The sequence below is a fragment of the Paenibacillus suaedae genome, from assembly GCF_032337355.1.
Lineage (GTDB): Bacteria > Bacillota > Bacilli > Paenibacillales > Paenibacillaceae > Paenibacillus_B > Paenibacillus_B suaedae.
On the sequence record NZ_JAVYAA010000001.1, the window covers coordinates 1,153,431 to 1,268,773 of the forward strand.

The following is a 115,343-nucleotide window of genomic DNA, read 5'->3' on the forward strand; positions in this document are numbered from 1 at the left end:
GTGGAGGTTCGAGTCCTCTCGACCGCACCATACTTTCATCAATGAATCCTCATGCTTATGAGGTTTTTTTTATATTTACATGATCTAATAACCCCGTCGTCGATGATTTTCGGCAGCGGGGTGTTTTTACGTTTCACCCTTTAATAATCATCAATTTTCCATCAGATTGTATGTGTTAATTACAATCGTTAAATTTTGCTATGACGGTGCTTGACACAATGGTTCCAACCGTGTATAGTAATGATTACTGATTCCGAATTATTATCGGTTTCAAACGCAATATCTTATATGCGGTCATGGCGGAATTGGCAGACGCGCTAGATTCAGGTTCTAGTGGTAGCAATATCGTGGAGGTTCGAGTCCTCTTGACCGCACCATACTCTAATTAGCAGAATCCTTACGTCATTAAGGATTTTTTTATTTGTCTGTAATTCTTCGATAAGATGTTTTATCATAGCAGCTTTGAACAGGCTCGTAAATCGGATGCATGATGATTTACGGGCCTTTTTTGTGTCCCCATTATAGGTGAAGTCACGATCTTGGCTATCCGAGTGAGATCGTTAGTACAAGGTCAACAGTCATCCAATATCTAGTTAGATATAAGTTCAAGACTCCAGGATAAAACAGCCGGAGTCTTGAACTTATGAATCATCTTACCATTATTCAAATCAACCATGTGCGCAGAAAGTGGTAGTTATAACAGAAGCATAAAGGTTCCGCCAACAAGCAGAAGGAGACCGACAAAAGCTTTCATAGACAATTTTTCCTTAAACACAATGTAAGCGAAGATAATCGTCACGAGTATGCTTAATTTATCGATAGGGACTACGATACTTGCGGGCCCTTCTTGCAGTGCTTTGAAGTAGAGCAGCCAGGACATGCCGGTGGCCAAACCCGATAAGGTAAGGAAAATCCAGCTCTTTTTGTCGATTTCTTTGATGCCGCCCTGTTTCTTAGTTGCGAATACAATCAACCACGCCATGATCAGTACAACGATTGTTCGGATGGCGGTGCCTAGATTGGAATCAACATCTTCAATGCCGACTTTGCCTAGGATTGCTGTGATTGCTGCAAAAAGAGCGGATAGTACGGCATACCAAACCCATTTCCCGCTTTTGTCAGAGGATTGTCCAGCATCTTGTTTTCTTTGTATCATCATGTACGTTCCGATTCCAATCAGCGCCATACTGATGATTTTCAGTAAGGTAACTGGCTCCCCAAGTAAGATAATTGCAAAAAGCATTGTCATAATCGTGCTTGATTTATCAATGGGAACGACGACATTTACATTGCCTAGCTGCAGCGCTCTGAAATAGAAGATCCAAGAAGCGCCGGTCGTCAGTCCTGATAATACGAGATAGAAGAGAGACTTCGAGCTGATGTCGAACAGGTTCGTTTGTAAGTTCCCTGCAAACACGATAGCCCACGCAAAAATGACAACAATTCCGGTTCTAAGGGCGGTAGCTAGATTGGAATCCGTACGCTGAATTCCGATTTTAGCAAGAATAGAAGTTAAACCTGCAAATAGCGCCGCACCAAAAGCATAAATCATCCACATGTAGGTATCCTCCAAACTCTATGTAAAACGCCATGCAACCCAGGTAACAGGGAGCTTATGATCATCCCCGTTTAGGGAAGATAGCATATCCTTCATTTTACTATATTTCTTCAGCTAGCCTATCGATACTCTCACGATTTCCCAGTCATGAGATGCTGAATCTTGATAACAAATGCCAGATGAGCTCTCTGCGGCTGGATACTCATATGTATTTGTTCTCCTCAAGCCTCTAACTTCTCCGTTTTCCGTATATTAAATCCCAGATTTCAGGGATGGTAGTTTTATTGATTCTATCTATCATTGATAATGATTATCATTATAGTGGAAGAACAGGGAATTGGAAAGAGGTTAGGAATCCGTCATCCGCATCACTGCACAAAAAGATTTGGACGATCACCGCTGTCACGATGCTCAGCCAAGTAAGCCAACAGATGAAGCTTTTCGTTATGGACATGATAGCGTAGATAGTTTCCTGGTTCCTTTGTGTAACCAAGCAGTTCGCGCTCTGTTAATTTCATGCCGACACGGGAGAAGTTTTCATCCAAATAATCTGGATGATAGGTTCGCTCATGAGCTTGCGGAAACAGATGACAAATTCGCGCAAGTGAAGCGGCGGGGGGCTGATAATACAAATAGTGCCCCAGCACACGGGCGCCCGGCTTGAGATAAGGCAGCATCGGGAGAAGCGGGAAGATCCGATTGTGCAACGAAAAGTCGTTGAACGAAAAGCTGTCGACGATCAAATCAACGGTAACGGGAGCTAGAGGAAACTGCCAATCACTGCTCTCGATATAAAGCGCCTGCAAATCGGTATGGTTCTGTGAAAGCTTCTCTTTAAGCCTGATCAGCAGTTCGCTCGACGTACCGCAAAAGATGTACATCGTCTCCGGTGGGAGAGATGAGATGTATCTAGGTAGAACCGTGTACACATCAGCGTTGGCTTCCACAATCAGCTGATGCTTGGCATGTTCGCTTCTAAGTCGGTCGGCCAACCACTGGTTGCCCTTTTCCGTCAGGTTGATAAAAGCAGATGAAAGCAATTGAAAACGCTCGTGTTCATAGCCATAGGTATATGCGGAACGAGCGTTTTCTTTATCCGAGGTAAGCAGAATGCCATCCTTGATTTCAGCCCGATAAGAGCAGGAGCAGTATAATTGTGCGCTAAGCATATATTTTCCCTGAAGGAAGGCGTTTCGTATTTGCAGTGGAATGCGGCAGGAGGGGCAGTAAAGCAGGGGCAAAAAGGAGTAAGGCACTCCGGTCTCTGCTTCAGTCCTAGGCTCGTCCTGTAAAGTGATTAATTTATTTTCAAGCTGATGAAGAGCGTTTTCCAGTTGCTCTTTATCCTTCATTAGCCGCTGTTTCTTTTCGTTCATCATACGTAGATAATGCCAGCGAATGTCTTCGAAGACGGTAAAATCAGAGATTCGCTTCCTCAAAAGCATTTGGCGGATTTCCTGAAGTGTAAAATGAAACTGCTTCATTTCACTGATAAAGGCCATATCCTCAACGCATGAAGGAGTAAATTCATATTGGGCGCTTGCTTTTTTATCCGGAAGCAGCAGCTCGATTTCAATGTAGTAGCGTACCGTATCTACGGACACGTCAAAACGCTTGGCGAATGCCCCAATCTTCATGTAAGCACCTCCCATATTTTCCTTAATCTAATAATAAACTAAAATTGCGGGGGCACTCCAGATTTTTTTGGAAAATGAGATGTATTGCAGGCTTGATCTCAAGTACGCTCCATCTCTTAAGATAAGCGTATAACGAAGAAAGAGGTGAGTGCAATGAAGTTATCCGAATATGCGAGTTATGACGGCCTGGGGCTTGCTGAGCTGGTCAAGCGCGGCGAAGTTACGCCACAGGAACTGACGGCATTAGCTTGCGAAGCTATCCGGCTGGTGAATCCGCAACTAAATGTGATGGCCGTCTCGATGCAGGAGCTTGCAGAAAAAGAAAGCAAGTCTGCTTTGCCGAATGGCCCGTTTACTGGAATTCCATTCTTGGTCAAGGATTCAACTTTGCATGCGGCTGGAGTGCCTCTAAATAGCGGGAGCCGACTGGGGGAAGGAATGATTTACCCGTACGACTCCGAGATGATGAGGCGGTTCCGACAGGCAGGTCTGGTAACACTCGGATCCACCACAGCGCCCGAATTTGGCTTCAATGTAACAACGGAACCGGTTCTGTATGGGCCGACGAGAAACCCTTGGAATCCGGATAGGAGTCCAGGCGGCTCAAGCGGCGGCTCTGCTGCGGCGGTCGCGGCAGGTATTGTGCCTATTGCACATGCCAATGACGGTGGCGGCTCTATCCGCATTCCTGCGGCTTGCAGCGGTCTGGTCGGCTTGAAGCCGACGCGTGGACGAACACCCAACGGTCCTGACAACGGAGAAGTACTGAGCGGACTCGGTATACAATTTGCCGTGACCAAGACGGTGCGTGATACGGCTGCACTGCTGGATGCGGTTGCGGGGCCAGACCCGGGGGCTTATGCTTGGGCCGAGCGGCCGAGCCGTCCCTTCTCAGCAGAACTTGATGAGGAGCCGGGGAGACTGCGGATAGCCTGGACGGGCAAGCCGTTTTCAGGCACCCCCGTTGATGCGGAATGCTTGCGTGTCTTGCATGAGACCGTCGGCTTATGTGAGGAACTCGGGCATGAATTAGTGGAGGTATTGCCAGAAGTGGATTATGAAGCATTGTTTGTAGCGACGATGCACATATGGGCGGCCAACACGTATCATGGAATTGAGCGGCTTGCGAAGGCGTTGAATAGGAAGCCCTCGGAACATAATCTGGAAGCAACGATACTGAAAGCTTACCAATACGGCGCTACCTTAACCGCCCATGATCTGCTTAATGCCCTCGATATCAGTGCGCAAGCGTCTCGATCCGTCGGTCGTTTCTTTGAACAGTACGACGTGCTGCTTTCCCCAACGATTGCGTCTGTGCCTTTTCCGTTGGGCGAGCTGAATGCCAACAATCCGGATATCGATCTAAGAAGCTGGACAGAACAAGTATTCACCCGTGCTCCGTTCACTAGTCTCTTTAATACGACAGGCCAGCCTGCTGTATCACTTCCGCTCGGTTGGAGCGCGGACGGCCTGCCGATCGGGATGCAATTTGCTGGGCGATTCGCCGACGAAGCTACACTGCTGCGGCTCTCCGCCCAATTGGAAGCCGCCCGACCATGGAATCATAAGCGTCCCGTCATTCATGCAGCTAGCAGCCAATAAGCGATTCATTTTCTGATCAGACGAACAGAAACCCAGGTCGACTTAGTAAAAAGATAGCGATAGCATGTAGGTTATTTTTAGGTTCCTTATGATAGGGATGGAAAATCACAAAAAGGAGAGCATATGCGGAATAAAGCAGATGTGGATAGATAAGCAGAAGTATATGCAAATGATTCCTATGAAATAGAGAATGTGTACTCTGAGAACTTAATGAAAATGGCGGGGCAAACGACTCAAACTCATCAATAATTGAGGAAGAGAATCGGTAGGGCTTGCATAGTCTGGAATAGCACGAGGTGTTACAAAACGCCCCCTCGGTATGTTGATCAGCCAAATGATCCAAGTGGGGGGCAAGGAAAGACAGCCCCAAATAAGTAAGATAAGCGTTAATGTATTAGAAAAGGCTAGGGAAAAACTAATTTTCCTAGCCTGGCCTTTCTGCTTAACATAAAATGTTAAACCCGTTCAATACAAGGCTTGTTTTTGCTATCCTAACCCGCTTCGTTGTTATGCTGCTACGGTTTAATTTTTAAGTTGTGATTGGTTTTTACGATATTAGATTGAGTTGTTGCAGTTGTTATACTTGGCGCAGTAAGCATCCTCTCGATTCTTTCCAGCCGATCTATCTTCAATATAATTTCGACATCTTCCACATGTATCCTTTTAATCGAATGCAAGACAAGCAAGGGTATTCAATAATAAGCATCCGTAACAATCGGCCACCTCAATCGATACTATGGTTTAGGAGGGGATGCGATTGCAGGATCCATTTTTTAATACAGCCACGATCCATACGATACGCAACGGAGTCGAAGTACATGAGTTGTGGCTGCTTATTAACGCACGCTACGATGAGACCGCCAAGCGATTCAAGCGGATCAATGTCGACAATTTTAGCTTCGGTTGGCAAATGCAGGCTTGCGGCACGTATCCGGGTGAAGAGAACATCGGAGATTTAGACAATCAGGGAATGAATTTATGGAAGGCTAACGGGAAAAAGGCATACAGTGTAGGGGATCCTGCACGTAACCAAACCGGTGAAGATATCGGGGCTCTGCAACCGGATGGAAGCTGGCGTGAGTTCGGAATCATGTTGGGATGGAACAATCTGTTTATGTGTGACTCATATGGGGGAGTGACGATCGGAGGATCAGGCATTGAAATTGACGGCTCAGGCATATCCCCGCTCAGTAGGCTTTCACTGGGTAAATTCAGCGGTGGAAGCTTAGTCCCGCAGCGTCCTATTCAAGATTATGTGTTTGCCTATAACGGAATGTGCTGGAATGTTCAACATGGGCTGTGGAACAAAGATATTGGGGAACAGAGCGGCCTCTTCTATGGCTTGGCAGCACCAATCCACTACAATGATAAGGCTGATGGCTCGTTCAACCCGGATTCCAACAAGGCGAACATGGACAAAGCGGAAGTGGTCGTGATGAAATTGCCAGGAGGGAAATCTGCTCAGATCGAAAATTGGGAATATCTTGTGCAAATAACGAGCAGCGGGAACGCAAAAGTCCACGGATATGATGTCCCGCTAACTCAAGCCATAACCGTTAGTTTAAATCAAAATCAAGCAGCTGACGTATTTTATCCGAATTCAACCTGGAACAAGAGGAACGCGCATATCTTGGGTGTTAAGGGAATGAAGGCTGATGGAACGACAAAATCGGTTCAAAGCTATGATGCTTCCTACTATGATTATGGCATATATCTCAGTATGCCTGCTGGATATGCCCAAGCGGAGGTTCTATTGTCGAGAATCGGAATGTCGTCGGAATGATGTAATACAAAAGAGCCGCTTGGCTTAATGGCCAGCGGCTCGTCATTTTCTATAGATGCTATTTACATTTTAAAAACCCATTTATATTCTGAAGGATTCCATTCGATCTTTCCATCCTTGTTCAATTTTCCAAATTCCATAGCAACTGTTTTGTTGACTGCTTTCATCCCGTTGTCAAAGGCAAAAGTGAAACGCTTGCCGAATGTTTCTTCAATGCTTTGAACTGCATCAGCCAAGTTTACGACGATATCTCTTTTAATCTTGTTGTACAACCACAGTGCAACGTGTTGTTCGTTCATTTTACTTGCTCCCTTCATAATTCCTATATTCACGGCTGACAGTTTTGGGCTTCTCCGTCCTAAAGTCTGATCCCGTATCTTTATATTACTACAAGATCCTACCCAATCCTGCTATGTAAATGTGAAGATCTTTTGTCATTTAACGCTTATATGCTTGAGTGCATAGTTGCTTTACTGTGATAAACATAAATGGAGCACACAGTTGAGTAGAATCTACTTCTTAAATAATCATATCCTTTTCCCATTATCTTATGCTAAGGTGAGCGGTTTGCGACTACGATTGAGAACTTGTATACAATTATTTAACTTGTATGTAGAGGAATTTCGATTATGATAAAGGAGTAAGAGGCGTAAATGATCTGACTTTTGAAAAATGGTATTGACATGGTGGAGGAATGAGTGTATAATAACTATTCAATAGCGCAACATACTCCCTCAACCGTCATTTCACCGTCCATTTCGCCAACCACCTGTCTGTCCATTGGTTCGTTACTCACTGTTGTTTTGTCCCTTTTTTAAGCTTGGAACTGTAATTGTAGTGAAGTTGTTTTTTTGCTTTATTTTTATTGGCTATTTTAGTTGTGAAATGTTTTTGAGGATTGATCATTCTATGCTGGGATGATGTTTGAACATGTTGTGAAATGTTTAATCATGTTAAAGAAAGAGAATTTAAGAAACCTGACTCATTGAAAATAGAGCTAGGAGGTTTTTTCTTAAGAAGTTGGAGGAATACAAATGAATACAATACTAGTAAACAATTGGTTGAATCACATGGGTGACTACCGTGCAAGCCGTGCATTGAACGAGCGTAGATTGACTTATCGCATGTCTTATGTACAAGATATGAAGATGAACATGGTTGGTGCGCGTCGTGAACAAGACAAGTTGCGTCATGCCATCACACGTGCGAAGGAACAAGAAATGATCTTCCATGCTGCGTGCTCGAAGCTTGATGCTGTACATCGCGATGCATTGAATACCCGTTACATGCACAATCAACGAGGCATTGAACCTGGTGTCATTTCCGAAGCGATTGATGCTCTTACTGCGGCATTGCAGTTGATGGAGAAGTACGGAGCGATTCAGTATCGTATTGTTGAAGGCTATGTGATTATGAATTTTGTACAACAGCGCACAGCGTAAGTGTATAGGATGCGATCAGGATTTTATAAACTGTCATCTCACGGACAGTTCTCGTCCGCTTTAGCATCTCATATTGCATCTCATTTTAAACGATTGGGTGAGCATATGTTTTTGGAAAGTATGGAACGTTAACAGCCTCTTAAGGATAAAACTTAAGAGGTTTATTTATTTCCACTTGCTTTAATCAATTAACTTATAAAAGCAACCCCCGAAGCTCCTCTCCTTATGCCTAAAGAAACCCAAAGCACAGCCTAATTGTAATATGACGCTGGAATGCGCCCCCTTGCTTGAACAGATGAAGAGAGCGCTCTTCCCAATTAGAACATGGATTGATAGAACATAACTGCATCACAGATGCGTGATGCAATGAGCGTCTGAGTTCGTGGTTCTGTCAGCAGCTTGCGATCCCGATCATTGCTAATAAACCCGGCCTCAACAATCACTGCTGGCTGCTCCACCCGCTTGAGCAAATAATAAGTAGGGCCGAGCTCTGGCTGCTTATGCGATGCAAAGATTGGATTCAATGATTGTTGTATAAACCAAGCGAGCATTCGGCTTCGCCCTTCCTTCTGATGCAGCACAATCGGGCCGCGTGCAGCTTTGTTTTTGTTCCAATTGACATGAATGCTGATGAATACGGATACGGGGAGTTCTTGACTTAGCTGCCGACGCTGTGCAAGATCCTTGCGATGTCTAGAGCGGGTGGCCGACCATCGGTTATCATCGCTAAGCGCATAATCACCGGTTCGGTTGACAATGACCGGAATGCCCCTCGATTTCAGCATAAGATACAACTTCTGAGCGATAGCTAAATTAATGTCCTTCTCCAAGATATTGCCGTGAGTTGTTCCTCCATCAATTCCCCCATGTCCTGCATCAATTAAGACCAGCTTAGAGAATGGAAGACTCGGAAGGGATCCAATTGGTTCTGTATTGGGTGGAACAGATGCTGCAAAAGGTTCGGGGATTGCGTCCACGGCTAACTCCTGATATACGGCTGTCTCATTTGTGGTGGCAGCACGTCCAGCATGTCCGACCCCAATATTAGCGGTACACCCGATGGCAATAGCTATAATGCCAGCGACCATTCGGCGCAATCGCGATGCACATGACGGTTGATGTAGCATGAAGCAATCCCTTCTTTCTGTCACATGGTCAACATAATCACTCCATCTTTATCGTGTACAGCGAAGCACAACCTCATTCCTGCCAATTTGGGTTGGTGCGCCGTAGATCTGGGTATCCTAAGAATGACGGGGCGAGGCAGCCAAGAGATAACGACGAGAGGATTGAGAACCGTTATGGCTAAAGCAGGAAAAGGAGAAGACTTGATTAAATACATTACACAACGCGTTGTCACCTATATGGATACGCCGGTTGAAGCGCGTCGGGAGCGTCAAATGGAGCGGAAAAATCGTGCAAAGGAATCATGGCAAACGAAGTGGTTCGGAATGGTGCCATTCGGAGTCAAAATGTGGGCTGGCCAATGGGGGAGTGCAAGCAAGCCTCTGCTCAAGCGGGCCAGAGAACTAAATGTGCTCCGACTACTGCGCAAACAAGTCAAAACAGCCTCTAACACTCCATCATCAGGATCTGGGACGCCTTCTCAACCTTAGGCAAAAAAAGGGGCACGCCTTTGAAGGTCGTGCCTCTTTGCAAGGATCAAGCTATGAACATATTTTTATGACTGTGGAATAAATGCCCCCGCTTGCAGTGCATCTGAGGAGGGGAGCCAACGCATGGATTTCATGTCAGGAGAAGAGACAATTACATACACATTGTCTCTTGTCTTTGCCAAATCGCTTGAATTGCTCTGACCATCATCTCTATTTCCTCCTCCAAGCATCCATCTCTGAATCCCGATATACGAAAAAGGTTGATTAACAGCCCCACCACTTATGCGCTGTATATAAACCCAATTTTGATCACGAAAAGTAAGAGGAAGCTCCTTGGAGCTATTTATAGATAGCTTAGTCATCCAGTTCACATTCTCATAGGGATCGAATGGTGCAATCAAACTGCTTGAAGAGGCAACCTCGCTGTAGCTCTGCGAGGAGGCGGCGGCATGAGAGGATAGCAATTGTATCGAAAGCAATCGTTCCTTGCTGTCCATGCGTTTAGATTGACTCGCTGAGGGCTGACTCAACAAGGTCGGGCTATCATTTGCATCTCGCTTTGTTGGCGCTGGTGCATACTGCTTCGGCAGCGGGAGCCATTCTCCACTTTGCGCATCAAGCCAATCAACGTTCCCGTTGTGCCATTCCACTCGCCATACGGTAAGCAGCGGGGCTAGCTGGTACGGGTAAATGCTCGTTACCTGAACTTCCTTATTATGTTCCTCTACAAGCTGCTGCTGTCGATCTAACAATGCATCCTGTAAGGTTGATTCATCGAAGGGCTGCTGTTCGCCAAGCCCATATTCCGACAGTCGTATTCGACCATCGGCATCTGCTTGTAGAATCATATATCCAATTTGCTTTTGTTTGTCCATAACGCGGATGAACCACCCATGCATGCCAGGGCCAAGAGGGAAGCATTCTGTATCTGCATGCTCCCATTGCTGGAATGGGGCTTTCTTGGCGAGCTGCTGCTGATAGTGGATAATTGCTTCATCAATCTGTTTGTTCTCTCCACCCCCTGAAAGCGGGGTCAAAGATGCGGGTGCAGACTGGAAGGTGTGATAGGTAGACGAAGCAGAAGTAGACGTCAAGATGATCGAATGTTCACTAAATAAGGATTGTTGAAAGGAGAGCGGAGCATAAGCTTCGCTTACCAAGTTCTCATTGGTTCTGCCCGATAGTGGCTTGGCTTCGCTTGATGCAAACAGAATGCCGACAGTAACACTGCCAGCTACAAGGGAAGTCAGTGCAGCGGATGCGGCGATATAAGCCAATTTCGTCCACCAAGGTTCATTATTCATCGAATCACCTCTAATTTCCGTTGTTACAGGCTTCCTGTATCGGTTGCTGTTAGTTGATTTCCTTAATTGTAAAGGACAAGCTCTAAAAATGGTGTCGTTCCATTGTTCAGGTGCTTGTCCTTTACACGTTCTATTTTTGCCGCAATGTGGCGTTTCTGCACTGTTCATGATTGATAGGCTTAGGCCAATGTCGAAGGAAGATGAATCAGACCTGCATTGAGAAAATTGACCGCAATCCGAGGCTCGAATTGCCACCGAATCTCTTGGCACCTCATGTCATATTGCTGCTGGATCTGTTCTTGTTTCGAAGGGGAATTTGTATTCCCTTGTTCGGGATCAGTGTCGGAATCATCCCCGCTATGCTTGTCCTTGTTGGATGGCATATTCGCAGCCTGCTCGGCTTCGGTGCTGAATTGCTGAAGCTGAGGTTCGTAATAAGACTTCAATCTCGCAAGCTCTTCTTCCAATCGTTCTGACGCTTCCACAGCCCATGTATTGTCATAGGTAGAGATGAGATCGATTAAATGTCTTTCTACAGCCTCGCGGGCTTGTTGAATAGACAACGACCAAGGCGCAACATGCACATTGGAAGGAAGCTTAGGGGACAAGGGCATGGACAGCAGTTGTTCCATGAAGTCAGTCCGAATTCGTCCCGTAATCAGAGATATTCCGAACGAATGAATTTCCTCTCTCTTTAGGTCGCATGCAAATTCGACGTTAAGATTTAAGAGAAGCCATGGCTCATATGCAGTAGAACGCTTAGTACCTCGTGTGGAACTGTTTGCAGCAGTACTGCCGGCATTGGCTGGTTCAGCGAACAATTGAATGAAGCGACCCTCTTCATGAACCGCTTGCATGATGCTCGACAGCCGCCGGCTGCCGAAGGTAACATCCTCGCGTGGAATTCGTCCTAAGCCTCCACCGCCGCCTGTGAAGGCGGGTGCTACGCCGAAGTAGCGACCGAGGATGGAGTCGCCGGGGGCTGTACCGGCAGGGGTAGAGCCCGGAGGCGGAGCAATAGCTGCACCAGTTGGCGGAGCTGTGGCTTTACCCGCAGGTGGCAGGACTGGCGGGGCAGAAGGTCCACGAGGGGGTTCAGGCTGCATCGCAGAAGGATCGAATACGAAGGTGAATCGCATCGTCTCGGGCTCTGCCCCTGTGCGATCAACAAAACCCCAATAGTAGGGACGGTTCGTAAGCTTACGGTCGGCTCGTTCTGACAGCTTCACGGTTACACTGGCAGGTGAGGTCTCCATGATATGACAATCGGTGGCCTCCAAATAATCGAGCACAAATCGTCGTACTTGCTCCGTATTCATTCCTTCCTACCTCCTATTCCTGTCATCATCCTTCAATCTCGGCACTCATGTTATGCAGGAGATTACTTATTGCTGCACTCTTCTCGTCGTCTTCCATATCTATTTCTTCACGTATCGCATTTAACGAATTGCCTAAACGCTCCACCTCGGTGTGAATCAGATCTTCCGAATCCGATTCCAGAAGAATGCGGGAGAGGCTCTTCTCGAGAGAATCCTGCTTCTCGAACCGTTCTAGGATCATGTCGAGACTGCCGATGACCATCTCAAACATGTTGATTTTCTCATGAAGCAGGTTCAGTATATATTCTTCAATCGTTCCTTGCGTTGATAGGTTGTAGATCTTCACATCATTGTTCTGACCAAGCCGATGTACCCTACCAATCCGCTGCTCTACGCGCATCGGGTTCCATGGCAAATCAAAATTAATCATATGATGGCAGAACTGCAGATTGATACCTTCGCCCCCGGCTTCTGTTGCAATCATGACCTGTGCCCGTCCGCGGAAAAGATCCATCATCCAATCCTTCTTGCCGCGGTTCATCCCTCCGCTGTAAGGAACTGCGACTAGACCGGCATTGCGGAAATACTGCAGCAAGTACTCCTGGGTAGCTCTGTATTCGGTAAACACGATAACTTTTTCATTAATCTCGCGAATAATGTTCATCGCCGTTTCGGCTTTGGTATTCGCATTAATGCCTTTAATGAGATCGACAAGATCCCAGATATAATTGCGAATAGGGGAGTCCTCGGCAAGCTTCTTTGACAAATTCACGAGTGTTAAGAAGACGGCATCCCGACTGGAGCATACTTCCCGCTGCAGCGTAATGAGGGAGAACATGCTGCCGATATCCCCGCTGTTTGTTCGATATTGCTCCTTTACAAATCGAGTGACGCCATCATAGAGCGCCTGTTCTTCCGGCGAGAGGGTGAGTGGAACATTCTTAACGATACGCTTCGTAAAATGAACATTGCCTTCACCTCTGCGATTGCGCACCATGACCTTCGATAGCTCGCTCTGGAGCATGCCCTCATTCTTCGGCATCCGCTTGTCTGCGACGAAGTTCGTGCTGAACTCCCCTTGACCGCCCAACTGACCTGGCTTCAGCAGATTGATCAAGTTATACAACTCGTTCATATCATTCTGAACGGGTGTAGCTGTTAGCAGAAGACAGTATTTCTTGCGCAAATGCTGAATGAATTGATAGTTCGTTGTTTTCCGATTTTTCAGTTTATGGGCTTCGTCAACGATTAACATATCGTATTCCTGCTCCATGAGAATTTCCTTGTGCGGATCGCGTTTAGCAGTATCCATGGAAGCGACTACGATGTCATTTGCCCATTGATATCCCTTCTTTTGGGCGATCGCAGGAATGCCGAACTTATGGTTCAGCTCACGAACCCATTGCAGCACAAGAGAGGCGGGCACTAAGATGAGCACTCGCTTCACAAGTCCACGAATCATATATTCCTTTAAAACAAGACCGGCTTCGATCGTCTTCCCGAGACCTACCTCATCGGCTAATATTGCTCTGCCTCGCATATCATGCAGCACTTTGCGGGCTGTCTCTAACTGATGCGGCAGTGGATCGACGTTTGTAATATGAGTTAAGCATTGAAGCTCGTCAAATGCATGAATTCGCTTTGCCTGCTGGGCTTCGTATGCAAGCCGGAATAAGGTCCAGTCATCCCAAGGGCTGTTTTTGTCAATGCGAGCAAGAAGCTCGTCCGTCCATCCGTTCTCGATAGTAAGGGGGATGCGACCTATTGCAGCTGTGCTAGTACGGGAGGATGTGGAGGGGTTATCTCCATTAATACCCACAGTTCCCATAGATGCTTCGATTCCGGGGTAAGCTAGTGTCGTAGAAGCGTTACTCGGTGTACGAGACTCTTCGTTCGACGGCTGATACGTACGCATGTTGTCTCCCTCCTTAATCGATGCGTTATTCTTCATTACCGTGTAGTATGGACGTAATCTTCTTATTTCATAACTGTTCATACGATACGATGGAAAGAGTTTGAAATGAGGGATTTATCACAGTGGTTTTGTATATGTTGATGTAAAATACTTTTTGGACACTAGATATAGTGTTGAGTACATACCATGTAAGCAGGTCTAACGCACGTGGTTGTTGATAAAGATTTGATGAAATGAAGAAGCACAGGAGGTTGTTCTCTTTGAATATGCCACAGAAGAAACGCTTGGAAGGACTAAGTGAGAAGATATTTCTAGATCGATATGCAAAAAAGGATGCAGATACGAATAATACCCGAGTGGGGGACGTTGTACTTGTATTAACGAAAGATGATCCGAAATTTCCGACGAAGGAGGTTGGAGAGGTTACTGCACGTAATGGCCGGAACTTATCTGTTGCACTCCGAAGCGGGGCGACCATCCAGACGTCTATTGAGCATGTGACGCTGACCGTGGAGAAAACACCGGAGGAAATGTGGGATCGATTGGCATCTGCAATTGCCTCCATTGAGACTAAGGAGAAGCAAGCGGAATGGACGGATAAATTCAGATATATTCTCGATGATTGGAAGCTTGTCCCGGGTGGACGAATCGCAGCAGGAGCAGGAGCAAGCGAGGAGCTAACCTTGTTCAATTGCTATGTCATTCCGTCTCCTAAGGATAGTCGAGGCGGGATTATGCAGACGCTCTCGGAAATGACAGAAATTATGGCTCGGGGTGGCGGCGTTGGCATCAATCTATCCTCGCTTCGTCCAAGACGGGCTATTGTGCGTGGTGTTAATGGCTCATCCAGTGGCGCGGTTTCATGGGGAGGCTTATTCAGCTATACGACAGGACTTATCGAGCAGGGCGGCAGCCGGCGTGGTGCCTTAATGTTAATGATGTATGATTGGCATCCGGACATTTTGGATTTTATTACAGTGAAGCAGACTGCAGGTCAAGTGACGAATGCGAACTTATCTGTCTGTGTTAGCAATGGATTTATGAAAGCCGTGAAGGAGGACTTGGACTGGGAACTTGTATTTCCAGATACGAGTGATCCGGACTATGATGAGCAGTGGGATGGAGATTTGGAGAAGTGGAAGAAGGCGGGCAAGTCCGTCATTCCTTATCAGACAGTTAAGGCCCGCGACATTTGGCATACGATTATAGAGTCGGCGTGGAAGTCTGCGGAACCGGGTGTTGTCTTCATGGAGCATTATAATCAGATGTCGAACAGCTGGTATTTCAACCCGATTATCTGTACGAATCCTTGTGGAGAACAGGGACTACCGGCGTGGGGTGTCTGCAATTTATCCGCGCTCAACCTGTCCAAGTTCTATGATGCTGAGAAGCGGGATGTTGCTTGGGAGGAGCTATCGAAGGTAACGCGTTATGCGGTGCGCTTCCTCGATAACGTCATAGATAAGACTCCGTATCATTTTGAGGAGAATAAAAACAATCAACAGAAGGAGCGGCGTGTCGGGCTGGGCTCGATGGGATTGGCAGAATTGATGATCAAGCTTGGCATCCGATATGGAAGTCCTTACTCGCTCGAATTCCTTGACCGGCTGTTCGGCTTTATTGCCCGCGAGGCCTATTTGGCTTCTGCGGATATTGCTGCGGAGAAAGGGGCTTTCCCTGCCTTCCAAGCAGAGCCATACTTGTCAAGCGGCTTCATGAAGCAAATGTGCGGTGTATTTCCTGAGGTCGAAGAAGCAATTCAAGCGAAGGGGATGCGTAATGTAACGGTCATTACACAAGCGCCGACGGGCAGCACGGGTACCATGGTTGGCACTTCCACCGGGATCGAGCCGTACTTCGCCTTCAAATATTACCGCCAGAGCCGTCTCGGCTATGACGAGCAGTTCGTGCCGATTGCGCAGCAATGGAAGGATGCGCATCCGAACGACCAGCTGCCGGATTACTTTGTAACAGCGATGGATCTGTCAGCAGAGGATCATATACGTGCCCAAGCAGCGATTCAGCGCTGGGTGGACAGCTCGATTTCCAAAACGGCGAACTGCCCGAGTGACTTTACTATCGAGCAGACGAAGGAATTGTATGAACTGGCGTTCGACCTCGGATGTAAAGGTGTAACCATTTACCGAGATGGAAGTCGAGACGTGCAAGTGCTGTCGACGGAGAAAGAGTCGAAGCAGGAAGAGAGCAACCATTCAGGATCGGGGCAAGCTGATTCCGAGGAGCCACAATCAACACAAGGAGGGGTTCTTCATTGCGAGTCTTCCTTTGTCTCTGAGGGTCAACAGAAGACGAAGAACAATGGGGACGGAAATGAGCAGCAGCTTCATCGTCAGGATACTGGCTCGTCTGGTGCATCGTCTTTGAGTGTCTCTTCAGATCATGAACAGAAGGATGGAGTCCGAGCGCAGGAAAGTAATGACGGTCAGGAATCTACTCAGGAATCTACACATGGCAATGCTTCTCCTTCTGCTGAGGTAACTGCAACCAAGGGGGGAGAGTCTGAATCAGCAAGCTCAAATAATGTGTACAAGCGCCGTCCCCAAGTATTGCGCGGCGCAACGTATAAGATTAATACGCCGTTCGGGATGGCGTACATTACGATTAATGATTTGAATGACATTCCTGCAGAAATCTTCTTAAACGTCGGCAAGGCTGGATCCGATGTATTTGCGATGGCGGAAGCGCTAGGCCGCGTATGTTCCCTGTTCCTGCGCTATGGCGACCATGGCAACAAAGTAGAGCTGTTAATCAAGCATTTGAAGGGAATCGGTGGTTCAGGCTCCGTTGGCTTCGGTGCTAATCGGGTGGAATCGATTGCAGATGCAGTCGCAAAAGCGCTGGAGACACATATGCAGGAGCAGGCATGTGATCAAGAGCGTCAGCGAAATAGTAAAGGGAGAAACGGTCAGCAGAACCATCAAAATGACAGCGGTCAGTCGCATAACAATAACCAACAATCGAGTGAAAATGGCCATCAGTCAAACAACAACAATCAGACTGTCAGTGGCAATCATCAACAGGTTAATTCTTCACGACAGGAATCGATCGAACAGGAACCAATCGCAGCTGCGATTGAAGATTCATCATCTGCTCAGAAAGATACATCTCCACCGATGATGAGCGGGATGTCGAGAGACTTATGTCCTTCCTGCGGCTCAGCTTCTCTTATCAATATGGAAGGCTGCAAGACGTGTGCGAACTGTGGATACAGCCGTTGTTCATAAAGAGCATATGTTTGAAGATTTGAGAGAAATGAGTGCTGTGAATCATTTGTATGTAACGTTCATTGTAATAGTCGGGGCAATACATCGGCTACCTTGTCACCGTGGCGGCATGGATAACAATTCGGTGGCGCTGTTTGAATAATGAAGAGAGGCGCGCAGATCAAATCGCCGATTAATGGTTACAAAGTATAGGGCAAATGGAAAACCCCCGTGAAGCTGCTGTGGCAGCGCCCCGGGGGTTTGTGTTTTGGTCTGGCGCAGCATGACGCCAACTATTTAACCCCTGACAGCCTGTAGTATGGCTGCAGCCGGTCCCTGGTTGTTTTCTAGTTGCATAAAATGAACGGGAGATTACCTTAACTTCAGATCATTTTATATAGGTTAACAGAATAATGACACTTCTAAAACAACAAAAGCCCTACCTCTCTTTTGTCCTTGCGGCTCCGATGACCGCGCCAGTGTGAATCAGAATTTCGTCTTTACATAAACTCATACTTCGTTTGGGTTATTCAAAATAAGAATTTAAAACTTCGTGGTCACGAAGGGTTATTCTTCTAGCGAGGAACGTAAAAGGGGTTAAATTGAAATTACAATATCATATTATATCACAGATGTAGCTATCTGGCAAGAGCTATATTGGGTTCTACTTTGGGCTGCGCAGCGGACCGTATGACCCGTTAGAAAGACCCCGCTCAGGATCAGTACCAGCCCAGCGAGCAAATCGGGTGTATTGGCTCATCCAACATCAGTGCTCCCCAGACGCTTGCCATGGCAGGGATCAAGTAAGGGGATATGGTCCGGAAATTTCGGCGCTGGCGAGCTTTGTTGATTAAATTTACAGGATAATTGAGATAGATTTGACGCTGTGGAAGGCGACTTCTAAGTTCTGAACGCTTTCTGCTTCCGGAGTTTTTGAAGAGTTGACTTAGAGTTATTTTATGGTATTATAACAATATCAGTACTATAAATACTAAATGGGTACTACAGGTACGAAAGAAAAAAGCAAAGTAGAAAACGAATGGAAGTAATTATGATTTTTTCCGATTGTTTCTTACCTATCGGGATGCCTTTGATGATGAAAATGCAGACCGAGGGAGAAATACGATGAATTTTGAGAGATTGGGTTGATGATCGAGAGGAGGAACCATTTGCATACAGTATTCAATTTCATGTTCCACGATAGATTACTATCTAATTTGGAGAGACAGAAAGGAAGATGACCATGGCTGAAAATCAATTGAAAAAGCATGGAGGCAACATTCTGATTTCCGATGATGTCGTTGCCACAATTGCTGGTCTTGCAGCGCTTGAGACTCCAGGAATTACTGCTATGTCTGGCGGACTATCAGATGATTGGGTGAAGATGTTGAGTGGCAAGAACGTGCAAAAGGGCGTGTCCGTCGAGGTAGGTGAAGTTGAAGCTGCTATAGACCTGCGAGTTATGGTTGTGTACGGTATGAAAATTCATGAAGTGTGTCATCAATTGCAGGTAAACATCCGCGAAGCGGTTCAAAGTATGACTGGACTTTGCGTTGTAGAGATTAATGTAAGGGTAGAGGGGGTCTCTTTCACAGATGAGGAGGTGAAGGAAATTCAACGAATTAGCAAATAGGTTATCGCTAAAAAACGATGGGAGAGGTGTATATGTATGTTAGATCCACGACTTACGAAATTAGCTGATATTCTCGTAAACTATTCTACAAAAGTGCAAAAGGGAGACAATGTATTAATAGATTCAACTGGAATCGATACATCTTTGGCAAAGGAACTTGTGAAAGCCGTGCATAAAAACGTACCATCACCCTATCAGGGATTTACATTCGAAAATGTCCGATTGGAGTTTAAAGATGGAGAGATCATCCATGCGGCAGCAAACAACACCGAGCGGCTAAACAATATCTTAGATGCGGATGAAGGTGCACGTTACATAGGGGAGTTTGCAATTGGGGTGAATCCTGCTATTAGGGAACCAATGCAGGATATTCTGTTCGATGAGAAAATCGATGGCAGCTTTCATTTCACACCGGGACGATGCTATGATAATGCTTCAAATGGGAATGAGTCAGCAATCCACTGGGACATGGTGATGATTCAACGCTCAGAGTATGGCGGTGGAGAGATTTGGTTTGATGATCGACTGATTCGAAAAGACGGACGTTTCGTGATTCCAGAACTGGAAAAGCTAAACCCCGAAAATCCAAAGTAGTTAGTGCTAACTTGGTCGCAGAATTTGACCCCAAGGAGATAAAGAGTTACACTTTCCTAGTACCCAAAGTACCATAAATGGATCTATCGGTACTACTCTTGGTTTGAGGTGAACTAAGGATGAAAGAACGAATTGCCAAAACTGCTATCGCGCTATTTCATGAAAAAGGAATCAAATTTACAATGAATGATTTGGCGCGCGAATTAGGTGTCAGCAAAAGCACGCTGTACGAGCATTTCCCGTCCAAGGACGAACTTATAGGTTATGTGGTTCAGCAAGTTAACGAAGAAACGGAAAGACGATTTCAAGAAGTGATCCAAGATACGAATTTGACCATATCTGAAAAATTGAAAGGGATACTCTTGATTGTCCCTCATGATTTTCAGAACAGCTATGTACGCTTACTGGTCGAACTTCGGCGGTACTACCCCGAACGGTGGAGGGAAATGGAACAAGGCATTAATGATGAGTGGAATATCATTACTAGTCTCATTGAAGAAGGCATCCATAATGGTGATTTTCGTCCGATGCATATTCCAACACTGATCCAAACCCTCAATTTCTTAATGAAATCGATTTTCGATCAGCGCAATTTAGCTTCCAGCCAAATTACGGTGCAAGAATCTCTTTCCATGATGGTAGATATCATATTGAATGGAATTAGGAAGTAGAATGAGGCTCCCATTTGTTAGAGCTGAGAAAAACAATATTTGCAGGTTTCCGTTCTTCTCAGCTTTTTTGTTTTCGTGGATTCACTAAGAGCAAATGTATGAAATACTTATTATTAGTACCAAAAGTAATATTTTAGTACTAATAGTACCTGGATGAAAATGAAGAAAGGTGGGAGAATCCGATGGGATTTTGGGAAATCGGTTTGATCTTTGTTAATTTCGCCCTTCTGGGGTGGACTCTATTTGCAGGCTGGAAGACAAAACGGTGGTCTGTTACCGCCTTGACGGTTGCCTACGGTGTTCTTATCATACAGCTTATCGCTGAAGGCTACCGTTGGCAGATGATTCCGGCTTATGTGTCCCCTGTTATATTGACAGTATGCTATCTATTGGCCAGGAGCAAAGAGAGCCCCAGAAACAGAATTACGGTAACGGTTCGTACATTGCTGCTTGTCATTTATTTGTCTGTAGCGGTCGCAATGCCAGCACTCATGCCTGTATCTTTATTTCATAAACCGACCGGCCCATTTATGGTCGGCACAACGCTGTATCATTGGGTTGATGATCAGCGGGAGGAACTTTTTACAAAAGATCCGAATGACCGGCGCGAGCTAATGGTACAGATTTATTATCCTGCAGGTGATAAAGGCGAGGGAAATCGCGAGCCCTTTATCCGCAATGCGCATGAGGTCGCAAAGGGGCTGGAAAAAGATGTGTCCGTCCCGGCATTCGTACTAGGCCATCTGAATGTGGTGAAATCGAATGCGTTCACGGAAGCCCGGCTATCAGACGCCGAGAACCGTTATCCCGTATTGATCTTCTCCCATGGTTTGAACGGTTTTCGCAATCAAAATACGTTTCAAGTCGAGGAGCTAGCAAGTCAAGGTTATATCGTCTTATGTATCGACCATGCCTATGACGCTGCGGCTACCGTCTATCCAGACGGTCGAACTGCATACTTTCAGTCTACGAATCTAACTGAACTTACTGAAAGAGATCGCCATATCAAATTATGGCGGGAAGATACCGCTTTTGTGCTAGATCAAGTGGAGAAGCTTAACCGAGGCGATGTAGACGACCGCTTTACGGGAAGGATCGACACTTCGCGAATCGGTATGTTCGGCCATTCTTACGGTGGCGCTACCGCCGCACAAATGCTGGTGGAGGACTCCCGTATCAAAGCAGCCATTAATATGGACGGTCTGTTATATGGGTCAAATGTGCCAGCTACGGGAATCGGCAAACCGTTTCTGAGCATGAGCGCAGGGATCATCGATGATCCACTTGAAGATATCAAGGTAATAAATAACCGCAACGAGCGTGCGCTTGCCGGCGGTGGCATGTCGATGGTCGTTCCTCACACGGATCATACGAGCTTCACTGATTTTCATCTGATTTCACCATTATTGCGAAGCCCTGGCGAAGATCCACGGTACGTTCATCGTATCATTAACGAATTCAGTCTCGCTTTTTTTGACCTTTATGTGAAACAGACAGGCGACAGCTCAGCACTAGAAAGGTTGGCCGCAAAATACCCGGAAGTTAATTTTAAAGTGAACTGAAAAGTAGGGGAAATCATGAAACTTCTTAATCAAAAAAAGGAGAGGACAAACATGAAAAAAACAGGAGTACTTATCTTAGCGGCCGCAATAGGATTAGGTTTTAGCAGCAATGTACATATTCCGGTTGCTATTGCAGCCGAGTCGACTACGACCATCCTGCCGATCAATTTAGCTGTAGACGGGACGGTAACCGCAAGTGGTGAAAATGGGTCGCATGAAGGCAAGGAAAAAGCGTTCGATCAGTATATTTTTTCGAAGTGGTTAACATTCAATACTCCAGCATGGCTGCAATATGAATTCACGAGTGCAAAGATCGTTAAATCGTACTCCATTACAACTGCGGAGGATGAGCCTGGAAGAGATCCGAAAAGCTGGGTATTAAAAGGATCCAATGACGGGATTGTCTGGGATGATCTGGACACACAGCAGAATCAAAGCTTCACCTCCCGACATCAAACGAAAACCTATTCATTTGCCAATACGGCTGCTTATAAATTTGTAAAGTTTGATAACTTTGCTAATCAGTACGATGACGGCGGGATGCTGCAGTTATCCGAAATTAAGCTATTCGGTAATGATGTGCAGACTTTCAGCACGATTAAGCCCACGGTTACAGCCAGCGGAGAAAATGCGCCAGACGATATCAAGGCGAATCTGGTTGACGGATCAAGCAATACCAAGTGGCTAACTTGGAACAATACGGCATGGCTGCAGTTCGACTTTGGCGAACAGGTTATGATCGATGGTTACGCGCTTACGTCGGCTAAATCGTACAATAATAGTCCCGATGCTGATCCGAGAAGCTGGGTTCTGCAGGGATCCAATGATTCTATCAACTGGACGGATTTAGATACGAAAAGCGATGAGAACTTCAAGCTTCGCCATCAACGTAAACATTACTTATTGAATAACAATACAAATGCCTATCAATACTATAGGCTCAACAATATCCAAAATCATAGCGGCTACGCTTTGCAAGTAAGCGAAGTTGAATTTTCGCGTACGAATGACATGTGGCATACCGAGAACCCGATCATCGAAGTTCAGAATCTTGCGGGCTACAGTTTATTCGATCAAGCGCTACCCAATGCCCAGCAAGAAATTTTGACGATCTTGCGTAAATTAAATGAAATTTTATACAAGAGTCCGGCAGAAATGCCGGTTAGAGTTAAGAAAATTCTGGTGGAAATCGTAGACACCCCTGGAGTTGCCTGGATGTCAGGAGACAATGAGTTAAAAACGCTAGGTATCAGTTCTCAGTATCTCGCAAGCTTCGTAGCTAATAATCCTAACAACTCATTACGCGATGAAATTATTGGAATCCTTTACCATGAATTGGGTCATGCTTATCAATATAGCGACTTTGATGTGGAAGCAGTAGCTGATAGCTTGCGTTACGAAACGGGTTATCATAATCGTTATGGTATCAGCCCGGGTGGAACTTGGTCTAGCAATGGAACGGCGAACTTCATTCGCTGGATTGAAGATTCGAAACATCGCGGATTCATTCGTGCATTAAATGCGGCAAGGATCCCCTATGGCATGAATGAGCAACAAATTCAATTGTGGAAAGAAAGTCAATTTCAATTGATTACTGGCATAGACGTGAATACCCTCTGGTCTCAATATCAACAAACACTTTCTAATCATTGATTAGGTATCTCAGCCTTGCGAAAGAGAGTGATGGGCGGCCCTTACATGGAAAAGTAGGGGTCGCTTTTCTGTTTACATTACATTTCTTCCCCGTCTCGAGTGATCCAGCTCTCTCCATCTCCTACTTATCCCATCAAGCCCTTCATCTCAATGATGCTCAATAGTAGTCAACTCAGTTGCATGTTTCCATAAATGACAAAGGTCAAAATTTTACCCACACTAGGTCATAATCCATCCTTTGTTCTCCCTTGCCTGCGAATTATGATGAAGTCAACAAATTATAAGCTGAGGTGACATAAAAAGTGGAAGAGACAAAATCAAGTTATCAGCTTCCAAAGCAGCAGGCGGAGAGCGGAGTGAAAAAATTTTGGTCGCCACGGAGAAAGGAAGCATTAGTTGGTTGGCTGTTTTTACTGCCAGAAATAGTGGGCATGTTGATGCTTAATGTATTTGCCCTTGGGTTTTCATTGTATTTAAGTTTTACAGATTGGGATTTATTATCTGGGGTATCAGGTATTAAGTTTGCTGGTCTGCAAAACTTCATTCATTTATTTCAAGATCCAACGATATGGAAGGCATTATATAACAACTTAGTATATACGGTGTTAACCGTGCCAATTCCGATTGCGCTTGCGCTTGTATTAGCAGTTGTTATTCATAGTAAAGTCTACTTTAAGGATTACTTTAAAGTCGTATTCTTTATACCTTACATTTCTTCGATTATCGCTGTGGCAGCAGTGTGGAGCATCTTGTTCCACCCTTCACTAGGCCCTATCAATCAATTTCTAATGGATCTTGGTATATCGAATCCTCCGAAATGGCTCGTTGATCCGAAAACATCACTAATCGCGGTCGCTATTATTAGTGCGTGGGCAGGGCTCGGTTACACGATTATTATATACATGGCGGGATTGTCCAATATTTCCGAAGAATTATATGAAGCGGCAGAAATTGATGGGGCGACGGGGCTGAAGAAGTTTTTCAATATCACGATCCCGCTGCTCCGTCCAACGACGTTCTTCCTGCTTATTACGATGCTTATTGGTTCATTTAAAGTGTTCGATATTATTTCGTATTTGACCGAAGGCGGTCCTGATAATTCATCAACGGTAATTGTATTCCGCATCTATCAAGAAGGTTTCGTCAACTACAATATGGGCTATGCATCTGCAATCTCTTGGCTGTTATTTGCGATTATCGGTCTGATTACTGCGGCAACGTGGAAGATGCGCCAAGAAGAATCATTTTAATAGAAAGGGAGAATACGATGCTAACCTTACGTAATAAGATTACCAAAATTATCGCTACCGTGTTAATGGGGGCATTGTCTATACTTTTTATCTTTCCATTATTATGGATGGTGTCGTCAGCGTTTAAATTTGAAAAAGATGTCATGCGCTTCCCGATTGAATGGATTCCATCTGCAACTAACTTTGTCAATAACTTCAAGGCAGTATGGATGCAAAAGGTACCGTTCGGTCAGATTTATTTCAACTCCATTAAAGTGGCAATTATCGTTACTTTACTCTCGTTACTTATATCAACGATGGCAGCCTATTCCTTTACGAAACTACAATTTCGCGGTCGAAACCTTGTATTTGCCGGGCTGTTAGCCATGATGATTATTCCTGATCAAGCGACGCTCATTCCTCGCTTCATGCTTATTCGTTGGTTGGGACTATATGACACCCATGCAGCGCTAATATTGATGGGTATGTTTTCGATTTACTTTACATTCTTGTTGCGTCAATTTATGGCCGGTGTGAGTGATGATATTTTGGAAGCTGCTAAAATTGACGGTGCAGGGCACCTGCGCAGCTTCACTTCGATTATGCTTCCGCTGTGTCAGCCTGTAATCGCGACGGTGGCGATTATTAAGTTCATCTGGTCGTGGAATGATTATCAAAATCCGTTAATCTTCTTGCAATCGAAATCTTTGTATACCGTTCCGCTAGGGATGACCTTGTTTAGGGATGATTATACGACCAACGATGCGATTATGATGATGGCGGCAGTATCAGCGATTATTCCTCTGCTGATTGTGTTTATTGTTTTGCAGAGACAAGTTATTAGTGGGATTGCCCTTGGTGGTGTGAAAGGGTAAGCAATACGGACTCATGATAAATCTGTAGACATCTCTAGGTTAGAGTCTTCTAATAAGTCAAAATCGTTATCGCACAAGCACAAAATTATACACGCAGGCAATTTGCAAACGTTATATACTGTCTGTAAGCGCTAACAAGGCCTTGACTCAAAGCTTACTATCATTCATTTTAGGGGGAAGTTGCACATGGCAACTAAAAGTAAACGTTATTTTCTTCTGTCCACATGCCTACTACTAGCATTAATGATGTTTACAAGCGCTTGTGGAAACAAAGCTGACGAATCCGCACAATCGAACGGTACAGAGAAGAAGGAAGTGACCCTTAAGTACTATAACTGGGACAATGAGGCTCAACAAGAGGGTACAGACGCAATGCTGCGTGAGTTTGAAGCTGCTAACCCTGGTATTAAAGTGGAACATGTCGTGCTCGTCCCGGGTAATTCATTGGAAATGTTAAAGAAATTGGACTTCCTTATTTCGTCAGGAGATGAAGTTGACGTCGTTCAATTGCCAAGTACTTCAGCGGTCGTTGAAAGAGCAGTTCGCAGTGCATTTACGCCACTAAATGAATTCTATGATAAAGAAGGTTTGAAAGCGGAAGATGAGTATTATGTAAATCCGCAAGTAGACGGCAAATATTACGGGATGCCATATACATCAGGTTATACCTATGTCATGCTCAATAAGAATGCGTTGGATGAAGCGGGACTGCCCGTTCCTAAATTCGGCTGGACATGGGATGACTATCGTGAGTATGCGAAGAAGCTGACAAAAGGTGAAGGCGTAGACAAACGATACGGAACATACTTCCATACGTGGGAGTTGTATATGAATGCCCCAGCGCAAACGGTAATGAAAGATCCGTTCCGCTATGACGATGGCAGCACAATTCTGTCTGACCCAACCTATCCGTACTTCTTCCAATTGCGCAAAGACATGGAAAGTGTTGATAAGTCAGCGAAACCCTATGCGGATGTGCTAGCATCTAAGCTTAACTATCGCAGTGAATTCTTCGGTGGTAGTGCAGCGATGATTATGTCAGGCAGCTTCACGATTCCAGATCCAGGCAATCTTGAGCAGTACCCACATGATTTTGTGACTGCTTTCGCGCCAGTTCCTTTGCCTCCAAAGAATGCTTTGCCTAAAGATTATGAGGGCGGTAAATACTTTGTTGGCAGTTCACAATTAGCAATGGGTTCAACAACGAAGCACAAGGAAGAGTCATATAAGCTGATGCGCTTCATGTCTACAGCAGATTCAGCCAATAGACAAGAGTTTTCCGGTTGGAAGAAAGCAGATCAGACAAAACTATTGGAGCGCATGATCGGTAAAAACACGGACAAGTACGATGTAGAGTCATTGAAGAACACGCTGTTTGGCGCCGATATTAAGTATTTGGATGCTTCCAAGGTCCTTACCACTTCGAGTGCTGATTTAACAAAAGTTATCGACGATGGCTTCAGCAAATTTATGCTTAGCACGGAGCCAATTGAGAAAGTACAAGCATGGATGGTTGAAGAAGCAACGAAGATTATTAATGAGAAAGAGAAGAAGTAACGATTTGTAAGTAATATAATAAATAGAAATCCGCTGAAACTAGGCGTCTCTATATTCCATGCTATATAAAGTACAAATAGTGGGAAGAGGGACGCCTTTTCTATATGGTGCTCAGAGAAGGGGTGAAGAGTGATGAAAAAAATACTAAGTTTGTTACTAGTAGTTGCGATAGTAGTCACGTTCTTGCCTGTTGGCACAGGTGTAGCGATGTCATCAAATGTTGCTAATTTATTTCCGAATGGTGATTTCGAATCAACAGCAGCGCCGAGCGGTACTTGGACTCAATATACGGATACGAACCCTGCACCTGTCAATTGGGACACATGGATTCCTGTAGGTTCTGGTAAACCAGCTGGTAGGACAGTAAGTGTAACGGTCGCTACCTATGATTCTTATAGTGGTCAGCAATCGATGCTGATAGATGCTTCCGGGACAAGCCGTGTATCGATTAATGCTAAGGCACCCGTGGAGGCTGGGAAATCGTACCGCCTGCAAGTGTGGTATAAAACCGAAAATATTGCAGGTGGCAGCGGCGCTTATTTCCGCACTTCTGTGCTGAATGCTTCTAACACCAAATTAATAGATGGACCTACTTCAACGAAGGTGTATGGTACGAACGATTGGACGATGCAGCAAGTTTTTATAACGGTGCCGGCTGGTGGTGCCAAATTTTTTGTTGAATTGTTTTTAGAAAATAGCACCGGCAAAGTGTGGTTTGATAACATTCGGCTGGAGGAATATGACGGCATAACGGGGTTAGCGCTTGAACCGACGGCAACGATGATGACGGTTGGGGAGACGAAGCCGCTAACATTAACCGTCACTCCAAATAACCTGCCATCTCCCAAAGTAATATGGAGTACTAGTGATGAGAACGTAGCTGCTGTTGATCAAGCTGGTAAGGTAACAGCAGTTGCAGCGGGCGTGGCAACAATCACTGTTGCGACAGAAAACCAGATGATAAAGGCACAAAGTACCATTGGTGTAGACTCTACAGAGACAGCGGCTGCTTACGACCAATTGCGTGAACGCTGGAAGCAGAAGTTAGTAGGAGCTGTAGACGATAACCTCGCTTCTGATCCCGCTATTCTGGCACTAGTAGCTGAGATGGACAATAATGTATCCAATGCCGCTAAGACGGGTTATCTTGATACGCTTAGTGCTAATGATAGCAGCCGCAGATACTTATGGTCGGATCTTGTCGATAACGCCGATACCAAGGAGCAGCATGCCAACAACATCGTTAGCGAGTTTACTCGTATTAAGATAATTGCAACCGCTTACAATACAGAGGCTTCTCGTTTCTATCACGATCCACAGCTGCGGGATGCAATTATAGGTGCCCTGGATTGGATGTACGCTAAGCGTTATAACGAGCGTTTATCCTACAGCAGCGCCAGCAGCTGGTGGGGATTTGAAATCGGTGCACCGCAGCTGTTAAATGATTGTTTGATCCTTATGTATGATGAGTTGAACGATCAGCAAATAGGCAACTTTATGCGGACAATTGATAAGTATTGTCCTAATCCAACAAAGCGGGTGCAAAATAGCTCCGTGATCGAAACCGGTGGCAATTTGCTGGACAAAGCACTTGTTGTAACTCTTCGCGGCGTAGTTGGTAGAAATAGCGCTAAAATTACGCAAGGACGGGATTCGATTGGTTCCGAATTTAATTATGTCACGAAAGGTGATGGTGTATATGAGGATGGTTCACTGGTGCAGCATGCGAATATCGCTTACACGGCTGGCTATGGTGCAGTCTGGCTCAGCCGCACGGCGGACATCACTTATTTGCTCAACACTTCACCATGGCCTGTGACTGATCCACGTGTGGCTAACATTTATAAGTGGGCAAGTGATACATTCGAACCAGTTATTTACAAAGGGCTGTACATGGATATGGTTAACGGGCGGGGGATCTCCAGAAAAGACTCGGGTACGGCTCGCGGCACGATTGTAGCTTTAGCAAGTTTAGCAGAGGGTGCACCACCAGAGGTTAGCGCTACTATTCGCAGTATGGTTAAGGAATGGGTAAGTAAGGATACAACCTTTGATGATTACTATAAAGGCTTGCCGATTTATAGTGTGATGCTGCTGAAGAAAGTGATGAACGATGATACTGTCGCACCGCGCGGTGAGCTGTCGCGCAGTTATATGTTCAACGGTATGGCCCGTGTCGCGCATCATCGTCCGAACTACGCTTTTGGGCTAAGCATGTTCTCAGACCGCATTTCTGCCTTTGAAATGGGCAATAAAGAAAATGTAAAAGGCTGGGATACCGGTCTTGGCATGACCTATATCTATAACGAAGACTTATTGCAATATCGCGATGGATTTTGGGCAACGGTTAACAGTTTCCGTCTGCCAGGAACAACAACAGACGGATCTGGAGAAGGAAAGATGCCGGGCGAATGGGCGTACTATTACAATACGAAAAGCCATGTTGGCGGTGCAACACTAGATCATTTATATAGTGCAAGCGGCATGGATTTCTCATTAACGAAAGTAACGGGCAGTGATTTAAGTGGTAAGAAATCATGGTTCATGTTCGATGATGAAATTGTTGCCCTCGGTACAGATATTCGTAAAACATCGGCCGCTACAAAATCGGTAGAAACGATTGTTGATAATCGCAAGTTGAATAGCAGCGGTGATAACGCCTTTGTGATTAACGGTGTACAGGTGCCTACAGCATTGGATTATGCAGCAGATATTGATGATGTAAACTGGGCGCATCTGGCGGGCAATGGTGCAGGTTCTGGTACGGATATGGGCTATTATTTCCCAACTACACCCACACTGCATGTCGTACGCGAGGCGAGAACAGGCTCGTGGTCTGAGATTAACAACGGTCAATCGCAAGATAAGCTGACGCGCAACTATGCCAGCATTGCCTTTGAACATGGGAATAATCCACAAGCAGCTAGTTACGAATATGTGCTGCTTCCAGGTAAGACAGCGGCACAAACACAAGCTTATAGTGAACAATCAGCTGTCAATGTGCTAAGCAATACATCAACCGTACAGGCTGTTAGCAATATGCAGCTTGGCATCACCGCTGCGAATTTCTGGAGTGCGGATACTGCGGGAAGCATCCAAGCTAAATCCGCAGCTACGGTCATCATGAAAGAAGACAGCGGCGAAATGAAAATTGCGATATCCGATCCAACGCAAAAGCAAAACAAAGTGACGGTTGAAATCCATCAACCGAACTTGACATTGCTGACTGCAGATACGGGGATAAAAGTTACACCGATACAAGATGGAGTTAGCATTGAAGTCAACACTTCGGGATCGCTCGGTAAGACATACACGGCAACATTTGATCTCGGCAAGACCTACACCGTAACCGTGGAAGGTGCAACAGCAGATAAACAGACGGCTAAGAAAGGTGAGGCCGTAACGGTAACGCTGGATACGCCTGTGGGTAAAGCGTTCGACAAGTGGATCGTTACGCCAGCAAGCTTGACGTTAACCCAAGATACAACAAACACTAACATGTATACGTTCCTCATGCCAGGTGAAGCAGTTAAAGTAACAGCAACGTATAAGGACGATACACCGGTAAGTGGCGGATCGACACCATCACCGGATCCAGCACCAACATCGCCGACACCAACACCTAAACCTAAACCAACTGAACCAGTGAAACCTACTGATCCAGTGCCCCCTAAAGTAGATTTGTCTGATATCGCAGATCATTGGGCTAAGGCTTCCATTGAAAAATCAGTTGAGCTTGGTTTTGTAAGTGGCTATGAGGATGGAACCTTTAGGCCGAATGGTACGATAACTCGCGGTGAGATTTCAGCAATGTTAGCTAGAGCGCTAAAGTTGGAACCCGTAAATACAGGGTTTATTTTCGCGGATCAAAGTCAAACACCAGTATGGGCACAGCCATACATTCAAGCACTTGCGAAAGCTGGATATATTTCAGGCTATGAAGACCGTACATTCCGTGCGAATAAAGATATCACCAGAAGTGAACTCGTTGTTATGATTGTTCGTGCACGGGGTCTTGAAGTACATCCAAATGCAACTCTGACGTTTACAGATGCGGATCAAGTGCCAGCATGGGCTAAGCCTTATGTGGCAACTGCAGAAGAAGCAGGCCTGATTAAAGGAAATGGAGTTGGTACATTCAATCCTAATGCTGCTGCAACCAGAGCTGAAGCAGTTACTTTGATTGTAGGCATGTTAAATGATTTGAAATAAGAGATGCTGTCTATTCAAGCCATCTGCATTAGTCACGTCTTAAGGTCAACGACTTAAGTAGGTGCCAAACTGTATCATCTAAGTGAAGGTGACTTCCCAGCAGGTGTGAGTACAGATGAAGATATTTCCATTTTACAGTTAGCAGAGGTTAAAATAACCAATCGAAAGCCAAGATCCGATTTTTAGGATCTTGGCTTTCGATGTTAAGGTCAAAATATTGCATATATATAAAAAAATAATGCGTGTTTCTACCTATCTTTGATTTGCTATTATTAGCCTAAGTTAGGTTGGGTTTTTAATTTCCATATAGATATGTATGATATCTTTTTATATTTTTCAAGATGTTGCAGCGGGAAAATGAGAGGGGGGAAATGGTAATGAACAGCAGTGGAGTTATAAAAACAGAGCAAGTTAAAGCGGCAGCGTTGGTGCGGCCGTCTGAGCGGCAGTTGGCGATACAAGAGATGGAGTTTTACGCTTTTGTACATTTTACAGTAAATACGTTTACGGACCAGGAATGGGGCAGTGGGCAGGAGCAGCCGGATATTTTTAATCCGACACAGCTGGATGCAAGGCAGTGGGTACGCGCTTGTAAGGCCGCAGGGATGAAAGGGCTGATTCTGACTTGCAAGCATCACGATGGGTTTTGTTTGTGGCCGAGTGAGTATACAGAGCATTCGGTGAAGAATAGCCCATGGAAAGATGGCAAGGGTGATGTCGTTCGTGAGGTGGCAGATGCTTGTCGTGAAGGCGGGTTGAAGTTTGGGATTTATTTATCGCCTTGGGATCGTCATGAGCCGTGTTATGGGGATTCGCCAGCTTATAATGAGTACTTTACCAACCAACTGCGCGAGCTGTTAACAAGGTATGGGGATATTTTCTGTGTATGGTTTGATGGGGCTTGTGGTGAAGGTCCTAACGGCAAGCGGCAAATATATGATTGGAATGGCTATTATGCACTGATTCGTGAATTGCAGCCAGAAGCGAGTATTTCGGTGTGTGGGCCGGATGTGCGCTGGTGTGGCAATGAGGCGGGGCATTGTCGCAAGTCGGAGTGGAGCGTAGTACCTGCGCAGCTGCAAGATAAGGAGAGAATTCAGGAACATTCACAGCAGGAAGATAATGCTGAATTCGCCAAGCGTTTCACTTCAGAGGATGAAGACTTGGGTAGCCGCGACATAATTGCAAATGTATCGGAGCTTGTCTGGTATCCAGCGGAAGTGGATACGTCGATTCGTCCGGGATGGTTCTATCATGCGAGTCAAGATGATCAAGTCAAGTCGCTGGATGAGCTGCGGAATGTGTACTATGGTTCGGTCGGAGGCAATGCTACGCTCTTGCTTAATATTCCTGCCGATACGCGCGGTCTGCTCCACGAGAATGATGTGCAACGGTTAGAGGAGCTCGGAGCTTGGATTCGCAATACGTTTGAGACGAATATGGCACGCGATGCTGCTGCTACGGCTAGTGAAGCGATGGCTGGATATGAAGCGGCCAATATACTGGATGGCAATCGAGATACGTTTTGGGCTCCTGAGCAAGGTACAGAGGTGGCGAGTATCACTGTCGACCTAGGAACAGAGCAAACGTTTGACCATATCGTACTGCAGGAGTATCGCTATACGCAGAGGATTGAGAGTTTCAGCTTGGAGTATTGGCAAGACGATTCTGCTGAGGCTGCAGAGGAAAGTACGGATACAGCAGCAGGTACAGGGGCATGGCAGTCAATTCTGAATGGTACGATTATCGGTCACAAGCGGATCTGCCATTTTCCAGCCATAAGCAGCAGTCGCTTGCGTCTTCAGATTACTGGCTCCCGCTGGTGGCCAAACTTGTCCACATTCGAAGTGTACAATAGTCAGGTTCAGGGTGGTGAAGGGAAATGAATAATCGAAATGCTCATCCGGAAGTGGTCACCTTCGGGGAAAGTATGGCCCTATTGATCGCTGAGGGAGGAAAAGGTCTTGAATACACATCGAATTTGACGCCTTCCTTTGGAGGAGCTGAGACGAATGTAGCGATCGGTTTATCAAGGCTTGGACATTCCGCAGGCTGGTGCGGTCGGCTTGGAGATGATCCGTTCGGGCAGCGGATTTATAAGATGGTGCGGGGGGAAGGCGTAGATGTTACACGCGCTTCATTCACAGATGAAGCCCCAACAGGACTCATGATTCGAGAGAATGCAGCTGGAAGAAGCTCTGTCTATTATTACCGCAAGCTATCGGCGGCTAGTAAAATGACTCCTGAGCATTTGGATGAGGAATATATTGCTGGAGCAAAGATTTTACATATTACCGGGATCACACCTGCATTAAGCACATCCTGTGCGGAGACGGCGGCAGCAGCGATGGACATCGCGAAGCAGCACGGCGTCAAAGTGAGCTTCGATCCGAATTTGCGCTTGAAGCTATGGGATGTGAAAGCAGCCCGAAAGGTTCTATTGCCATTGGCGCGAAAAGCGGATTATTTCTTGCCGGGATTAGATGAATTGAAACTGCTGTATGAGACGGAATCGATGGATGAGATCGTTGCCAAGCTCAGTGAGCTGTCCGCTGTAAGCATTATTAAAGGTGGCGAGGATAAAACCTATATTCTGGAGAACGGAAAACTGTCATCAGTTCCTTACTATAAGGTTGATCATGTAGTCGATACGGTAGGAGCTGGAGATGGCTTCTGTGCTGGATTTCTAGCTGGTTTGCTGCGGGAATATAGCCTTGAGGAGGCGGTTCGTCTCGGTAATTTGATAGGCTCGCAGGTAATCCAGACAGTTGGCGATTGGGAAGGTCTCCCTAGTGGAGCGCAAATCGAGCGATTACTTGCCGGTAAGGTGCATGTTGAGCGGTAAGATGTGTTTCATTGAGGACTATTTATAGAAACGACATTCGATAAATGGGGAGGAGAACAATATGAAGAAAATGCAGATTACTCAGAAGATAGTACAGGAAGGTGTCGTTGCCGTACTTCGCGGGGAGACGGCAGAAGAAGTTGTCGCAATGGCCGAGGAAGCGATTCTCGGCGGAATTAAAGTGATAGAGATTACGATGACAGTTCCATTTGCGTTGAAAGCAATTGAGACACTTTCTCAAAAATATAAATGGGATTCGTCGGATGAATCTACTTATGCGATTATTGGCGTAGGAACCGTGCTGGATGCTGAAACGGCACGCGCGGCGATTCTTAGCGGCGCTCAATTCGTAGTGTCCCCTTTCCTTAGCGCTGAGACCGTAACCATGTGCAACCGATATCGCGTACCGGTAATGCCAGGAACGATGACGATTAAGGAAATTAATGAAGCGCTTGAGCTTGGAGCCGATATCGTCAAGCTGTTCCCAGGCAACCTGTATGAGCCATCCGTAATCAAGGCGATCAAAGGCCCATTGCCGCAGGCTAACATTATGCCAACCGGCGGTGTGTCGTTGGATAACCTAGGTGAATGGGTGAAAGCCGGAGCGGTAGCGGTAGGGATCGGCTCCGATTTGACGAATGAAGCAGTTAAGAACAAAGATTTCTCGTTGATTCAGAAGAAAGCTGCTGCTTATGTAGATGCATATCGTCAGGCAAAAGGGCTTTAAAACATTCGAAATAATATACGCAGATCGGACGATTCAGCATGTATGAATCGTCCGATTTTCTTGTGCAGCATGACCAGAAAATAGAGTGACAAGTATAGGTAGTTACACGATTTGAATGGACCAGGATGTAAGCAGCTGAAGCGTACGATATGTCAAAAAGGGACACACACATGGTCATAAAAGTGCATCTATTTTTAGGTGGAATGTCGATATAATGGTGCGAAGTACGATATTGGGGATACGAGCTATTACACAGGATTCTGTAAAGAAATGAGGGTAGCTTAATGAATCATATAAGCAACTATTATTTGCTTGAGCGGACAGCGGCTAGCAAATGGACGGAAGCGTTTCCAATCGGTAACGGGCGCTTAGGGGGCGTTGTATATGGTGGGATACAGCGCGAGCAGATTCAATTGAATGAAGATTCGATTTGGTATGGTGGTCCAAGGGATAACGATAACAGAGCAGCGCAAGCGGCGTTGCCGGAAATTAAAAACTTGTTGCTGCAGGGTAACGTGCGCAAGGCAGAAAAGTTAGTGTTGAAGCATATGACGAACGTACCCCAATATTTCCACCCTTATCAGACATTAGGCAACTTGTTCTTGGATTTTGATACGGATATAGATGTTCATGCAATTCATCATTATTGTCGTGAGCTAGACTTGGATAATGCTTTGGTTCAGGTAAATTATGAATTAGGACGGCAAGATGCAATTCAGTACAGCCGTGAGATATTTTCTAGTGCCGCTGATCAAGTGCTGGTCATCCGGATGACTATGACCGACGCCGCAGGTTTAACCTTTGCAGCTAAATTTGACCGTAGACCATTCACCGGTGAAATCGTTCAGACCGATGATGGACAGGCTATTGCCATGAAAGGACAATTAGGAGCAGATGGCGTACGTTATGCCGTTGTACTGCGGGCAGAAGTTGAGGGTGGACAATGTCAGACGGCGGGCAGTTATCTTGATATTCGCCAAGCTCGTGCAGTCACGCTTATTGTTGCAGCGCAGACTTCATTTCGCTGTGCTGATGCTTATGCTGTTGCTTGTCAACAGGCAAAACAGGCAGCAAAAGTGCCATATGAGACATTGAAGCAGCGACACTTGGATGATTATAAGCCGCTGTTTAACCGTGTAACGTTGGATTTGGAAGCGGAGGAAAGAAGAAGCACTGAGCCACAGCTTCAGGTTCCTAGACAACAATGCTTGTCCACGTCGCAGCGACTAGAACGATATCGGCAAGGTGCCGCTGATAATGGGCTGGAGGCGCTGTTTTATCAGTATGGGCGTTATTTACTGCTTGCCAGCTCCAGACCGGGAACTCTGCCAGCTAACTTGCAAGGGATTTGGAACGATAGTTTTACTCCTCCATGGGAATCGGACTATCATCTGAACATTAACTTGCAAATGAACTACTGGCTTGCCGAGACGGGGAATTTAGCGGAATGTCACCTGCCGCTATTTGATTTTATTGAACGCTTAGTCATCAATGGACGCCAGACAGCGCGCAACATTTATGGTGCACGTGGATTTGTTGCTCACACGAGCAGCAACCTGTGGGCGGATACAGGCATTTACGGTGAATATGTGAGCGCCAATATGTGGCCGATGGGTGGCGCATGGATTGCGCTGCATATGTGGGAGCACTATTGTTATAACGGCTCACTTTCGTTCTTGCGCGAACGCGCGTATCCCGTGTTGAAAGAAGCGTCGTTATTTTTCATAGATTTCTTATTGGAGCTGCCATCAGGACAGCTGGTGACCGTACCATCCCTATCACCAGAAAACTCGTATCGTAGTGAACAGGGTGAAGTCGGGGCGCTATGCTATGGTCCATCGATGGACTCGCAAATTTTGTATGCGTTGTTTACAGCATGCATCCGTGCCGGTGAGCTATTGCAACTGGATGAAGGGCATATGGAACAGGGGGGCCAAGAGGACAAAGATTTATTGGCACAGTGGAAGCAAGTACGCAGTAAGCTGCCACAGCCGCAAATCGGCCGCCATGGACAAATTATGGAGTGGGCGGTTGATTATGAGGAAGTAGAGCTGGGGCATCGCCATATTTCTCATCTATTCGCTTTGCATCCAGGGGAACAGATCATTCCTCATCGCAGCCCTGATCTTGGACAAGCTGCGAAGTTCACGCTGCAGCGGCGCTTAGCTCATGGTGGAGGACATACGGGCTGGAGTCAAGCGTGGATTGCAAACTTCTGGTCAAGGCTGGATGAAGGAGAGCAGGCACATCTGAGTTTGCGCAATCTATTAAGCAAAGCGGTACACTCGAACTTGTTCGGCGACCATCCTCCATTCCAAATTGATGCCAACTTTGGTGGGGCAGCAGCGATGCAAGAGATGCTATTGCAGTCGCACGGGGATGAAATCCGGTTACTGCCAGCTCTTCCGCATGCGTGGCGTCAGGGTTATGTTATTGGCTTGCGTGCCCGCGGTGGATTTACCGTTGATATGGCTTGGAAGGAAGGCAAGCTGCAGCAGGCGCAAATAACGTCTACGCTTGGCAAGCCTTGTGTTATTTATAGTACGGTTCCGCTTACTTTCCGTTCTGGTAAGCCATCAATGGCAGTGGCTGTAACACAGCCCGCGCCACATACGTATCAGCTGGATATCCCGCTTGGAGCTACGGTTATAGTAAGCGTAGCGTAGGTTACTGTCGAACTAATAACATAAAAAGGAAAAAGTAAAGTCAAATAAGCAATAAAGTCAAAATTGTTCACAATCGAGCAAAATAATTGACTTACTATTGCTGGGAGCATTTACTATGATGATTGTAGGTTCAATATCGAATGATCATCATTGTTCATTGTGATGAATCCAAGTCTATGAAATCGGGAGGAACTAGAAAATATGCAAACTATGGAGACACGCTACGCGTATGCGCCACAATCGATCGCACGCATGACAACAGAAGAATTGCGCAAGGAGTTTTTAGTGGAGCAGGTGTTTGTTCCCGGTGAAATTCGCTTGACTTACTCGCATAATGACCGTTTGATCTTTGGTGGCGTAACACCTACGAAAGAGCCGTTAGAGATTAAGCTTAGTAAAGATTTGGGTGTTGAGTATTTTCTAGAGCGTCGTGAACTAGGTGTCATTAATATCGGTGGTCCTGGGTTTATTACGATTGATGGTGTGCGTGAATCGATGAACAATCAGGATGGCTATTATATCGGCAAAGAGACGAAAGAAGTGCTGTTTGCTAGTGCAGATGCTAGTAATCCAGCGAAATTTTATATTTCTTCTAGCCCGGCTCATCACAAATATCCGAATGTGCGTATTTCCATTGATAACATTAAGCCAATGGAGACAGGTGCTGATAACACAATGAATAAGCGTAAAATTTATCAGTACATTCATCCGAATGTGTGTCAGTCATGCCAGTTGCAAATGGGCTATACGCACCTAGAAGAAGGAAACGCTTGGAATACGATGCCATGCCACACGCATGAGCGTCGCATGGAAGCGTATGTATACTTCGATATGGAAGGGGACAACAAGGTATTTCATTTCATGGGCAAACCTGATGAGACGAAACATCTCGTTGTTGGCAATGAGCAAGCGGTTATCAGTCCAAGCTGGTCCATTCACACCGGTGTTGGCACTAGCAACTATACGTTTATTTGGGCAATGTGCGGCGAGAATATCACATACACCGATATGGATATGGTCGCTATGGACGATCTAAAGTAGATAGATGAATAGATAGGGTTTATAGAGAGGGGAGTATGAAGAGTTGTCACAATTTTCGGTAGATCAATTTCGCCTTGATGGCAAGGTAGCTCTCGTTACAGGTGCAGTGTATGGGATCGGATTGGAAATGGCATGCGCTATGGCGCGTGCGGGTGCAAAAATTGTATTTAATGCTCGTGAGCCAGAAACGGTAGAGATCGGTATGGCTGCTTATAAGGAAGCCGGCATTGAGGCGCATGGATATGTATGCGACGTGACCGACGAGCCAGGTGTACAAGCGATGGTGCAACAGATTGAAGCGGAAGTTGGAGTCATTGATATTCTAGTCAACAATGCTGGCATTATTAAGCGGATTCCAATGACAGAAATGACTGCGGAAGAGTTCCGTGAAGTCATTGATATTGACTTGAACGGACCATTTATCGTTTCCAAAGCGGTTATTCCAGGGATGATTAAAAAAGGTGGCGGTAAAATAATTAATATTTGCTCGATGATGAGTGAATTAGGACGGGAAACGGTGTCTGCTTATGCTGCTGCCAAAGGCGGCCTCAAGATGCTAACCCGCAATATCGCTTCTGAGTATGGCCAATATAACATCCAATGTAATGGTATCGGACCAGGCTACATTGCTACGCCACAAACAGCGCCGTTGCGTGAGCTTCAAGCTGATGGCAGCCGTCATCCGTTCGATTCCTTTATTATTGCGAAGACACCTGCAGAGCGTTGGGGCGAAACTCAGGATTTAGCAGGTCCTGCGGTATTCTTAGCTTCGCCAGCTAGTGACTTTGTCAATGGGCACATTTTATATGTTGACGGTGGAATCCTTGCCTATATTGGTAAGCAACCTTAATTTCGAATAGTAAGATGAAAATATAGAGACTAACAGGAGTACGTTGCTGTTAGTCTTTGTAATTTATCTGATGTGTACGATGTGAGTTATGAGGTTTGTTGTGCTGTGAAAACTGTTGAAGGAAGCGTGAATAATCGTGATGGAGAAAATACGTAGCATGCAGTGGAATCATCGTGACGATGTAGCGGAAGCCCTATTGACGTTAGTAGAGCCGTTAAGGTCACGGTTAACAGAACAGCCTGGACACTTAGCATTAGGAAGCCACGGCACGGTCTATACCGAAAATCGCAGAGATGCCGAAGGATTCTTACGAATCCTGTGGGGATTGGGGCCTTTCCTCGTTCATTATGATGACGAGCAGCTTCAGCATCAATGGATGCGTGGACTAGCGGAGGGTTGCAACCCACACAGCGAGCATTATTATGGCAAGACGATGGATGGCGATCAGCTGCTGGTCGAGATGGCTTCTATCGCGACTACACTGCTGCTTGCACCACACAAAACTTGGGATACTCTTTCGAAGACAGAACTGCAGCATTTGGCGGACTGGTTATGGCAAATTAATGAACGCCGTTTGGCACCGAATAACTGGCACTTCTTTCGCATCTTAGTGAATGTGGCACTGAAGCGACTTGGTATGAAGTATTCTCAAGAGATGATTGAACAAGATTTTGCTCTGATTGAGTCTTGCTATGTTGGCGATGGCTGGTATTTTGATGGAGTGGATCAGCAGTTTGATTATTACATCCCATGGGCGTTCCATTATTATAGTTTAATCTACGTTACGTTTATGGCGGATGAAGATCCGGAGCGGGCAGCTAGGTTGAAAGAGCGGGCTATTCTTTTTGCGCGCAGCTATCAGTATTGGTTCGATAGCAAGGGAGAGGCGATTCCTTTCGGTCGCAGTCTTGCGTATCGATTTGCGCAAGCAAGCTTCTGGAGCGCGCTTGTGCTGGCCGACGTTGAAGCTCTGCCATGGGGCGTCATTAAAGGGTTGTATGCGCGCAATATGCGAAGCTGGATGAATCATGATATTTTTACGTCAGATGGCGTGCTAAGCGTAGGCTATCACTATCAGAACTTGGTGATGGGCGAGGGCTATAACGGTGCGGGTTCCCCGTATTGGGCATTCAAAAGTTTCTTATTGCTTGCTGTTTCGGAAGACCATCCTTATTGGCAGGCAGAGGAAGTAGAGCAAGAGGTATCACCAGGCCGGCTGCCGCTGCCGAGCATGAAGGCGTTGATTGAACATACGCATCATTCACAACATGTGCTTATGTATCCGGTAGGTCAATTTATTGGCTATCAGAACCATGCTTGCGCCAAGTACTCTAAATTTGCCTATTCGACTGTATTTGGCTTTAGTGTGCCGCGAAGTAATTATTACTACTATGAAGGTGCTTTTGATAGTGTGCTTGCTGTTAGTGAGGATGGCGTACATTTTCGTGATAAGCCGCTTGATTCGAGCTATGAGCTGCATGAAGATCGACTTATACATAACTGGCAGCCGCAAGTCGGAGTTACGATTCGCAGTACGATTATCCCTTGTGGCGACAGCCATGTACGCATCCACGAGTTGGAAACTAGCCGTGCCTTAATTGCCTATGATGCCAGTTTCTCAGCGCCGTTCACCACGGTTAGCAGTGGCGACACAGCCGTAGTCAAGACAAGCTGGGCAAGTTACGATTCGCCTGTCGGGAGCACCATCGCCAAGGCGGTTAGAGGATTCACACAAGCGGAGATGATTCGCACCGAGCCTAACACCAATGTATTCTATGAGCGTACTCTGATGCCTGCACTGCGTGCTGAACTTCAGCCAGGGACACATTTATTAGTTAGTGTGATGGCAGGAGTTCCTGCTGGTTGTGAGTCGCAGCTGCCTGAGGTGAGGCTGACATCGGATCGCGTAATTGTGCACCATAACGAGCAGACGACAACGGTTAAGGTGAAATAGAGGAAAGCGAATACAACAAAAAAGTCAAAATTGTTCACATTTCACACAAATTAAGGCGTACATTCTGCGGAATGTATCCGCTATCATAAGAAATGCATTGAGTTATTTTTCTGGGAGAGGGCTGAAATGCAGATGTCTACAGAAGGAACGCAAACAACGGTCATGCAAGCAAATAAGCTTTACACACAAGCAATTGAAAATATTCTAGCGAAGACGCTGAACAATATTGATAAGTTTGGAACTCAGTTTCCGCATGTTAGCCTGAATGGGAAATATCAACTGAATGATAACAACGACTGGACCAATGGCTTCTGGTCGGGAATATTGTGGTTATGCTATGAATATTCACAAGATGAACGTTATCGGCAGGCAGCAGAAGCTACAGTGGCTAGTTTCCGTCAGCGCTTTGATCAAAAAGTTGTATTGGATCATCATGATATTGGCTTCCTATTTAGCTTGTCTTCCAAAGCGCAGTGGATCATAACAGGCGATAATCGTGCTCGTGAGCTGACACTGGAGGCAGCTGATCATTTATTGAATCGTTGGCGTAACACGAGCGATGGAAGCGGATACATTCAAGCTTGGGGAACGAAAGATAACGAGCAAGAAGCGGGTCGTATCATTATCGACTGTTTGCTTAATCTGCCATTGTTGTATTGGGCAAGCGAACAGACTGGTGATCCAAAGTATCGAGAAATTGCAGAAATCCAAGCAGAGAAAACGCGGCGCTATATCGTTCGTGGAGATGATAGCTCGTACCATACTTTCTTCTTCGATACCGAGACGGGGGTTCCAATCGGCGGTGCGACCCATCAGGGCTATAGCAACGGCTCGACGTGGACGCGGGGGCAAGCTTGGGGCGTATATGGCTTTGCACTTTCCTATCGTTATACGGGAAATGCAGCATTTTTGGAGACATCTAAGCGTATGGCGCGCTACTTCCTTGAGCATTTGCCTGCGGACAGTGTTGCTTATTGGGATTTCAATGCGCCTGTAACGGCTGATACGTATCGCGATAGTTCAGCTTCAGCGATTGTAGCTGCCGGACTGGTAGAGCTTATCTCACATTTGGATGCTGCTGACCCCGACCGTCCTTATTTCGAGAAGATGCTGACAACCAGTATGGAGTCGCTGATTACCAACTATGCTACGATTGGTGACGATGCAGCGGAAGGTTTGCTTAAGCATGGCTCGTACTATGTCCATGGTGGGTTGTCCCCTGATGATTATATGATTTGGGGCGATTATTACTACTTGGAAGCGCTCATGCGTCTTACACGCGGTATTCCTGGCTACTGGTATGAGCGTAAATAGAAATAGGAAGAGAAAGCCGATGATGTTGGCTTGAACAGTAACGGAAATGATGAAGGATTGAAGGAAGGGAAGTGACGCTAACCTCATGTTCCATTTAACTTACTATAAACGAATGTTACTTTCCTTCATGCTATTTATTATCGTACCGATGGTTGCTGTATCTGCGCAATCTTTTTATCTAATTAAAGAATCGATGCTGGATAAGCTGCATGCAACGAATGAGAACATGTTGAACGTAATTGGAGCAGAATTTAGCAAAACAATCGATGATGCTACATTTGCCTCCCATTTCATTGTAAACGATGAAGGCTTCAAAACTAGCTTACGTAATTTCGCTGATGTGAAGCAATTAAATAGTTATGCTGATTATGAGAATTTCTCACAAATCAAAGCTGTATTTTCGCTTATCAATTCAAAAACGTTGAATAGGCAGACGCAGATGTACTTAATTAACCGCCAGCAGTTTATTATCCCTTCAGGAGATGATGAACCGGCGAAACTACTACCACATTTACCTGAACTGTATAGCAAAATTAATTTCCAGCAGCCAGAAAGGCTGCAGTGGTTAGGACTGCTCGAGGACAAGGAAGCTAGTAAATATTATATTGCTCGTGTCATCTATGATCGCGTTAGTAAAGAGCATACGGCCGTGCTGCTGATTGGAATTGAACAGTCCTATTTCGAAAAAGCATTACAAGCTGTGAAGTCATGGGATGTTGCTCTCTTGGATGAGCATGGTGACCGGATTGCTGGCTCAACACAATTGCTTGCATCCGATTCAAATAAGGTGGACGATCGAATGCGCTCGGAAGTCGTGCTGAGCAAAAACGGGTGGAAGCTTGTGTATGAGATGAGCAACAACACGTTTAGAGGCATCATTTCAAAGACGCTTTATATCGGTTCTGCTGAAGTCATGCTTTTTGTCATTATATTCTCTTTGTTTGCACTGCTGATCTCTAAACGATTGCATCGTCCAATTGAGCAATTACAGCAGGTTGCAGGACAATTTGGCAACGGTAAGCTGGATGTTAGGCTGCAAGTTAAGGGAGATGATGAGCTAGCAGCGGTTAGCAAGACGATTAACTTGATGTTGGATCAGCTGCAACAGTCCATTCATGACATGGAACGGCAACAGGAGCAGAGACGAGTGTTGGAGCTTGAGGCGCTGTTTATGCAAATTCGTCCCCACTTTCTGTTGAATACGCTTAACTCAATTAAGTGTAGCCTAATGTTGCAGAAAGATCGCCTGCATAGCGGTATGATTGACTCTTTAATGAGCCTGCTGCGTGCCTATATGAATTTCAATGCACTAGCAACACTGCAAGAAGAGTGTGAGTTAATGGGTCACTACATTGATATTATGCAAATGCGCAGTGATATTCCAATCCAACTGCAAGTCGATGTAGAGCCGCAATTGCAGATGCTTAAGTTTCCAAAGTTATTACTACAACCGTTAGTTGAAAATGCAATTTTACATGGGTTTGTCGATACTGATGTAGATATAGAGGGCAATGATAGTGGGCGCCAGCAATCTCAAATTTGGATTTCCGTCTATCAGGACGCGGATACCATCGTCATTGAGGTTGCCGACAACGGAGCAGGTATGGATGAGTCTTTGTTGCATCGCCTGAATGAAAGTGTGTTGCGTTGCAGTGATGAACCTGATCCTAGTTATAAGCGGGTCGGATTGGTTAATGTTGCTCAACGCTTGAAACTATCTTTTGGTTCAGAGGCTACGCTTTCTTTTGCTCCTAACAGGTATGACGGTATAACGGCACGAATGCAGATTCCAGTGACATCAAGCGGGGGGACCACCAGTGATATACAAAGTGATGCTTATTGATGATGATGTGCCAATGCTCAAGCTATTGCAGCAAATGATTGATTGGGAACAATTACAGTTGAAAGTGGTAGCTGCCACCTATTCCAGCGTAAAAGCAGTACACCTGTTTCAGCAGACCGTTCCAGATATTGTGATAACAGATATTGGCTTGCCACAAAAAAATGGGATTGAGTTAGCAGAGCAGTTTCGCCAACTCAAACCTGACGTGCGCGTCATTTTCTTAACCTGTCATGAAGACTTCAACTACGCGAGACAAGCGCTTAAGCTTCAAGCTGACGATTATTTAATTAAAGATCAGTTAACAGAAGAGCAGTTGCAACAAAGTTTGCATAAGTCGCTGCGCTTACTGAAAAAACAATCATCGTCTGTCAGTGTACAACCTTCAAGCTACAATCAACAGTTGCTCAAGCAAGGTTTATTGCAGAGTGTGCTTGATCGAACGAATGTTGACGAAATCCTTAAATATGCTGCTGGCATTGGAGTAAGGTGGAACTGTCCTTGGTATATGCTCAGTCTTGTGCATGTACAATATGCTAGTTACGATGAACATTACTCACAGCAATCGTTATCGTTAATTTGCTATGCCGTCTACAATATTGCGGAAGAATTAGCGCGCAAGTTTGAAGGGATCACACCATTTTTGCAGCAACAGCATCTTGTCATTGTGTATAACTATCACGATAATTTAGCAGATAACACCGTGTTGCACTTCAACAGCTATTTACAAAAATTGAAAGAACGAGTTGCGCAATATATGAAATTGCAGCTGGTTAGCATCACAGTAAGTGATAAGCTGCAACTTAAGCAAATGGGTACTTGTTATCACACCTTATTGCGCCATAAATATGAGTTCTATGTTGGGGAGTCGATGCAGATTGCCGATCGCCAGCAGGCGATAGGATCAACATGGCTGCAATTGCCTGCAGGGGAGCTCAACAACTATAAAGTTGAACTGAAGCAGGCGCTAGCTATTCATGATATAGATGGCATACAACGTATTATCGGGAGTATGAAGCAACATTTTCAAGCAAGGATGATTGAACCTGCTTCATTCATGCATGAGCTGCAAGTTTGCTTACGCGAGCTGACGATTGCAGCTTCGGTTAGACTCGATGAAGCGATCTTCAATTATATGGAGCAGTCACGAACCCTTGTTGATGTGCTTGCATTAGCGGAACGCACGCTAACCGCGATGGCTATGCCTAGCGATAAACAGGGGAAACAAGGGCAAGGTACACTAGCTAATAGCTATGAACCTAAGTTACAGCAAATTCAACATTATATCGAACAAAATTTAGCTGATAGTATTACTTCCATTGATATTGCGCGCTATCTGTATTTGAATCCAAGTTACTTCTCACGCTATTTCAAACGCATGACTGGCAGCAATTTTACGGATTATGTACATCAGTATAAGATGAACATTGCTTCACAAATGTTGAAAACATCTGGGCATACGCTGGAACAGATCGCACTGACACTAGGTTACTCAGACCGTACCTATTTCTCTAAAGTGTTCAAAAAGTATATGGGCGTAACACCGAGTGAGTATAAGAACGAATGCTCGTAAATCTATCAAAAATAACGGAAGAAAGAGATGATCATCTTATGACACCACTAACGCAGTTTACGATTGAAATTCACGATGCAAATCATACCGTATTGGCAGCTGCTTCTGATCAGGGGCAAGCCCAGCTTGTATATCATCAGCCCTATCAAGAGGGTGACCAAATTGTTGTAAAGAGCGAGCATTCCAATCAATATGTAATGTTGCAGCTTGATGATACGATGCCAGAAACGTTCGTATATTTGGCGACAACTTGCTATCGGCTTACGATTCCATTTGGAGAGAAGAAAATCTCCTATAACCCGAAATCATATAGTGGTGACATCCATGCGCTTAGCGTGCGTCTAGCGACTGAAGCGGAAATCTCCAGTTACAAAAATGTAGCGCTTAATCCGTTCGACCAACATGAGAATGACAGTTGTTATCCGCATGCGATTGCGAATGTGGAGACGCGTGGAGAGTCCGTGTTTGCCGCACGCAATGCCATTAATGGCAATTGCTTTAATGCAGGTCACGGGGCATGGCCATTTGAGTCGTGGGGGATTAACCAGCAAGATGACGCTGAAATGAGCGTGCAGTTTGGACGCACTGTAGCAATTGACTGCATTGCTCTAACGCTGCGAGCAGACTTTCCTCACGATAACTATTGGGAGCAAGTAACCGTCTGCTTCTCAAACGGTGATTGTGAGACGATTCATCTCACGAAAACGCATGCCAAGCAGGTATTTAAGCTTACGCCGCGTCAGGTAGAGTCATTGACAGTAAAGAACTTAATCAAGTCCGATGACCCGTCGCCGTTTCCTGCACTAACGCAAATTGAAGCTTATGGCTATGAAGTAAACTGAGCGAATAAAAGATATAGATCTGAGCCTGCTGTGGGCAGAGAGGTCTATATCTTTTTATTTTCATTTAACGTATATATGTTTTTTCAGCCATTGTCTGAAAACCTGCAACTGTTCCCCAGTATGGAAATAGTGTTCTCCATTCTCCATTACTTGCAAATTACAGTTAAAACGTTTATTAAATTCAGATACAACGTCAAACTCACATACGTTATCTTCTGAACCATAGAGAATGGAAGTTGGAATATTCCAAGCAACAATAGGATGTTCTTTCACATAACAGTAGTAGTCCCAGTAGAGAGTTTGTCCAATAGGTGTAGAAATTTCTTTCTCTATTTTTAATCTACTCTCACTTACGTTAAACCATGTCATCATATTATTTATAATACGTTCCATATTTACCACAGGAGAGAGAAACAAGCACTGCTTCAACGGCTCATGGCTATATGCTAATAGACTAAAATACGCTCCCATGCTACAAGCAAAAAGGCTTATATGATTTGATAACGATTTTGCATAGGTCATAATTGTATGAAGGTCTTGAACACAGTTCTGAACGTTGCAAAGGTAAGTATCATCCTTACGATCACCATGTTGAGGTAAATCAAAGCTAAGCACTTGATATCCTAATGCTGTTGCTTCTTCTGCAAATACAATAATCGAGTCATCTGCCTTGTTTGACATGTTACCATGCACCACCACAAATAACTTATCTGATTTGTCACCCCACAAAATCGCTGGAATATTTTCTATTTTCAAATTATTTTTTATCATTATAATTTATCCTCCATTTTCTAATTCTTGGTGTGTCATTCTACCTCTACATAGTAACTCCCTAATTAGTTGTGAATGAAGTCAAAGAAAAGGATTTTCCATATAATACCTCCAAACCTATATATATGGCTTAATTATACTATGTGTTTTCTATTAATATATTAATTTTCAACATCTATTTAAACGTAGCCATTTTTTAAGCAAAGGTCAAAATTTTACTCGTGGAAGGTCATAATCCGTCCTTGGGTCTCTCCTTCTCGCTGAGTATGATGGTATCAACAATCAGTTATGTGGAAGGAGCATGTTTCAAATGGGAGAGCAGAACCAGAACAAACAAGGCAGAGGGCGCCTCACCATTCCTACCGACCTTGATGTCGTAGGAGAAACGCTGAAAACGATGGAGTTGTGGGGTGCTGATGCTGTGCGCGATGCAGACGGCACAACTTTCCCGCAAGAGCTGGCTGAATGTGGAGCGAAAGTATACGCTACTTACTATACAACCCGCAAAGACAACAATTGGGCGAAGGCAAACCCAGATGAAGTACAGCAATGCTATATTTCAACGAAATTTGTTCCTGCCACAGGCGCTGAACTTTCCATTCGTCTGTTAGAGGGAATCAGCGAAGACTTATTGCAAGTCAACAACCGCGATGATATTTACCGTTGGTGGGAAGTTATCGATCGTACCACTGGCGAGGTCGTACCTACGAATCTCTGGAGCTATGATGAAGCTAGCGGCTGTGTAATGATTACGAATACAACACCTTATCATGAGTATAGCGTGAGCTTCTTAACCTATCTGATTTGGGATCCCGTTCATATGTACAATGCTGTCGTTAATGATTGGAAGGATTTCGAACGACAAATTACGTTTGACGTACGTCAGCCTAAGACACGGGAATACTCCAAAGGCAGACTTCGTGAATTTTTGCGGGACAAGCCTTATGTAAATGTAGTACGGTTCACGACGTTCTTCCATCAGTTCACGCTCATATTCGATGAACTGCGTCGGGAGAAATATGTGGATTGGTACGGCTATTCCGCGAGCGTCAGCCCATATATTCTCGAACAGTTCGAGCGTGAAGTTGGCTATAAGTTCCGTCCGGAATACATTATTGACGAAGGGTACTACAACAACCAGTATCGGATTCCGTCAAAGCAATACTTGGACTTTATGGCCTTCCAACGTCGCGAAGTGGCGGGGCTCGCTAAGGAGCTCGTTGATATTACCCATGAAGAAGGTCGCGAAGCGATGATGTTCTTAGGGGATCATTTTATTGGCACTGAGCCTTATATGGATGAGTTTAAAACCATCGGGCTGGATGCAGTCGTGGGCAGCGTCGGCAATGGTTCGACACTTCGTTTAATTAGCGACATTCCTGGGGTGAAATATACAGAAGGGCGCTTCCTGCCATACTTCTTCCCTGATACGTTCCATCCTGGCGGGAATCCAACGGCAGAAGCTCAAGAAAACTGGTTAACGGCAAGACGAGCTATTTTGCGTAAGCCTGTAGATCGCATTGGCTATGGCGGTTACTTGAAGCTGGCGCTGGACTTCCCAGACTTTGTTGATTATGTAACGCAAGTTGCCGATGAATTCCGCGATTTATATGAGAAGGCACGCACGAAGCCAATGTGCTTAGCTAAAGTTGCCGTTCTGAACTGCTGGGGGAAAATGCGCTCTTGGGGCTGTCATATGGTGCATCATGCGCTGTACCAGAAACAAAACTACAGCTATGCGGGCATTATTGAAATTTTGAGCGGAGCTCCTTTCGATGTATCGTTCATTAGCTTTGACGACATTCGTGAGCAGCCGCAGCTGCTAAAAGATATCGATGTCATTATTAATGTCGGTGACGCTGACACCGCACATACCGGCGGTGACAACTGGAAAGACCCGTATATTGTTGAGCAAATCCGTGCATTTATTGCTGGCGGAGGCGGCTTTATCGGGGTAGGTGAACCTTCTGCGGTTCAACATCAAGGTCGTTTCTTCCAGTTGGGCGATGCTCTTGGCGTAGAGCTGGAGCGCGGCTTTACCCTCGGCTACGATAAATATAATTGGGACGAAAAGCCGTCTCACTTTATTACCGCCGATATGAATGGTGACATTAACTTCGGTGAAGGCAAGAAAAATGTATACGCAACGAGCGCTGATATTTTAGCTTGCAAGGATAAAGAAGTGCAGTTTGCAGTTAATAATTACTTCGGCGGCCGATCTGTCTATATCGGTGGACTGCCGTATAGTGCGGAGAACGCCCGCTTGCTGCATCGTGCAATATTATGGTCATGCAGCAAGGATCACGAATTGCACAATTGGTTTAGTTCGGATGCCCATACGGAAATCCATGTCTATCCAGAAACAGGTACGTATTGCGTTGTCAATAACACGGCAGAGCCGCGCAACACGACTGTGTACGCGAATGGAAAGAGCTTCGAATTGGAGCTCAAGGGAGGCGAATTGCGTTGGTTTGATATGTAAGGTTACGTCGTATTACAATTGAATAACAATTAGATTAGGCTGGACAATTAGTGAGATAATTGTTCCAGCCTAATCCTGTTTTTGGCTGACATAGAATAAGTGTTGAGATGTGAATTCATCGAAAGAAGGGGATGGACATGATGGAAGGTAGGAGTGAAGAGCGCGATAGATATATGGAAGCCTATCATGTATGCGACAATGTAAAGTTATATAGTAAATATTTGCGAAACAGCACGCCGAGCGTCATTTTTATCGCCGGATTAGGTGATAGCAGTGAGACATGGGAGATCGTGCAGAATCGAATATCAGAAGTAGCGTCGACCTTGTCTTATGACAGGGCAGGTATTGGCAGAAGCCAATCCGTATCAGGAACACGAACATGTCGTTGTTTAGTCGAAGAGCTTTCCGAATTGCTGCAAGTGCTTAACGTAGAACCTCCTTATGTATTGGTGGGGCATTCCTTCGGCGGCTTAGTCGCTAGATTATATGCAGGCCTTTATCCGCAAGACATATGTGGAATCGTGCTGGTAGATGCAGCGCCTGAATACAAAGAGTTGGCATACGAAAAGGTGCTTCCGAAAGAACGGATTGCGGAAAATAGGGAATATCTGATGAACCCCATGCAGAATAGTGAGCGAATCGACAAGATACGAAGCTATGAGCAAATTGCCGAACATGTACAACTATATGACATTCCACTCTCTATTATCATAAGAGGGTTGCCCGATGAGTACCATGAAGGATGGCCTCACATGGAAATATTAGAAGTGGAACAAAAGCTGCAATCCGAGTTTCAGCGATTGTCGACGTCAAGCAAGATTCGAATAGCCAATCAGAGCGGACATTACATTCATCATGATGAACCTGAGATCGTAGTAGAGGAAATCATGAATATGCTAGAGGAGAGTAGAAGCTGAGCAATTCTCTCAAATCCCCGTAGAATGGGTATGGACGAGCCACTCTACGGGGATTCTATACATAAATTATAAAAATGGAACAGAATGCGCCCCCTATATCACAACTCTATGCAATATCGAATTTCTTCTGCTTTCTGCTCAAATCCGAGCGACTCATACAATTGCAATGCTGTTCGATTATCGGTTAATACCTCAAGGCTCGCACGTGGTATGTCATGAGACTTCGCATATTGGAGTGATTGAGCAAGCAGGAACTTCGCAAGGCCCTGTCCACGCCATTGCTCGCGAACGAATACATTTTCGATTTGGGCATAATCATCTTCTTTCCACGTCAATAGACCGGCGACGACGGTATCCCCTTGGCGGACAACCATTGAATTCCAGAGCGGATACTGCCTGTATTCATTCAGTCTTTCCAATCCAAGCGGGTTATCTGGCCAAATTTCTGTGTCGATATCCAGATAGGCATGAGCTTCTTCATCCGTATCCAAATTCCAATGAGAAAATTGATAACCTTCAGGCAATTGCAATTCTGGGATAGGTGCTTCTATCATTCTTTTCATACGATATAGACTAATCAGATGACGGAAACCACGCTGCAGGAAGAATTGACTGTTCACCTCTTCAGTTGAATCATTACCAACACAGAGTCTCGTTCCGTATTCGGCAGGAAGTGTTGCCTTCAATTCAACGGCTCTTGCGTACAGCAGCTCATAAATGCGGGCAAGTAATACATAGTCATGCTCACGTTCTGGGATCGCTTTGATATTAACGTAAATGGCATGCTTGTTCTCTTGAGCGCGACCGGGCGGTACAATATTAATGATGCCGACTTGCCCCTTGGCAACCATCTTGCCATGCTCAAAGGCACAATACACGTTGCTCCAGTTCGTCTCCTCGCCTACCCACCAAAATATCGCATTCGGACGCGATGTAACAGATTGATATAATTCCCCTAATAATGGCATGTCCTCTTGCTGGAAATGACGAATCTGCAATTCAGTCGTAGTATGCTCCATTCGATACCTCTCTCTGTAAGTAGTAATTTCGTGCTGGCAGGTTGTTCTGCTCCTTTTTCACTATAGTATACAAAAACTGGGTTGACAATATATTCCTCGATTGTGTATCATCTATTTTAATATCCATCTAATTTAATGATTATCTAATTTGATTATTGTTTAATTCGTGCATGCTCTACGGATACTGGAACATTACTTAAATAAGCTGAGGAGGAGTGAATGCCTGTATGCAGTTAGACAAGGTGGTTGCCTATCATAAGGCGTTGGCGGATCCAACACGTGTCAAGATGCTCATCCTGCTTGCGGAAGGCGAGCGGAATGGTCAGGTATTAGCGGAGAAGCTATCGGTTACTCCTGCCACGATTACTCATCATGCGGCTAAGCTTCGCGAAGCAAGTCTTATCAACGAACGGAGAGAGAAGAACACGATTTATTTTTCATTAAATGATTATTTTCTAAAGAATAATGCTGCTGCGGCTATTAATCTCATTTACCGCGGAGCTGATGGAGGTATAGGGATGTTGAGTGAGGAACAGAAGCGTTTGAGGGATTCGGTGATTCGCAATTTCTTCTCGAAAGAGGGCAAGCTCAAAAATATCCCGTCGCAGTTGAAGAAGAAGCTTATCATCCTGGAGCATATGGTGACTAATCTGGAGGCGGGACGCAGATATAGCGAGAAGGAAATCAACGAATACATTATGGCCTACCATGAGGATTTCGCAACGATTCGCCGGGAGTTCATTATGCATCAATTTTTATTCCGAGAAAAGGAGATTTACGAGCTGAACCCGCAGGAAATGTGGGCAAAGTGGGTGAATCTTGCTTGAGAACGAGAAGTGACTGTTCTGCTGGATACCGTGGGAAATCCGCGAGTATCCAGCAATTTTTCAATCAAATCGAGCAATGCGAACTGCCGGTTCATAGTTTGATCGTGTGTCACCATGGTTCTACGATTGCAGAGTTCTGGCGCGAGCCGTATCGCAAGGATTGCCCGCAACTGTTGTATTCCGTAAGCAAGTGTGTGACCTCCATTGCGGTTGGTATTGCATGGGACATGGGACTCATTCGCCTGGACGATCCGGTCATTTCATTCTTTCCCGAGCGGCTGCCAGAGCGAGTATCCGACAAACTATCCGCGATGACGATCCATCATCTGCTATCTATGACAGCAGGTCATGAGGGTGATATCTACCCTGTTGTGGCTAAGGAACAGGACTGGATCAAGGCATTTCTAGCACAAGAGGTGGATCATGAGCCGGGTACTCAATTTCAATATAGTACACATTCGACCTATATGCTGTCTGCCATATTGGAGCGGGTAACGGGGCAGAATCTAGTAGACTTTCTCATGCCTCGATTATTCGAGCCGTTAGGCATCGCTAGACCTGTATGGGAAACCTGTCCGATGGGAGTTACTGCTGGGGGGATGGGGCTGAGTCTAACGACGAGTGACGTAGCGGCATTCGGTCAGATGCTGCTGAGCAAGGGTATGTTCAAGGGAAAGCGCATCGTGTCAGAGCAATATATCCAGATGGCGACAAGCGAGCAAAGCGATAATCGCAAAGGAACCAATCGAATCGATTGGGCTCAGGGCTATGGCTATCAGTTCCATCGCTGTCGAGACGGCTGCTTCCGAGCAGACGGGGCATTCGGTCAGTTATGCTTCGTCTCTCCGAAGGATGGGATTGTCATTGCTGCGACGGCTAGCTATCCGACCATGGATATGCTGCAAACACTTCTGAATCTCATTTATGAACATCTCCTTGACGAAGTTGACAGCAGTGGTGATACTCGGGAGCATCCGCATACAGATGTGCAGCAAGAGGGCAATCCATCAAGTATTATTGATCATTCCAGTCAGTTGCCTCCCGTTGAGCCTTGGGCTTGGATGGTTCCGTTACACAGAAAAGCGCGGCAAACAGTAGGGGGACAGCATGCCCAACAAGTACTGGAACTGCCGGAACTGCATCAGCATGTGTACGTCATGCAACCGAATGCAAGTGGATTGAAGCAAATTCGCTTCGATGCTCAGAGTGAGACGGTTCAGCTTCATTTGCTATATGGAGATGAGCGGGATATTGCTGTGCCTATAAACGCAGCGCAGCCGATGCGTACGAAGGCTGTATTTTACAAAGATCTATCCATGTCCCTGCAGGAAGTCGTTGTATATGCATCGTGGGTGAACGAATGTACCCTGCGCGCCAAGCTATTTTATATCGAAACGCCTTACGTGGTGACCTATATCATGAAGTTCTATCCGCAGTCGATCGACTTGGAGTTTGCTATCAATGTGTCTTTTCATCTGTCCAACTTCATAGCCGTTGGTTACAAGGTAAACTTGTAGTATGCAGGAAGTGTATTGTGTATTCCATATCGAATGTAAGCCATGTAAAGTACGGGTAGTCATTTAGCATCTGTGGTTTTGTAGCGTGGTTTTATAGCATGATTAGTGTGTAGCTTGAGATACGGATGGCATAATGTTTGCATCAAGGATGTGATTGCGTATAATTATGGACAGCATGATAAGGGAAGGAAATGACACGATATGAACCAGAACTCCAAGAAGAGCATCATTGATAAATTGAATTTGAACAAATATCCGATGAAATTATTCTTAAACAAACCTGACGATATTGCGGAATTCGATGGGTTGGATTATGACACTGCGATCAAGCGGGACAGCTATGATCTTATTTTTGCCTTTATCTACTCCTTAGAACAATTTACAGAGCTGGTACAAATGGTTATCGATAAGCAGTTGCTGAACAACAAGGGATATCTATTCACCGCTTATCCGAAGAAAAACAATCCCAAATACGAGCAATATATTGAACGCGACAGCTTCTTCAGCATCGGTTTGGTTAATGAGGATGGCTATGTAGGAAGCAGCGAACTTAAATTTGCTCGGATGGTCAGCTTGGATGACGTCTTTACCGTAATCGGCTTGAAGTCCGAAGCCAAAAAAGCAGCCAAATCAGCATCTCCTAAAAAGAGCCAATGCGTTGATGATTATGTTGAGCATGTTGCAGATATTCAGGCATATTTAGCAGGCAGTGCGGAACTGGAGTTTTACAACAGCCTGACACCGGGATATCAAAAGGACTGGGCGCGTTACGTGTACAGTGCTAAGCGGAAGGAAACACAGGACAAAAGGTTTGAAGAAATGAAGGCGATCTTGGCCGAAGGATATAAATCTTTTGATTTGTATCGCAGACGGGATAAGTAGTGCATCATGAATTCATGGGGGAGAGCCAATGAGTCACGCTTTTGCACAAGAGATTCACAACTGGGATTCATGGGGAGCGGTGTATCAATCGATTGAAGATTTTCGACAGCTTATCGAAGTCATTTATCAAAAAGAAAATCTGAGCGGGGCAGAGCGCATATTCCAGTTGACGCCAGGTACAAATGCGGTATTTCGTGCCGGCAGCTATGTGATTAAAATATTTGCACCCAAGGAATCTGGAGCAAATACAGATGCGGATTATCAAGCAGAAATAACTGCTATGGAACGTGCTATCCAGCAGGGCATCCACGCACCGAATGTGATCGCAGCATCCTATATTCAAGATAAGTATTTGTTCCGATACATCATTATGGACTTTATTCAAGGTCAGGAAGCGGGGAAGATGCTTACTGGCTGGACATTAAACCAGAAGGAAGCGTTCGTGAAGCAGCTGTTTGCTAATTTGGACAAGCTGAATACGTTGCCTTCGGAGCAAGTCGATGCAAGTGCAATACAGCAGAGGGTTATACGCAATACGAGATGGAACTTCTTTTCAGAGTCCATTCGGGCGCAAATTGCTGAAATCGTGACACAAAGCCCGATATCCCAACCCGTATACGTACATGGAGATATTACAGCGGAAAATGTGATGGTGGATTATGGAGGTCAATTGTTCATTATCGACTTTGCAGACAGTACGATAGCTCCTGCCGAGTATGAGTACCCGCCAATCCTGTTCTCCTTGTTTGATTTTGATGCTGATCTGATTCAATTGTTTAGGAGAGAGAGAGGATGCGGGCGCGAGACGTTCATCGATAAGCTGTTTCTGGCCATATTGCTGCATGAATTCGGGTTTGTATTTGTAAAAATGATTTGTGAGAAATATTCGGATCAGGAAGCGCAGGCCTTATCGGATATTTACGAAGTAAAGAGAATGCTGCAGGCGCATCTGCCAATATGATGATGGCAACGACAATTGAAGATGAGCAATAAACGAAAGAGAGCACACCGAACCCGTAGGGGAGCCGGATGTGCTCTCTTCTTCGTATATTTAGAAATAGTCAGAGAAGTAAGGGATCTGCCGAATAATGAGCTTCTCCAGCAGGTCGATGGTGGCCTCGTTGGCTTGGAATCGACCGATTTTCGCCAAGTAGGATGGGCGCTTGTATCCCATAAGCATCGTGGTCAAGGTTTGAATATCGAATTCAGCATCCCGCTGATTCCCGCCTTTGGTAAGATGCCCGTTGCCCTGCTCATCTACCGTTAATGTAAATACGCCCTGATTCCATTCCAGCATCGGGTCGTGGAGTACGAAGGTGAAGCTGCATGGAGATTCTTGCGGCTGGAACGGATATTGCTCCAGGAACAATCCAATATCCACGATTCGTGCCATATAGTATGGCGCAATAATTTCTTTAATATCGCTGTCCTCGAGCAGGAATGCAAGCGGCTCATCCGTGTAAATATGTCCCTTCACACGGGTCACCATGGAGAAATGTGCGCTAATAAAGTTCCATAACCCGTTGCGTGCCTCTTGATTGACATACACCATTTCTTTCATATAGAACACTTCCTCAGCGATCCAATAGAGCAAGTATCCTGTCGGTTCATGGTTGCTGTCATAATAGACTGCGACCGTCATGTCATCGAGATCCCATCGCAGGTATTCTTCCCACGCCAGATCGTTGCGCAGCATAGCGCCATGTGTCAGCAGGGCGAAGCGATGATAGACTTGCCGTACATCCGGATGCTCAATGGTGACGCGTTCGACATTGCCAGGAACCGTCTTGAGCTTCGGCAGCTGTGTATCCTTCACATCGAATGAGATTTTATCAGAGATGATTTCCCAGCCTTTGCGACGGTAATACGGGATGGAGTAGGGATATAAGTAGGACACGGATTGCTTGCGCTTGCGCATGTTCGTCAGAGCTTGACGCATTAGTTTATTCATTAAGCCAAGATTGGCGTATTCTGGGTAGGTTCCGACGCCTGTTAGTCCACCCATTTCGTAGATTTGACCGAATATATTCACTTGGAATGGATACACGGCGAGTTGGGATATCAGCTTGTCGCCATCGAACCATCCTAGTACATCGGCCTGCTTCAGTATGGGCAGCTTCGCTTGCGCGATTTCGCGATTCTCCCATCCAAGCGCCTGCAGATCATGATTGGTCACTTGGAATACATAGCGCAGCAGAGCGTTGAATTGCTCGCCGTGGCGGATTTCAACGTCCCTCATTTTCAGTCTTTCTTGCAGCTCTTGGCGGCTCATGAATGAGAACCTCCCTTTCATGGATGAATCACCTTATATTATCTTACACTAATTTCCCATGGTTCAATCATGCAATGGTGTGCTATCTAGAATGCTTCCGTACAAGCAAAAACGCCAGCACAAGATGTGATGGCGCTGTATTCTGCGACATATCGCTTACTTTCGTTCCATAACGGCAAAGTAGTTATTCTCATCGTCAGCAAAGTTGAATACCCTGGCACCAGGCATTGTCACTACATCACCAACTGTAATGCCTTTGTTCTTGAAATCTTCATACAGTGCATCGAGATTGTCGGAGAATAGCATGATCGAAGGTGTCCCTAGGTTGAGTTCTGGCTGCATTTCGGCAATAAGCTGCTTATTGTGGAGCACGAAGGATGTCTGTGCGCCTTGTGCAGGAGCAATTTCAATCCACTTCATTCCCTGTCCGTTGTTATCTTCCGACACGACAATGAATCCGACTTTTTCTGTCCAAAATTGAACCGCTTGGTCTTGATCATTGACATACAGCATAACTTGTCCGATTTGATTGATCATGGATCATTCTCCAATTCTAACGTTTTGTGATTGAATTCTTATCGATCGTACAATTTTTAGGCAATGAATGCAAGCGGAGGTGAGTAAGTGAGCAGCCCTCTGTTGTAGGCCGGTATATTTGGATATTCCTAAATGTGATTGGAATCACAAAGTATGTAAACAAGTTCAATATAATAGAAGTACTTGGGGATGAAGTCTAAAAAGTCGAAAAGGAAGCCATGAGATAAATGTATACTTTCGTGATAATTGAAGGATTGGCTTTGTGTGAAATAGGGTAAGAAGGAACTACAACTAAAATCCAGGAGAGTGAGAGCTCATGCAGAAAAATCACGTGACCGAGTATCAAGAATATGTAGAGAACAAATTTACGAAACGAATTATTCATAAGGATGAGGAAAATGTGATATTCGTACTGAACTTCAGTCCGGGAGCCGAATTGCCGACACATCGTCATCCGGGCGCAAACGTTAATGTTCTAGTTCTGGACGGAAGCGGGATCGTGAATAGTGATGGGGTGGAGACTGGAGTTGCCGAAGGTGACATCCTTCATATTAGTGGTGACGAGAGCTTCTCTTACCGCTGCGGAACAGATGCCGTTTCCTGTCTATATGTCGTGTTGACAAAAATGCCGAGTGAGTGCTACGCCCAAAATATTTGATCAAAGCGTTGGATGAAGCAATTGGTGGATTCGTGCCCCGAGATCAAAAAACCGTTATTTTGAAAAGAGATTGATGAAAATAACGGTTTATTATTTGATTAAATATAAATTTTCATATAATAGTTTGATCATTTCTTATTTAACTAAAGCACCCGATCGTTTAAGTTTATATATTCACAAACTTTCCCCATAATTGGTTATTATCAAAAACAGAGAAACCAAATATGGATATTAGCGGTTTTTTGCTTTCTGAATGGTCTTATCCCTAAACCCTTTTGTCGTCTGCGCCCGGAATAAGTCTTTCCATCATTCAGCTACTTTTGGATGTAGCATGAATTGGACTGATTTTATCCATTGCTACTCCTTGTTTCTTATATTTAAAAATAAACAAGCCATTGACTAATAAAACCAATGATCCAAATGCCAATGCTGCCGTAGAGTTCCATTCAGAAATCAAACCAGATAGTATAGTCGCTATCATTGCTGCAATTCCACCAAAAACGTATATGGAACTTCGAACCCTGGCGATCAAATAGTCTGGAGTAATTCCCTGTTGAACAGTTATCTGAACAACAAATGCCATAGAAAGTGCCCCATCAAAGATTATCATTCCGAAACACATGGTGATAAATGAATTTGATATCAATAATAAAATACCAAATGAAGATATAATCATTAAAGTACTGAGAAGATATAACCAGTTTGCATTTTTAAATTTGTTCATTATAAGTACGCCAACGACATTACCTATACCAGCACAAGATAATAGTATTCCAATATACTCTTCTGAAAAATGGAGAGTATATTTAGAATGAATGGTAACACTAAGCACAATAAAACTGGTTGAAAATCCGAGAACCAAAGCTGAAATTGTCGATACAATTTGAGCTCCATTAGCATAGAGGTACTTTACACCTTCTTGGGAATCCCGAATGAAACTCTTCAGTTTCTGTTTTCCCTTCATGGGCTTATCAGCCGTTTCCTCCTATTGGAATAGAAAAAACACGGAACTAATTCTCTGAAATAAAAGCACTAATGAAGTCATTAATGGTGATCCAGACAGACCCAATATGATAATAGGTATGATTAGTTCGCGAAAACGTTCACTTAGGATTTTAGATATATTATGGAACCATAACTTCCCAAAATCAGCATTAATCATTAAATTATTCACTTTTGAACACCTCTTAAAATTGATTTACTACCTTCCTCTTATTTAAAATCTGATTAATCAATCTACTAGACTCATCGTATATCCTCCTTGCAAAACTTCATGGAAATATTAGTACATAGAATATTCCTTAGAAACGATAATACTATAAATGTGGAGTTATATTTTCCTCTCTTATTCAACAAAACGGCCATTGTGAACATAAGTTAAGCACTGCTCTTGCACTTAACTGCTCCTATAGTTAAAGAAAAAAATCCTGTAAAAACAGGATTTTAATCTAACTAAAAATTTATCTTAGGGTAACGACATTCAAACATATGTAAATAAAGAGTTCAAACATATTATATATTTAGTACCTTTGAATATTATTTTGTAAAAAAGATTGATTATTTCGGAAAGCGAATCTTCAACTAACGCCTCCGTTAGTTGAACAAGAATCATTATTTTTACTCATTATCCTACTAAGACAATAGCTAGCAATAATGCTGGCTTTTCCATTTATCTAAAAATTATTTCCTTTACATCATTTTTTTGAGGTATGGAATCTTTCGCCATACAAAATGACTTAGCAAAAAACTTAGAATGATTCCTAAAAATGCCGTTATAAGAAATTTAGCCATGACCGGTATTGGTAGGTCATTCAATGTATATTGAAGGAAGACAACTACTGGCACATGGATGAAATAAACAACAAATACATTGTTTGATAACCTCTTTGACCAACGATTGGTGCCGTTAATTTTTTCTCTAAATAAAATTAGAAGACCGATTACAAGCGAAATACACAGTAACGTCTCAATTAATGATCGAGTCAACGAACCAAAGTTTTGTCCACCCTTTAAAAGAAAAGGATCTACCGTATTCCCTCCAAAATACAAAATAGTTACTATTAATACTCCAATAATAAGCCAGATGTATCCTACTCTCGCACTCAAAGTTAGAAACCATTTGCGATGATAGGCCATAATGCCTAAACAAAAGAAACTCACATACTGTGGTACATGTGCAAATTCTGTTTGAATAAATCCTACGAAAGCTGTCCAATGATCAATAGGAAACCATATCCTTGTAATAAAAGTTACTAAACTAACGACCAACCACAGGGAGAGAATCTGATAAACCTTAATGTTTCCATCAAATTTTTTTGTGGTTTTCTTAGATGTAAAGAAGGTCCAGACTGAAAAAACAACCGCATACACAAGTAAATGCTCTAAAAACCATAAATGTCCAAATTGCATATCAGGCCATGATGGCCCGGACCAGTTCGGGGGTTCATTACCAAGTCCAAAAAATATATTAACATAGTAAGAAAAAAATGAGATGGGTTCATAATCTCTGAAATTAATGTAGTATAAATACATCAGAATAGGAATTATCACGAGAAATCCCAGTAGTAATGGAATCCCAATTCTAATAAGCCGTTCTTTTAAAAACCGTTTCGGCCCTTTTCTCGAGATTGATTGAGGGAGAAAATAGGCTGATAAAAAGAAAAACATACTCATAAAAAATGCTGCATTTACAGAGAAAAATCTGCCCAACCAGTTGATAGATTCATCATCCATAAAATACCACCAACCACCTGGTCCATATGCTTGTCCAGCATGGTGAGCTACTACAAGCATAATTAAAGCTATTTTTAGATTATCGATGAAATATAAACGATCGCTCTCTTTATTCACCTATAAACCCCTTTCCCATTAAAAGTTACACTGAGATAATAGCAATGTATTTTTCACCACTACAGGAAAATAATTTTATAAATGATCAATCTTTATTTTAAATACGCATACTTTTTTTAAAATGATCAATCTTTTTTATAAGACTACAGCTTGGATGGAATTCGGAACAGTTAGATCATGCTGATCGTACTTATCGTTCTCTAGCCTTCGAATGGAGCTGGGAGTTCCGACGCAAAGCTGAAGTGATGCGCAATGATGTCCACGATCCGTTTGGAAGCTTGTCCATCGCCAAAAGGATTGCTGGACTTGGTCATGACTTGGTACGCCTGCTCATCCGCAAGTACCTGGTTTGCAATGGTGAATATCCGATTCTCGTCCGTTCCAGCTAGTGCAACCATGTTAGCTTCAACCGCTTCTGGCCGTTCCGTTGTATCTCGCATCAGCACGAGCGGCTTGTTGAATACCGTTGTCTCCTCTTGCAGACCCCCGGAATCACTCATAATAAGATAAGAGCGGGCGAGCAAATTTATCATATCTGGATACTCCAATGTGTTCAGCAAGTGAATCCGTTCATGACCAGACAGTAGAGTATGTGCTGCATCCCGCACGACTGGGCTCATATGGACAGGATAAATGACAGCCGTATCAGGATGTTCGTCTACAAGACGACGAATCGCTTGGAACATGTGCTGCATCGGTTCCCCATAGTTCTCCCGGCGATGAGCAGTAACCGTAATAAGTCTCCCGCGGTGGTGAATCAGCTCATTTAATGAAGCTTCATGGAACGTATAATCCTCTTGGTATGTCTGCAGCGCAGCATCTACAGCCGTTTGCCCCGTTATATAAATATGCCCAGCATCGTACCCTTCACGAAGTAAATTGTCCTTCCCAACTGAGGTAGGCGCGAACAGCAGATCGGTTACGACATCTACGATTCTGCGATTCACTTCCTCTGGCCACGGAGAGTATTTGTTGTGGGAACGCAAGCCTGCTTCTACATGCCCGACAGGGATTTTGTGAAAGAAGGCCGCTAGTCCGCCGCACATCGCTGTCTGCGTGTCGCCATGAACAAGAATCATATCCGGTCAATCTTCTGAAATGATATTATCCAGCCCTGCGATTGCAGCAGAGGTGAAGTAGGCTAGCGATTGATTTTCCTTCATTAAACTTAAGTCAACATCCGGTGACAACGAGAAATGAGAGAGTGCCTGATAGAGCTGCTCTCGATGCTGTCCCGTGACGACAACCTTGGTATCGATTGGAATGCTGCTTCAACTGTTGCACGACTGGGCACATCTTCGTCGCTTCCGGTCTCGTTCCGAAGATGACCATGATTTTTTTCTTTGTCTCCAATGGAAAGTCCCTCTCTTAAGCAATTCTAATTATCATTCCTCATATTACCATGGGTCGAAATGGAAGTCATATGTATGAAGTATGCTTCCCTATATAGGAATGAAACGGACATTGGAAATCCTGTACCTGTGGAGAAAAGGTGGCGTGCAAGTGATATGTTGGGCAAGAACCTTTTTAAGTTAAAAGCATTAAGAAATCTATGTAGTGGCTCAAAACTAGGTGATGAAACAATATGTTTGATTGCTGGATACAATAAAAAAAAGAGACTACGATCCTGCAAGATCCTAGCTCCTTTACAAAAGAGCCAGTGGGCAACCACGCGAGCATATTCTACTTTTCAGCGAAAAGCCACCGATTAAGGGACCAAACTAGTCTCGTTGTTTTCTCGCTTGTTGTACGCCTCTTGAAACGCTTGGTAAAGCACGTGGAGTCAAAAATACGTTACTTATATTCACGTCAGCTTTACGATTTTTTTCTAAAAAACAGAAGAGAAATCAGGATAATTACTAGAATTGCAAAAATATTAAAGATCACTTGGAATGTTCCAACTTGTGTCCGAGAAATAATAAAACCCATAATAGCAATAACTAGAACCACTAACCCAAAAAAGATATTTTTTTTATTCAAATTAACCCCTCCTCCCGGCGAAAAAACCCTATACCTAATTGAAGCTATACCTGATGAAGTAATTGAACAAGGATCCAAACAACTGCCGAATGGCTGAGTGCTTACACAGGTGGCATGTATATTACAGATGGAGATAAATTCTATAATACTTCAAAAGTAGAGACTTTAGGGGTAATTGGGTGTATTTCTGCAGTAGGACTGGCTATTGCCGAAAACCTGTTCTCATTTGGGTCAATTTTTAATTTTAATAATACCCAAGGGTGGGAGAACGCATCGCTGGCAAGCGATGAGTTCAAGTATTCAAAACGTTGATGTGAAAGTGATGTAAAACATCAACAGAAACGTACGGAATTCAGCCTTCCAGAACGGAAGTCCATTGGCAAAAAGCCCGTCAAATCATGGGTTCCGCGGACTGCTACAGATTGCATCCCAATAGAGCATGTTCCCGCAAGAACTCAACTTCTCTTTGACGCGGGAGAGAGAAATAGATACACTCTTTATAAGGCAAAATATGGTTTTTAGGCGAGGTTAGATGATGAACCAAGTTAATCATGCTCAAGAAATCGACTATCTCATTCGAATATATGTCATGTTTCAACGCTTGCTAGCAGGTGATCTCGACTTCGAACGGGTACAGGACTGTGTGTTTCTCTTTATGGAGAACTTCCTTTATCTAGGCAAGGTGCATGTCAATGTAGAGCAACAAGGCGATGACCGGCCACTCTCTAATCATCTTGTACAGGGATATGAATTTGTTCGTATTCGAAATCAGTTGATTCTTGTTCGTTACCACCTTTGGAAGGATCCTGACACACACCTCCTTTTGTGCGGATAGAAACGCTCAATGTAAGGAGGACTGTACGGGAATGAGAAGTAAATGGTTTGAGAGATGGAGCGAGAAATATCGCAATCGAAAGTTGATGCCTTACTTGGAGCAAGTGAGAGAAATGAGGAAGCTTCATGCACATGCATGGAGTGATTCAGAAATCAATCAGCGTGCGAAAACGATGAAAATGAGGGTTAGAGAAGGAGTAGCATCGGCTCGTGATGTCATAGAGGCAGCGGGACTGGTTGATGAGGCCGTATGGAGAGTGAAGGGATTCCGATTATATGAGGTGCAATGGCTCGCGGGCATGGCTTTACATGAAGGCTGCATCATTGAAATGCAAACTGGTGAGGGTAAAACGTTAGCCGCCGTTCTCCCTGCCTTTTTGCAAGCTTTGTAAGGGAACGGGGTACATGTTCTTACATTCAATGATTATTTGGCCAACAGAGATGCAGAATGGACGAGACCTATTTATGAATATTTAGGCGTAACAGTTGGCTGTATTACGGAGGGGCGCAATTCTGAGGATAGAAAGCGAGCATACGCTGCTGACATAACGTATTTGACAGCCAAGCAGGCAGGTTATGATTACTTGAAGGATTCGCTGGCTAGGGAGACAGAGCAACTCGTCCAGCGCCTATTTCATGCTGCATTAGTTGATGAAGCTGACTCGATTCTGCTTGATGAGGCGAGAGTCCCTTTGGTCATTGCGGGTGAGAGGGGAGTTTCGAAGCGGGAGGCGTTGGCTTATGCAGGCATTGTTAAGCAGCTCGTCTCTGGAGTGGATTATGAGACAGACAAGGAATTGCGCAATGTATACGCAACAAACTCCGGCATCGATAAAGTGGAAGCCATGCTTGGTTGTGGCAATTTATACGAGGATCACAATATTGACGTACTGATCATGCTGCAATGCGCGCTGCATACTGAGGCGCTCTTGAAGAGAAATGTACATTATATGGTGAGAGATGAACGAGTCCAGCTCATTGATGAATGGACGGGGCGAATCGCACAGCATAGGCATTGGCCGGATGGGCTGCAGGCAGCGGTAGAGGCGAAGGAAGGATTGGACATACGCACGAATGGCCAGATGCTAGGAACCATTACGCTACAGCATCTGCTTCATTTGTATCCAAAGAAATGCGGTATGACGGCTACAGCACAGTTGGCAGCTCAGGAGTTCATGGACATGTACGGGTTTCAAGTGATCTCCATTCCGCCCAACAAGGCCAGTCGAAGAGTAGATGAGCCGCATATGGTATTTACGCATCGAGCTGCGAAGCAGCAAGCCATTGTGGATCAAGTTAGGGCTGTCCATCGAACAGGGAGACCCATCCTGATCGGAACGTCCAGCGTTGAGGAATCGAATCAATATGCTGAAGCACTGCGGAAGAATGGAGTATCCTGTCAGGTTCTCAATGCGTACAACGACTGGGAAGAAGCCGAGCTTATCGCCAAGGCAGGCATGCTAGGGGCTGTTACGGTGTCTACGAATATGGCAGGCAGGGGAGTAGATATCCTCCTTGGCGGCGGAAGCTCGGAAGACTATAAGAAAATAGCAAGTCTGGGCGGCCTTTATGTAATCGGAACGAATGTACATGAGAATGCGAGAATTGATAATCAACTAAGAGGGAGAGCGGGACGTCAAGGAGACCCAGGAACTTCACGTTACATGATTAGCTTGGAGGATGATCTATTCATTCGCTATGGTCTTGCTGAGGTACTGCCAAATGATCTCCTTGCTCGTAAGCAGGACGAGCCCTTGAATGATAGCCGAATCTTGCAGTTGATTGAGCATGTACAGCGAGTTGTGGATGGACAGCATCTGGATATGAAGAAGACGTTGAACAAATACGCAGATTTATTGGAGCAGCAGCGAATGATCTTGTTCAATCGACGCAATGAAATCCTGCATGGGAGACAAATATCTAACATTATTGCTAATTATGCACCAGAGCGATATGAGCTGTTATGTGAAAAGTTCGGTGTGCCAACTGTTCATTCGGCTGAGAGACAAGTGCTTCTGGCAATCATGGATCAATGCTGGGCTGACCATTTAGCGTATGTCGCCTATGTGAAGGAAGGCATCCATTTGGAGAGCCTCGGAAACAACAATCCGTTGGATGAGTTCAATCGACTCGTCATCGCAGCATTTGAGCAGATTGATGGGGTCATAGTGCAGAAAGTGCTCGAGCATTTTTCCAACATCGATTCGGGCGGCAGCGAGCTTCATTTTAATGATGAGGATTTGAAGATTCCTTCTGCAACATGGACATATACGATAACGGATCAATTTTTCCCGAATCGAGTTCAACTACTATAATATAGCGGCACATTTTCCGGCGAAAGCACATATCCCATCAAGGATATTTGTTTTCGCCGGAATTGATCGTAAATGACAGTAAGAGTCAAAAGGGAACACCGCGAAATAGATATCGGATGAGGCACACAGGTGTACAATTTCAATCTGTTCTGGTGGAGGATATTACATGACGAGAAGGCGAGCAATAAAATTTCTAGTTTTATTTATTGTCATTAGTTTGCCTCTATTGAAATGGCTCTATCAAGATTACGCAGCAAGTAAAATGATTGAAAAGGCATTGCATCAACTATTCATTGATTATTGCGGTAGGGATGTCGATAACATCAAAGTTGAAACAAAATTGATTCAAGAATTCGGGTTCTGGAAGACTGGACATAATTGGAATGCAGTGACGTCATCTGTGAAAATCCCGGAATTGACAGGGCATCACGGAAATGAAGTAATCAGCATCAGCGATTTTCCATGTTCGAGTAAACACTTTGTGCTTGATAGAGAAAAAGAAAGATTTATTCCAGTAGATCTATTATTTTTGGATTCAAATGATAAAGCAGGGATTAGTTTTGAGGTAATGTTCTTATATTTCATTGTTTATCTTTTTTACTTCACCGTATTAACGGTGTATATCCTACATTCGTATATTCGAAGCAAGCGTATAGGTAAAAAAGAAGCTTAAGCTTGAGTTTTACGTTTTTCTGTCTGAACTACAATAGCAGGACACTTTTGTTTCTTACGGAGGGGGAAATTTCTTGAACAGGTGGATTCGAAACAAAGTAGTTATCGCGTACATCGTTATTTTTGTCCTTCTTACTCTTCCTCTTTTCGTGAAAGTCCTACAGCACTATGACACTTTGGGTAAAATAGAAACTGCACTTCATAAATTGTATAGAGACACTTGCCATGAGGATGTAGAAGAGATCGTAGTAAGAGCGAACATTTTGCAGCCTTTTTCGATTATAGGGGGGGTGGATAGTTTATGGGGCGCAACGACTTCATCCAAGCTAATACCATCAGTATCAGGTTATTATGGAAAGAAAGTGATAAGTATCAATAAATTTCCTTGCTCAAACTATGAATACATTTTAGATAAAGGGAAAAAGGAGTTTGTTCCAATTGAATATCTTATTCTTGGTAGTACAGATGATAACGAAGGCATACCTTTATTAGGTTACTATTTTCTAATACTCGCGTATTTTGTATACTTTTCTAGCATTCTAATCATTCTTCTTGTATACGTGATAAAAAAACTGATTGGCATGCTGCGCAATTCACGGTAATCGAAGTAATGCAAACAACTAGAGTACAGCAGACTAGGAGGTACACATTATGAAAGTCACAAGAGCTGCACATGAAGACCTTGAACAGTGGCTGAAATTGGCTGCAGAGGTGGAATATTTATTCGGTCCAATGGTGGACGATCCTCATTTTGTGGAAGCTGTTGAGAAGAGTATCGAGATGGGAAGGGCGTTTTGCATAAGAGAGAAAGACGGAGATCCTGGTGCACCGCTGTTGGGTGGGGTGCTCTTCTCTTCATCAAATGCCCCGATCTATAAAATTCATTGGCTATCGGTGTCATCTCATGCCAGACAACAAGGCGTGGGTTCGGCAATACTTGAACATATTTTAAGCTTGGTAAAGCCTCCTGCGGAAGTATTCGTTACTACGTTCGGTGAAGATATTCCAGATGGACAGCCAGCAAGAAGACTGTATCAGAAATTTGGATTTGTGCCTCAGGATGAGACGGTTCCGAATGGCCCAGAAGGGGGCTCACGTCAAAAGTTCAAACTATCCATCGGTAGTTAGAGAAGTATCTTACATAAATAAGATTAAACCTCGTACTTGCTGCTGCATGAAATCACGTATTGAAGATATGTATCTGAATTTGTGCAGCAGCAAGCAGACGGAGAGCTGAACTTACGAATTAACGAGATGCATCACTTGTAATAGGGGGGCTGATGGAGAGAAGATGGACTCGAAATACGCTCGATTGTGCAGCACTCGTTCGTCTTCTGGTCCATATTGAGCGGCTAATTCGTTATGCGCTGAGGCCAATTGATGTTCTCCGATGCGATCATAGCACACACATAATTGCAAGTGGGGGAGCCATGTAGAGCATGCTGTATTCGATAAACCAAGAACATCGTCAGATGGATTAAGGGTAGTGGCTGTTTTGTACCAAAAGATGGAGCTCTGCCATTCACTCTTTTGCAAAAAGTAAAATCCGAGGCGACAGCAAATTTCTGACGTGGAGCGGCATATTGAAGGGAACGAATCGCACTCTCTAACTCGAGCTGCTCGTTTCCAAGTGCATGATGGCAGTCAGCCATCTTTCCGCAAGCAGATAAATTGTCCTCGATCCACCCTTGGCCAGTTTCAAGAAAGCGCTCGTAATATTGAATGGCTTCTTCATAACGTGCATGATCTTGCAGTTCATTTGCGTAATAATACAAGTCCCTCGGTGAAAAAGTTTCACCTCGCTGCAGCGCATTTTCATAAATGGCGATATTCCGATTCCTGTCATGATGCATGCTGGCATGGGTTACGGCAACGCTGCAAAATCATCTATCCATACGAAATCATAAATATCGCTTGTGAATGGACGAGCGATTTCTTTGGTTTGATCGGTGGAGCCTGTATCTACGATGATTATTTCATCTACAAAATCAGCGACTGAAGACAGACAACGTGCCAACGTATCTTCCTCGTTTTTGACAATCATGCACAGGCTTATGCTTGGCAAGTTGATCCCTCCATTCGAACAAGGTTGTAGGTGCTTGCTAGTAGATATATATTTCCGTTGTGCTGAAATTGACCTTACAAATGAAAACGATAGCCGTGCGAATAGAAGCTATTCACACGGCTATCAAGGAGGATTATAAATATATGCATTTAGCTGAGTCGGATGATTGTTACCGCTGCACCGGCACCATTATTGATTAATGTAGCTGTCCCAAGGAGTCCAAACAATTGAAGGGAAATCGTTGAATTTGCAGCCAAAGTTACGATGACATCACTATTAAAGCTGGATAGCGTAAGCACTGGCGTTATGGTGGATGCGACATTCGCAGCGCCGTTAATAATTAGACGCGACCCGAGAAGTAGACCGGCAGTTAAATTGACTTGGTAGGTTATATAATATCTACCGGCAGTGGAGACAGTGAATGTGTCGTTTGCTGCGTTGATAGTGATACCTGGACCAATATTCTGTGCACTTGGAAGTGGTACGAGGGTTCCTCCAACAATAACGGCGATCGCTGCACCAGTTGTATTTGCAGCGAATGCAGAAGTTGCAGTTGTACTTGTTCCTGTAGCTCCGGTAGTCCCCGTAGCTCCAGTGTCACCTGTAGCGCCGGTAACGCCAGTAGCACCAGTAGCACCAGTGGCGCCCGTAGCGCCCGTAGCACCGGTAGCGCCGGTAGCGCCGGTAGTACCAGTAACGCCCGTAGCGCCCGTAGTGCCGGTTGCCCCCGTGGCACCAGTAGCACCAGTAACGCCCGTAGCCCCAGTAACGCCAGTAGCACCGGTAGCGCCCGTAATTCCAGTAACGCCGGTAGCGCCAGTAGCACTGGTAACGCCAGTAGCGCCTGTAGCACCAGTAGCGCCAGTGGCACCGGTATTGCCAGTAGTCCCAGTAGCTCCCGTAGCGCCAGTAATGCCAGTAACGCCAGTAGCACCGGTAGCCCCCGTACCGCCGGTAGCACCAGTAACGCCAGTAGTGCCGGTCGCGCCGGTAGCGCCAGTCGCGCCAGTAACGCCGGTAGCCCCCGTACCGCCGGTAGCACCGGTAGCACCAGTAGCGCCGGTAGCGCCTGTAGCACCGGTAGCACCAGTAGCGCCGGTAGCGCCTGTAGCACCAGTAGCGCCTGTAGCGCCAGTAACGCCGGTAGCACCGGTAGAGCCAGTGACGCCGGTAGCCCCAGTAATTCCAGTCGCACCAGTAGCACCAGTAACGCCAGTAGAGCCAGTAACGCCAGTCGCCCCGGTTGAGCCAGTAACGCCAGTCGCGCCAGTAACGCCAGTCGCCCCGGTAGCACCAGTAGAGCCAGTAGCACCAGTAGCACCAGTAGCACCAGTAGCACCAGTAGCACCAGTAGCACCAGTAGAGCCAGTAGCACCGGTAGCGCCAGTGTCGCCGGTCGCACCGGTAACGCCGGTAGCGCCAGTAGCGCCAGTCGCCCCAGTAGCGCCAGTCGCCCCAGTAGCACCAGTAACGCCGGTAGCACCGGTAGTGCCAGTAACGCCGGTAGCGCCCGTAACGCCAGTCGCGCCAGTAACACCGGTAGCACCAGTAACGCCAGTAGTGCCGGTCGCCCCCGTAGCGCCAGTAACGCCAGTAACGCCGGTTGCACCAGTAACACCAGTAACACCAGTTGCTCCGGTAGCACCAGTAGAGCCTGTGTCGCCAGTAGAGCCAGTAACGCCCGTAGCACCAGTAGAGCCAGTAGCACCAGTAACGCCTGTAGCACCGGTAACGCCGGTAACGCCAGTAGCTCCAGTCGCACCGGTAGCCCCCGTAGCGCCAGAAACGCCAGTAGCGCCAGTAACGCCGGTAGCACCGGTAGAGCCAGTGACGCCCGTAGCGCCCGTAACGCCGGTAGCGCCGGTAGCGCCCGTAACGCCGGTAGCGCCCGTAACGCCGGTAGCACCGGTAACGCCAGTGGTACCAGTAGCGCCGGTAGCACCCGTAACGCCAGTAACGCCAGTAACGCCAGTAACGCCAGTAACGCCAGTCGCGCCAGTAACACCAGTAGCACCGGTAGCACCGGTAACGCCAGTAGAGCCGGTAGAGCCAGTAACGCCAGTAGCACCAGTAACGCCAGTAGCGCCAGTAACGCCGGTAGCACCCGTAACGCCAGTAGCGCCAGTAACGCCGGTAGCACCCGTAACGCCAGTAGCGCCAGTAACACCAGTAACACCAGTAACACCAGTAGCACCAGTAGCACCGGTAGCACCGGTGACGCCAGTAGAGCCAGTAACGCCAGTAGCTGCAGTCGCCCCGGTAGCGCCAGTGTCGCCAGTAGCACCGGTAACGCCAGTAGCCCCAGTAATTCCAGTCGCACCAGTAACGCCAGTCGCCCCGGTAGCACCAGTAGAGCCAGTAGCACCAGTAACGCCAGTAGCACCGGTAACGCCAGTGTCGCCCGTAGCACCAGTAGCACCAGTAACACCAGTAACACCAGTAACACCAGTAACACCAGTAGCACCGGTAGCACCAGTAGCGCCAGTAGTGCCAGTAGTGCCTGTAGCTCCAGTATCGCCGGTAGCACCAGTAGCGCCGGTAACGCCAGTCGCCCCAGTAACGCCGGTAGCGCCAGTGTCGCCCGTAGCACCAGAAACGCCAGTAGCGCCAGTAACGCCGGTAGCGCCCGTAACGCCGGTAGCACCGGTAGAGCCAGTGACGCCGGTAGCCCCAGTAATTCCAGTCGCACCAGTAACGCCCGTAGCACCAGTAACGCCGGTAGCACCAGTAAAGCCAGTCGCGCCAGTAAAGCCAGTAGCGCCGGTGGCACCAGTCGCACCAGTAGCGCCAGTGTCGCCGGTCGCCCCAGTAACGCCAGTCGCGCCGGTGGCACCCGTAGCGCCGGTGGCACCAGTAACACCAGTAGAGCCAGTCGCACCAGTAGAGCCGGTAGCGCCAGTAACGCCAGTAACGCCAGTAGCACCAGTAGAGCCAGTAGCACCAGTAGCACCGGTAGCACCAGTAGAGCCAGTAGCACCGGTAGCACCAGTAGCCCCGGTAGAACCAGTAGAACCAGTAGAACCAGTAGAGCCAGTAACGCCAGTCGCACCAGTAGCGCCGGTGGCACCAGTGTCTCCGGTAGCACCGGTAACGCCAGTAGCGCCAGTAGCGCCAGTAGCCCCAGTAGCGCCAGTAACACCAGTAGCGCCAGTCGCCCCAGTAGCGCCAGTAACACCAGTAGCGCCAGTAACCCCAGTCGCCCCAGTAATGCCGGTAACGCCAGTCGCACCAGTAGCGCCGGTAGCGCCAGTGTCGCCCGTAGCACCAGTAACGCCAGTAACGCCGGTAGCACCGGTAGAGCCGGTAGCACCGGTAGAGCCAGTAGCACCAGTAGAGCCAGTCGTACCAGTAGAGCCAGTCGTACCAGTAGAGCCAGTAGCGCCAGTCGTACCAGTAGAGCCAGTAACGCCGGTAGCCCCAGTCGCGCCGGTGGCACCAGTGTCTCCGGTAGCGCCGGTAGAACCAGTAGAACCAGTAGAACCAGTAGAACCAGTAACGCCAGTCGCTCCAGTAGAACCAGTAGAACCAGTAGAACCAGTAACGCCAGTCGCTCCAGTAGAACCAGTAACGCCAGTCGCGCCAGTAGCACCAGTAGAGCCAGTAACGCCAGTCGCACCTGTAGCGCCGGTGGCACCAGTGTCTCCGGTAGCACCGGTAACGCCAGTAGCGCCAGTAGCCCCAGTAGCCCCAGTAACACCAGTAGCGCCAGTAACACCAGTAGCGCCAGTAACACCAGTAGCCCCAGTCGCGCCAGTAACACCAGTAACACCAGTAGCGCCAGTAACCCCAGTCGCACCAGTAACGCCAGTAGCACCAGTAACGCCGGTAGCACCCGTAGCGCCAGTCGCGCCAGTGTCGCCAGTAACGCCGGTCGCCCCAGTAACGCCAGTCGCGCCGGTGGCACCCGTAGCGCCGGTGGCACCAGTGTCTCCGGTAGCGCCCGTAGCTCCAGTAACACCAGTAACGCCGGTAGCACCGGTAGAGCCAGTAGCACCAGTCGCGCCGGTAGCCCCAGTCGCGCCGGTAGCGCCAGTCGCACCAGTAGAGCCAGTCGTACCAGTAGAGCCAGTGGCACCAGTAACGCCAGTCGCACCCGTAGCGCCAGTCGCACCCGTAGCGCCAGTCGCACCAGTCGCACCCGTAGCGCCAGTCGCACCCGTAGCGCCAGTCGCACCAGTCGCACCCGTAGCGCCAGTCGCACCAGTCGCACCCGTAGCGCCGGTGGCACCAGTGTCTCCGGTAGCGCCAGTAGCACCAATAGCACCAGTAGCGCCAGTAGCGCCAGTAACACCAGTAGCCCCAGTAACGCCAGTGTCGCCAGTAGCACCGGTAAAGCCAGTAGCCCCAGTCGCGCCGGTAGCCCCGGTAGAACCAGTAGAACCAGTAGCGCCGGTAGCCCCGGTAGAACCAGTAGAACCAGTAGAACCAGTAGCGCCAGTAACCCCAGTCGCCCCAGTCGCCCCAGTAACGCCGGTAACGCCAGTAGCGCCAGTAGCACCAGTAGAGCCAGTAACGCCAGTAACGCCGGTAGCACCGGTAGAGCCAGTAGCACCAGTCGCGCCGGTAGCGCCAGTCGCACCAGTAGAGCCAGTCGTACCAGTAGAGCCAGTGGCACCAGTAACGCCAGTCGCACCCGTAGCGCCAGTAGCACCAGTCGCACCCGTAGCGCCGGTGGCACCAGTGTCTCCGGTAGCGCCGGTAGCGCCCGTAGCGCCGGTAACGCCAGTAGAGCCAGTAACACCAGTAATGCCGGTAGCCCCCGTAACGCCAGTGGCACCGGTAGTGCCAGTAACGCCGGTAGCACCGGTAGCACCAGTAGCACCGGTAACGCCAGTAGCACCAGTAGAGCCAGTCGCCCCGGTTGCGCCAGTAGAGCCGGTAGCGCCAGTAACGCCAGTAGCGCCGGTTTCACCAGTAACACCAGTAACACCAGTAACACCAGTTGCTCCAGTGGCTCCGGTATCGCCAGTAGCACCAGTAGCTCCAGTCGCACCGGGCGCCCCGGTAGCGCCAGTCCCGCCAGTCACGCCGGTAGCCCCCGTAACGCCAGTAACACCAGTAGCCCCAGTAACGCCAGTGGCACCCGTGGCGCCAGTGTCGCCCGTAGTCCCAGTCGAGCCCGTAGCACCGGTAACGCCAGTAGAGCCAGTAACGCCCGTAGCACCAGTAGCACCGGTAGCACCGGTAGCACCGGTAGCACCGGTAGCACCAGTAGCACCAGTAGAGCCAGTAGCACCGGTAACGCCAGTCGCGCCAGTAGCACCAGTAACGCCGGTAGCGCCAGTCGCGCCGTTAGCGCCGGTAACGCCAGTCGCGCCGTTAGCGCCAGTGGCACCAGTAGCACCAGTAACGCCAGTAGCACCAGTATCGCCGGTAGCTCCCGTAACGCCGGTAGCGCCAGTGTCGCCCGTAGCACCAGTAGCACCAGTAACGCCAGTAGCACCAGTAACGCCAGTAGCACCAGTAACGCCGGTCGCGCCAGTAATGCCAGTCGCGCCAGTAACGCCAGTAGCACCAGTAACGCCGGTAGCACCAGTAACGCCGGTAGCACCAGTAACGCCAGTAGTGCCGGTCGCCCCCGTAGCGCCGGTCGCCCCAGTAGCCCCCGTAGCGCCAGTAACGCCCGTAACGCCAGTAGCGCCGGTAGCGCCGGTAGCGCCGGTAGCGCCAGTAGCACCGGTTGTGCCGGTAGCGCCAGTAACGCCAGTCGCACCAGTAGAGCCAGTAGCACCGGTAGCACCAGTAGAGCCAGTAGCGCCGGTAGCACCAGTAGAGCCAGTAGCGCCGGTAGCACCAGTAGAGCCAGTAGCGCCGGTAGCACCAGTAGAGCCAGTCGCGCCGGTAGCACCAGTAGTGCCAGTCGCGCCGGTAGCGCCGGTAACGCCAGTAGAGCCAGTAACGCCAGTCGCGCCGTTAGCGCCGGTAGCGCCAGTTGCGCCCGTGAAGCCAGTGGCACCAGTAGCTCCTCGTTGTCCGTTGGCGCCCGTCGCTCCAGTTGGGCCGGTCGGACCCGTTGGCCCTGTTATACCTGTAGGTACGCCAGTCGGGCTCGTTGGGCCAGTATGAGGTGGGATTGGGACAAACGGGGGTGGAAATACATTTGCACAACTTTGCGGAGGGAAAATATTAGACCGGACTAGGTTGCTGTAGCTATTTTTCCTTAGATCCCCATCCATGGTGTATGCTCCTTCCTTCAGAATAAGTTGGATGGACAGAGACGATGTATTGGAAACAGACTAGTTTTCATAGGGACATTTCTACCAATACCCACAATGTATGTAGATGAATGTGTATCCGCAACACGAATCAGCAATCAATCGTATTACAGTTTAGGGTTGTCTGTGTGGAAGATGGTGCTTCATGAGGAATACTGCTATAATGAAAGGGAAATCGAGGTGATCAGAATGGGGAAAAAACGCAGAACAGCAGCGGCTCCGACTCAGGCTGCCACGGAGAAGCCGGCTACCTTGAAGGATTTGTTAAGTCCCGATGTCTTGAACAAGCTGAAGACTCAAGCCAAGGAACTGCAAGTCCAAGAAGACACTCGCAAGGAACAAGAGCGCCAGAAGGCTGAAGAAGCCCGCCGTGCCGAGCAGAAGAAGCTGGACAACAACTTCGAATATTTATTGAATAACAGCAGCCTGGATTGGCGCAAATATAAAAAGTAAGGAAAAGCGTGCAGACGAGAGAGTCTCACGCTTTTCCTTCTTTATACACCTTAAAATAAATGGGGGATCGTCTCCTTCCAATCCTGTACATTTGATCTCAGCGTCAAGAGGAGGTAATCTTGGTTATATAGTATTGTTACATTGTTCACATATCGGATGGAGGAGACAGCATGAACTTGCCTATCTTAAATAAATTTGAATTGTTCGAGGCGATACAGAAGCATTGGGGTGGCTTTTTTCGTCAATATGAAATGGCTCTGAACGAGCTTCAGAGTGATTTTCAAATCATTGATCTCGATTGGAAGACCAAATTCGGATATTCTCCGATCGAACATATGAAGGCACGGGTGAAGAATCCGCTGTCCTTGCTCAAAAAAATTGAACGCAAAGGGATTCCGTTCTCCATGGATGCGGTTCAGAACAATATTCGTGATATTGCGGGACTGCGGATCGTTACCACTTTTCTGGATGACGTATACATGATGAAAGAGCACATCGAGCAGCGTGAGGATATCCAAGTGCTTCAAGTGAAGGATTACATTCAGAACCCGAAGCCAAGCGGCTATAAAAGCTTGCACATGGTGGTGAAGACACAGGTTATTCTCTCGCACGAAGTATTGTGGGTACCCGCTGAAATTCAGCTGCGCACATCTTCCATGGATTTCTGGGCGGCGACAGAACATAAGCTGAACTATAAATATGAAGGCGGAGAAGTGCCTGAGGATGCGCGCAACCAGCTCTATGAACTATCCAAATCCGCGTTCCAAATGGACGAGCAGATGTCCATGCTGCGTAATCAGCTGCTAAAATAAACGGAACACCACAAGGCTCCCCTTGATAAGGAGAGCCTCTTTGTAATGTCCGAATTACTTGATGCCATGCCATTTGGCAAGGTGCTCCGCATGAGAGCGCAAATAAGCATGTGGGCCAAAAAATTGATCATAATAATCCAAATCCAAATGGTGGGTCTGCAAATACATAAGTGAAAAGACGGATGGAACCGTGGCAGGAAATTTGCCGAAGGCGTCATAAATGTATTGCGCCATATGGCTGACTGCTTCCCGGAACGGCTCATCGTGGATTTGTGCGCTGCCTCGTACTTTGCGGCTATCCTTCCATGGGCCTGGCGTATCAGAATGGAAGGGGCCGTTTTTGCCAAACTTACGATCACAGAACGCATCCACAGCGGCACGCATATCTGCAAAATGCGGTGGTGTAAACGAAGTGAACACTCCTTCAAGGCCGGTTGGATTAGGGAGCGACCACCGCTTGTCAGTATCATAGCGGAACCCGAGTCCAGGCACATTCGGATCCCCGCTAGCTCCGAGCACAGTAAGTCGGTCAATGCCGTCGAACATCCAGCCGCCTAATCCGAGTGCCTGCTGCATAAGCATGCCAGCATAGGTTGCGGTCGACAACTCAGCCGACAGTTCTGCTAATGAATATTGATCGAGGAATGTAAGCGGAAGCGGATTGTCAACATCGACAATGTCACGGAACTGCTCAATGCCCGGAATAGGTCGGTCGTTCACATCATCGTAAATGCACAGCCCATTTTGGACATAGAAGCATAGGTTCGCAATCGTATGCTGAGCCAAGTCTCCAATTGGAAAGACGAGCAGCGTACCTGGCTTGTTCGCAACCCATGAATTATGCCCCTCCATATAAGGCTCATAATTCGGAATATGTAGACGTTGATTGGAAATGCGGCGAATATTGCTGGAATAAGCTTGAATCAGGTCAATAAGCCGATGGTTGCCATCTGAATCCCGTTCCGTGAGCGGCGGTGTGTCTCGCGTGTCGAACAGATACGTTCCCGTGTCGTCGGTAAAGAAAATCTGAGAGGTATGGAAGCCAGCCGCTGATGGAAATGTTCGACCTGAGGCTGAACCTGAATAATTGGATAGATGCGGCTTATATCGATCATGACGGGTGACGGAATGATGCCAGCCGGTGACACCGCCAACTGCCAGGAGGATCAGTATCTTCTCTATTTCATCCAAGGGGAGCGGCTCGTGCTTGGACGTATAGGCCAGAGCTCCATCTGGTATTTCAGCCCCTCTGAAGAAGCGGCGCGAGCGTCTTCCGAATAAGGCGTCAAGCAGAGGGAATTGAAGCAAATCCTGAAGGGTTTGTTCATCAATATGATGATGGGTTTGAACAGACAAGTCGAAGGCCTCCTTTTTAATCGGAAAATAAAAAGGAGACACACCAATCCGTTAGAAGGATCGGGTGTCTCCAGTTGACTGGTCGAACCGCCGATGCGTATTCGCCTGTATGTTACGATGTATCATATTCCACTATATACGTAAATGTCAATAGGAATTATCAACATTAAATCCGTTCACATGTAAAAGAGCGTGCGCAAAACAATCGTTGACAGGTACATACGGCGGTGATAAGATTCTGTTCAAATCATTATAATCACATCGGAATTATAGGTTGATGTTGACCGGACGACCGGAGACGTTATTCCCTTCATGGGGAATGACGTCTTTTTTCGTTCCTGAGACACAGTTGTTAAATACTTCGAGAAGGAGGGAATTTATGTGGTTCCGATCATTCGGGTAGAACGAGTTTCTTTTCATTATGGAGAAAGTGAAGAGCGAATTCCAGTTCTCTATGATGTTGATTTCGAACTGGCACAGGGGGAAGCGGTGGCCATCGTCGGGCATAACGGTTCCGGCAAATCCACCTTCGCTAAGCTGCTAAACGGGTTGCTTCTCCCCTCAAGTGGAGAGGTATGGGTTTCGGATACAAATACGAAAAATGAGCAAGCAAGGGAGCGACTCCGCTCGGCAGTAGGCATTGTGTTTCAACATCCAGACAATCAATTGGTGGAGACGATTGTAGAAGATGACATTGCATTTGGGCCGGAAAATATCGGTGTGCCTCAAGATGAAATTCGTCGCCGTGTAGATGAGGCGCTGGAAGTGGTGGGAATGACTGCATTTCGCGAGCGACCGCCACATCGCTTGTCAGGGGGCCAGAAGCAGCGCATTGCGATTGCAGGGGTACTCGCGATGCAGCCTTCATGCATTGTGTTTGACGAGTCAACGAGTATGCTCGATACCTATGGTCGGCGGGAGGTCATGGAAGTGATCCAACAGCTGCGCAATCAGGGGGTGGCCATCGTATCGGTTACTCACCATATGGAAGAAGTCGTTCATTTCGATCGTGTCATTGTGTTTCAAGATGGCCGTATTGTACGTGAATGCACTCCGAGGCAGCTGTTCACGAATCACGAGCAGCTGGCTGCCTATCATTTGGAGCCGCCAGAAATGAATCGAATAGTAGCGGGCGTTCATCGGCATGAAGAACTGTTCCGATCAGATCGGCTGACGGTAGCTGAAGTGGTGGAAGAGTTCGAGCACGTGGTGAGGTGGCAGCAGCGGAAGGAGGCGTTATCTTCATGAGTCTGTCTGAATTTGCAGTACAGGTTGAGCAGTTGTCCCACACGTATATGAAGGGAACGCCATTTCAGCAAGAAGCACTGCACGATGTAAACTTTCATGCTAAGCCAGGGGAATGCGTGGCAATCATCGGACATACGGGTTCAGGCAAGTCGACGCTTATCCAGCATCTGAATGGCTTACTGCTTCCCCAAACCGGGCAAGTCAACGTGCTTGGCCTTGAATTGTCCGAATCGAAGCGCTCACTGTCCGAAATACGAAGGCAAGTTGTGGTTCTGTTCCAGCAGCCAGAGGATCAATTGTTCGAGAAATATGTAGCTGACGATATCGCTTACGGCCCGCTTCAATATGGATTGCCGAAGAAGGAGGTCATTCAACGCGTGAAGCACGCGATGGATTTCGTTGGGTTGCCGTTCGAAACAATGAGGAACCGACCTATCTATGCGCTTAGCGGTGGACAGAAACGCAAGGTCGCACTTGCAGGACTGTTAGCTCTGGATCCCCAAGTCATTGTGCTTGATGAACCGACTGCGGGGCTTGACCCGATGTCTCGTCAGGAACTGCTATACAAGATCAAGCGATTGTCGCGAGATGAGGGGAGAACCATCATATTTGTCACCCACAGTATGGAAGAAGTAGCCCTGCTCGCAGATCGAGTATATGTACTGGCAGATGGGAGCAATGTCGCTGATGGAACGACACGTGAAATCTTTGCTAATCGGGAGCTCATTCATCGCTATCGGATTGGAACGCCGCAAAGTGTGGAGCTTGTTCATACGTTGATTGCGAACGGATATGACTTGAGCAGCAGCACGTTCGGAGTTGAGGAAACGGTAGTGGAAATAAGGAAATTGCTTCATCAGGAGGTGGGGTAGAACGATGGCAGAAGCATTTGATTCGGCTCGGCATATTACGATAGGGCAGTACATGCCGGGACGTTCACTCATCCATCAGTGGGATTCACGGTATAAGCTGGCGGCGTTCACCTTATATATTGGCGCTGTTGCCTTCTGTCAGTCTTATGCAGGTAATATAGCCGGACTCGCAATTAGTCTGTTCATCGTCTTCCTTGCGCGCATTCCAATCGGATATGCCTTGAAGGGATTGAAGCCTGCCCTTCCTTTTCTCCTAATTCTGGCCCTTCTTCAATTATTGTTCAATGGAAAAGTGTATGCGAATGGTCAGGTGTACTGGCAGTATGGATTCATTTGGCTGACAGAAGGCGGGGTACGGCTTGTCATTGTATCCACGATGCGGTTCGTAGATATGATGCTCCTCGTGAGTGTACTGACACTGACCACCACCACAACTCAGCTTGCACGGGCCATGCACAGCTTATTGCGCCCGCTGGAGAAGATGAAGGTTCCTGTGCATGCCTTCTGCATGATGATTACGATTGCCCTTCGCTTCGTTCCAACGTTCGCGCTGGAGATGGATAAGATTCGCAAGGCGCAGACTGCTCGCGGCGCATCCTTCGGTACGATTCCGTGGTGGCGGATCATCAAGCGAACACAATCGGTATTCCCCTTGATCATTCCGTTATTTCAATTAGCTCTTCAGCGTGCGGAGCAATTAATTGCGGCAATGGAGTCGCGAGGATACCGATCACATGGCAGAACCTCGTTCCGTTCGTTTGAAGCGCGAACTGCTGATGTGATGCTCCTGTTTGTGGCGGTAGGAGCGGCCTATCTGTTGATTTGGCTGTAATGGAATGGACGAAGAAGTGCCTTGCATACCCTTAACACAGCTGAACAAGGAGGAACCCCCTATGAATTCAAATCCAGGTATTCGCAAAATTGTAATTGCCGGCGTTCTTGGCTCTATTGCCATCCTGCTTGGCGTCACCCAATTAGGTTTTATTCCTGTTCCGACCGCAGCGGGAACGGTAACTATTGTACATATCCCTGTCATTGTTGGAGCCATATTGGAGGGTTGGGGAGTCGGCACGGCCATCGGTCTGATTTTTGGCGTTACCTCCTTGCTGGAGTCTACCATTCCTTTATTTAAAGATCCGCTTGTCGCGATCGCTCCGCGCTTGTTTATTGGCCTATTTGCTTATTTGATCTATGCTGCGCTAAAGCGAAAAAACGAGTACATTGCCATCGGTGCGGCGGGGTTTATAGGTTCAATCACAAACACGGTACTCGTACTGACGGCGTCTGTGCTTCGTAACTACTTGTCCTTAGAAGTGGCGGTTAGTGTAGGGCTTACCAACGGAATTCCGGAGGCGATTGTCTCCGTCATTATTACAACTGCTGTCGTTGCTGGATGGAAGAAGCTCACGCCGAGTCGGAAGCAGAAGGCGAAGCTGCTGAGCGAGGAGGTGGAGGGATAATGAACGGGCAGATTACGGATGTACCTGGTACACGGGTTGGCCAAGCGCATGATGAGGAAGGAATGACAGGATGCACAGTGGTGATCTGGGAAGACGGTGCGGTATGCAGCGTTGATGTACGAGGCTCTGCACCAGGAACCCGAGAGACCGATCTGCTCCAGCCAACCAATCTCGTGGAGCGCATACATGGCATCGTATTGAGTGGTGGAGGGAGTTTCGGTCTCGATGCGGCATCTGGCGTGTCAGACTATTTGGTGGAGAGAAATATCGGATTTGATGTAGGCTACGGGATTGTTCCGATTGTGCCAGCGGCTGTTCTATTTGATTTGTCTGTAGGCAGTCCGAATGCTCGGCCAGATCGTGAAATGGGATACGCAGCAGCATCTGATGCGTCATCGGGAGATGTTGCTGAAGGCAATGTAGGTGCGGGATGCGGAGCCTCTGTAGGCAAGATCGGCGGGTTCGAGCGTGCGATGAAGGGTGGTATTGGAACGGCTTCGATCAAGCTGTCAAATGGGCTGGTTGTAGGAGCGATCGTAGCGGTGAATGCGCTTGGGGAAATTCGAGATCCAGATACTAGAGAACTGCTTGCTGGGCCGCTCAGTGATGAAGGCGAACTTCAAGATGGTGCAAGCCTACACTGGCTGAAGGAGAAGCCATTTTCATTTACAGGGACAAATACGACGTTAGCCATTGTAGCCACCAATGCGAGACTGACGAAGACGGAGTTGAAGAAGGTAGCTGAAATGACACATGATGGGTTTGCGCGAGCAATCTATCCGGTTCATACGATGTACGATGGTGATATTGCCTTTGCTGCCTCCACAGGCTCAATCGAGGCCACAGTGGATCTCGTCGGAACACTTGCCGCAGATGTGGTTGCGGAAGCCATTGCAAGGGGAGTTCGCACGGCTGTTCGTGCTGGAGGGTTATTGGCTTACAAAGATTTGGCTTGCGGAGATGTGAATCCGGCTGTCCATAAGAATAAGCAGAAGGAACCTTATTATGGGGAGGCGACGTTGCAATGATCACAGCCCATACAACCACAGCCCAAACAACCCCCACAAGACTCGCTGTCATCGTCGAAAGAGATGTACCGATTCCAATGCGAGACGGGGTGATTTTGTACGCCGATATTTATCGTCCCGAAACAGGGATTCACCCGGTGCTTCTATTGCGCACCCCGTACAACAAGGAAGATGCACAGACGATGAATTATGCGCATCCATCTTGGTATGCACAGCATGGGTATGTGGTGATTGTCCAAGATGTACGAGGAAGATGGAAGTCGGAAGGTGAGTTTGAGCCTTACCGCAACGAAGCTTGGGATGGCTATGACACGATTGAATGGGCAGCAGCCTTGCCTGATGTGATCCCGAAGGTGGGCACGTACGGCTTTTCTTATGCGGGAGCGGCTCAGTGGCATGCGGCAACTGCAAGACCTCCGCACTTGGCTTGTTTAACGCCCGCAATGACTGGATCGGACGCCTATCAGGGCGGTGTGTACCGCAATGGGGCATTTGCCCTCGCTTGCAATCAGTCGTGGATCATGTTCCTTACACAGAACACGGCTAGACGACATGGACGTCCCGAATGGGAGCGGGAGCTGGCGCGCGGGGGTTCTGTCATACACGGCTTGTACAGCACGCTGCCGCTTCGGGATATGCCGCTCATGAATGATGAGTTTGCACCGTTCTATCAGGATTGGCTGCAGCATCCGACACGAGATGAATACTGGAGAGCACTGTCCATCGAAGAGCGATATGATCGCATTGACGTACCCGTCCTACATATCGGCGGTTGGTATGATCCGTTTGTAGATGGAACCATTCGCAATTACGAAGGGATTCGGCAGCAGGGGGCGAGTGAAGAAGCGAGGGAGAATCAATACTTGCGAATCACGCCGTGGTATCACATGCCGTGGTCGCGATATGTCAGTGAGCTTGACTTCGGCATTGAGGCTTCGAATCGAGTGAATGAGTGGCAATTGGCATGGTTTGATCGGTGGCTGAAAGAGGATGAGCATGCACTGCAATCGTGGAACAAGATCAGCTATTTTGAGATGGGATCGAATCAATGGAAGCATACCCAGACTTGGCCGCCCCCTCAGGTGGAGCTAACGAAATATTATTTGCATGGAGATCGGGCCAACTCCATAAATGGAGACGGTCGATTGTCGCAGGACTTGCCATCTGACGACCCGCTGCTTGCAGATACATACATCTATGATCCGCTCATACCTGTTCCTTCGCTTGGAGGACGATCGGGTGCAGTGCCCGACCTAACCCCGATGGGGCCGAAGCTGCAGCTAGCGAATGAAGTCCGCAATGATGTGCTTGTCTATACGACAGAGCCTCTTGATAGATCAGTAACCGTTGCTGGAGAAGTTGTCGCTAGGGTGTATGCGGCGACGACAGCAGTCAATACCGACCTCGTTGCTAAATTGATGGATGTCTATCCAGATGGAAGGGCGTACAACATTGCCGAAGGCATTGTACGTACAGCTTATCGTCGCTCGTTGGAGCATCCAGAGCCAGTAGCTCCAGGAGAGGTGGTCGCTTATGACATTTCTCTCGGACCAACCTCTATCGTTTTTCAACAAGGGCATGCGATTCGGTTAGAAATTACGAGCTCCTTGTTCCCGACATACGATCGGAATCCAAATAGTATGATCCCGCCTGGGGATGTGACGATATCGGATTTGAAGCTTGCCACACAGACAATATTTCGAAATACGGATTATCCCTCACATTTTATTTTGCCGATCGTAAAAGGTTGAGAGAAGGCCGCGTTCACGGTTGTTGAACGTAGCTTTGTTTATCCTCGGTTTGTGCTTATTTTATGAAGCTTCATATCTATAATGCGATCACAGGGTGGAATCACAAGGGTTACACTTCAAGTATCGGCAAATAGGCTTATTACCTTCTGTTGCTCATACATTGGAAATGGGGTTCTTTTGTAGGTAAGGAATCGATGTTTGGTCAACGAGGGGAGAGGGGAACGGCTATGAATCAGGGAATGAACGGGGGATTTGTGGCAGGGAGTCAGTCATCTTATGCCAATATACAGACACAGTATGCATTCGATGGTGCAAGAGACATGAACTGGTGTAGTCAACCCATAACATTTGTACTTGTTCACGGCTCGTGGGGGGACTCGAGTTATTGGTGGAAGACGGCTGAAGTTCTTCATAGCATGGGGCATACCGTCTATACACCGAATTTACCAGGGCATGGAATGGATCGGAACAAGAATGTTACCCACGCCATGTATGTGGACACAGTCATTCAGTGTATTATTCATCATCAGCTTACGAATATTGTTCTTGTTGGTCACAGCTTCGGTGGAACGGTGATTAGCAAGGTAGTGGAGCTTGTGCCTGACCGTGTTCGGCGCCTTGTCTATATGGATGCATTCGTGGTACGCAATGGATACAGCACGGCGGATGAGATTCCTCCCCAAGCCAAGCAGGAGTGGCTTCAGTTGGCGCAGCAGTCATCTGATAATACGATCATGCTGCCCTTCGCTGTATGGAGAGAGACCTTTATGAACAATGCAAGCATTGAATTAGCGTTTCAAATTTATTGTACCGTTACACCAGAGCCTGCGGGGCCATTATTCGAGAAGCTGGATCTGACGGAATTCTATCGTTTATCTATGCCCAAAAGCTACTTGTATTTGACGGATGATACCGCACTTCCGCAAGGAGAACAGTATGGCTGGCACCCTCATATGTCAAGCCGACTGGGGATGTTCCGGCTTATTACAGCGCATGGCGATCATATGACTCCATTCCATATTCAGCCGCATCTCGTAGCGGAGAAACTTGTAGAGGCAGGGCGGGATTGAATGGCTTGGGGAAGCGGCACGGATATGCCGGCTTCATGCATAACAAAGGCTGGCTATAGGAGTATTCTCCTCAGCCAGCCTGAAAGTGCTGCAATGAATAGAAAATGGATAATTCGAATTACTGTGGATTCGTTGTCCAAATGCCAGCAGTCTTCACGAATACTCGTTGTGGAAGCTTAAGAGCCGCAAGGGCCAGTTCCGCTACGTCTTCTGGCTGCATCATGCGATCTTCGTCGCCAATGTTAAGACCTGCATTAACTGCGAGATCTGTATTTACTGTGCTTGGCGTCAATGCAGTCACGCGGATATTGTGCTTGCGCACCTCCTGCATGAGCGCTTCGGTTAAGCCCATTACTGCGAACTTAGAAGCGTTGTAAGCAGAACCAGTAGCGAAGCCGCGTTCGCCAGCTGTCGAGGAGATGTTAATAATGCTGCCTTCATTCTGCTCGATCATCGCAGGCAGCACGGCACGAGTTACATAGTAAGTTCCCATCAGATTAACCTGAATGATGCGTTCCCACTCTTGTGGATCCATGTCGACAAGCTTGCCGAATTTCGCAATGCCTGCATTATTGACAACGATGTGAATAGCACCCAACTGCTCCGTAAGGGAGGCAACAGCGCGGTTTACATCATCTTGTACCGCAACGTCAGCTGTAGCGATTGCGACGCGAATATCATATTTTGCAGTCAGCTCAGCTTGAAGTGCTTCAAGGTCAGCGCTAGTTCGAGCGATGAGTCCAAGGTGCACACCTTCTTGTGCCAGCGACTCAGCCAACGCTTTGCCAATTCCTTTGCCTGCTCCCGTAATCAGTGCGGTTTTGTTCGTAAGATCTTGTAATTTCATATTCAATAATCTCCTTCTGATGGTTATGCTTGTCCGTTATGACTAACAACAAGCTCATATTTGTTCAAAGAAGCGCCGAGCATGTATTGCTTGCTGTCGCTCGCACCCCGGTGAGATTCGCGGAAGACCTCGCTAGATGTCCAGTTGCGGAACGACTCTTCGTTCTCCCACACTGTACATACCTTCAATTCCTCTTCGCCTTCTTGACCTGCTCCAAGCCATACCTCCATGCGAATGAATCCGCTCATTTGCTGAACGCCCTTGGCTTGCGCGAATCGCTCTGCCACTTGCTTGCCGAATCCCTCTTGAATTCGGATTGTGTTCGTAACGACTAACATGCTATCGCCTCCTATGTGCATGATGGTGTTGATGTTCATTTGTACAGATCATATGTCTGCCTCTCTATTATACTCGAACGCATGGACAAGATCACACCTTCGCATTCCATATGCACATTGGAAGGTTGTGGGTATGAGGTGCATTAGTTAACCGTGGCATAGATCCGAGATACATGCCCCAGGGCCACACAGGCAGGCTCTCTGGGCATGTGCGATATGGGTAGCATTCACTCGTGAGTATCTCCCATCACATTCCATGTGGTTCCCCAGTCCTTCATCGCATCGAAAATAGGACGGAGTGTTAGCCCCATCTCGGTTAGCGAGTATTCAACATGCGGTGGGATCTCGGAGAATACAGTCCGCTGGATAATATGCCGCTGTTCCAGTTCCTTCAATCGGAGTGACAGTGTGCGCGGACTAATTCCATGGAGCGAGCGCTCTAACTCTCCGAACCGCTTTGTACCGTAGAACAATTCACGCAGTATAAGAAAAGTCCACTTGCCTCCGATGATATTCATCGTATGCTCGATGGGGCAAGCAATGGTTGGAGTTGTCCCCGTAGTAGATTCGTGTTCTAGGTGCTCAAGTATAGTGGCTGGGGAGGCAGTAGATTGTGATGTTCCCTCTGGGCACGGTAAGGTTGTCGTTTGTTCTGAAGTTGACATGTGTATCCCCCCTTGGTGTCTATACTTCATTTAGTATAGTGTAATACGTAAGATATCGCCAATGTGCAGTCGATATGAAGACATCCATATCCATAATGAAATGCTGGGGGAGGATATTCGCTTACAATAGAGGAGCATGGGCAGTCGATATCTTTACGATAGCAAACGAACTGAAGAACATGGATGATTGCAGTTTGTTGGCACTTGCTGATTATGTAATGAATGACTTATGTATGATAAAATAGATGTGATATAAGTGTGATACTTGTTAGAGACAGAAGGAGAGGAATGTCATGAAGGTACTTGTCATTGTTGCACATCCCAACTTGGATGCATCCAACGTGAACCGTGCTTGGGCCGAAGAGCTTCGCAAGCATGATAACATCACCGTACACGAGCTGTATAAATCGTATCCAAATGGACAAATCGACGTCGAGAAGGAGCAGGCATTGTGTGAAAGCCATGATCGTATCGTATGGCAGTTCCCATTCTATTGGTACAGCTCGCCGCCATTGATGAAGCAATGGCTGGACAGTGTGCTTACATATGGCTGGGCATATGGCTCTGGTGGCGATCGCTTGCATGGCAAGGAGCTGATGCTGGCTGTATCGACGGGAAGTCCGCAAGAGAAGTATCAAGCTGGTGGTCTCAATCACTACTCCATGAGCGAGTTGCTGAAGCCGTTCCAAGCAACAAGCAATTTAATAGGCACGACTTACTTGCCGGCATTTGTGTTCCATGGTGCAATGGGCGCAGATGAAGCTTCGATTCAGAATAGTGTCAAGGAATACGTATCCTATCTGTTGAAATAGAATGGAATGCACGTTACATTAGCTAAGGATTAGAAATGGGATTGTGCATTATAGGAGATTATTATACGGATAGTGAGATATCTCTGGTTATGATAAAAAAGGTCGAGTTAAAGGGGAAACCAATTCTCCTTGGACTCGACCTTTTGCTTCTTAGTTTTATTCAAATAACGGGAACTCCTAGCGCGACTTATCAATCACAAGCTATACCTTGCTGTACGCGAAGAGGAATCCCATTCCCGAACGCCAGCTCTTCGAGCTTAGCGATAATGCGATCTTCGGTATCGCCGCCAACTGGAATGCTGCACGATGCGTGTGGAAGCAGCTTATCGAAGCTGCCAATGGCAACAGCGTATCCAGCTTGCTCGAACATCGGAATATCGTTCATGTCGTTGCCGAAGCAGACGAATTGACCAGGGTTAATCCCGAATGAGCGCAGGGCAGCCATTTTGTTAACTCCAACGTTAGTCATGTCCAGGATGCCTTCCGCAGAGTGATAGTGAAGCGTTGTATTCAATGACTTGAGCTTTTCAGTGAGTTCCTCTAAGCGATTGCTGCCTAGAACAAGAATTTTAATGGTGCTGTGAATTTCGTTCATCGGTACATGAGCTGCCAATCGTAGGGGATCGACATTGAATAGGAAGGGATGTGAATCCTCCAAGTTATGTGCATAGTTCCACTCATCGTCTACGAGATATGAAGCCTCATATTGCTCCAGCAAGCTTATGATTGTATCTGAAGTTATCTGCGGAAGCGGGCTACTTGCAAGACGTTCACCCTCGAAATAGGTTATGGCGCCGTTGGCGCCGATAAGAAGGTTATTGTGAAAGCGTTCATCGAGTACGGGCAGCATATCCCGGCATGGGCGGGCAGACGCGAAGCCGACGACATGTCCAGCTTCTTGAATGCGTGCCAAGCAGTCCATAATTGGTGCAGAGACCGGCTGTCCTTTGAATGAAATTGTACCATCGATATCGAAAATGAAGTGCATGTGTGACTGTCTCCTTTGTATGTATAAGATAATCGCTAGTCGATCCAGCGGAAGTGATAGCATTTAAAAGAATGAGAGGGCTTGTTGGACGGCGGAATAGCCGAAATAGATGCCGAAGCCAATAAATACAATCCCTGCGGCAATCGATACGTATTGCATAAGGCGTGGCGTGACGGCTTTGCGGCTGACATGAGTCACGATTGCGACGAACAGATCCCATATGAGAATACCGATAATGATCGCACTGCTGTACAGCAAGGTATCCTGCTTGCCTATTACATCTATGGTTGACGCCATAACCGAGCCGTATATGCCAATCCAGAACACGATGTTAAGCGGGTTGGATAACGCCAGCAAGAAGCCCGATAAAAAAGAAGAACCGACATGTTCCTTCTTGGCATCAGAATCTGTGATCTGTACTGTAGATCTGGCCTCGCGAATACTCTCATATCCAAGATACAGCAGCAATATGAACCCGGCAATCCATAGAATCAGTTTGGCGAGCGGCGTTGTTAGGAACGAGGTGGCTCCATAATAGATAAGCAGCATGAAGATGACATCGGTGCTCATTGCGCCAAGACCTAAGAACCAAGCGTTCCAGAATCCATTTTTTAACCCGGCCTTAATCTGTGCAATGCTGATTGGGCCGACGGGGGCTGAGAGAGACAGCCCGAGTAATACATAGCTGAACCATACGCTAGCCATCTGATCTTCCTTCCTGTCATTACGAAATAATGGTATTATTGTACTGACTATCTGTCCTGTTGATAAGTGGCAGATTTATAGATTTGGATGGGGACAGAGGTGAAATGAATATGCTTGAACTGACACCGCATATCGATGATCATGCAACAGAGCCGAAGTATGCACAGCTGTACAGTTATATTGCGAAGCAGATAGTGAACGGAACGTTAGTAGCGGGTACGCGTCTGCCTTCGATCCGAACACTGGCTGTTCATTTGCAGGTGAGCCGCAATACGGTTGAGGCAGCCTATCAGCAGTTGATAGCAGAAGGGTATGTGGAGAATCGCTCCCGAATTGGCTTGTTTGTTATGCCGATTGAAGGGGATGTGAAGCATGCAGAGAGTAGAGATAGAGGATCTGACCGAGAGCTAGCAGGAGGGTTCACAGAAGAAGTTGAACGAGAGCCGACGCAGCCATTACCAACTTCCGTATCGCTGGAGGACAGGGATGGATCTGATAAGGATGCGGAAATTGATATTGATTTTCGCCATGGCAATGTAGATAGGGAGAAGTTCCCGTTAATTGTATGGCGGAAGTTAGCGAATGATTTGTTTCGATATAGGCAGGATGAGGCGCTGCAGTACGGACACCGTCAGGGCGAAGCGGGATTGCGCAGGGCCATTGCTCAGTATTTGTACCAATCAAGGGGAGTGCGCTGCACGCCGGAGCAGATTGTGATGGGGGCTGGCATCCAGCAGCTGCTCATGCTTATCTGTCAGCTGATTCGCCAAGATACGCGTTCGATTGCGATGGAGGAGCCGGGATATGACGGGGCGCGGGCCATATACTATCATCATGGCTTCGAGATAGAGCCGATTGCGCTGGAGGCTGAAGGCATATCTGTACAGCAGCTAAGAGAACGGAATGCTGGTGCGGTATATGTAACGCCGTCGCATCAATTTCCACAGGGCATGGTGATGTCTATTGCAAAGCGGATGCAGCTGCTGCAATGGGCGAATGAGCGGAGAAGCATTATTATCGAGGATGATTATGATGGAGAGTTCAAGTACGGTGCGAAGCCTGTCCCTTCACTGCAAGGGCTGGATGGGCATGGTCGGGTCATCTACGTTGGAACGTTCTCCAAGTCTCTGCTTCCTTCCATACGCCTAAGCTATATGGTGCTTCCTCCATGGCTGCTAACGCGGTATAAGCTTGAATTCTCTGCTTATGAGCAGACGGCTTCGAAGCTGCATCAGATGACAATGGAGCGATTCATGACAGAAGGGCATTGGGACAAGCATCTGCGGAAAATGCGCAAGCTGTATCAAGAGAAGCACAGCACATTACTGACAGCTCTAAAAAAAGAAATGGGCGATCGAGTCCGCGTAATTGGTCAGCAATCTGGACTTCACATCGTGCTTCAAGTGAAGCATGAACATCATGAACAGCAATTAATCGAAGCGGCAAGAACCGTTGGAGTCAAGGTGTATCCGACCTCGACTTATCGAATTCAGCAAGAAGCAGACGAGATGCCCTCCTTGCTCATTGGCTTCGGTGGACTCAGTCTGCACCAGATAAGAGAAGGTGTTGAGCGGCTGAGTAAGGTTTGGTTCGGGTAATGGTTTAGCGGTTGCCTTTTTATCAAAGGAATTATTATCTTTATATTCTATATTCGTAATTACTTTGTGCAAGGCTGATGAGGTCTGTAAAGCAGCTAGCATACTAGCACAGTAGAGTAAACTTAGTGTGCTTTGTGTTAGCATACTAGCAGCAGAATAACTTAATGTTAATATACTAGCAGTTGAGTATCTTGGTGTTAGCGTTCTAGCAGTAGAGTTAAACTTAGTGTTAGCACCTAGCAGTAGAGTGAACGAAGTGTTGGCATGTGGGGCTTGTTATGCTTGTTGGGCAAGGGATAGGGAAGGAAGGGGCGAGCGGATGAACAGCTGGGTTACATTTGATTTGGATGGGACATTGATGCAGAATCCATTTGCTGCATGGATCTTTCCGGAGATTACAAGTGTTGTACGGGAACAATTGCAATTGCGTACAGATATCAAGGCGTACGATGACACGAGTTTCGATATGGGGAAGCTTCTTCATGCGGAACATCGGAAGCGAATGGAAGCTGGTGAGACAGTTGCAGCCTACGATTGGGACGATATGGTAGGAGTAGTCCTTGCTGAACTCGGTGTGACTCCAAGTATAGATATTCAAGTAGAACAACTCGTGCGCAAGCATGCAGAGCCGCCGACGAAGATCTATTTGCTCGAAGAAGGGGTGAAGACCGTTCTGGAGCAGTTGAAGCAGGATGGCTATCGATTGGCGGTTGCGACGAACGGATACTATAAATATCAATATCCTGTGCTTGAGGCGCTTGGCATTGCGGCATATTTCGAGCTTATCGTGACACCGGAGATTGCAGGCGGCGGCAAACCTGATGCACATATGCTTCGTGCTATCCGTCAGCACGGTACAATCGCCGCACATGTTGGGGATCGGCTGGATCATGATGTGTACATGGCGAATCAATCTGGAGCAGCTTCTATCCTGGTGAACCGTAAGCTTCCACAGGAACTGCATCAGCTCGCTCCTGAACAGCGCGTGCATGAACAGATCTTCTTGCCGCTATGCAGCCAGCAGCTTCAGCGGGAATGTCAGAGCTTGCACAGGGAGCTGTTCGGGGATGACGAGTGCACAGTACTGCCGAAGCAGATTCGGCCTGATTTCGTCATCCACAGCATCATGGAGCTTCCAGCCTGCTTAGCTGCATTGGCGGCCAGGTGAGATCGGATTATCGCATTTGGAAATGCCTTACCTGGTCGATGAACATCGTCATGGCCATCGTGGCAGAAGCGTTATTGTCCTGAAGAATGTGGAACGCTCGCTTGACGCTCTTGCCCTTTACATGCACCAAGCGCAGATCACCATGCTCTTGCTCTTTGCGAATGACCCAATAAGAGAGCATTGCAATCCCAAGTCCGGCCATGACAGCTTCCTTGACACTTTGACTGCTGTTGAATACATAGGAACGCTTGATGTGCAGCTTCAGATCACTCATGAATTGATCACTGTACGCCCTTGTACCCGAGCCTTGCTCACGCAGCACCCATACCTCGTCATGCAGCATGCGGGGCTCGATGGTAGGCATGGAAGCAAACGAATGGTTTGGCGGTACAACGAGCACCATCTCATCCTCCATGAACGGAGTGCCAAGCTGAAGATCTGTATATTCGATTTTGCCTTCTACGAGTCCGATGTCCAGTTCATTCGCGCGTACGGACTGTGCAATTTGCTCCGTATTGGCTACGGTTACTTGAACATCTACGCTCGGGTATTGGCGTGAGAATGAAGCAACGATGCGTGGCAATATATATTCTCCGATTGTGAAGCTGGCTCCGATGCGCAGCGATCCGGTCACCTCATCCCGCAGCAGCCCGATATCTTCGCGTGCTGCCTCATAGCGGGCGATCATCTCCTTCGCATGCTTATATAATATCTCTCCAGCTTCGGTCAACTTCACATGCTTAGGCGAGCGATGGATGAGCTGCACACCGAATTCCTGCTCCAAGTTGCGGATATGCTGGCTGACGCCAGGCTGTGAGAGATGGAGCAGTTCTGCGGCCCGCGAGAAATTACGCTGCTCCACGACCGTTACATATACCTTCATTGTATCTACGATCATTTGGCTAACGATCCTCCGTTGATTCTTTACTTAATATAGTCGGTCAAAATGAGTATCTTTAAATGTTGTCGTGTACTTTAACCCAAATCCAAACATGCGATCCATTCCAATATGGGCTGTCCATATGATCCCCACTGCTAAGAGAGTCTGATTGGATAAGAGGATTCCACACATCATGGTTCCGAGCGTCACACAGTAGGTATGAAATACATTATAAATAATTGCCCCTGCTTTATTACTTAGTATATATCCGATCATGGATACATCAGGAACAAATAGCAAAACGAAAAACAACAGCCAGCTGAAATGATAGTAATCGTAAAAATAGATGCATCCTAACAATACGGACAACCCTTCTAAATGTAAGATTGCTTTGCTCATGTTCAGATCATGATCCTCCATTCTTGATGTCGAAGTTATACGTTTACCTGATCATAGCCTGACAGCATAAGGTTGGGCAGAAGCAGTTCTTAAATGATAGGTGTTATATTTCAAGTTGCTAAGCTGCAGCAATCAGGTATAATATGTAATAACAGCGATACAATGAATAAAGGGATCGTGCTACCAACACGATCCCTGCACAACGGCCGCATGTAAGAACGGTCGGCTGCAAAGGCGGACATGAAATAGACCGATACCTTGCTATGGGGCGGTCTATTTCCGTTTATTAAACGATAACAGCATCACGATAAGCGTACCAAAGCTAATCATTAGCGTTAGTGCTTCGAATACTGTCATGGGCATCACCTCCCGTCAGGGAGACTAGCCGACCGCCCTTCATGCCGAATCAGTTGTACTCATGTATCATACCATAATTTTCTACAGTCAGAATATATATTTGAACCTTCATTCGAACACAGTAGTCTAGACTACCCTTAATAGGAGACCATTCAAGCACCTCTAAGGACAAGTTCTTATATCGGATGATATAAAGAATGCCTTGGGGGTATTTTTGTATGTAACTTAAGTATGCCTGGCGAATGGTCAATGTCGGACGGCACATAGAGGCATCAAATTGCTCCTCATGTTATAGATAAATATACCGACAATAAGTTTTCCTTATGCTAGGGATTGCATATCCGTATTTCCCCTCACGAGCGAAGCCATATATAGTATTCATCGTAAGCATCAGGTTACGCCTGCTTAGAGACGGGGGATGGATATGAATAACGGGGAAGTTCTTCTGGCCACCAAGCCGAAGCGAAATAAACAATATAGAGGATTTGCGCTCGGCATCGCGCTAACGCTCATTATTGCGGTTGCAGCGAAACTGCTTGCGGGATTGCCTTTCCTTAGTATTATGGGACAGCTTGTGATCGCCATTCTGATCGGTATCGCGTGGCGTGCTACCATCGGGGTGCCGCAGGAGATTGTTGCAGGGACGAATTTTTCGAGTAAAAAGCTGCTCCGCCTCGGCATTATCTTGCTCGGGATGCGCTTAGACCTTATGGATATAGTACGTGCAGGCCCCAAAGTATTCATGATGGCGGTTATCGTCATTGTATTTACCTTGTCGGTCGTATATGGACTTACGAGATTGTTCAAGGTTGATAAAAGGCTCGGTATATTGACGGCGTGCGGAACCGCAATTTGTGGTGCGGCGGCTGTGGTAGCGATAGCGCCGCAGATTAAAGCCAAGGACGAAGAAACGGCAATCGGTGCAGCGATGGTTGCGATATTGGGCACTATTTTTACATTAGCATATACGTTCTTGTTCCCGGTACTTGGCTTGTCGGATAACGGATATGGGATCTTTGCCGGTGCGACACTGCATGAAATTGCCCATGTCATTGCAGCAGCAGATCCAGGGGGCAGCGCAGCGGTCGATATGGCGGTCATTGTTAAGCTTACGCGTGTAGCCTTGCTAGTTCCGGTCGCTATTCTGATCGGCATCTGGTCGTCACGTGAGAGCCGCAAGGAAGCAGGAGCAGGTGCTCGGACGGAGAAAGCCAAAGTACCGATTCCATGGTTCATCCTTGGATTCCTGCTCGTCAGCGGGTTTAATTCACTAGGGATCGTTCCAGAACAGATTGCAGGATATATCGTCATTGCGGCCTACATGCTGATTGCCATGGCAATGGCGGGGCTCGGCTTGAATGTCGATCTTGTCTCGTTCCGCAGACTTGGGATGAAGTCGTTCGCGGCGGGATTCATAGGTTCCATTCTGCTGTCCCTGCTAGGCTTTGGGCTGGTGCATGGGTTCGGTTTAGCGTAATGCATAATGAATGAAATACGTAAATGTAAGAGGTTAACATACCAATTATGCATTGGTTGTTGACCTCTTCTGTTTTCTAAGTATGTAGGCTGTTCATTTCCAAAAAAAATAGACGCCCAATTGCTGAGCGTCCCACATACAGAACATGGAATATGATATCTCCTGAGGGGGAGAGGAAACCCATTTGTTGCCGTACAATCCTGTTACTAAATCACACTTGCATTATGGAGCGCCTCTTCGACAGGCACGTACGGAAGTGCGAGGTCGCGGGCTACCGCTTCGTATGTGATCGCACCGCCTGCAGTATTGACGCCGCGCATGAGCGGCTGGCTGTTCTGCAATGCTCTGCCAAGTCCGAGGTTCGCGATGCTTAATGCGTAAGGGACGGTAACATTCGTGAGCGCCATCGTTGATGTGCGCGGAACAGCACCTGGCATATTCGCGACAGCATAATGAACGACACCGTGCTTGACGTATATCGGATCGTCGTGAGTGGTAATGCGATCAACCGTTTCAAAAATACCGCCCTGATCGATGGCGACATCGATGACAACAGAACCAGGCTGCATGGAACGAATCATCGCTTCCGTTACGAGCTTCGGCGCTTTAGCGCCCGGTATAAGAACTGCACCGATGACCAAGTCGGATTCGGCTACCGCTTCGGCAATATTGAGTGGGTTCGACATTAACGTATTCACGCTTGAGCCGAATAGATCATCCAGTTGGCGCAGGCGATCTGCGTTCATATCGATAATAGTAACATCTGCTCCAAGACCTACTGCGATCTTGGCAGCGTTCGTTCCGACAACACCGCCGCCAATAACCGTAACCTTGCCGCGTCGTACGCCAGGTACTCCGCCAAGCAGGATTCCGATGCCGCCATGCGGCTTCTCGAGGAATTGTGCCCCAATTTGGGCTGACATGCGGCCCGCCACTTCACTCATTGGCGTGAGCAGAGGCAGCGTGCGATTGACTTCAACCGTCTCATAGGCGATTGCAGTCACTTTATGTTCGATTAATGCGCGAGCCAATTCAGGCTCGGCTGCTAGATGCAAATAGGTGAACAAGATAAGCCCTGGGCGGAAGTAACCGTACTCGGATGATAAGGGCTCCTTCACCTTCATAATCATATCGGCCTGTGCCCATACCTCAGCAGCGCTAGGAATGATAGTGGCACCTGCTTGTTCATATGAGGCATTGTCGAAACCGCTTCCAATTCCAGCGTCATGTTCAATGATGACACGGTGGCCGGCTTTATGGAATGCTGCAACACCAGCAGGGGTGAGCGCAACGCGATTTTCATTATTTTTGATCTCCATGGGAACTCCGATAATCATTGCTTATCCTCCTCAAATATCCTGAACCTGTTTGGTTATCCAATTAAAGTATAATTCGTAGCTCCCGCCAGCGCTTTGTCGTCAGCTCCAAAAAAAATACCCTGTCCTTGTGTAATTCCCACAAAGCCAGGGACAATTGCGTATCGGGTAATCGATCGCAGGGAAGGTTGGCAACGGATGACGTGTTACGTAGATTCGTTGTCCTTGTTTATCGTTGCCAATCGATGCAATTTTAATTCCAAAAATAGTGACATCTTCTCATCCATGCTGTCGACATCGACACCGCCGACTTCTGCAATGCGCTTTAATCGATACATGAGGGTATTCGTATGAATATGTAAGGCTTCCGCTGTCTTCTTCACATTGCAATCATATCGAAGAAATTGTTCAATGGTATGCACGAGTCCGCTTAAATGCTCGGCATCATACATGCGCAGCTTCTCTAAGCCTATATGTTGAAAAGTCTGCTGTGTTCCTCGTGCGGCAGAATGTGCAGTATGCTGTTCGATCAATAAGGGCAAATGACGGTAATAACCGAGCTCGCCATAGCTATGTACAGAATCTAATTCATCGGGGAATGCTTTTTTTAGATTGAGCGTTGTCATGGCTTCTTCATAGCACCGTGATACGAGCAGGAACGAGGAGGATAGAGTGCTTGCTCCGCTGCGAACTGGTGAGGCGCCGAATCGCTGCTTCATATGCAGTATAAGCTGTTGGCACGGTTCCTTGTACAGATTGGCAGAGCTATTTACATGTGATGACAGCACGGGCGCAGACATCATAATAAGCCGATCATGATCAATGACATGAAGCAGCATGCGCATATGCTGAGTTGTTTTGAGCGTGTAATGAATGTGACGATATAACTTCTCTTGGATAGGTGTGCTGAACTGTATCATCCATATGAAATATTCAGGAGGGAACGAAATGCCGAGTCGTGCCGCATGCTCCCGAATGGCTTGCTCTGAGGTGTGGTGTCCGGTTAAGAGCTGCCAGAAGAAATCATGCTTATGCTGATCCTGGCGTCTGCTGTGCAGCTGATGCTGCATTAACTTGGCCTTGGCAGCCTGAGCAGCTTGTGACAATGTCTGGAGAGCTGTTTCTGGCAGCGATTGTTCACTGTCGAGCACCCATATATAGCCGATAATGTCCTGTTGATGACGGATGGCAACCGCCAAGCGATTGCCGAGGCCAACCTCGTCGATATGTTGGATACGTATTGGTTCTAGACTGGACATGAGCCGCTGCATCGTGCCGTCTCTCCATAATGCGCTGATGACTTGCTCAGGGACGCGCCGTCCGATAATCGTTGCGATCCGCGCAGGATCTGTGCCGGGGTGATGCGTGCTGTAGGCAAGCAGCTTATGTCCGGCATCTTCAATTGTGACAGGGCAATGAAGCAGATCACTGACCAAATCCGCAACTGCTTCTAAGCTGTCAAAATGCTGTTCGAACAGCTGGTTCATTTCATTCATGCACATGGCTCCTCAACAGTAGGAAGATCATGACTATTTTAGCATGAAATCCATCTGGCCGACTACATCGGACAAGGTCGAATGACCTACTATTTGCTTGGGGGCAGCTTCCAAGTACGTTTCATTATTCTTTGATTTCTTTGAAAGAGGCATCGTATAACCGGAACATCGTCTTGTAGCCGGACTCATCGATCTTAATGCCAACATCCAGTGTACCCGTCAGCTCCAATGCGCCGGACGTATATCGAAGCTTGGTGTCGGAAGGAACGAATACCATCATGATTTTGTTCCAGTAGGTTTCGTCGCCATTGTCGAAGGGACATTCAGCACCTGGTGCCGGGATGAGCAAGAACCAGTGTTTATCGAATGACAGCACTTCTCCCATATATCCTTTAATTGTAACCTGTTGGCCGGAGAGATCCCAGAATTTGTCCGACGGCGTGTTCTGCTTCTCATTATCGAAAAATTCGGACCACTGCAGCGTACTCGAATAGGCAGGTTTCGATTTTGAAGCAGCGGCGCTGGAATTTGCTTTGCTGGAGGTATTGCCAGCGGTACTGTTGTTGGAATTCGCTTTGCTGGAGCTAGTGCTGCTGGTATTATTTTTGCTGGAGCTAGTGCCACTGCTATTAGTATTTTCTTTGCTAGTGCCACTGCCACTGCTTTTGACATTGGCTTTACTATTACTATTACTGTTACTGTTACTGTTACTGTTACTGTTACTGTTGCTTTTGCTGTTACTATTGCTATTGCTGTTGTTATTTACTTTGACAGAATTGCTTGAAGTTGCCTTTCCGTTCGTATGTGATGATATGCCTGAGTCCATCTTATCGCTGATCTGTAAACGATTGCCGTTGCTTGGTTTGGTGTTATTTGAAGCAGCAGCGGTTGGTTGAACGATTTCTTTGGGTGTCGTTGTTTCCACTGCGTCCACTGGTTTTGTTACGTTTGAAGTCTGCTTATCCTGTGCCTGTGCTGCCGATTTTTGCCCAGACTGATGTTCTGGAGAAGCATTCGGATTCGGTTCTTGCTTATGCTCGGTTGCTGCTCCATTGGTTACACTAGCGGGTGAGGAAGCAGAACTTGATGATTGGTCTCCTTGTTGTGTGGATTTCCCTGTAGAAGTGGGGGTGACAGGATTCCCCTTCGTAGCAGTAGCGCCAGCCCCTGCTTTATTTTGGTTTTCCACAACATTAGTTGAGGAACTAGCAGAACGGACCGTCGAAACATCCGTAGTAGTACTGCCGGTGCTGGCTGTTTGTGTGCTTCCGGTTCCGGATGCAGCGCTTGCCTCGGGTGTGGTATTCGCATGCGTACTGGACGATGCAGCTGCTGCCGCAAATGATTGCGGTGCGCCTGCTCCATCTGTTGCTGGCTGTGATGAGCACCCAGCCATTAATACGGTTAGGCTGATCAGGGAACATAATGCTGAGTTTCGATAATGTGTGTTCATAAGCAATTCGCCTTCTCTCGTATATAGATTCGATCCTGATGTGTAGTACAGCAACATCCATAATGCTATCGACTTCAGAATCTCCAACCCGTTATTGCTCTTGCCTTCATTGCCAGTAGGCTTCCATGTAATGTACAATGATCCGTTCCGCGCAATTGTTGTTGGGGGGAGTATTGGTATTGGCTAACTGCGGAACAACTGCAAGGGATCAACCCGGTATACCTTCCATGCGGGTCCGATTGATGCAAGGAATCCTACTATCAATGCACCAAGAACCAGTTGAATCTCTCCTGGTGCAATCCGAAGCGCATCGACATGTACGCCGCTCCATTCCAAGATGGAGCTTGCGCTGAACGATGTCGCGAGATGTCCAAGGAACAAGCCAAGAATAGCGCCAATTCCCGTTAGGAACATGCCTTCTCCGATTAAGATCGTCCATACATACAACCGTGACTTGCCAATTAGCCGCATAAGGCCGACGTCTTTCTTGCGCTCTGTCACGACGGATGTGAGCGATAGCAAGAGGGTGATTGCGGCCAGCAGAACACAGAGGAGCGATACGAACTGCACGAGCTCCGTTCCACGATCCACTACATTGACGACATCCGCTACGGCTTTGCTCGTATATACCGCCTGCACATCGGCACGCTGATTAAATTTGTTCTTTATTGCTTGTGCGCCGAGCAGGGACTTAGGTTGTACGAGAATGGCTGTAATCATCTTATCTTCTTCGTGTGTAATGCCATGTACATGCCAGGCGTAATCGAGTGTCGTGAAGACAGCGCGATCGTCCGCTGTTCCGAGTGTAGGAAGAATGCCTACGATTCGATAATCGAAGTGCTCATGATCATGATGCGATTCGTCGGACTCATTGGAATGCTCTGATCCTGCTTCTTCCGCTGCTTCTACTTGCTGTTCAGAGTGTGTTTCTTGATGCTGATCATTAGAAGATGCCTCCGAACCTGAATCCGAACCCGATTTCTCATTAGTAGGGTTGTCAAAGGAATGACTGCCACTATTCACAAGGCCATGATTGCCGTGGAACGTATCGCCAACACGCAGACCAAGCTGACTAGCCACATGCGAGCCGATGACGGCTTCCCCAGTCTTCGCATACATGCCGCCTGCCTTCATACTTTGATCCCCGTAGCGCGTATAGAAGTAGGCTGCATCCATGCCGACGATTGGATATCCTTGATAGGAGTCGCCGGCCGTCATCGCATACGCATGAGCAACCTCTGATTCCTTCAGCACATCATGCAGAACCTGTTGAGGGATGTTCTGGGCAGGAGTGCCGACTCGATAGTAGGTATTCAGCACAAGCTGTGTGGAGCTTCCTTTGGAACCGAGTGTTAATTCGAAGGGGCCATAGCCCTTCTCAGCACCGTGCTCGATTCCCGCACGAACCTGAAGGAGTACGAGTAGAAGCGCGATGGTAATCGCAATCGATACAATGGTAAGGAGGGAGAGCGTCTTCCGATGCATCATGTTGCGCCACAGTAGTTGGAACACACTCATGTTGCTGCTCCCTCCATAAGCCGCATGCTGTTCATACTGCTCTTTTCAGCCGGATAAGGATGTACAGCAAGTCGATTAATGGCGGAGATATGAAGCTGCATCGGGTACTGTGAAGCCAAGTGCTGGTCATGGGTGACTGTCAGCAAGGTTGAACCTTCCTCCTGTGCCAGTTGGAGAAGGAGATTCATCGTATATTGTGCCGTATCGTAATCGAGACTTCCGGTTGGCTCATCCGCTAGGAGAAGGGAAGGGCGATTAATCAGGGCACGAATGATCGCAACCCGCTGCTGTTGACCTCTCGACAGCTGCCCTGGAAGATGATTCATACGATCCTGCAAGCCGACCCGCTCGAACCATTGCAGAATATGCGAATGCCGTGCCCGTCCATGCAAGCTGCCATCGTAGACCAGCTCAATATTTTGCTTCGCAGATAGGGAAGAGATGAGATGGAAGTCCTGAAAAATAATGCCCACATTCTTTGAGCGAAAGTGGTCACGTTCCAGCTCTGTCATCTGGTGCAGAGGTTCATTGCCGACCTTACAGGTTCCTTCATCTGGAGCGAGTACGCCGCACAGCAGGTATAACAACGTGCTCTTGCCGCTGCCGCTAGGGCCAAGCAGTGCAATTCGATCTCCTTGTGCAACATGCCAATGTGGAATATCGAGAATGGGAAGAAGCTGCTGTTGATTCCGATAGGACTTGCGTACCTGATGAAGCTGTATCATAGAATCACCTCATTTAGTAAGGAAAAGGCAGGATGACACTGTCACCCCACCCGTTCTCATTCGAATCGATTTGATTATTTCAAAATGATGCGCTCAGACAAGGAATCCCACTTCAATGCTTTGCCAGTCAGCTTGCTGAATGCGTCAAGATCCACGTAGAGGACATTGCGATCCAATTCTGCTGGAATCGAAACCGCTTTGCCGTTCAATGTAACGGAAGATCCGTCTTGAACCTTCAATGTCGCCTTGTCTTTCGTAAATGTAGTCGTCTTCGATGCGCTATCATTCGTTACTTTAATTTGCAGTGCTTGTGCCAGCTTCAGGGCAGGGAAGAGAACCTTGCCATCACGGCTTACCTTGAATTTCGGATACAAGTGCTTGCTTTGCAGCTCGGCAGTTGCTTTCTTCAGATCCAAGCCTTGCACTTTCGCGATGCTTGTCGCAATTGCTGTGTTATCAATTTGACCTTTTACATATTCCGTAATTGGACCATACGCCCATACGCCTACATCTACCGCAGAGTGGCCGTGTCCAGACCAGCCCACCAAGTAGCGCTTCGCCATCACTTGATTGAATGCGCCTTCTTGCTTATAGGAAGAACCGTCGCCTTGCATGATGTATTGAGCTTCTTCATCGGTGATATCTGTGAAGCCTGTATGCTTCTTGATTAACGCCTTCACTTCGTCAGTGGATGCAGCTTTTGCAAGCTGTGGCCCAAGCAGCTCAGAGGAGATTTTTTGCTTGTCCCAAGTATCTACATTTAGTTCATAGATGTTGTCACGGGACAGGGAGAAGCCGCCTGTCTCATGATCGGCTGTAATTACGATGGAAGTGTTGCCGTCCTTCTTCGCGAAATCAAGAGCAACCTTCACTGCTGCATCGAAATCAAGCGTCTCTTGAATCATGGCGCCCAGATCATTCGCGTGGCCTGCATGGTCGATACGTCCGCCTTCAATCATCATCGTGAAGCCTTTTGGATTCGTAGAGAGAGACTTAATTGCTGCAGCCGTCATGTCTGCAAGGCTTGGAGTCTCAGGCTTGCGATCAAGCACGTAGTCTACATGGGAATCGTGGAAGAGGCCAAGAACCTTGCCGTTTTTCGATGTTAACGATTGCAGGCCCTTTTTGTCGTATACAACTTTATAGCCTTTTTTCTCGAAATCAGGAATGATTGTCTTGTCTTCGCGCTTGCCTTTCTCCTGCTTGCTTACGAATTGACGCTTGCCGCCTCCGAGCAGAACGTCAACTGCGCCTGACTCTAAATATTGGGATGCGATGGCATTTTCATTGTCGCGATTGCGAACATGGGATGCATATACCGCAGGTGTCGCATGTGTAATACGAGCTGTCGTTACAAGACCAGTTGACTTGCCAACAGCCTTAGAAGCTTCGATTACGGAAGCGAATGGCTTCGAGATATCTTCATTTGATACGCTGATTGCAGCGTTGTATGTTTTGTTGCCTGTTGCAAATGCAGTACCTGCAGATGCAGAGTCTGTTACTTCACCGGATACGATCGTATCTCCGTCTTCGCCCTTGTCAGCGAAGGTTGTTGCTTGGCCCACATACAGGCTGTCCATATATAAGGATGGACGCTTCAGCTTGTTCTTGGAGTAGATTCGTGCGGCAGATACTTGAGCAGGACCCATGCCGTCACCGATAAGGACGATGAGATTTTTCGAAGTAGGTTCTGGTTTTGCTGCACCCTTAGCGAGTACTGCATCGGATTGCATAGCTCCGAATGGCAGCATGAGAAGTGCCAGCGTCGTCACCAGCGACTTGCGTAACATTTTATTCAACCGAAATCCCTCCAACCAAGTATGTAATTTACATGTTTATTGTAGTCAAGGATTGTTAGCGATTGTGTAAATAAATGTAATTGGAAAATCAAATAGACTTGTATATTTTGTAAATCACCCCTATTGCGATCTTTGATACGCCTATGTCCGGCCTGAATAGCAGTAGGTTATAAGATTCGCTTTTATGAGTAGATTTAGCAAATGAAATGCTGCATGTGTCGGTATGGGCTGCTAGTTGTGAGTAATCGAATAGAAATGGGACGTAAGACCTGTAATGATAATCAGGTAGTCCATTGATTGTTTATCGTATAATACCTATACTTGGTAATGATTTGGTAAAAAAGCGGGAGGAGAACGACATCATGGAGCGCTTTATAGATCCCCTTGGCCTTCCTTTTGGATTTTATGCGATATTGCGTCGGAACGAGCAGGTTGCCGTGAAGTGCCCGAAATGCACTGGCTTGGCCTACATCTCTAAAGGGGAGCAGGGAGTCGTAGTGAACTGCACGGCATGCTTCCATCAAGAGAAGGAACCGGAAGCTTATCGGTATACAGCCAGCGGAATGTGCACGGTGTGCGAGAGATGGTTCAATGAAGAGGTTACCGATCACAAGCAGCAGACACATAAGGCAGTGCATATCGCATGCCCGCATTGCTCAGCTGTGAATCAAGTGCCTATACGTAAGATTGCGGCCTATTCAGGCTGCTACTTGGATTTTCGAAATGAACGGGACCCGATCTTTCAATTGGAGATGTACTACTTGGATTATTTCCGCGGGAAGCCTGTATGGGCAGCCAATAGAGAGCATCTGAACTATTTGATCAGCTACATATCGGCAGAACTGCGTGAGAAGCCAGCTACTGTCATCAAGCGCACGGCTTCACACTCGCTGCCCAAATATATGAAAGAAGCGAAGAACCGAGAAGCTATCGTGAAGCTGCTTCATAAGCTGCAGCGTATAGATAGGTAATTGGATAAGGAGGCATCATGAGCAAACTCAAGCTTAAATTGGCTATTGCGCTAGTCATTATTGTTATTCTGAGCATTCCTGCTTACTTTATTGGCCGTACATTTGGTGTGTTCCAAGGCGAGGTCGTCTTAAGCAAGTATGCGTTAGCGATTGAGAAGGACGGCAAAAGGTATAATGCATGGCCTCTTCTTAACTATAATTCCGCAATGGATAAGAAGGGAGAAGAGCGGCAGTTCTATTATCGGGTAGATACGGGAGACTTGGATGAATTGTTTATGCTGGCGTATGGCCAATATGAGGTGAAGTCCTCTGAGGAGAACCCCTTTTTAGACGGCAAAGTTCAGTATGATAACGAGCGTGTACATGCGTATATCAAAACAGTTCCGAAGTTTGAAAATGCGAATGACTACACGAATATGTATGAATTTTTCGATGACAAAGGAAATCATGTATATACCTATGATCCGTCCGCTCCCATGGACACGGATTATGTGAAGGATATTATTCATGCTGGCATGTCGCGGACATCGGCAGGTGGGGGAACTACGGAGGCCGTCGATCGTTACATCAATGTGACGAAGCTGTTCAAGGACAAATTAGATATTACGGTAAAGCTAAAAGTTGACGATGATAATCGTATTGTAACGATCGTGATGACACGAGACAGGACGTGATGATAGTGACGAATCAGAGTGAATGCAGACAAGGACCTGCTTATTTGGATGGCATTGCAATCCCAGAGAAGCCTGCGGCATGGCACGAGGTAGAATGGACAGGAAGGCTGGCTATTGATGGTGGAGCGAAGAGGTTCCATATTTTCTATTATGGGGAGCTTATGGACGATCTGATAGCGTCGACGGACTTTGCACCACCGCTCATTCTTGCAGAAGATCCAGCAACAGGGAAGCGCTACGTGCTGTTCGATGGATGCAAGCATGGATATGATGCGATGCTGTGCGATGCGTTCACTGCGGAGCAGCATAATGAACGGAAGCCGCTGCTTCCTTATGTAGATGGGGACGGAGAGGATGTATTCGAAGTATTCGTAACCGTCTATTACAATGTCGACTGGGACGACGAATTCGAAGAAGAAGTGGATGAGGACGGGAAGCTGGAGCTGATAAGCGGGGAGAAATGCGACTTCGATGAAGCGAAGCGCAATGGATACGACGCGATCAGTATCACAATCGTGAACTCGCGCGGACGCAAGACGGAAATTGCTCAAGAAGAGCTGGCCTAGCCAGGATAAGTAGAGAGTAGCGGCCATGAGAAAATCAACGGTTTGTGTACTGCTGGCATTCCTTTTCGCTGTGGGAGTACTGGTCGGTGGGGGAAGTTATTATTTGCTGTTGCAGCCCTCCGTTCAGGATATGTTTTTGACTCGGCCGTTTATGATCGTGCTGTTTATCGGCTGTGTTATCGGGATCGTGGCCTTGGTCGGGAGCATGGTGAAAAGGTTTTTAGGTTCGGAGTTGTTTATGTTGTTTTTAATCGGGATTGTGCTCGGATTCGCAGGGATCTGGATTTGGGTGATGACGGGCATGTCGACGTAATTCGCTAGGATGAACCATGGTCTAGTACATGCATATATGTGAGTATGGACAAGCGGTTTAGTAAAAAATGGAGATAACCTTCTGTGCAACCTTTCGATCGAGTGTCCCGTCTGAGTGTGTGAATCAGCTGAGATATCATTGCGCAATGCGTCAACACCAACGAACCATTCGAGAGGAAGTAGACACCTATGAAGAAGACAACCATTGCAACTACCGTAGCATTAGCTCTTGGATTGATGGGCGCACAAGCGTATGCAGCCCCGGCGACACAACCAGTCGACACGAAGGCTGTTGCAACGAACATGGAAGTGAAAGACTTGGGCACGAATTTCTACGACAAATATGTGAAGCAGTTCGTATATAACGAGAATGGCGATATTGTAGGGATAAAACTTAGCGCTTCTCTGGATACAACATGGGTACATAACGTCGGCGCACAAGAGTCGGTTACGATTAACGGCAAAAAAGCGTCCGGACAAGTGATGGTAGATGGAAATCACATCCTCGTACCATTCCGTGCGGTAACCGAAGGACTTGGCTACAAGCTCACATGGAATCAGGCAGAGAAATCGTCCACCGCGGTAAAAGGCGACAAGATGGTGACGGCTATACTGAACAAAGATGAATACCGTCAAGCGGAGAACATTCTGCATCTTGGAAAAGCAGCATTGCTCAAGGAACAGACGTTGTATGTACCGCTGCAGTTCGTCTCCAATGTGCTGCATGCAGGTGTGACGATAGATGCCAACGGTCACATCGAGATTGAGAAAGACCAAGATCCACAAGACTCCTTCGATGGCATGCATTGGGTCATTGTCGTAAATGGCGAAGGCCTTGGCGTGGACAAGAAGGATGTGTACACGACCGAGCACAATGTCATGGTGCCCGTTGAAGAAATCGGCAAGGCGCTCGGCTACAAAGTCGAGAAGAACGAGAAGACTGGCGCATACGAGTTCTCCCGCGCTGCCAAGTGGATTGCACTGAAGGAAGGCGACACGAAAGCCTCAGTAGGCAAAATGCTCGTCGAACTGAAGGAAGCAGCAGCTGTAAAGAACGGCAAGCTGTACATGCCGGTTGACTCCCTTGGCGACGTCTTCGGCGTGAAGTTCGGCATCGACCCGACTGGCGTAATCGGTATTAGTGAAGGAACGGAAGGGAAAGAAGATCCAAACCAAATTCCACAGGATTCCTTCGGCGGCATGCACTGGGTACTTGTTGTAAACGGTGAAGGCCTCGGCGAGATATCCAAGGAAGTATTCACAACTGAACACAACGTCATGGTGCCAATCGAAGAGATCGGCAAGGCTCTGGGCTACAAAGTGGAAAAGAACGAGAAGACAGGCGCATACGAGTTCATGCGCGGAGCGAGATGGATTGCGTTGAAAGAAGGCGACAAGAGAGCATCTGTAGCTAGGATGTTCGTCGAGCTGAAGGAAGCACCAATCGTGAAGAACGGCAAGCTCTTCATGCCACTCGACTCCATGCAAGACGTCTTCGGCGCTAAGTTCGGCGTAGACCCGACAGGCGTTGTTGGGATTAGCGATAAAGAGTAGGGTATTGGGTTATGGACTGAGGCTATCGCTTCAGTTTAGATATAAATAGATTAAAGAGATAAATAGATATAGAAAAAGTACAAAGTGAAGATAAAAGGTTAGAATTATAGGTAAGTCAAAAGACACGCTATCTGTTAGGGGAATACCCCTGCTGCTGGTGTGTCTTTTTTGTGTTGGTACAGGGTATGGGAGCTATTTTAGGGTGAGGAGATAATGATTATTACAGGTGTGTCAAATAAATGGCAACAATTTCATGGTAATTTTGTCCTGTAGGTTAGATAATTGGTATTAGGTATTTGCGAAGTATGCAAATATTCTCTAGGTGAAATAACCTTTTACAATAATAACAAATGAAGAGGCTGATAACATTGCAATTAGAAAATTTCGCAGAAATTCTTAAAGTAATCTTTCCACGAAGTGAAGTTAAACATGATACAGATAAAATTATTTTCGAGTACAGAGGATTAGAAATTAAAATTGATCAAATTCAAATCTCTGAGTTATCAGATAGACTTTCAATTTTAGAACATAGGGAAAGTACATTGTTGTATTCCGATAATTATTACGAAACTCTTGTTAGTTTTGAAGGCAGAAGAATTATGTCTCGATTTGAGAATAATTTTGATGTCGAGGATACTCAAAATAATATTAATTATTTAATTGGTAAGGCTTCTGATGAATATATCCTATTTTTATTGCAAGTTCTTCATACAAACGATCTTCTAAGAGAATTTACCAGAAGAACATTTTATCCATCACACATGTTGCAGGAACGCTTTGAGAGATCTGGTAGTACTAATGTTTTCGATTTTTTAAGGATTGGTTTAAGAAATTTATATACCTTAAAAATTACAACTAGAGATTCAAAAAGCTATGCAGAATTCGAACGCTATAATAATTCATTCTTATTCCACTTGGCGTATAATTTTGATGCTTCAATTGTTGAAATTAAATTGCTTGAAGATTTTTTGAATTCTCAACGATTAGAACGAATTCGCAGGAATACTGACGAAGTAGATCCTCCTCGAAGAAGATATATTCCTGAACTTGTATATCATTATCAAATGGCTGTTGCATCAGAAAGTCCATATCTACAATTTATATCTTACTATCATGTAATTGAGCACTTCTTCGAGAAGATTTATAATGAGGAGTTAGTCAAAGTTGTACAAGATACCGTTTCTAGTCCAAGCTTTTCACTTAAAAGAGAGAACGATATTAAGAAAGTTATTAGAGTAATTAACAACAAATTAAGAGCAAGACATGAGGAATATTCAATTAATGAAAGAGAAGCATTAGAGTTAACTTTAATCAAGTATATTGATTCAAATTCACTTAAAGAAAAACTAAAAGAGTATGATGACTCGTTACTTGATTTCTACCATGATAATGAAGTTGTCTTCTCAGGAGGAGCAACTATTAATTTTGATTCGCCACAAGAAAAAGAAATCCTAAAAAAAATATCTTCGAGAATTTATTCAACAAGAAATTCAATTGTCCATAGTAAGGAAAATGACAAATTAAAATATACGCCTTTCAAGCATGACAGGTATTTAATTAAAGAAATACCTTTAGTAAGATTTATTGCTGAAGAAATTATATTATCAAACTCAAAACTTTTGTAGGAGTCTCAAGACGAAGGTACTTCACCAAACACTGTTTTTATGCTGCAAGCCTCACAGCTCTCGATCCATCAGAAGTATTTGCAAGGGAGTTGGGCAAACCGTACACACCCGACGTTGTCGGGTGTCGTGAACACAAGAACGTTAGGCTCATGCAAAACAACTATGGAGGGAATTAACAATGCCGAGTATTTTTTTGAGTCATACGAGCATAGATAAACCATTTGTTGAGAAATTAGCAAGGGATTTAAAGAGGTTAGGTGTAAATGTATGGTTTGATAAGTGGGAAATAAAAATAGGTGATTCAATAACTTGGAAGATTGAAGATGGAATAAGGGAAAATGAATTTCTTGGTTTAGTGCTATCGCCTGAAGCTTTAAATTCAGAGTGGGTAAAAAGTGAACTGGGAGCAGCGTGGGTTAAGCAAATGCAACAAAAAAAGGTTTTTGTGTTACCAATATATTACAGAAAATGTCAGATGCCTTATTTTTTGGCAGACCGTAAATTTGCTGATTTCAGGAATGATTACGAAAGTGGATTTAATGAGTTAGCTGCTATATTTGGTATAGATGAAACGGAAGCAATAACTCAAGATAACTGGAGGAAATTCACCAAAAACAGAAAAGTGAATTGGAAACAATATAAGATTAGAGAGTTTGAAGAATTAGTAACAACACTTGTTGATCGAGCAGTGCTACATAATTGGAGTGTTTGGGTGGGTGGAACTTCAAATGAATACTCCATCACTCTTTATGCTTACCAGAAACCAGAGAGTAAGTCAATTTCGATTAAGCTAGTAGGTGGGAGTAATGCCTATATGGCAACATTTAAGAATGAATCGAACCCCAATAATTTGAAAGTTAGTGATTTTGATATCTATGTTGGAAACTCTATTGACTACTGCGACGAATTTGTTTGGAGAGTTATGGAGGACTTTAACAATAATTTCGGTACTCCAACAGAAAAGGCTCACTATTTTACTGAGCGATTTTCCAGAAATGATGAAATCTATGAGGCAACAAAAGATATGTTAAAGAGGTTTAATTGGTATAAGGGAAATAATATTCTTAAGTGATTCTAAGAAGGCATGAACATCGGTTAAGACTATATCTACGCTGCGGGTTTTGCACTTAGTTAGAAGAAGTATTAAGCATAGGAGTGGGTTCAACAACGCCCCTGTGAGAGTCCGTTGGACCAAATCGCTTACGCACCTTTAAGCCTCTCGGGTTCGTAGATACAAGAACGTTATCCGAAATAACTGTTAAGGATGAAAAAACATGAGTGTAAATGCTGAATCATCTGTAATTACAAATGATAATGAAGAAAATAATGAGCTGAATACTGACTTAATTGGCCTCGATTTTGTTGATTTAAAAATTCAAAAACTAATGGGAGAGAAGATAGCTGACCAAAAACTAACAAATGCATTAAGATTTCTTTTCGGAATAATAACAGTTGTAGGAATCCTGATAATATTTCATGTAATTGATACTTTTCTTTATATCGGGATTATCTTAGTCATAATAGGTGGGGGAATTTTTGGAGCGAGTTTTTCTGATACGAAACAAAGTAAGTTTGACACTGAAATAAGAGCACTTGAGTTGCAGAAACAACGGCTTGAAAAAAAGTCTACAAATAACAACACGAGCAGGTATTTTGATAGTTTGGTATCAATTAATCTAAGAAATCTAGAAGAATATTATGATCTAGTCAAGCTTAGTAATAAGAAGTCATTCTATTCTTCATTAGTAATGAGTTTTTTTGGAATACTGATCATCTCAGGTGCTCTCACAGTATCATATTTTAGTTCAGAGTTTAAAGATATTACTTATATAGTAACAGCTGCAGGAATATTAGTAGAAGTAATATCTGGGTTAATGTTCTTCCTATATAGTAGAACTGTCCTGCAACTTAAAAGTTACCATGACAGTTTAATCGATGTTCAGAATGTATTACTATCATTTAAGTTAATCGAGGATACAAAAGATGAGCAAATGAGATCTGAGGTAATGAAACAAATGATAGAAAATTTAATTAAACGTAAATAATCATAGTAATATTCGTGTAAGACAGTAAATTAGCATAACACAACATCGACAAAGCAAGCGACCCTGTTGCACATTGATCCTCAAAAAGAAGTAATTGACAGAAAAGCGGAATCAGTTGGCCAATAACTGCGAGCCCAAGTTTCCGACCCGTTCTATATGGTCATTTAAGGCTCTCGGTTTCGTAGATACAAAAACGTTATCCGAATCGAAAGGAATGAAACAATGAAATACTTTATATCAGATGACCATTGGGATATTAATGGTTACTGGGAACAAGTAAAGACTCTTGAACCAAGAATGAGTAAGAGAGCATTCAAATTTTTCTCCTTACATTCCTTTCACGATGCAAAGGTTGAAAGTTTTTCTATTATCAATACAAGGAATTCAAGAACAATTAAATACCCGACTAGAATTGAAGCCCTTCTTACACAAGGGAATAGGAGTACTTACAAGATCATTTGGGATAAAGTGATTGGTATACGATTTGACTATTTAGCTAAGGAAAACTTGAATTGGATCGGTTTGGATGATTGGACGTATGACGAATTGACATTGAATGATGATAACTCTTTAAATCATGAGATTCAATTATCATCAGGAACATCAATATATATTAATTTTCAAAGAATTGACTACCGGCGGATTCAAAGAAGTTCGACTTAAGATAACATCATATTCACACATTGGACAGACGCCCTCGGGTTCAAGGGAGCTGGAGCTGTGGATACCCTCTAACTGGTTTCATGAATTAGTTAGACGTTATGGGAAATGTATGGAGTTAAAAAGATCTCAATATATAAAACCTATTATTACTCTTGATGAGTATTAAGTTCAATAAGAAGCGTGTCCATTAATGAAAATAGATATGAATTTATTTGACAGGTATGTAGAGGAAACAGACAATCCGAGGTGATATAAAATGCTAAAATTCGAAAACAAAGAATTAGAAATATATGATTTTTGGCTTCCCAAAGAAATAGAAGCTCAAATTATAAAATGTTTTGTTGGATTACATGATCAATTACTATTCCCTTATTATGCATGTAATTTCGAGTCGTTCCCAGAAGACATTGATTACATAAAAGCTCGGACAAAGTTTATAAGCCAAGATCCAGTTTTCGAAGATATAACACTTTTAAATCCAAACGATTATATATATTGGTACGAGCCTACTGGATTTGAGGATTTAGTAGGTATACTTAATAGGGATTATTTTACTTATAGATGTATTGTTGTTCCCAAAGATGGTTCGTTGAAAGATTGTAGATTTAAATTATTCACTTATGAGCATGCAATGTATATGGAAGAAGAAACAAGAGCTTTATATATTGAAGAAAGCAAAGAAAATGATTATGAAAATAATGTTTATCCGCTTATAAGAAAAATTCCAATGGATATTACGAATGAAATGAATTTTAAAACAGAAGGTGAAGACTCATAAAATTACTTTTTGTATGCAGCAGAAATAAATGGAGAAGCTTAACTGCGGAGAAAATCTTTAATCTATTGAATGAATATGATGTAAGGTCAGCAGGTACTGAAGAGGGTGCTCGGATTAAGGTTACGGGTGGTCATATTGGCTGGGCAGATATCATTTTTGTGATGGAGAAGAAGCATATAAGAAGATTAAGAGATAAGTATAGTTTTGAGTTGAATGGTAAGAAACTAATATGCTTGGATATTCCAGATGATTTTACATATATGGATGAAGAACTAATCGAGTTGTTGAAAGCAAGAGTATCCGAATATATAGAAATCCCAGATGAATTTTGAAAGAAATAGAAGAAGCCTCAACTGCGAACAAAAAGTGATTCATTGGAGACATTATGGGCATCAAACTTGTTCTTGTTACCGTTGAAGAGAAGGAATTATTAGACTGAATGTTGATTAACCGCTAGGGACATTTTCAGAAATTTAACATCCTACATTCTTGCATTCTCAATATGAATTTGTCCATAATCGAGTAAAGTGGTTTCAATTGATTGATTACACTTTCCGGTATCTTGTCCAATAATATTTCTCTTAATGGAGGTATCCGTATGTCGCAAGTTCAAGTTTTGGGGCTTCTGAAAAGACAGTTGAAAATGTTCACATCTGTTGTTCTCGCCATTCTTATTTTTGGAATGTCTGTTTTGCCTGCTTTTGCGGCTACTCCTGGGAAAACGGTAAGCGCATCGGCCACGCTCGCTTACAATCTTAAAGGATTGAATCACAATGTGGCTGTACAGAAAGCTTACATCGCAGATAAGTATCTTTACGTAACTCAGCGGTCTGGGGGAACATGTTATCTTTCACGATTGCTCATAAACGGAAATAATGCAACGTACGTAGATGAAATGACCGTTACCAACACTGGACATTGTCAAACCCTCGATATGTATACATACAACGATATCAATTATTTCTATTTCAGTTCAAAAGCCGATCCTTCAACATCGTACAACTGGTCCCTCCAGGTGGCACGACTTACATACGCTGCCGGCACGTCAGTTGATTATACGAATCTTCATCGGTTCACCTACATGAATTATGCGAATAAAACGGGTGCAAGACTAGGAGAAACCTATCGTGTTGATGGGGGAGGAAATAGTAAATATACGGTTTTCCGGGTACAAACGAAAGAAGGTACCGTAACTTGGTCGATATATGACACAGTGGCGTTGAATAAACTTCTTGATAGCAACGAACAAGTTCGTCTGGATAGTGCGGCGGCGATAAACGCATGTGTGACCAGTTTTACGCAGTCGGGCGATGGTATAGTCAGACCTAACGGATCTTTCCAGGGGGCTGATATGCTCGATAGCACAGAAATTTATACGTCAGGCGGAGCAGAAGGTGAAACCCCGCAGATTGCGATGATGACAAACAATGGAGCGTACAAAGCCCTCGTGAAAATTACGAATGTGGGAACTCATGAAATCGAGGGAGTACAGACTAAAAACGGTAACGTATATTTTACAATCGTTACGGATCCCGTAAATAAGAAAGATACACAGAAAGTTTATTACGTTCCTGATAGCGTATTTAAATAACGGTCAAACGGGTCAATCCTAGTGCGTAACGTTTCCTAACAGAAACCAAGTGCAGACATGATATGCCGCCATTTTGGTGGCTTATTTGTCGTCTTGAAGAAGTATTGGAGCTCACAACAGAT

At 46.1% G+C, this 115,343-nt stretch carries 91 protein-coding genes, 2 tRNA genes and 4 pseudogenes (1 of these 97 only partly in view); 66 read left to right on the forward strand and 31 right to left on the reverse strand.

Annotated features, from left to right (window positions below; genetic code table 11):
- Positions 1–30 (forward strand) — tRNA-Leu (locus tag RQP50_RS05140); it begins 57 nt to the left of the window's first position.
- Positions 31–290: 260 nt separating this feature from the next.
- Positions 291–377 (forward strand) — tRNA-Leu (locus RQP50_RS05145).
- Positions 378–694: 317 nt separating this feature from the next.
- Here RQP50_RS05145 and RQP50_RS29435 read toward each other — a convergent pair.
- A complete protein-coding gene (locus RQP50_RS29435; protein ID WP_268626306.1) occupies positions 695–1,558 on the reverse strand; it encodes an EamA family transporter in 864 nt (287 codons plus the stop codon).
- Positions 1,559–1,926: 368 nt separating this feature from the next.
- Positions 1,927–3,195 (reverse strand): MerR family transcriptional regulator, encoded by a 1,269-nt coding sequence (locus RQP50_RS05155; RefSeq protein WP_315743707.1) that lies wholly within the window; start codon positions 3,193–3,195, stop codon positions 1,927–1,929.
- 153 nt (positions 3,196–3,348) lie between these two features.
- On the opposite strand from RQP50_RS05155, the gene RQP50_RS05160 reads away from it, so the two are divergent.
- A complete protein-coding gene (locus RQP50_RS05160; RefSeq protein WP_315743709.1) occupies positions 3,349–4,797 on the forward strand; it encodes an amidase in 1,449 nt (482 codons plus the stop codon).
- A 751-nt stretch (positions 4,798–5,548) separates the two neighbouring features.
- Positions 5,549–6,580 carry a hypothetical protein gene (locus tag RQP50_RS05165; protein ID WP_315743711.1) on the forward strand — a complete coding sequence of 344 codons (1,032 nt, stop codon included), beginning with the start codon at positions 5,549–5,551 and terminating at the stop codon, positions 6,578–6,580.
- A 62-nt stretch (positions 6,581–6,642) separates the two neighbouring features.
- On the opposite strand, the gene RQP50_RS05170 is transcribed toward RQP50_RS05165, so the two are convergent.
- Positions 6,643–6,879, reverse strand: a complete 237-nt coding sequence (locus RQP50_RS05170) for a DUF6953 family protein (protein ID WP_065293771.1) — start codon at positions 6,877–6,879, stop codon at positions 6,643–6,645.
- Positions 6,880–7,614: 735 nt separating this feature from the next.
- Here RQP50_RS05170 and RQP50_RS05175 point away from each other — a divergent pair.
- The gene (locus tag RQP50_RS05175; RefSeq protein WP_021253184.1) at positions 7,615–8,022 is read left to right on the forward strand and encodes a hypothetical protein; all 408 of its coding nucleotides are present in this window, start codon (positions 7,615–7,617) and stop codon (positions 8,020–8,022) included.
- 317 nt (positions 8,023–8,339) lie between these two features.
- Here the strand turns inward: RQP50_RS05175 and RQP50_RS05180 are convergent, their stop codons facing one another.
- The gene (locus RQP50_RS05180; RefSeq protein WP_072729686.1) at positions 8,340–9,149 is read right to left on the reverse strand and encodes an N-acetylmuramoyl-L-alanine amidase; all 810 of its coding nucleotides are present in this window, start codon (positions 9,147–9,149) and stop codon (positions 8,340–8,342) included.
- Between the two features lie 174 nt (positions 9,150–9,323).
- Between RQP50_RS05180 and RQP50_RS05185 the strand changes: the two genes are divergently transcribed.
- On the forward strand, positions 9,324–9,638 hold the full coding sequence (locus RQP50_RS05185; RefSeq protein WP_072729685.1) for a YqzE family protein: 315 nt from the start codon (positions 9,324–9,326) through the stop codon (positions 9,636–9,638).
- A 65-nt stretch (positions 9,639–9,703) separates the two neighbouring features.
- Here the strand turns inward: RQP50_RS05185 and RQP50_RS05190 are convergent, their stop codons facing one another.
- The 3 genes from RQP50_RS05190 to RQP50_RS05200 form a co-directional block, all read right to left on the reverse strand.
- Positions 9,704–10,942 (reverse strand): hypothetical protein, encoded by a 1,239-nt coding sequence (locus RQP50_RS05190; RefSeq protein ID WP_315743715.1) that lies wholly within the window; start codon positions 10,940–10,942, stop codon positions 9,704–9,706.
- Between the two features lie 179 nt (positions 10,943–11,121).
- The gene (locus RQP50_RS05195) at positions 11,122–12,261 is read right to left on the reverse strand and encodes a YqhG family protein (protein ID WP_315743717.1); all 1,140 of its coding nucleotides are present in this window, start codon (positions 12,259–12,261) and stop codon (positions 11,122–11,124) included.
- Between the two features lie 25 nt (positions 12,262–12,286).
- The gene (locus tag RQP50_RS05200) at positions 12,287–14,176 is read right to left on the reverse strand and encodes a DEAD/DEAH box helicase (protein WP_227774709.1); all 1,890 of its coding nucleotides are present in this window, start codon (positions 14,174–14,176) and stop codon (positions 12,287–12,289) included.
- Positions 14,177–14,442: 266 nt separating this feature from the next.
- Here RQP50_RS05200 and RQP50_RS05205 point away from each other — a divergent pair, with 266 nt between their 5' ends.
- The 21 genes and pseudogenes from RQP50_RS05205 to RQP50_RS05305 all read left to right on the forward strand — a co-directional run bounded on the left by RQP50_RS05205 (position 14,443) and on the right by RQP50_RS05305 (position 47,038).
- Positions 14,443–17,421, forward strand: coding sequence for an adenosylcobalamin-dependent ribonucleoside-diphosphate reductase (locus RQP50_RS05205; protein WP_315744579.1), 2,979 nt, complete (start codon positions 14,443–14,445; stop codon positions 17,419–17,421).
- A 1,222-nt stretch (positions 17,422–18,643) separates the two neighbouring features.
- Entirely contained in the window at positions 18,644–19,033 is a 390-nt protein-coding gene (locus RQP50_RS05210) for an Asp23/Gls24 family envelope stress response protein (RefSeq protein ID WP_315743720.1), read from the forward strand.
- Between the two features lie 177 nt (positions 19,034–19,210).
- A pseudogene (locus tag RQP50_RS05215) lies at positions 19,211–19,627 on the forward strand (aminopeptidase); the annotation flags it as partial.
- A gap of 119 nt (positions 19,628–19,746) precedes the next feature.
- The gene (locus RQP50_RS05220) at positions 19,747–20,298 is read left to right on the forward strand and encodes a TetR/AcrR family transcriptional regulator (RefSeq protein WP_315743722.1); all 552 of its coding nucleotides are present in this window, start codon (positions 19,747–19,749) and stop codon (positions 20,296–20,298) included.
- Between the two features lie 182 nt (positions 20,299–20,480).
- Positions 20,481–21,860, forward strand: coding sequence for an alpha/beta hydrolase family protein (locus RQP50_RS05225; RefSeq protein ID WP_315743724.1), 1,380 nt, complete (start codon positions 20,481–20,483; stop codon positions 21,858–21,860).
- A gap of 51 nt (positions 21,861–21,911) precedes the next feature.
- A complete protein-coding gene (locus RQP50_RS05230; protein ID WP_315743725.1) occupies positions 21,912–23,513 on the forward strand; it encodes a basic secretory protein-like protein in 1,602 nt (533 codons plus the stop codon).
- A gap of 302 nt (positions 23,514–23,815) precedes the next feature.
- Positions 23,816–24,763 carry a carbohydrate ABC transporter permease gene (locus RQP50_RS05235; protein WP_021254836.1) on the forward strand — a complete coding sequence of 316 codons (948 nt, stop codon included), beginning with the start codon at positions 23,816–23,818 and terminating at the stop codon, positions 24,761–24,763.
- A 17-nt stretch (positions 24,764–24,780) separates the two neighbouring features.
- Entirely contained in the window at positions 24,781–25,617 is an 837-nt protein-coding gene (locus RQP50_RS05240) for a carbohydrate ABC transporter permease (RefSeq protein ID WP_021254837.1), read from the forward strand.
- Between the two features lie 186 nt (positions 25,618–25,803).
- The gene (locus RQP50_RS05245; RefSeq protein WP_021254838.1) at positions 25,804–27,174 is read left to right on the forward strand and encodes an ABC transporter substrate-binding protein; all 1,371 of its coding nucleotides are present in this window, start codon (positions 25,804–25,806) and stop codon (positions 27,172–27,174) included.
- 132 nt (positions 27,175–27,306) lie between these two features.
- Positions 27,307–31,386 (forward strand): polysaccharide lyase family 8 super-sandwich domain-containing protein, encoded by a 4,080-nt coding sequence (locus RQP50_RS05250; RefSeq protein WP_315743731.1) that lies wholly within the window; start codon positions 27,307–27,309, stop codon positions 31,384–31,386.
- A 371-nt stretch (positions 31,387–31,757) separates the two neighbouring features.
- Positions 31,758–33,272, forward strand: a complete 1,515-nt coding sequence (locus RQP50_RS05255) for an alpha-L-fucosidase (RefSeq protein WP_315743733.1) — start codon at positions 31,758–31,760, stop codon at positions 33,270–33,272.
- Entirely contained in the window at positions 33,269–34,231 is a 963-nt protein-coding gene (locus RQP50_RS05260) for a sugar kinase (RefSeq protein ID WP_315743735.1), read from the forward strand. The genes RQP50_RS05255 and RQP50_RS05260 overlap by 4 nt, the downstream gene beginning before the upstream one ends.
- Before the next feature lie 61 nt (positions 34,232–34,292).
- On the forward strand, positions 34,293–34,958 hold the full coding sequence (locus tag RQP50_RS05265; protein ID WP_315743737.1) for a bifunctional 2-keto-4-hydroxyglutarate aldolase/2-keto-3-deoxy-6-phosphogluconate aldolase: 666 nt from the start codon (positions 34,293–34,295) through the stop codon (positions 34,956–34,958).
- Positions 34,959–35,242: 284 nt separating this feature from the next.
- A complete protein-coding gene (locus RQP50_RS05270; RefSeq protein ID WP_315743739.1) occupies positions 35,243–37,624 on the forward strand; it encodes a glycoside hydrolase family 95 protein in 2,382 nt (793 codons plus the stop codon).
- A gap of 210 nt (positions 37,625–37,834) precedes the next feature.
- On the forward strand, positions 37,835–38,665 hold the full coding sequence (kduI, locus tag RQP50_RS05275) for a 5-dehydro-4-deoxy-D-glucuronate isomerase (RefSeq protein ID WP_090512700.1): 831 nt from the start codon (positions 37,835–37,837) through the stop codon (positions 38,663–38,665).
- Between the two features lie 43 nt (positions 38,666–38,708).
- The gene (locus RQP50_RS05280) at positions 38,709–39,515 is read left to right on the forward strand and encodes a gluconate 5-dehydrogenase (protein WP_021254845.1); all 807 of its coding nucleotides are present in this window, start codon (positions 38,709–38,711) and stop codon (positions 39,513–39,515) included.
- A 157-nt stretch (positions 39,516–39,672) separates the two neighbouring features.
- Complete coding sequence (locus tag RQP50_RS05285; protein ID WP_315743742.1) at positions 39,673–41,469, forward strand: DUF2264 domain-containing protein; 1,797 nt, start codon at positions 39,673–39,675, stop codon at positions 41,467–41,469.
- A gap of 126 nt (positions 41,470–41,595) precedes the next feature.
- Entirely contained in the window at positions 41,596–42,783 is a 1,188-nt protein-coding gene (locus RQP50_RS05290) for a glycoside hydrolase family 88 protein (protein ID WP_315743744.1), read from the forward strand.
- Positions 42,784–43,009: 226 nt separating this feature from the next.
- The gene (locus RQP50_RS05295) at positions 43,010–44,626 is read left to right on the forward strand and encodes a sensor histidine kinase (protein WP_315743746.1); all 1,617 of its coding nucleotides are present in this window, start codon (positions 43,010–43,012) and stop codon (positions 44,624–44,626) included.
- The gene (locus RQP50_RS05300) at positions 44,601–46,196 is read left to right on the forward strand and encodes a response regulator transcription factor (protein WP_315743748.1); all 1,596 of its coding nucleotides are present in this window, start codon (positions 44,601–44,603) and stop codon (positions 46,194–46,196) included. The genes RQP50_RS05295 and RQP50_RS05300 overlap by 26 nt, the downstream gene beginning before the upstream one ends.
- A gap of 38 nt (positions 46,197–46,234) precedes the next feature.
- Positions 46,235–47,038, forward strand: coding sequence for a carbohydrate-binding protein (locus tag RQP50_RS05305; protein WP_315743750.1), 804 nt, complete (start codon positions 46,235–46,237; stop codon positions 47,036–47,038).
- A 60-nt stretch (positions 47,039–47,098) separates the two neighbouring features.
- On the opposite strand, the gene RQP50_RS05310 is transcribed toward RQP50_RS05305, so the two are convergent.
- On the reverse strand, positions 47,099–47,809 hold the full coding sequence (locus tag RQP50_RS05310; RefSeq protein WP_315743752.1) for an alpha/beta hydrolase: 711 nt from the start codon (positions 47,807–47,809) through the stop codon (positions 47,099–47,101).
- A gap of 310 nt (positions 47,810–48,119) precedes the next feature.
- Here RQP50_RS05310 and gnpA point away from each other — a divergent pair, with 310 nt between their 5' ends.
- Positions 48,120–50,291 (forward strand): 1,3-beta-galactosyl-N-acetylhexosamine phosphorylase, encoded by a 2,172-nt coding sequence (gene gnpA, locus RQP50_RS05315; protein ID WP_315743754.1) that lies wholly within the window; start codon positions 48,120–48,122, stop codon positions 50,289–50,291.
- Positions 50,292–50,428: 137 nt separating this feature from the next.
- Complete coding sequence (locus RQP50_RS05320; RefSeq protein WP_315743756.1) at positions 50,429–51,208, forward strand: alpha/beta fold hydrolase; 780 nt, start codon at positions 50,429–50,431, stop codon at positions 51,206–51,208.
- A 98-nt stretch (positions 51,209–51,306) separates the two neighbouring features.
- Here the strand turns inward: RQP50_RS05320 and RQP50_RS05325 are convergent, their stop codons facing one another.
- Positions 51,307–52,227, reverse strand: coding sequence for a GNAT family N-acetyltransferase (locus tag RQP50_RS05325; RefSeq protein WP_315743758.1), 921 nt, complete (start codon positions 52,225–52,227; stop codon positions 51,307–51,309).
- Between the two features lie 227 nt (positions 52,228–52,454).
- Between RQP50_RS05325 and RQP50_RS05330 the strand changes: the two genes are divergently transcribed.
- The 4 genes from RQP50_RS05330 to RQP50_RS05345 all read left to right on the forward strand — a co-directional run bounded on the left by RQP50_RS05330 (position 52,455) and on the right by RQP50_RS05345 (position 56,414).
- A complete protein-coding gene (locus RQP50_RS05330; RefSeq protein ID WP_315743760.1) occupies positions 52,455–53,054 on the forward strand; it encodes a DUF2087 domain-containing protein in 600 nt (199 codons plus the stop codon).
- Positions 53,051–54,571, forward strand: a complete 1,521-nt coding sequence (locus tag RQP50_RS05335) for a serine hydrolase domain-containing protein (RefSeq protein ID WP_315743762.1) — start codon at positions 53,051–53,053, stop codon at positions 54,569–54,571. Before RQP50_RS05330 ends, RQP50_RS05335 begins: the two co-directional genes overlap by 4 nt.
- Positions 54,572–54,772: 201 nt before the next feature.
- Complete coding sequence (locus RQP50_RS05340; RefSeq protein WP_315743764.1) at positions 54,773–55,453, forward strand: YdeI/OmpD-associated family protein; 681 nt, start codon at positions 54,773–54,775, stop codon at positions 55,451–55,453.
- 28 nt (positions 55,454–55,481) lie between these two features.
- Positions 55,482–56,414: a phosphotransferase family protein gene (locus RQP50_RS05345; protein ID WP_315743766.1), complete on the forward strand. Its 933-nt coding sequence runs from the start codon at positions 55,482–55,484 to the stop codon at positions 56,412–56,414.
- A 90-nt stretch (positions 56,415–56,504) separates the two neighbouring features.
- Here the strand turns inward: RQP50_RS05345 and RQP50_RS05350 are convergent, their stop codons facing one another.
- A complete protein-coding gene (locus RQP50_RS05350) occupies positions 56,505–57,725 on the reverse strand; it encodes a GNAT family N-acetyltransferase (RefSeq protein ID WP_072729657.1) in 1,221 nt (406 codons plus the stop codon).
- Between the two features lie 156 nt (positions 57,726–57,881).
- The gene (locus RQP50_RS05355) at positions 57,882–58,262 is read right to left on the reverse strand and encodes a VOC family protein (RefSeq protein ID WP_142546741.1); all 381 of its coding nucleotides are present in this window, start codon (positions 58,260–58,262) and stop codon (positions 57,882–57,884) included.
- A 316-nt stretch (positions 58,263–58,578) separates the two neighbouring features.
- Between RQP50_RS05355 and RQP50_RS05360 the strand changes: the two genes are divergently transcribed.
- Positions 58,579–58,920, forward strand: a complete 342-nt coding sequence (locus RQP50_RS05360; RefSeq protein WP_315743772.1) for a cupin domain-containing protein — start codon at positions 58,579–58,581, stop codon at positions 58,918–58,920.
- A 310-nt stretch (positions 58,921–59,230) separates the two neighbouring features.
- On the opposite strand, the gene RQP50_RS05365 is transcribed toward RQP50_RS05360, so the two are convergent.
- The 3 genes and pseudogenes from RQP50_RS05365 to wecB all read right to left on the reverse strand — a co-directional run bounded on the left by RQP50_RS05365 (position 59,231) and on the right by wecB (position 63,102).
- Positions 59,231–59,884, reverse strand: a complete 654-nt coding sequence (locus RQP50_RS05365; protein WP_315743774.1) for an MFS transporter — start codon at positions 59,882–59,884, stop codon at positions 59,231–59,233.
- 725 nt (positions 59,885–60,609) lie between these two features.
- Complete coding sequence (locus tag RQP50_RS05370; protein ID WP_315743776.1) at positions 60,610–61,770, reverse strand: acyltransferase family protein; 1,161 nt, start codon at positions 61,768–61,770, stop codon at positions 60,610–60,612.
- Between the two features lie 200 nt (positions 61,771–61,970).
- A pseudogene (gene wecB, locus RQP50_RS05375) lies at positions 61,971–63,102 on the reverse strand (non-hydrolyzing UDP-N-acetylglucosamine 2-epimerase).
- A gap of 762 nt (positions 63,103–63,864) precedes the next feature.
- Here wecB and RQP50_RS05380 point away from each other — a divergent pair.
- From RQP50_RS05380 to RQP50_RS05410, 7 genes and pseudogenes are all read left to right on the forward strand, one after another.
- Entirely contained in the window at positions 63,865–64,062 is a 198-nt protein-coding gene (locus tag RQP50_RS05380) for a hypothetical protein (RefSeq protein WP_072729654.1), read from the forward strand.
- A gap of 220 nt (positions 64,063–64,282) precedes the next feature.
- Entirely contained in the window at positions 64,283–64,585 is a 303-nt protein-coding gene (locus RQP50_RS05385; protein ID WP_268626341.1) for a hypothetical protein, read from the forward strand.
- Positions 64,586–64,616: 31 nt separating this feature from the next.
- A pseudogene (locus RQP50_RS05390) lies at positions 64,617–65,747 on the forward strand (preprotein translocase subunit SecA); the annotation flags it as partial.
- Positions 65,748–65,765: 18 nt separating this feature from the next.
- A complete protein-coding gene (locus tag RQP50_RS29280; RefSeq protein WP_394358365.1) occupies positions 65,766–66,899 on the forward strand; it encodes a preprotein translocase subunit SecA in 1,134 nt (377 codons plus the stop codon).
- Positions 66,900–67,065: 166 nt separating this feature from the next.
- Positions 67,066–67,572 (forward strand): hypothetical protein, encoded by a 507-nt coding sequence (locus tag RQP50_RS05400; protein ID WP_315743780.1) that lies wholly within the window; start codon positions 67,066–67,068, stop codon positions 67,570–67,572.
- 73 nt (positions 67,573–67,645) lie between these two features.
- On the forward strand, positions 67,646–68,173 hold the full coding sequence (locus RQP50_RS05405) for a hypothetical protein (RefSeq protein WP_315743782.1): 528 nt from the start codon (positions 67,646–67,648) through the stop codon (positions 68,171–68,173).
- Between the two features lie 49 nt (positions 68,174–68,222).
- The gene (locus RQP50_RS05410) at positions 68,223–68,699 is read left to right on the forward strand and encodes a GNAT family N-acetyltransferase (protein WP_315743784.1); all 477 of its coding nucleotides are present in this window, start codon (positions 68,223–68,225) and stop codon (positions 68,697–68,699) included.
- A 111-nt stretch (positions 68,700–68,810) separates the two neighbouring features.
- Here RQP50_RS05410 and RQP50_RS05415 read toward each other — a convergent pair.
- Together RQP50_RS05415 and RQP50_RS05420 are read right to left on the reverse strand one after the other, a co-directional pair.
- Positions 68,811–69,636, reverse strand: a pseudogene (locus tag RQP50_RS05415) (tetratricopeptide repeat-containing glycosyltransferase).
- 149 nt (positions 69,637–69,785) lie between these two features.
- Positions 69,786–75,812, reverse strand: a complete 6,027-nt coding sequence (locus RQP50_RS05420; protein ID WP_315743785.1) for a hypothetical protein — start codon at positions 75,810–75,812, stop codon at positions 69,786–69,788.
- A 228-nt stretch (positions 75,813–76,040) separates the two neighbouring features.
- On the opposite strand from RQP50_RS05420, the gene RQP50_RS05425 reads away from it, so the two are divergent.
- Positions 76,041–76,304 (forward strand): YqkE family protein, encoded by a 264-nt coding sequence (locus RQP50_RS05425; RefSeq protein WP_028532639.1) that lies wholly within the window; start codon positions 76,041–76,043, stop codon positions 76,302–76,304.
- 170 nt (positions 76,305–76,474) lie between these two features.
- Positions 76,475–77,116, forward strand: coding sequence for a GTP pyrophosphokinase (locus tag RQP50_RS05430; RefSeq protein ID WP_021262317.1), 642 nt, complete (start codon positions 76,475–76,477; stop codon positions 77,114–77,116).
- Between the two features lie 54 nt (positions 77,117–77,170).
- On the opposite strand, the gene RQP50_RS05435 is transcribed toward RQP50_RS05430, so the two are convergent.
- On the reverse strand, positions 77,171–78,472 hold the full coding sequence (locus RQP50_RS05435; protein ID WP_315743794.1) for a hypothetical protein: 1,302 nt from the start codon (positions 78,470–78,472) through the stop codon (positions 77,171–77,173).
- 381 nt (positions 78,473–78,853) lie between these two features.
- Here RQP50_RS05435 and RQP50_RS05440 point away from each other — a divergent pair, with 381 nt between their 5' ends.
- From RQP50_RS05440 to RQP50_RS05470, 7 genes are all read left to right on the forward strand, one after another.
- Positions 78,854–79,720 carry an energy-coupling factor transporter ATPase gene (locus RQP50_RS05440; RefSeq protein ID WP_315743795.1) on the forward strand — a complete coding sequence of 289 codons (867 nt, stop codon included), beginning with the start codon at positions 78,854–78,856 and terminating at the stop codon, positions 79,718–79,720.
- On the forward strand, positions 79,717–80,592 hold the full coding sequence (locus RQP50_RS05445) for an energy-coupling factor transporter ATPase (RefSeq protein ID WP_315743796.1): 876 nt from the start codon (positions 79,717–79,719) through the stop codon (positions 80,590–80,592). The genes RQP50_RS05440 and RQP50_RS05445 overlap by 4 nt, the downstream gene beginning before the upstream one ends.
- 4 nt (positions 80,593–80,596) lie before the next feature.
- Positions 80,597–81,424, forward strand: coding sequence for an energy-coupling factor transporter transmembrane component T family protein (locus RQP50_RS05450; protein WP_315743797.1), 828 nt, complete (start codon positions 80,597–80,599; stop codon positions 81,422–81,424).
- A 61-nt stretch (positions 81,425–81,485) separates the two neighbouring features.
- Positions 81,486–82,052, forward strand: a complete 567-nt coding sequence (locus tag RQP50_RS05455) for an ECF transporter S component (RefSeq protein WP_315743799.1) — start codon at positions 81,486–81,488, stop codon at positions 82,050–82,052.
- Positions 82,052–83,080 (forward strand): P1 family peptidase, encoded by a 1,029-nt coding sequence (locus RQP50_RS05460; protein WP_315743801.1) that lies wholly within the window; start codon positions 82,052–82,054, stop codon positions 83,078–83,080. Before RQP50_RS05455 ends, RQP50_RS05460 begins: the two co-directional genes overlap by 1 nt.
- Positions 83,077–84,831, forward strand: coding sequence for a CocE/NonD family hydrolase (locus RQP50_RS05465; protein ID WP_315743803.1), 1,755 nt, complete (start codon positions 83,077–83,079; stop codon positions 84,829–84,831). The genes RQP50_RS05460 and RQP50_RS05465 overlap by 4 nt, the downstream gene beginning before the upstream one ends.
- Positions 84,832–85,151: 320 nt before the next feature.
- Positions 85,152–85,901, forward strand: coding sequence for an alpha/beta hydrolase (locus RQP50_RS05470; protein WP_315744585.1), 750 nt, complete (start codon positions 85,152–85,154; stop codon positions 85,899–85,901).
- 118 nt (positions 85,902–86,019) lie between these two features.
- Here the strand turns inward: RQP50_RS05470 and RQP50_RS05475 are convergent, their stop codons facing one another.
- From RQP50_RS05475 to RQP50_RS05485, 3 genes are all read right to left on the reverse strand, one after another.
- Positions 86,020–86,748: a 3-ketoacyl-ACP reductase gene (locus RQP50_RS05475; protein ID WP_065293277.1), complete on the reverse strand. Its 729-nt coding sequence runs from the start codon at positions 86,746–86,748 to the stop codon at positions 86,020–86,022.
- A 23-nt stretch (positions 86,749–86,771) separates the two neighbouring features.
- A complete protein-coding gene (locus tag RQP50_RS05480) occupies positions 86,772–87,086 on the reverse strand; it encodes an antibiotic biosynthesis monooxygenase (RefSeq protein ID WP_315743806.1) in 315 nt (104 codons plus the stop codon).
- 227 nt (positions 87,087–87,313) lie between these two features.
- Positions 87,314–87,604 (reverse strand): winged helix-turn-helix transcriptional regulator, encoded by a 291-nt coding sequence (locus RQP50_RS05485; RefSeq protein WP_072732098.1) that lies wholly within the window; start codon positions 87,602–87,604, stop codon positions 87,314–87,316.
- Between the two features lie 440 nt (positions 87,605–88,044).
- On the opposite strand from RQP50_RS05485, the gene RQP50_RS05490 reads away from it, so the two are divergent.
- A complete protein-coding gene (locus RQP50_RS05490) occupies positions 88,045–88,563 on the forward strand; it encodes an NAD(P)H-dependent oxidoreductase (protein ID WP_072732050.1) in 519 nt (172 codons plus the stop codon).
- Positions 88,564–88,753: 190 nt separating this feature from the next.
- On the opposite strand, the gene RQP50_RS05495 is transcribed toward RQP50_RS05490, so the two are convergent.
- Both RQP50_RS05495 and RQP50_RS05500 read right to left on the reverse strand, forming a co-directional pair.
- On the reverse strand, positions 88,754–89,551 hold the full coding sequence (locus tag RQP50_RS05495) for an HAD-IIB family hydrolase (RefSeq protein WP_315743809.1): 798 nt from the start codon (positions 89,549–89,551) through the stop codon (positions 88,754–88,756).
- A 63-nt stretch (positions 89,552–89,614) separates the two neighbouring features.
- On the reverse strand, positions 89,615–90,256 hold the full coding sequence (locus tag RQP50_RS05500; protein ID WP_065293273.1) for a LysE family transporter: 642 nt from the start codon (positions 90,254–90,256) through the stop codon (positions 89,615–89,617).
- 104 nt (positions 90,257–90,360) lie between these two features.
- On the opposite strand from RQP50_RS05500, the gene pdxR reads away from it, so the two are divergent.
- Together pdxR and RQP50_RS05510 are read left to right on the forward strand one after the other, a co-directional pair.
- Entirely contained in the window at positions 90,361–91,854 is a 1,494-nt protein-coding gene (gene pdxR, locus RQP50_RS05505) for a MocR-like pyridoxine biosynthesis transcription factor PdxR (protein WP_315743813.1), read from the forward strand.
- Positions 91,855–92,173: 319 nt separating this feature from the next.
- Entirely contained in the window at positions 92,174–93,022 is an 849-nt protein-coding gene (locus RQP50_RS05510) for an HAD family hydrolase (protein ID WP_315743815.1), read from the forward strand.
- 7 nt (positions 93,023–93,029) lie between these two features.
- Here the strand turns inward: RQP50_RS05510 and RQP50_RS05515 are convergent, their stop codons facing one another.
- The 3 genes from RQP50_RS05515 to RQP50_RS29285 form a co-directional block, all read right to left on the reverse strand.
- The gene (locus RQP50_RS05515; RefSeq protein WP_315743817.1) at positions 93,030–93,920 is read right to left on the reverse strand and encodes a LysR family transcriptional regulator; all 891 of its coding nucleotides are present in this window, start codon (positions 93,918–93,920) and stop codon (positions 93,030–93,032) included.
- A gap of 30 nt (positions 93,921–93,950) precedes the next feature.
- Positions 93,951–94,301: a DUF4260 domain-containing protein gene (locus tag RQP50_RS05520; protein WP_315743819.1), complete on the reverse strand. Its 351-nt coding sequence runs from the start codon at positions 94,299–94,301 to the stop codon at positions 93,951–93,953.
- Positions 94,302–94,574: 273 nt separating this feature from the next.
- Entirely contained in the window at positions 94,575–94,664 is a 90-nt protein-coding gene (locus RQP50_RS29285) for a putative holin-like toxin (RefSeq protein ID WP_221888502.1), read from the reverse strand.
- A gap of 418 nt (positions 94,665–95,082) precedes the next feature.
- Between RQP50_RS29285 and RQP50_RS05525 the strand changes: the two genes are divergently transcribed.
- On the forward strand, positions 95,083–96,135 hold the full coding sequence (locus tag RQP50_RS05525) for a YeiH family protein (protein ID WP_142547031.1): 1,053 nt from the start codon (positions 95,083–95,085) through the stop codon (positions 96,133–96,135).
- 206 nt (positions 96,136–96,341) lie between these two features.
- On the opposite strand, the gene ald is transcribed toward RQP50_RS05525, so the two are convergent.
- The 6 genes from ald to RQP50_RS05555 all read right to left on the reverse strand — a co-directional run bounded on the left by ald (position 96,342) and on the right by RQP50_RS05555 (position 104,433).
- A complete protein-coding gene (ald, locus tag RQP50_RS05530; RefSeq protein WP_021255757.1) occupies positions 96,342–97,472 on the reverse strand; it encodes an alanine dehydrogenase in 1,131 nt (376 codons plus the stop codon).
- Between the two features lie 185 nt (positions 97,473–97,657).
- Positions 97,658–98,947 carry a PucR family transcriptional regulator gene (locus RQP50_RS05535; protein WP_315743825.1) on the reverse strand — a complete coding sequence of 430 codons (1,290 nt, stop codon included), beginning with the start codon at positions 98,945–98,947 and terminating at the stop codon, positions 97,658–97,660.
- A 124-nt stretch (positions 98,948–99,071) separates the two neighbouring features.
- A complete protein-coding gene (locus RQP50_RS05540; protein WP_315743827.1) occupies positions 99,072–100,538 on the reverse strand; it encodes a hypothetical protein in 1,467 nt (488 codons plus the stop codon).
- A 45-nt stretch (positions 100,539–100,583) separates the two neighbouring features.
- Positions 100,584–101,918, reverse strand: coding sequence for an ABC transporter permease (locus RQP50_RS05545; RefSeq protein ID WP_315743829.1), 1,335 nt, complete (start codon positions 101,916–101,918; stop codon positions 100,584–100,586).
- A complete protein-coding gene (locus RQP50_RS05550) occupies positions 101,915–102,643 on the reverse strand; it encodes an ABC transporter ATP-binding protein (protein WP_315743831.1) in 729 nt (242 codons plus the stop codon). The genes RQP50_RS05545 and RQP50_RS05550 overlap by 4 nt, the downstream gene beginning before the upstream one ends.
- 74 nt (positions 102,644–102,717) lie before the next feature.
- A complete protein-coding gene (locus tag RQP50_RS05555) occupies positions 102,718–104,433 on the reverse strand; it encodes an alkaline phosphatase (RefSeq protein ID WP_315744589.1) in 1,716 nt (571 codons plus the stop codon).
- Between the two features lie 371 nt (positions 104,434–104,804).
- On the opposite strand from RQP50_RS05555, the gene RQP50_RS05560 reads away from it, so the two are divergent.
- The 12 genes from RQP50_RS05560 to RQP50_RS05615 all read left to right on the forward strand — a co-directional run bounded on the left by RQP50_RS05560 (position 104,805) and on the right by RQP50_RS05615 (position 115,221).
- The gene (locus RQP50_RS05560) at positions 104,805–105,413 is read left to right on the forward strand and encodes a hypothetical protein (RefSeq protein ID WP_315743833.1); all 609 of its coding nucleotides are present in this window, start codon (positions 104,805–104,807) and stop codon (positions 105,411–105,413) included.
- Positions 105,414–105,430: 17 nt separating this feature from the next.
- Positions 105,431–106,087 carry a hypothetical protein gene (locus RQP50_RS05565; protein ID WP_315743835.1) on the forward strand — a complete coding sequence of 219 codons (657 nt, stop codon included), beginning with the start codon at positions 105,431–105,433 and terminating at the stop codon, positions 106,085–106,087.
- A gap of 5 nt (positions 106,088–106,092) precedes the next feature.
- Positions 106,093–106,653, forward strand: a complete 561-nt coding sequence (locus RQP50_RS05570) for a hypothetical protein (protein ID WP_394358345.1) — start codon at positions 106,093–106,095, stop codon at positions 106,651–106,653.
- Between the two features lie 25 nt (positions 106,654–106,678).
- A complete protein-coding gene (locus tag RQP50_RS05575) occupies positions 106,679–106,966 on the forward strand; it encodes a hypothetical protein (protein WP_315743838.1) in 288 nt (95 codons plus the stop codon).
- Between the two features lie 188 nt (positions 106,967–107,154).
- Positions 107,155–108,519, forward strand: coding sequence for a copper amine oxidase N-terminal domain-containing protein (locus RQP50_RS05580; RefSeq protein WP_315743840.1), 1,365 nt, complete (start codon positions 107,155–107,157; stop codon positions 108,517–108,519).
- Positions 108,520–108,887: 368 nt separating this feature from the next.
- Positions 108,888–110,144: a hypothetical protein gene (locus tag RQP50_RS05585; protein ID WP_315743842.1), complete on the forward strand. Its 1,257-nt coding sequence runs from the start codon at positions 108,888–108,890 to the stop codon at positions 110,142–110,144.
- 178 nt (positions 110,145–110,322) lie between these two features.
- The gene (locus tag RQP50_RS05590; protein ID WP_315743844.1) at positions 110,323–111,216 is read left to right on the forward strand and encodes a toll/interleukin-1 receptor domain-containing protein; all 894 of its coding nucleotides are present in this window, start codon (positions 110,323–110,325) and stop codon (positions 111,214–111,216) included.
- Positions 111,217–111,418: 202 nt separating this feature from the next.
- The gene (locus RQP50_RS05595; RefSeq protein ID WP_315743846.1) at positions 111,419–112,189 is read left to right on the forward strand and encodes a TRADD-N-associated membrane domain-containing protein; all 771 of its coding nucleotides are present in this window, start codon (positions 111,419–111,421) and stop codon (positions 112,187–112,189) included.
- 222 nt (positions 112,190–112,411) lie between these two features.
- A complete protein-coding gene (locus RQP50_RS05600) occupies positions 112,412–112,852 on the forward strand; it encodes a hypothetical protein (RefSeq protein ID WP_315743848.1) in 441 nt (146 codons plus the stop codon).
- Between the two features lie 256 nt (positions 112,853–113,108).
- Entirely contained in the window at positions 113,109–113,630 is a 522-nt protein-coding gene (locus RQP50_RS05605; protein ID WP_315743850.1) for a hypothetical protein, read from the forward strand.
- Positions 113,627–113,962, forward strand: coding sequence for a low molecular weight protein tyrosine phosphatase family protein (locus RQP50_RS05610; RefSeq protein ID WP_315744591.1), 336 nt, complete (start codon positions 113,627–113,629; stop codon positions 113,960–113,962). The genes RQP50_RS05605 and RQP50_RS05610 overlap by 4 nt, the downstream gene beginning before the upstream one ends.
- A 266-nt stretch (positions 113,963–114,228) precedes the next feature.
- Positions 114,229–115,221, forward strand: a complete 993-nt coding sequence (locus RQP50_RS05615) for a helveticin J family class III bacteriocin (protein WP_315743852.1) — start codon at positions 114,229–114,231, stop codon at positions 115,219–115,221.
- Positions 115,222–115,343: the final 122 nt, after the last annotated feature.

What these genes read in the sequence shown, in the direction of transcription:
- RQP50_RS05185 (WP_072729685.1), top strand. Translation starts at nt 9,324, where the DNA reads ATGGCTAAAGCAGGAAAAGGAGAAGACTTGATTAAATACATTACACAA.
- RQP50_RS05295 (WP_315743746.1), top strand. Translation starts at nt 43,010, where the DNA reads ATGTTGAACGTAATTGGAGCAGAATTTAGCAAAACAATCGATGATGCT.
- RQP50_RS05310 (WP_315743752.1), bottom strand. Translation starts at nt 47,809, where the DNA reads ATGATAAAAAATAATTTGAAAATAGAAAATATTCCAGCGATTTTGTGG.
- RQP50_RS05545 (WP_315743829.1), bottom strand. Translation starts at nt 101,918, where the DNA reads ATGAGTGTGTTCCAACTACTGTGGCGCAACATGATGCATCGGAAGACG.
- RQP50_RS05190 (WP_315743715.1), bottom strand. Translation starts at nt 10,942, where the DNA reads ATGAATAATGAACCTTGGTGGACGAAATTGGCTTATATCGCCGCATCC.
- RQP50_RS05580 (WP_315743840.1), top strand. Translation starts at nt 107,155, where the DNA reads ATGAAGAAGACAACCATTGCAACTACCGTAGCATTAGCTCTTGGATTG.
- gnpA (WP_315743754.1), top strand. Translation starts at nt 48,120, where the DNA reads ATGGGAGAGCAGAACCAGAACAAACAAGGCAGAGGGCGCCTCACCATT.
- RQP50_RS05340 (WP_315743764.1), top strand. Translation starts at nt 54,773, where the DNA reads ATGAACCAGAACTCCAAGAAGAGCATCATTGATAAATTGAATTTGAAC.
- RQP50_RS05560 (WP_315743833.1), top strand. Translation starts at nt 104,805, where the DNA reads ATGGAGCGCTTTATAGATCCCCTTGGCCTTCCTTTTGGATTTTATGCG.
- RQP50_RS05385 (WP_268626341.1), top strand. Translation starts at nt 64,283, where the DNA reads ATGATGAACCAAGTTAATCATGCTCAAGAAATCGACTATCTCATTCGA.
- RQP50_RS05450 (WP_315743797.1), top strand. Translation starts at nt 80,597, where the DNA reads ATGGCAGAAGCATTTGATTCGGCTCGGCATATTACGATAGGGCAGTAC.
- RQP50_RS05380 (WP_072729654.1), top strand. Translation starts at nt 63,865, where the DNA reads ATGTATATTACAGATGGAGATAAATTCTATAATACTTCAAAAGTAGAG.
- RQP50_RS05250 (WP_315743731.1), top strand. Translation starts at nt 27,307, where the DNA reads ATGAAAAAAATACTAAGTTTGTTACTAGTAGTTGCGATAGTAGTCACG.
- RQP50_RS05255 (WP_315743733.1), top strand. Translation starts at nt 31,758, where the DNA reads ATGGTAATGAACAGCAGTGGAGTTATAAAAACAGAGCAAGTTAAAGCG.
- RQP50_RS05410 (WP_315743784.1), top strand. Translation starts at nt 68,223, where the DNA reads ATGAAAGTCACAAGAGCTGCACATGAAGACCTTGAACAGTGGCTGAAA.
- ald (WP_021255757.1), bottom strand. Translation starts at nt 97,472, where the DNA reads ATGATTATCGGAGTTCCCATGGAGATCAAAAATAATGAAAATCGCGTT.
- RQP50_RS05260 (WP_315743735.1), top strand. Translation starts at nt 33,269, where the DNA reads ATGAATAATCGAAATGCTCATCCGGAAGTGGTCACCTTCGGGGAAAGT.
- RQP50_RS05285 (WP_315743742.1), top strand. Translation starts at nt 39,673, where the DNA reads ATGCAGTGGAATCATCGTGACGATGTAGCGGAAGCCCTATTGACGTTA.
- RQP50_RS05175 (WP_021253184.1), top strand. Translation starts at nt 7,615, where the DNA reads ATGAATACAATACTAGTAAACAATTGGTTGAATCACATGGGTGACTAC.
- RQP50_RS05485 (WP_072732098.1), bottom strand. Translation starts at nt 87,604, where the DNA reads ATGAATATCATCGGAGGCAAGTGGACTTTTCTTATACTGCGTGAATTG.
- RQP50_RS05465 (WP_315743803.1), top strand. Translation starts at nt 83,077, where the DNA reads ATGATCACAGCCCATACAACCACAGCCCAAACAACCCCCACAAGACTC.
- RQP50_RS05345 (WP_315743766.1), top strand. Translation starts at nt 55,482, where the DNA reads ATGAGTCACGCTTTTGCACAAGAGATTCACAACTGGGATTCATGGGGA.
- RQP50_RS05615 (WP_315743852.1), top strand. Translation starts at nt 114,229, where the DNA reads ATGTCGCAAGTTCAAGTTTTGGGGCTTCTGAAAAGACAGTTGAAAATG.
- RQP50_RS05290 (WP_315743744.1), top strand. Translation starts at nt 41,596, where the DNA reads ATGCAGATGTCTACAGAAGGAACGCAAACAACGGTCATGCAAGCAAAT.
- RQP50_RS05165 (WP_315743711.1), top strand. Translation starts at nt 5,549, where the DNA reads ATGCGATTGCAGGATCCATTTTTTAATACAGCCACGATCCATACGATA.
- RQP50_RS05515 (WP_315743817.1), bottom strand. Translation starts at nt 93,920, where the DNA reads ATGATCGTAGATACAATGAAGGTATATGTAACGGTCGTGGAGCAGCGT.
- RQP50_RS05160 (WP_315743709.1), top strand. Translation starts at nt 3,349, where the DNA reads ATGAAGTTATCCGAATATGCGAGTTATGACGGCCTGGGGCTTGCTGAG.
- RQP50_RS05220 (WP_315743722.1), top strand. Translation starts at nt 19,747, where the DNA reads ATGAAAGAACGAATTGCCAAAACTGCTATCGCGCTATTTCATGAAAAA.
- RQP50_RS05500 (WP_065293273.1), bottom strand. Translation starts at nt 90,256, where the DNA reads ATGGCTAGCGTATGGTTCAGCTATGTATTACTCGGGCTGTCTCTCTCA.
- RQP50_RS05535 (WP_315743825.1), bottom strand. Translation starts at nt 98,947, where the DNA reads ATGAATGAAATGAACCAGCTGTTCGAACAGCATTTTGACAGCTTAGAA.
- RQP50_RS05210 (WP_315743720.1), top strand. Translation starts at nt 18,644, where the DNA reads ATGGCTGAAAATCAATTGAAAAAGCATGGAGGCAACATTCTGATTTCC.
- RQP50_RS05230 (WP_315743725.1), top strand. Translation starts at nt 21,912, where the DNA reads ATGAAAAAAACAGGAGTACTTATCTTAGCGGCCGCAATAGGATTAGGT.
- RQP50_RS05555 (WP_315744589.1), bottom strand. Translation starts at nt 104,433, where the DNA reads ATGTTACGCAAGTCGCTGGTGACGACGCTGGCACTTCTCATGCTGCCA.
- RQP50_RS05365 (WP_315743774.1), bottom strand. Translation starts at nt 59,884, where the DNA reads ATGAAGGGAAAACAGAAACTGAAGAGTTTCATTCGGGATTCCCAAGAA.
- RQP50_RS05445 (WP_315743796.1), top strand. Translation starts at nt 79,717, where the DNA reads ATGAGTCTGTCTGAATTTGCAGTACAGGTTGAGCAGTTGTCCCACACG.
- RQP50_RS05495 (WP_315743809.1), bottom strand. Translation starts at nt 89,551, where the DNA reads ATGCACTTCATTTTCGATATCGATGGTACAATTTCATTCAAAGGACAG.
- RQP50_RS05155 (WP_315743707.1), bottom strand. Translation starts at nt 3,195, where the DNA reads ATGAAGATTGGGGCATTCGCCAAGCGTTTTGACGTGTCCGTAGATACG.
- RQP50_RS05265 (WP_315743737.1), top strand. Translation starts at nt 34,293, where the DNA reads ATGAAGAAAATGCAGATTACTCAGAAGATAGTACAGGAAGGTGTCGTT.
- RQP50_RS05425 (WP_028532639.1), top strand. Translation starts at nt 76,041, where the DNA reads ATGGGGAAAAAACGCAGAACAGCAGCGGCTCCGACTCAGGCTGCCACG.
- RQP50_RS05205 (WP_315744579.1), top strand. Translation starts at nt 14,443, where the DNA reads ATGCCACAGAAGAAACGCTTGGAAGGACTAAGTGAGAAGATATTTCTA.
- RQP50_RS05270 (WP_315743739.1), top strand. Translation starts at nt 35,243, where the DNA reads ATGAATCATATAAGCAACTATTATTTGCTTGAGCGGACAGCGGCTAGC.
- RQP50_RS05480 (WP_315743806.1), bottom strand. Translation starts at nt 87,086, where the DNA reads ATGTTAGTCGTTACGAACACAATCCGAATTCAAGAGGGATTCGGCAAG.
- RQP50_RS05575 (WP_315743838.1), top strand. Translation starts at nt 106,679, where the DNA reads ATGAGAAAATCAACGGTTTGTGTACTGCTGGCATTCCTTTTCGCTGTG.
- RQP50_RS05305 (WP_315743750.1), top strand. Translation starts at nt 46,235, where the DNA reads ATGACACCACTAACGCAGTTTACGATTGAAATTCACGATGCAAATCAT.
- RQP50_RS05430 (WP_021262317.1), top strand. Translation starts at nt 76,475, where the DNA reads ATGAACTTGCCTATCTTAAATAAATTTGAATTGTTCGAGGCGATACAG.
- RQP50_RS05470 (WP_315744585.1), top strand. Translation starts at nt 85,152, where the DNA reads ATGAACTGGTGTAGTCAACCCATAACATTTGTACTTGTTCACGGCTCG.
- RQP50_RS05195 (WP_315743717.1), bottom strand. Translation starts at nt 12,261, where the DNA reads ATGAATACGGAGCAAGTACGACGATTTGTGCTCGATTATTTGGAGGCC.
- RQP50_RS05590 (WP_315743844.1), top strand. Translation starts at nt 110,323, where the DNA reads ATGCCGAGTATTTTTTTGAGTCATACGAGCATAGATAAACCATTTGTT.
- kduI (WP_090512700.1), top strand. Translation starts at nt 37,835, where the DNA reads ATGGAGACACGCTACGCGTATGCGCCACAATCGATCGCACGCATGACA.
- RQP50_RS05455 (WP_315743799.1), top strand. Translation starts at nt 81,486, where the DNA reads ATGAATTCAAATCCAGGTATTCGCAAAATTGTAATTGCCGGCGTTCTT.
- RQP50_RS05225 (WP_315743724.1), top strand. Translation starts at nt 20,481, where the DNA reads ATGGGATTTTGGGAAATCGGTTTGATCTTTGTTAATTTCGCCCTTCTG.
- RQP50_RS05240 (WP_021254837.1), top strand. Translation starts at nt 24,781, where the DNA reads ATGCTAACCTTACGTAATAAGATTACCAAAATTATCGCTACCGTGTTA.
- RQP50_RS05510 (WP_315743815.1), top strand. Translation starts at nt 92,174, where the DNA reads ATGAACAGCTGGGTTACATTTGATTTGGATGGGACATTGATGCAGAAT.
- RQP50_RS05245 (WP_021254838.1), top strand. Translation starts at nt 25,804, where the DNA reads ATGGCAACTAAAAGTAAACGTTATTTTCTTCTGTCCACATGCCTACTA.
- RQP50_RS05460 (WP_315743801.1), top strand. Translation starts at nt 82,052, where the DNA reads ATGAACGGGCAGATTACGGATGTACCTGGTACACGGGTTGGCCAAGCG.
- RQP50_RS05550 (WP_315743831.1), bottom strand. Translation starts at nt 102,643, where the DNA reads ATGATACAGCTTCATCAGGTACGCAAGTCCTATCGGAATCAACAGCAG.
- RQP50_RS05170 (WP_065293771.1), bottom strand. Translation starts at nt 6,879, where the DNA reads ATGAACGAACAACACGTTGCACTGTGGTTGTACAACAAGATTAAAAGA.
- RQP50_RS05180 (WP_072729686.1), bottom strand. Translation starts at nt 9,149, where the DNA reads ATGCTACATCAACCGTCATGTGCATCGCGATTGCGCCGAATGGTCGCT.
- RQP50_RS05600 (WP_315743848.1), top strand. Translation starts at nt 112,412, where the DNA reads ATGAAATACTTTATATCAGATGACCATTGGGATATTAATGGTTACTGG.
- pdxR (WP_315743813.1), top strand. Translation starts at nt 90,361, where the DNA reads ATGAATATGCTTGAACTGACACCGCATATCGATGATCATGCAACAGAG.
- RQP50_RS05400 (WP_315743780.1), top strand. Translation starts at nt 67,066, where the DNA reads ATGACGAGAAGGCGAGCAATAAAATTTCTAGTTTTATTTATTGTCATT.
- RQP50_RS05520 (WP_315743819.1), bottom strand. Translation starts at nt 94,301, where the DNA reads ATGAGCAAAGCAATCTTACATTTAGAAGGGTTGTCCGTATTGTTAGGA.
- RQP50_RS05525 (WP_142547031.1), top strand. Translation starts at nt 95,083, where the DNA reads ATGAATAACGGGGAAGTTCTTCTGGCCACCAAGCCGAAGCGAAATAAA.
- RQP50_RS29435 (WP_268626306.1), bottom strand. Translation starts at nt 1,558, where the DNA reads ATGTGGATGATTTATGCTTTTGGTGCGGCGCTATTTGCAGGTTTAACT.
- RQP50_RS05595 (WP_315743846.1), top strand. Translation starts at nt 111,419, where the DNA reads ATGAGTGTAAATGCTGAATCATCTGTAATTACAAATGATAATGAAGAA.
- RQP50_RS05605 (WP_315743850.1), top strand. Translation starts at nt 113,109, where the DNA reads ATGCTAAAATTCGAAAACAAAGAATTAGAAATATATGATTTTTGGCTT.
- RQP50_RS29280 (WP_394358365.1), top strand. Translation starts at nt 65,766, where the DNA reads ATGTACGGGTTTCAAGTGATCTCCATTCCGCCCAACAAGGCCAGTCGA.
- RQP50_RS05420 (WP_315743785.1), bottom strand. Translation starts at nt 75,812, where the DNA reads ATGGATGGGGATCTAAGGAAAAATAGCTACAGCAACCTAGTCCGGTCT.
- RQP50_RS05475 (WP_065293277.1), bottom strand. Translation starts at nt 86,748, where the DNA reads ATGAAATTACAAGATCTTACGAACAAAACCGCACTGATTACGGGAGCA.
- RQP50_RS05330 (WP_315743760.1), top strand. Translation starts at nt 52,455, where the DNA reads ATGCAGTTAGACAAGGTGGTTGCCTATCATAAGGCGTTGGCGGATCCA.
- RQP50_RS05355 (WP_142546741.1), bottom strand. Translation starts at nt 58,262, where the DNA reads ATGATCAATCAAATCGGACAAGTTATGCTGTATGTCAATGATCAAGAC.
- RQP50_RS05320 (WP_315743756.1), top strand. Translation starts at nt 50,429, where the DNA reads ATGATGGAAGGTAGGAGTGAAGAGCGCGATAGATATATGGAAGCCTAT.
- RQP50_RS05490 (WP_072732050.1), top strand. Translation starts at nt 88,045, where the DNA reads ATGAAGGTACTTGTCATTGTTGCACATCCCAACTTGGATGCATCCAAC.
- RQP50_RS05325 (WP_315743758.1), bottom strand. Translation starts at nt 52,227, where the DNA reads ATGGAGCATACTACGACTGAATTGCAGATTCGTCATTTCCAGCAAGAG.
- RQP50_RS05200 (WP_227774709.1), bottom strand. Translation starts at nt 14,176, where the DNA reads ATGCGTACGTATCAGCCGTCGAACGAAGAGTCTCGTACACCGAGTAAC.
- RQP50_RS05350 (WP_072729657.1), bottom strand. Translation starts at nt 57,725, where the DNA reads ATGAGCCGCCAAGAGCTGCAAGAAAGACTGAAAATGAGGGACGTTGAA.
- RQP50_RS05360 (WP_315743772.1), top strand. Translation starts at nt 58,579, where the DNA reads ATGCAGAAAAATCACGTGACCGAGTATCAAGAATATGTAGAGAACAAA.
- RQP50_RS05565 (WP_315743835.1), top strand. Translation starts at nt 105,431, where the DNA reads ATGAGCAAACTCAAGCTTAAATTGGCTATTGCGCTAGTCATTATTGTT.
- RQP50_RS29285 (WP_221888502.1), bottom strand. Translation starts at nt 94,664, where the DNA reads ATGCCCATGACAGTATTCGAAGCACTAACGCTAATGATTAGCTTTGGT.